This window comes from Paenibacillus vandeheii, assembly GCF_030433635.1.
In the GTDB taxonomy this organism is placed as follows: domain Bacteria; phylum Bacillota; class Bacilli; order Paenibacillales; family Paenibacillaceae; genus Paenibacillus; species Paenibacillus vandeheii.
The window spans coordinates 172,191-287,533 of record NZ_JAROCD010000005.1; the positions used below are offsets into that span (position 1 = coordinate 172,191).

The 115,343-nt window shown below is 47.0% G+C and carries 111 protein-coding genes (2 of these 111 cut by a window edge); 100 read left to right on the forward strand and 11 right to left on the reverse strand.

The features are described 5' to 3' along the window. The 11 genes from P5G61_RS11165 to P5G61_RS11220 all read left to right on the forward strand — a co-directional run. Positions 1–556, forward strand: partial view of an NAD(P)H-dependent glycerol-3-phosphate dehydrogenase gene (locus tag P5G61_RS11165; protein ID WP_301246464.1) — the 3' portion only. It extends 485 nt beyond the left edge of the window; 556 of the gene's 1,041 nt are visible here — the last part of the coding sequence; its start codon lies off the left edge, out of view; it ends in the stop codon at positions 554–556. A 100-nt stretch (positions 557–656) separates the two neighbouring features. Next, positions 657–932: a stage VI sporulation protein F gene (locus tag P5G61_RS11170; protein ID WP_301246466.1), complete on the forward strand. Its 276-nt coding sequence runs from the start codon at positions 657–659 to the stop codon at positions 930–932. A gap of 171 nt (positions 933–1,103) precedes the next feature. Further along, positions 1,104–1,283 (forward strand): DUF2768 family protein, encoded by a 180-nt coding sequence (locus P5G61_RS11175; RefSeq protein ID WP_024630679.1) that lies wholly within the window; start codon positions 1,104–1,106, stop codon positions 1,281–1,283. 83 nt (positions 1,284–1,366) lie between these two features. Further along, complete coding sequence (locus tag P5G61_RS11180; protein ID WP_301246468.1) at positions 1,367–1,984, forward strand: hypothetical protein; 618 nt, start codon at positions 1,367–1,369, stop codon at positions 1,982–1,984. Positions 1,985–2,002: 18 nt separating this feature from the next. Then, complete coding sequence (locus tag P5G61_RS11185; RefSeq protein ID WP_301246469.1) at positions 2,003–2,356, forward strand: 2Fe-2S iron-sulfur cluster-binding protein; 354 nt, start codon at positions 2,003–2,005, stop codon at positions 2,354–2,356. A 34-nt stretch (positions 2,357–2,390) separates the two neighbouring features. Further along, positions 2,391–3,164 (forward strand): hypothetical protein, encoded by a 774-nt coding sequence (locus tag P5G61_RS11190; RefSeq protein ID WP_301246470.1) that lies wholly within the window; start codon positions 2,391–2,393, stop codon positions 3,162–3,164. Between the two features lie 755 nt (positions 3,165–3,919). After that, entirely contained in the window at positions 3,920–5,398 is a 1,479-nt protein-coding gene (gene spoIVA / locus P5G61_RS11200; protein WP_024630674.1) for a stage IV sporulation protein A, read from the forward strand. A gap of 217 nt (positions 5,399–5,615) precedes the next feature. Continuing rightward, positions 5,616–6,713, forward strand: a complete 1,098-nt coding sequence (locus P5G61_RS11205) for a sugar ABC transporter substrate-binding protein (protein WP_301246471.1) — start codon at positions 5,616–5,618, stop codon at positions 6,711–6,713. A gap of 109 nt (positions 6,714–6,822) precedes the next feature. Then, positions 6,823–8,340: a sugar ABC transporter ATP-binding protein gene (locus tag P5G61_RS11210; protein ID WP_301246473.1), complete on the forward strand. Its 1,518-nt coding sequence runs from the start codon at positions 6,823–6,825 to the stop codon at positions 8,338–8,340. After that, a complete protein-coding gene (locus P5G61_RS11215; protein WP_301246474.1) occupies positions 8,337–9,323 on the forward strand; it encodes an ABC transporter permease in 987 nt (328 codons plus the stop codon). The genes P5G61_RS11210 and P5G61_RS11215 overlap by 4 nt, the downstream gene beginning before the upstream one ends. A 220-nt stretch (positions 9,324–9,543) precedes the next feature. Further along, positions 9,544–9,816, forward strand: a complete 273-nt coding sequence (locus P5G61_RS11220) for an HU family DNA-binding protein (RefSeq protein WP_024630670.1) — start codon at positions 9,544–9,546, stop codon at positions 9,814–9,816. 66 nt (positions 9,817–9,882) lie between these two features. Here P5G61_RS11220 and P5G61_RS11225 read toward each other — a convergent pair whose 3' ends face one another. Then, a complete protein-coding gene (locus P5G61_RS11225) occupies positions 9,883–10,044 on the reverse strand; it encodes a hypothetical protein (RefSeq protein WP_161634208.1) in 162 nt (53 codons plus the stop codon). A gap of 147 nt (positions 10,045–10,191) precedes the next feature. Here P5G61_RS11225 and mtrB point away from each other — a divergent pair, with 147 nt between their 5' ends. From mtrB to P5G61_RS11390, 33 genes are all read left to right on the forward strand, one after another. Beyond that, complete coding sequence (gene mtrB, locus P5G61_RS11230) at positions 10,192–10,413, forward strand: trp RNA-binding attenuation protein MtrB (RefSeq protein ID WP_024630669.1); 222 nt, start codon at positions 10,192–10,194, stop codon at positions 10,411–10,413. 98 nt (positions 10,414–10,511) lie between these two features. Then, positions 10,512–11,063 (forward strand): hypothetical protein, encoded by a 552-nt coding sequence (locus tag P5G61_RS11235; protein ID WP_301246475.1) that lies wholly within the window; start codon positions 10,512–10,514, stop codon positions 11,061–11,063. 101 nt (positions 11,064–11,164) lie between these two features. After that, positions 11,165–12,028 carry a heptaprenyl diphosphate synthase component 1 gene (locus P5G61_RS11240; protein WP_301246477.1) on the forward strand — a complete coding sequence of 288 codons (864 nt, stop codon included), beginning with the start codon at positions 11,165–11,167 and terminating at the stop codon, positions 12,026–12,028. 15 nt (positions 12,029–12,043) lie between these two features. After that, positions 12,044–12,772 (forward strand): demethylmenaquinone methyltransferase, encoded by a 729-nt coding sequence (locus P5G61_RS11245; protein ID WP_024630666.1) that lies wholly within the window; start codon positions 12,044–12,046, stop codon positions 12,770–12,772. Next, positions 12,765–13,631 carry a UbiA-like polyprenyltransferase gene (locus P5G61_RS11250; protein ID WP_024630665.1) on the forward strand — a complete coding sequence of 289 codons (867 nt, stop codon included), beginning with the start codon at positions 12,765–12,767 and terminating at the stop codon, positions 13,629–13,631. The genes P5G61_RS11245 and P5G61_RS11250 overlap by 8 nt, the downstream gene beginning before the upstream one ends. 2 nt (positions 13,632–13,633) lie before the next feature. Further along, positions 13,634–14,251, forward strand: coding sequence for a UbiX family flavin prenyltransferase (locus P5G61_RS11255; RefSeq protein WP_301246478.1), 618 nt, complete (start codon positions 13,634–13,636; stop codon positions 14,249–14,251). 335 nt (positions 14,252–14,586) lie between these two features. After that, entirely contained in the window at positions 14,587–15,561 is a 975-nt protein-coding gene (locus P5G61_RS11260) for a polyprenyl synthetase family protein (RefSeq protein ID WP_301246479.1), read from the forward strand. A 189-nt stretch (positions 15,562–15,750) separates the two neighbouring features. Next, the gene (ndk, locus tag P5G61_RS11265; RefSeq protein WP_024630661.1) at positions 15,751–16,194 is read left to right on the forward strand and encodes a nucleoside-diphosphate kinase; all 444 of its coding nucleotides are present in this window, start codon (positions 15,751–15,753) and stop codon (positions 16,192–16,194) included. Between the two features lie 24 nt (positions 16,195–16,218). Further along, positions 16,219–17,013, forward strand: coding sequence for a CheR family methyltransferase (locus P5G61_RS11270; protein WP_301246480.1), 795 nt, complete (start codon positions 16,219–16,221; stop codon positions 17,011–17,013). A 247-nt stretch (positions 17,014–17,260) separates the two neighbouring features. Then, positions 17,261–18,430 (forward strand): chorismate synthase, encoded by a 1,170-nt coding sequence (gene aroC / locus P5G61_RS11275; RefSeq protein WP_094938624.1) that lies wholly within the window; start codon positions 17,261–17,263, stop codon positions 18,428–18,430. A 1-nt stretch (position 18,431) separates the two neighbouring features. After that, positions 18,432–19,526: a 3-dehydroquinate synthase gene (aroB, locus tag P5G61_RS11280; RefSeq protein WP_301246481.1), complete on the forward strand. Its 1,095-nt coding sequence runs from the start codon at positions 18,432–18,434 to the stop codon at positions 19,524–19,526. Between the two features lie 4 nt (positions 19,527–19,530). Next, positions 19,531–19,908, forward strand: a complete 378-nt coding sequence (gene aroH, locus P5G61_RS11285) for a chorismate mutase (RefSeq protein WP_024630657.1) — start codon at positions 19,531–19,533, stop codon at positions 19,906–19,908. Between the two features lie 28 nt (positions 19,909–19,936). Further along, a complete protein-coding gene (locus P5G61_RS11290; protein WP_301246483.1) occupies positions 19,937–20,089 on the forward strand; it encodes a hypothetical protein in 153 nt (50 codons plus the stop codon). A gap of 326 nt (positions 20,090–20,415) precedes the next feature. Further along, positions 20,416–21,987 (forward strand): anthranilate synthase component I, encoded by a 1,572-nt coding sequence (gene trpE, locus P5G61_RS11295; RefSeq protein ID WP_301246484.1) that lies wholly within the window; start codon positions 20,416–20,418, stop codon positions 21,985–21,987. A gap of 86 nt (positions 21,988–22,073) precedes the next feature. Further along, on the forward strand, positions 22,074–23,096 hold the full coding sequence (gene trpD, locus P5G61_RS11300) for an anthranilate phosphoribosyltransferase (RefSeq protein ID WP_435874141.1): 1,023 nt from the start codon (positions 22,074–22,076) through the stop codon (positions 23,094–23,096). Beyond that, the gene (gene trpC, locus P5G61_RS11305) at positions 23,086–23,877 is read left to right on the forward strand and encodes an indole-3-glycerol phosphate synthase TrpC (RefSeq protein WP_301246485.1); all 792 of its coding nucleotides are present in this window, start codon (positions 23,086–23,088) and stop codon (positions 23,875–23,877) included. Before trpD ends, trpC begins: the two co-directional genes overlap by 11 nt. Continuing rightward, positions 23,874–24,611: a phosphoribosylanthranilate isomerase gene (locus P5G61_RS11310; protein WP_301246486.1), complete on the forward strand. Its 738-nt coding sequence runs from the start codon at positions 23,874–23,876 to the stop codon at positions 24,609–24,611. The genes trpC and P5G61_RS11310 overlap by 4 nt, the downstream gene beginning before the upstream one ends. Then, positions 24,608–25,807 (forward strand): tryptophan synthase subunit beta, encoded by a 1,200-nt coding sequence (gene trpB, locus P5G61_RS11315; protein ID WP_301246488.1) that lies wholly within the window; start codon positions 24,608–24,610, stop codon positions 25,805–25,807. The genes P5G61_RS11310 and trpB overlap by 4 nt, the downstream gene beginning before the upstream one ends. Continuing rightward, positions 25,804–26,610, forward strand: coding sequence for a tryptophan synthase subunit alpha (gene trpA / locus P5G61_RS11320; protein ID WP_301246490.1), 807 nt, complete (start codon positions 25,804–25,806; stop codon positions 26,608–26,610). The genes trpB and trpA overlap by 4 nt, the downstream gene beginning before the upstream one ends. Positions 26,611–26,696: 86 nt before the next feature. Beyond that, positions 26,697–27,797, forward strand: coding sequence for a histidinol-phosphate transaminase (hisC, locus tag P5G61_RS11325; protein ID WP_301246492.1), 1,101 nt, complete (start codon positions 26,697–26,699; stop codon positions 27,795–27,797). 27 nt (positions 27,798–27,824) lie between these two features. Continuing rightward, on the forward strand, positions 27,825–28,919 hold the full coding sequence (locus P5G61_RS11330) for a prephenate dehydrogenase (protein WP_301246494.1): 1,095 nt from the start codon (positions 27,825–27,827) through the stop codon (positions 28,917–28,919). A 759-nt stretch (positions 28,920–29,678) separates the two neighbouring features. Continuing rightward, the gene (locus tag P5G61_RS11335) at positions 29,679–30,272 is read left to right on the forward strand and encodes an RNA polymerase sigma factor (protein WP_053780698.1); all 594 of its coding nucleotides are present in this window, start codon (positions 29,679–29,681) and stop codon (positions 30,270–30,272) included. Further along, positions 30,269–30,904: an anti-sigma factor family protein gene (locus P5G61_RS11340; RefSeq protein ID WP_301246495.1), complete on the forward strand. Its 636-nt coding sequence runs from the start codon at positions 30,269–30,271 to the stop codon at positions 30,902–30,904. Before P5G61_RS11335 ends, P5G61_RS11340 begins: the two co-directional genes overlap by 4 nt. Before the next feature lie 40 nt (positions 30,905–30,944). After that, complete coding sequence (locus P5G61_RS11345; protein WP_301246496.1) at positions 30,945–31,544, forward strand: histidine phosphatase family protein; 600 nt, start codon at positions 30,945–30,947, stop codon at positions 31,542–31,544. Between the two features lie 468 nt (positions 31,545–32,012). Then, positions 32,013–33,131, forward strand: coding sequence for a hypothetical protein (locus P5G61_RS11350; RefSeq protein WP_301246498.1), 1,119 nt, complete (start codon positions 32,013–32,015; stop codon positions 33,129–33,131). Between the two features lie 44 nt (positions 33,132–33,175). Further along, complete coding sequence (locus P5G61_RS11355; protein ID WP_079349403.1) at positions 33,176–33,682, forward strand: gamma carbonic anhydrase family protein; 507 nt, start codon at positions 33,176–33,178, stop codon at positions 33,680–33,682. Between the two features lie 23 nt (positions 33,683–33,705). Next, the gene (locus P5G61_RS11360; protein WP_024630643.1) at positions 33,706–33,885 is read left to right on the forward strand and encodes an IDEAL domain-containing protein; all 180 of its coding nucleotides are present in this window, start codon (positions 33,706–33,708) and stop codon (positions 33,883–33,885) included. Positions 33,886–34,048: 163 nt separating this feature from the next. Then, on the forward strand, positions 34,049–34,471 hold the full coding sequence (locus P5G61_RS11365) for a DUF2487 family protein (protein ID WP_301246499.1): 423 nt from the start codon (positions 34,049–34,051) through the stop codon (positions 34,469–34,471). 193 nt (positions 34,472–34,664) lie between these two features. Beyond that, positions 34,665–35,207, forward strand: coding sequence for a QcrA and Rieske domain-containing protein (locus tag P5G61_RS11370; protein WP_079349401.1), 543 nt, complete (start codon positions 34,665–34,667; stop codon positions 35,205–35,207). 15 nt (positions 35,208–35,222) lie between these two features. Next, positions 35,223–35,894 (forward strand): menaquinol-cytochrome c reductase cytochrome b subunit, encoded by a 672-nt coding sequence (gene qcrB / locus P5G61_RS11375; protein WP_017687726.1) that lies wholly within the window; start codon positions 35,223–35,225, stop codon positions 35,892–35,894. 21 nt (positions 35,895–35,915) lie between these two features. Further along, positions 35,916–36,797 carry a menaquinol-cytochrome c reductase cytochrome b/c subunit gene (locus P5G61_RS11380; protein ID WP_301246502.1) on the forward strand — a complete coding sequence of 294 codons (882 nt, stop codon included), beginning with the start codon at positions 35,916–35,918 and terminating at the stop codon, positions 36,795–36,797. A 113-nt stretch (positions 36,798–36,910) separates the two neighbouring features. Further along, positions 36,911–37,537 (forward strand): DUF1405 domain-containing protein, encoded by a 627-nt coding sequence (locus P5G61_RS11385; RefSeq protein WP_301246763.1) that lies wholly within the window; start codon positions 36,911–36,913, stop codon positions 37,535–37,537. A gap of 66 nt (positions 37,538–37,603) precedes the next feature. Further along, positions 37,604–38,473 carry a sporulation protein YpjB gene (locus P5G61_RS11390; protein ID WP_301246504.1) on the forward strand — a complete coding sequence of 290 codons (870 nt, stop codon included), beginning with the start codon at positions 37,604–37,606 and terminating at the stop codon, positions 38,471–38,473. A 107-nt stretch (positions 38,474–38,580) separates the two neighbouring features. Here the strand turns inward: P5G61_RS11390 and P5G61_RS11395 are convergent, their stop codons facing one another. Further along, complete coding sequence (locus tag P5G61_RS11395) at positions 38,581–39,450, reverse strand: YitT family protein (protein ID WP_301246506.1); 870 nt, start codon at positions 39,448–39,450, stop codon at positions 38,581–38,583. Positions 39,451–39,623: 173 nt separating this feature from the next. On the opposite strand from P5G61_RS11395, the gene P5G61_RS11400 reads away from it, so the two are divergent. The 25 genes from P5G61_RS11400 (at position 39,624) to P5G61_RS11520 (ending at position 64,363) form a co-directional block, all read left to right on the forward strand. Next, complete coding sequence (locus P5G61_RS11400; protein ID WP_301246507.1) at positions 39,624–39,959, forward strand: nucleotide pyrophosphohydrolase; 336 nt, start codon at positions 39,624–39,626, stop codon at positions 39,957–39,959. A gap of 44 nt (positions 39,960–40,003) precedes the next feature. Beyond that, the gene (locus tag P5G61_RS11405; RefSeq protein ID WP_301246509.1) at positions 40,004–40,528 is read left to right on the forward strand and encodes a tetratricopeptide repeat protein; all 525 of its coding nucleotides are present in this window, start codon (positions 40,004–40,006) and stop codon (positions 40,526–40,528) included. Positions 40,529–40,603: 75 nt separating this feature from the next. Further along, positions 40,604–41,407, forward strand: coding sequence for a 4-hydroxy-tetrahydrodipicolinate reductase (dapB, locus tag P5G61_RS11410; protein WP_024630634.1), 804 nt, complete (start codon positions 40,604–40,606; stop codon positions 41,405–41,407). An 11-nt stretch (positions 41,408–41,418) separates the two neighbouring features. Then, positions 41,419–41,859: a methylglyoxal synthase gene (gene mgsA / locus P5G61_RS11415; protein WP_024630633.1), complete on the forward strand. Its 441-nt coding sequence runs from the start codon at positions 41,419–41,421 to the stop codon at positions 41,857–41,859. Further along, on the forward strand, positions 41,856–42,557 hold the full coding sequence (bshB1, locus tag P5G61_RS11420; protein ID WP_301246510.1) for a bacillithiol biosynthesis deacetylase BshB1: 702 nt from the start codon (positions 41,856–41,858) through the stop codon (positions 42,555–42,557). Before mgsA ends, bshB1 begins: the two co-directional genes overlap by 4 nt. A gap of 96 nt (positions 42,558–42,653) precedes the next feature. Then, positions 42,654–43,814 carry an N-acetyl-alpha-D-glucosaminyl L-malate synthase BshA gene (gene bshA / locus P5G61_RS11425; RefSeq protein WP_301246512.1) on the forward strand — a complete coding sequence of 387 codons (1,161 nt, stop codon included), beginning with the start codon at positions 42,654–42,656 and terminating at the stop codon, positions 43,812–43,814. An 81-nt stretch (positions 43,815–43,895) separates the two neighbouring features. Further along, positions 43,896–45,194, forward strand: coding sequence for a CCA tRNA nucleotidyltransferase (locus P5G61_RS11430; protein ID WP_301246513.1), 1,299 nt, complete (start codon positions 43,896–43,898; stop codon positions 45,192–45,194). After that, on the forward strand, positions 45,181–46,158 hold the full coding sequence (locus P5G61_RS11435) for a biotin--[acetyl-CoA-carboxylase] ligase (protein WP_301246514.1): 978 nt from the start codon (positions 45,181–45,183) through the stop codon (positions 46,156–46,158). The genes P5G61_RS11430 and P5G61_RS11435 overlap by 14 nt, the downstream gene beginning before the upstream one ends. 340 nt (positions 46,159–46,498) lie before the next feature. After that, positions 46,499–47,374 (forward strand): 3-methyl-2-oxobutanoate hydroxymethyltransferase, encoded by an 876-nt coding sequence (gene panB, locus P5G61_RS11440; protein WP_079349393.1) that lies wholly within the window; start codon positions 46,499–46,501, stop codon positions 47,372–47,374. Beyond that, positions 47,371–48,267 carry a pantoate--beta-alanine ligase gene (panC, locus tag P5G61_RS11445; RefSeq protein ID WP_024630627.1) on the forward strand — a complete coding sequence of 299 codons (897 nt, stop codon included), beginning with the start codon at positions 47,371–47,373 and terminating at the stop codon, positions 48,265–48,267. Before panB ends, panC begins: the two co-directional genes overlap by 4 nt. Further along, positions 48,260–48,643: an aspartate 1-decarboxylase gene (gene panD, locus P5G61_RS11450; RefSeq protein WP_024630626.1), complete on the forward strand. Its 384-nt coding sequence runs from the start codon at positions 48,260–48,262 to the stop codon at positions 48,641–48,643. Before panC ends, panD begins: the two co-directional genes overlap by 8 nt. A gap of 117 nt (positions 48,644–48,760) precedes the next feature. Further along, positions 48,761–49,390 carry a tetratricopeptide repeat protein gene (locus P5G61_RS11455; RefSeq protein WP_301246516.1) on the forward strand — a complete coding sequence of 210 codons (630 nt, stop codon included), beginning with the start codon at positions 48,761–48,763 and terminating at the stop codon, positions 49,388–49,390. A 142-nt stretch (positions 49,391–49,532) separates the two neighbouring features. Continuing rightward, the gene (gene dinG / locus P5G61_RS11460) at positions 49,533–52,394 is read left to right on the forward strand and encodes an ATP-dependent DNA helicase DinG (protein WP_024630624.1); all 2,862 of its coding nucleotides are present in this window, start codon (positions 49,533–49,535) and stop codon (positions 52,392–52,394) included. A gap of 237 nt (positions 52,395–52,631) precedes the next feature. Next, the gene (locus tag P5G61_RS11465) at positions 52,632–53,285 is read left to right on the forward strand and encodes a redox-sensing transcriptional repressor Rex (protein ID WP_053780717.1); all 654 of its coding nucleotides are present in this window, start codon (positions 52,632–52,634) and stop codon (positions 53,283–53,285) included. Further along, positions 53,272–54,576 (forward strand): amidohydrolase, encoded by a 1,305-nt coding sequence (locus P5G61_RS11470; protein WP_094936986.1) that lies wholly within the window; start codon positions 53,272–53,274, stop codon positions 54,574–54,576. Before P5G61_RS11465 ends, P5G61_RS11470 begins: the two co-directional genes overlap by 14 nt. 41 nt (positions 54,577–54,617) lie before the next feature. Beyond that, positions 54,618–55,148, forward strand: a complete 531-nt coding sequence (locus P5G61_RS11475; protein WP_301246519.1) for a cell wall elongation regulator TseB-like domain-containing protein — start codon at positions 54,618–54,620, stop codon at positions 55,146–55,148. Between the two features lie 303 nt (positions 55,149–55,451). Continuing rightward, the gene (locus P5G61_RS11480) at positions 55,452–55,979 is read left to right on the forward strand and encodes a hypothetical protein (RefSeq protein WP_301246520.1); all 528 of its coding nucleotides are present in this window, start codon (positions 55,452–55,454) and stop codon (positions 55,977–55,979) included. After that, positions 55,972–57,474 carry an AAA family ATPase gene (locus tag P5G61_RS11485; protein WP_024630619.1) on the forward strand — a complete coding sequence of 501 codons (1,503 nt, stop codon included), beginning with the start codon at positions 55,972–55,974 and terminating at the stop codon, positions 57,472–57,474. The genes P5G61_RS11480 and P5G61_RS11485 overlap by 8 nt, the downstream gene beginning before the upstream one ends. 133 nt (positions 57,475–57,607) lie before the next feature. Continuing rightward, on the forward strand, positions 57,608–58,480 hold the full coding sequence (locus P5G61_RS11490) for a 3-hydroxyacyl-CoA dehydrogenase family protein (protein WP_024630618.1): 873 nt from the start codon (positions 57,608–57,610) through the stop codon (positions 58,478–58,480). Then, the gene (locus P5G61_RS11495) at positions 58,477–59,682 is read left to right on the forward strand and encodes an acetate/propionate family kinase (RefSeq protein ID WP_079349388.1); all 1,206 of its coding nucleotides are present in this window, start codon (positions 58,477–58,479) and stop codon (positions 59,680–59,682) included. The genes P5G61_RS11490 and P5G61_RS11495 overlap by 4 nt, the downstream gene beginning before the upstream one ends. A gap of 102 nt (positions 59,683–59,784) precedes the next feature. After that, positions 59,785–61,080, forward strand: coding sequence for an asparagine--tRNA ligase (gene asnS, locus P5G61_RS11500; protein ID WP_053780723.1), 1,296 nt, complete (start codon positions 59,785–59,787; stop codon positions 61,078–61,080). Further along, entirely contained in the window at positions 61,080–61,802 is a 723-nt protein-coding gene (locus P5G61_RS11505) for a DnaD domain-containing protein (RefSeq protein WP_301246522.1), read from the forward strand. The genes asnS and P5G61_RS11505 overlap by 1 nt, the downstream gene beginning before the upstream one ends. Positions 61,803–61,967: 165 nt before the next feature. Continuing rightward, on the forward strand, positions 61,968–62,588 hold the full coding sequence (locus tag P5G61_RS11510; RefSeq protein ID WP_081717976.1) for an RNA polymerase sigma factor: 621 nt from the start codon (positions 61,968–61,970) through the stop codon (positions 62,586–62,588). After that, positions 62,578–63,030, forward strand: a complete 453-nt coding sequence (locus P5G61_RS11515) for a hypothetical protein (RefSeq protein ID WP_301246523.1) — start codon at positions 62,578–62,580, stop codon at positions 63,028–63,030. The genes P5G61_RS11510 and P5G61_RS11515 overlap by 11 nt, the downstream gene beginning before the upstream one ends. Positions 63,031–63,067: 37 nt before the next feature. Next, positions 63,068–64,363: a multi-tm2 domain protein gene (locus tag P5G61_RS11520; protein WP_435874129.1), complete on the forward strand. Its 1,296-nt coding sequence runs from the start codon at positions 63,068–63,070 to the stop codon at positions 64,361–64,363. 131 nt (positions 64,364–64,494) lie between these two features. On the opposite strand, the gene P5G61_RS11525 is transcribed toward P5G61_RS11520, so the two are convergent. The 7 genes from P5G61_RS11525 to P5G61_RS11555 all read right to left on the reverse strand — a co-directional run bounded on the left by P5G61_RS11525 (position 64,495) and on the right by P5G61_RS11555 (position 71,891). Beyond that, positions 64,495–65,148 (reverse strand): methylthioribulose 1-phosphate dehydratase, encoded by a 654-nt coding sequence (locus P5G61_RS11525; RefSeq protein WP_301246526.1) that lies wholly within the window; start codon positions 65,146–65,148, stop codon positions 64,495–64,497. A 2-nt stretch (positions 65,149–65,150) separates the two neighbouring features. Further along, a complete protein-coding gene (locus tag P5G61_RS11530) occupies positions 65,151–65,828 on the reverse strand; it encodes a 2-hydroxy-3-keto-5-methylthiopentenyl-1-phosphate phosphatase (RefSeq protein WP_094936992.1) in 678 nt (225 codons plus the stop codon). Then, on the reverse strand, positions 65,825–67,048 hold the full coding sequence (locus tag P5G61_RS11535; protein ID WP_024630609.1) for a 2,3-diketo-5-methylthiopentyl-1-phosphate enolase: 1,224 nt from the start codon (positions 67,046–67,048) through the stop codon (positions 65,825–65,827). The genes P5G61_RS11530 and P5G61_RS11535 overlap by 4 nt, the downstream gene beginning before the upstream one ends. After that, positions 67,045–67,905, reverse strand: a complete 861-nt coding sequence (gene proC / locus P5G61_RS11540) for a pyrroline-5-carboxylate reductase (protein WP_024630608.1) — start codon at positions 67,903–67,905, stop codon at positions 67,045–67,047. Before proC ends, P5G61_RS11535 begins: the two co-directional genes overlap by 4 nt. Positions 67,906–67,941: 36 nt before the next feature. Beyond that, entirely contained in the window at positions 67,942–69,189 is a 1,248-nt protein-coding gene (locus P5G61_RS11545) for a glutamate-5-semialdehyde dehydrogenase (protein ID WP_301246528.1), read from the reverse strand. A 28-nt stretch (positions 69,190–69,217) separates the two neighbouring features. Continuing rightward, positions 69,218–70,321, reverse strand: a complete 1,104-nt coding sequence (proB, locus tag P5G61_RS11550) for a glutamate 5-kinase (RefSeq protein WP_301246529.1) — start codon at positions 70,319–70,321, stop codon at positions 69,218–69,220. A 361-nt stretch (positions 70,322–70,682) separates the two neighbouring features. Next, positions 70,683–71,891 (reverse strand): pyridoxal phosphate-dependent aminotransferase, encoded by a 1,209-nt coding sequence (locus P5G61_RS11555; RefSeq protein WP_301246531.1) that lies wholly within the window; start codon positions 71,889–71,891, stop codon positions 70,683–70,685. Positions 71,892–72,042: 151 nt separating this feature from the next. On the opposite strand from P5G61_RS11555, the gene P5G61_RS11560 reads away from it, so the two are divergent. The 3 genes from P5G61_RS11560 (at position 72,043) to P5G61_RS11570 (ending at position 73,549) form a co-directional block, all read left to right on the forward strand. Continuing rightward, positions 72,043–72,387, forward strand: coding sequence for an ABC transporter substrate-binding protein (locus tag P5G61_RS11560; RefSeq protein WP_301246532.1), 345 nt, complete (start codon positions 72,043–72,045; stop codon positions 72,385–72,387). 69 nt (positions 72,388–72,456) lie between these two features. Next, entirely contained in the window at positions 72,457–73,278 is an 822-nt protein-coding gene (locus P5G61_RS11565) for a carbon-nitrogen family hydrolase (protein ID WP_301246534.1), read from the forward strand. 85 nt (positions 73,279–73,363) lie between these two features. Continuing rightward, the gene (locus P5G61_RS11570; RefSeq protein ID WP_301246535.1) at positions 73,364–73,549 is read left to right on the forward strand and encodes a hypothetical protein; all 186 of its coding nucleotides are present in this window, start codon (positions 73,364–73,366) and stop codon (positions 73,547–73,549) included. 219 nt (positions 73,550–73,768) lie between these two features. Here the strand turns inward: P5G61_RS11570 and P5G61_RS11575 are convergent, their stop codons facing one another. Beyond that, the gene (locus tag P5G61_RS11575) at positions 73,769–74,689 is read right to left on the reverse strand and encodes a LysR family transcriptional regulator (RefSeq protein ID WP_301246537.1); all 921 of its coding nucleotides are present in this window, start codon (positions 74,687–74,689) and stop codon (positions 73,769–73,771) included. Between the two features lie 356 nt (positions 74,690–75,045). Here P5G61_RS11575 and P5G61_RS11580 point away from each other — a divergent pair, with 356 nt between their 5' ends. From P5G61_RS11580 to nagA, 7 genes are all read left to right on the forward strand, one after another. Continuing rightward, positions 75,046–76,944, forward strand: a complete 1,899-nt coding sequence (locus P5G61_RS11580) for a beta-glucoside-specific PTS transporter subunit IIABC (RefSeq protein ID WP_301246539.1) — start codon at positions 75,046–75,048, stop codon at positions 76,942–76,944. Between the two features lie 35 nt (positions 76,945–76,979). After that, positions 76,980–77,819 carry a BglG family transcription antiterminator LicT gene (gene licT / locus P5G61_RS11585; protein ID WP_079349370.1) on the forward strand — a complete coding sequence of 280 codons (840 nt, stop codon included), beginning with the start codon at positions 76,980–76,982 and terminating at the stop codon, positions 77,817–77,819. Between the two features lie 28 nt (positions 77,820–77,847). Beyond that, positions 77,848–79,305 carry a glycoside hydrolase family 1 protein gene (locus tag P5G61_RS11590; protein WP_301246540.1) on the forward strand — a complete coding sequence of 486 codons (1,458 nt, stop codon included), beginning with the start codon at positions 77,848–77,850 and terminating at the stop codon, positions 79,303–79,305. Between the two features lie 240 nt (positions 79,306–79,545). Continuing rightward, a complete protein-coding gene (locus tag P5G61_RS11595) occupies positions 79,546–79,878 on the forward strand; it encodes a hypothetical protein (RefSeq protein ID WP_301246542.1) in 333 nt (110 codons plus the stop codon). Then, positions 79,838–80,026, forward strand: a complete 189-nt coding sequence (locus P5G61_RS31920; RefSeq protein ID WP_363325743.1) for a GNAT family N-acetyltransferase — start codon at positions 79,838–79,840, stop codon at positions 80,024–80,026. The genes P5G61_RS11595 and P5G61_RS31920 overlap by 41 nt, the downstream gene beginning before the upstream one ends. 156 nt (positions 80,027–80,182) lie before the next feature. Continuing rightward, positions 80,183–80,968, forward strand: coding sequence for a DeoR/GlpR family DNA-binding transcription regulator (locus P5G61_RS11600; RefSeq protein ID WP_179282962.1), 786 nt, complete (start codon positions 80,183–80,185; stop codon positions 80,966–80,968). A gap of 26 nt (positions 80,969–80,994) precedes the next feature. Beyond that, the gene (gene nagA, locus P5G61_RS11605; RefSeq protein ID WP_079349365.1) at positions 80,995–82,137 is read left to right on the forward strand and encodes an N-acetylglucosamine-6-phosphate deacetylase; all 1,143 of its coding nucleotides are present in this window, start codon (positions 80,995–80,997) and stop codon (positions 82,135–82,137) included. A gap of 345 nt (positions 82,138–82,482) precedes the next feature. On the opposite strand, the gene P5G61_RS11610 is transcribed toward nagA, so the two are convergent. Further along, positions 82,483–83,322 carry an AraC family transcriptional regulator gene (locus tag P5G61_RS11610; RefSeq protein WP_301246543.1) on the reverse strand — a complete coding sequence of 280 codons (840 nt, stop codon included), beginning with the start codon at positions 83,320–83,322 and terminating at the stop codon, positions 82,483–82,485. 281 nt (positions 83,323–83,603) lie between these two features. On the opposite strand from P5G61_RS11610, the gene P5G61_RS11615 reads away from it, so the two are divergent. The 21 genes from P5G61_RS11615 to gyrA all read left to right on the forward strand — a co-directional run. Then, the gene (locus tag P5G61_RS11615) at positions 83,604–84,476 is read left to right on the forward strand and encodes a chitosanase (RefSeq protein WP_301246545.1); all 873 of its coding nucleotides are present in this window, start codon (positions 83,604–83,606) and stop codon (positions 84,474–84,476) included. Positions 84,477–84,563: 87 nt separating this feature from the next. Beyond that, the gene (locus tag P5G61_RS11620; protein ID WP_301246546.1) at positions 84,564–87,158 is read left to right on the forward strand and encodes a metallophosphoesterase; all 2,595 of its coding nucleotides are present in this window, start codon (positions 84,564–84,566) and stop codon (positions 87,156–87,158) included. A gap of 349 nt (positions 87,159–87,507) precedes the next feature. After that, entirely contained in the window at positions 87,508–88,929 is a 1,422-nt protein-coding gene (leuC, locus tag P5G61_RS11625) for a 3-isopropylmalate dehydratase large subunit (RefSeq protein WP_301246548.1), read from the forward strand. 32 nt (positions 88,930–88,961) lie between these two features. After that, complete coding sequence (gene leuD / locus P5G61_RS11630; protein ID WP_076288982.1) at positions 88,962–89,579, forward strand: 3-isopropylmalate dehydratase small subunit; 618 nt, start codon at positions 88,962–88,964, stop codon at positions 89,577–89,579. Between the two features lie 275 nt (positions 89,580–89,854). Then, the gene (locus P5G61_RS11635) at positions 89,855–91,261 is read left to right on the forward strand and encodes an N-acetylmuramoyl-L-alanine amidase family protein (RefSeq protein ID WP_301246550.1); all 1,407 of its coding nucleotides are present in this window, start codon (positions 89,855–89,857) and stop codon (positions 91,259–91,261) included. 258 nt (positions 91,262–91,519) lie between these two features. After that, positions 91,520–92,932, forward strand: a complete 1,413-nt coding sequence (locus P5G61_RS11640; protein ID WP_301246552.1) for an N-acetylmuramoyl-L-alanine amidase family protein — start codon at positions 91,520–91,522, stop codon at positions 92,930–92,932. A gap of 35 nt (positions 92,933–92,967) precedes the next feature. After that, the gene (locus tag P5G61_RS11645) at positions 92,968–93,651 is read left to right on the forward strand and encodes a GerMN domain-containing protein (RefSeq protein ID WP_301246553.1); all 684 of its coding nucleotides are present in this window, start codon (positions 92,968–92,970) and stop codon (positions 93,649–93,651) included. Positions 93,652–93,723: 72 nt separating this feature from the next. Beyond that, complete coding sequence (locus P5G61_RS11650; protein ID WP_301246554.1) at positions 93,724–96,462, forward strand: S-layer homology domain-containing protein; 2,739 nt, start codon at positions 93,724–93,726, stop codon at positions 96,460–96,462. A 163-nt stretch (positions 96,463–96,625) separates the two neighbouring features. Next, complete coding sequence (gene nth / locus P5G61_RS11655; protein WP_024630586.1) at positions 96,626–97,321, forward strand: endonuclease III; 696 nt, start codon at positions 96,626–96,628, stop codon at positions 97,319–97,321. A gap of 23 nt (positions 97,322–97,344) precedes the next feature. Beyond that, complete coding sequence (locus P5G61_RS11660) at positions 97,345–97,617, forward strand: hypothetical protein (protein ID WP_024630585.1); 273 nt, start codon at positions 97,345–97,347, stop codon at positions 97,615–97,617. Between the two features lie 294 nt (positions 97,618–97,911). Further along, on the forward strand, positions 97,912–101,583 hold the full coding sequence (locus P5G61_RS11665) for a dynamin family protein (RefSeq protein WP_301246556.1): 3,672 nt from the start codon (positions 97,912–97,914) through the stop codon (positions 101,581–101,583). A 321-nt stretch (positions 101,584–101,904) separates the two neighbouring features. Further along, positions 101,905–103,677, forward strand: a complete 1,773-nt coding sequence (locus P5G61_RS11670) for an ABC transporter ATP-binding protein (protein ID WP_301246558.1) — start codon at positions 101,905–101,907, stop codon at positions 103,675–103,677. After that, the gene (locus P5G61_RS11675) at positions 103,674–105,524 is read left to right on the forward strand and encodes an ABC transporter ATP-binding protein (protein WP_024630581.1); all 1,851 of its coding nucleotides are present in this window, start codon (positions 103,674–103,676) and stop codon (positions 105,522–105,524) included. Before P5G61_RS11670 ends, P5G61_RS11675 begins: the two co-directional genes overlap by 4 nt. A gap of 136 nt (positions 105,525–105,660) precedes the next feature. Continuing rightward, entirely contained in the window at positions 105,661–106,848 is a 1,188-nt protein-coding gene (purT, locus tag P5G61_RS11680; protein WP_301246565.1) for a formate-dependent phosphoribosylglycinamide formyltransferase, read from the forward strand. Then, a complete protein-coding gene (locus P5G61_RS11685) occupies positions 106,838–107,296 on the forward strand; it encodes a GNAT family N-acetyltransferase (protein ID WP_024630579.1) in 459 nt (152 codons plus the stop codon). The genes purT and P5G61_RS11685 overlap by 11 nt, the downstream gene beginning before the upstream one ends. A 365-nt stretch (positions 107,297–107,661) precedes the next feature. After that, complete coding sequence (locus tag P5G61_RS11690) at positions 107,662–108,453, forward strand: CAP domain-containing protein (RefSeq protein WP_301246566.1); 792 nt, start codon at positions 107,662–107,664, stop codon at positions 108,451–108,453. Between the two features lie 243 nt (positions 108,454–108,696). Then, positions 108,697–109,563 (forward strand): GDSL-type esterase/lipase family protein, encoded by an 867-nt coding sequence (locus P5G61_RS11695; RefSeq protein WP_301246567.1) that lies wholly within the window; start codon positions 108,697–108,699, stop codon positions 109,561–109,563. Then, the gene (locus P5G61_RS11700; RefSeq protein WP_301246568.1) at positions 109,564–110,529 is read left to right on the forward strand and encodes an ABC transporter ATP-binding protein; all 966 of its coding nucleotides are present in this window, start codon (positions 109,564–109,566) and stop codon (positions 110,527–110,529) included. Next, a complete protein-coding gene (locus tag P5G61_RS11705; RefSeq protein ID WP_024630575.1) occupies positions 110,522–111,511 on the forward strand; it encodes an ABC transporter permease in 990 nt (329 codons plus the stop codon). Before P5G61_RS11700 ends, P5G61_RS11705 begins: the two co-directional genes overlap by 8 nt. 76 nt (positions 111,512–111,587) lie before the next feature. After that, positions 111,588–113,567: a DNA topoisomerase IV subunit B gene (gene parE, locus P5G61_RS11710; RefSeq protein ID WP_024630574.1), complete on the forward strand. Its 1,980-nt coding sequence runs from the start codon at positions 111,588–111,590 to the stop codon at positions 113,565–113,567. Between the two features lie 12 nt (positions 113,568–113,579). After that, positions 113,580–115,343, forward strand: partial view of a DNA gyrase subunit A gene (gene gyrA / locus P5G61_RS11715; protein ID WP_024630573.1) — the 5' portion only. It continues 699 nt past the right edge of the window; the window shows 1,764 of its 2,463 coding nt (coding positions 1–1,764); its start codon is at positions 113,580–113,582; the stop codon falls past the right edge of the window.

Consider the following 115,343-nt stretch of genomic DNA (forward strand, 5'->3'; position numbering starts at 1 on the left):
CGAGGCAGCCCAAGGTTTATTTATGAATGCTTATTTCCGTGTGTACACTAATCGAGATATGATTGGTGTAGAGCTGGCGGGAGCGTTCAAAAATATTATCGCGCTGGGAGCAGGTATGTCAGATGGCCTTAACTTTGGTGACAATGCCAAAGCAGCGTTGCTAACACGCGGGCTGGCCGAGATCACACGCATCGGTGTGGAGATGGGAGCGAATCCGCTCACGTTCTCCGGACTTGCAGGGATCGGCGATTTGGTCGTGACCGCGACTAGTCAGCACAGCCGTAACTGGAGAGCAGGTTCCTTGCTGGGCAAAGGACAGAAGCTGGACGATGTTTTGAGTTCCATGGGCATGGTTGTGGAAGGCATTCGGACCACGCAGGCCGCCCACTTTATTTCTCAGAAATACGGTGTGCAAATGCCGATTGCAGATCAGCTTTATCACGTTCTTTTTCAAGAGAGACAGCCGCGGGATGCGGTTGAAGCATTGATGGGACGTGATCCGAAGACCGAAATGGAAGTCATGACGCTTGAAACCTGGGAGCAGTGGCATTCCTGATGGTAGCGTAGGCGGCTTTCCCGAAATGAGAAAGCTTATTCACCTTTTTTACGGTGCACTCATACTATACACATGAGTATTGCCGGAGGAGGGGAGACGAATGGCTAACAACATTTCCAAGGAAGCGCTGAAAGCGATCAACAAAAAAGCAGGGAAATCGATTACGGAAGGTGCCGTCAAAAAATTGGCGAGTACAGTAAAACCGTCCACCATGCAGAATGAAGCTCAGTTGCGCCAACTGATCAAGCAAGTATCCGCCATGGCAAAAGTGCCGGTATCTGAGGATACAGTTCAGGATATCGTGAGTGCCGTCAAAAAAAGCGGATTAAACCCAAACAGTATGGAATCATTAATGAAAATGATGATGAAAAAATAATAGATCGCGCCTGCTCTGCAGGCGATCGAGCAAGACAAAGAGACGAGTCGGCATCTGCCGGCTTGCTTTTTGTCTTTTTTTTGGAAAGTGGAGCTATGTTTCGTGTTATAATAGTTGCAATTGTCACAGTGTCAGTGATGAATAACGGACTGAAGGGGAGAACTCTGGAATATGAACGCAATGGACAAGATGTGGCTTTCATTGGTCGCAATCCTCATTATGGGACTATCTGTATTCCTGATTACGTTTGCTCGTGCCAAAACGAAAGGAATTGTACGGGGAATTCTTTCGTTAATTGCTTTTCTCATTATGCTGATTGGCTTTTTCGGCGGAATAGCTTCTCTAACCTGATCTTTCTCGCCTGAGAGATAACATCCGCATAAACACATCATAAGAGCTGACACAACGAAAACGGATGAAGGGAAGGTGAGCCGATGAGGCCGCATGAAACGGAGGATCGGACAGAGCGCTATCCGGAATTACACGCGGCTTTGCTGGAGACGGCGAAAGCCTGGGATACAGAGCCTCATACGTGGTTGCTTGGGGGCAGCTGTGGATTATTGCTCCAACAGGTGGAGTTACAGCAGGCTCCCAGAGATATTGACATTTACGCTGATATCACTGCGGCTAAGGTGCTGCATAAATCTGCGCCTGGATTGGTGCTGGACGAGCCTGTGGTAGATAAGACTGGACCTTATGCCTCGCTGCTTAGTCATTATCAGGTAGGGACTTGTGCGATGGAGCTGGTTGGTGGTTTTGAAGTGTGGGCACGTAAAAGTTGGTACCGTATTGAAATTGAACATGTATTAGCCGCGTATGCACCTGAGGCGAAAGTGGGTTCGTACACATTGCGACTAATGCCGCTTGCGCATGAGCTGTTGTTCAATCTGATGAGAGGCCGAGCCGATCGGTATGAACCCATTGCAAGAGAGATTCGGAAGATGCCCGAATTACATCAACCTCTAATGACTTTATTGGGGCAGCAAAATATATGGACAAGTCGATTCAGAGCAGAAGTTGAAGAGCTTGTTGGCTTTCAATGGCCTCAGTAGGTTGAGGGAGGAAGAGTTATGGATTACAATATTACTTTTTTACCACAAAATAAAACGATTCGGCTAAAGCCAGGGGTAACGCTGCTAAATGCTGCACGCCGTGCAGGAGTGAAGATAGCAACTCGTTGTGATGGAAAGGCAGCCTGCCTGATGTGTAAGGTGAAAGTAGATACGGAATATCTTGCTGCGCTGCATCCACCAACAGATGCGGAGAAGCATAAGCTGGGTTCGCTGCTGGATGCAGGCACCCGGCTATCTTGTCAGGCGAAAGTGCGGGGATCCGTAACGGTTCATGTTCCGGAGGATCCCTTGAAGGCGGCGATTCGTAAACAACTGGAGCGTCAGCAGCAGGAAGAGGACGATTGGTTCTAAGAATACGTAGTGGAACGATTCAAGGAGGATACGGATGAGCGTGAATATGACGAAGAACGTGAAGCCACGTGGGCCGAGGCGTCAGATGCAGAAGACGTCCTGTCTAATCGTATTCCTGTTGTTTGCTATGACAGCAACGGGGTGTATGTATCAATCTCAGAGTAATCCCGATCCCAAAGTAGCTTATAAGGAAAGTGTAAGCCGTATTCAAACTGCGGTAGAAGCGTTCCAACAGGATCAGGGGATTTTGCCCATAATCAATGCAGATATGGAAACACCTAAATATGAAAAATTCAGAGTCGATCTGTCCAAGCTGAAACAGCAGGGATATCTGGATGAAATACCCGGAACGGCGTTTGAAAGTGGTGGTAGCGCTTACTTTCTCATACAGGATGAAGAAGTGAAGCCAACGATTAAAGTCATGGATCTTCAAACCGTGCAGAAAGTAAACGACGTTCAACGAATGGTCAATCAGTATAAGTCCGTACATAACAATCAACTGCCACGCGGGGAAGAACTGTATCCGGATATATACGCTGTAGATATGGAACAAGCTGCACAGGCTGGTGCCCCAGCGGTTACGTTGAATAGTGTCTATTCAGGTCAGGAGCTGCCATTCATGATGGATGACGAAGGCAATGTCTATGTAGATTATGCTTTTGACATTATGCAGGCTGTAGAGAAGTCGGATAGTCCTCCAACGAAAGTGGAAGATATGCGTGATTTCTTGCTGGAGCACTCTTACTTTGTCCCGGTAAAATCGGTCGCCTACACCTGGCAGAATAACACTCCGGTTGCAAAAAAGTAATCATGAGGTATTCATTCGATTCGAATGCATGCGATCCGATGATTGGCCCTAAAAAAGAGATATTCCGCATCACGGGATATCTCTTTTTTGTATGTCGGTTTAAAGTCACATCATATGGTCCGTAAGTTTTACTTAGATGATTGGTTCAGACCTCAACTTTATAACTCAAGTTAAGTTCATCGCCAGGCAATCCTCGAATACCCCAATGACTGCGTGGTGTTTCAAATATGGTATTTCAAATCCGCTGTGTCCATGGGAAAGTAACGATGAAACTTCTTGTTCTCAGGCAATCCTACAACCTCCACCATAACAGAGTGTATGACTTGTGAAAGCTGCTCTTTCAGAGGGTTTAGGTACGCACCTATTCCATAAATTTTGATCTGTGCCATGCTCATCTCACCTTTCTCAGCAACGAACCGGCATAAATGCTTTGGTACGCTCATAAAGTAGATTGAAATAAAGACGCGCAGTCCGAGAGCGGGGCGATTCTCTTAAGGTCACTACCTTAAGAAAAAAACAAAAATACGCGTCATAATGCTGCATACGGATACATAAGATGATACTAGTCCAATTGCATGTACGAGTTAACGCCGCTTTCGCCGGTTTCATCAGAATGCAACGTTCGGCGGCGGACGACTTCCGGGCACTCACAAAGGCGGCTCTACCGTTGCAGGGATTTCAGTCTTCTGATTGAAAAAACGAAGCGGATGCTCTTTAGCATTTTTCCTTCGGAGTAATTTAGGGAGGGGATTTCATTGGAGAAAGTGGACATTTTTAAGGACATTGCCGAGCGGACCGGAGGGGATATTTATCTCGGGGTTGTCGGCGCAGTCCGGACAGGTAAATCAACATTTATCAAACGTTTCATGGAAACGATTGTGCTGCCAAACATCACAAACGAGGCAGACCGTGCCAGGGCAGTAGATGAACTGCCTCAGAGCGCAGCTGGCAAAACCATCATGACGACGGAGCCAAAATTCGTACCGAATAACGCGGTTCAAATCAAGGTCGCAGAGGGACTTGATGTCAATGTGCGCCTTGTGGATTGTGTAGGTTACGCAGTGGAAGGAGCCAAGGGATACGAGGACGAGAATGGGCCACGCATGATCTCCACGCCTTGGTTTGAAGAACCGATTCCGTTCCAGGAAGCTGCCGAAATTGGCACGCGCAAGGTCATTCAGGAGCATTCGACACTGGGTGTTGTGGTCACAACAGATGGCACGATTGCGGAGATTGCCCGGAGCTCCTATGTGGAATCTGAGGAACGTGTCATTGCTGAACTGAAGGAAGTGGGTAAACCATTCGTGTTGGTGATCAACTCGACTCGCCCTCGCAGTGAAGAAGCGCTGCAATTGCGAAGTGAGCTTGCTGCTAAGTATGACATTCCGGTCATGACCCTCAGTGCAGCTACAATGACAGAAGACGATGTGACTGGTGTGCTTCGCGAAGTGCTGTATGAGTTCCCTGTACATGAAGTGAATGTGAATCTGCCGAGCTGGGTAATGGTTCTGAACGAAAATCACTGGCTGCGCAGCAACTACGAAAATTCCGTGCGCGACACGGTTAAGGATATTCGCAGGCTGCGTGATGTGGATCGGGTTGTTGCTCAGTTCATGGAATATGAATTCATCGACCGTGCCGGTCTGAGCGGCATGAACATGGGGCAGGGTGTGGCAGAAATTGATCTGTATGCACCGGATGAATTATACGATCAGATCCTCGTGGAAGTCGTTGGTATTGAAATTCGAGGCAAGGACCATCTGCTGCAGTTGATGCAGGAATTCTCCCATGCGAAGAGGGAGTACGATCGCTTCGCTGAAGCGCTGGAGATGGTCAAAACGACCGGCTACGGCATCGCAGCTCCATCCCTCGCCGAGATGGCACTGGATGAACCAGAGCTCATCCGGCAGGGTACGAAGTTCGGCGTCCGCCTGAAAGCAACCGCACCATCCATTCACATGATCCGGGTTGATGTGGAATCGGAGTTTGCACCGATTATCGGAACGGAGAAACAGAGTGAGGAACTGGTGAGGTACTTGATGCAGGACTTCGAGAACGATCCAATCAAGGTATGGGATTCAGATATGTTCGGTCGTTCGCTGCATTCCATCGTGAGAGAAGGCATTCAGGGTAAAATTGCAATGATGCCAGATAACGCACGATACAAGCTGCAAGAGACGCTGGGACGCATCATTAACGAAGGTTCAGGTGGATTAATCGCCATTATCCTGTAAGGCCAAAAGACCGTAAAGGCCCCCCTTTACGGTCTTTTTCTTGTTTTATTTTCATGATTTTGGATGAACTGGATAAGATGATTTAGTTCCTAAAAAAACTTAGCGAGTTTTAGCTTTAAATTACTAAAACCCATTTACATACTAGGGATTAGCCGTTATATTAATATTCAACGATTGTGATCGAGATCACAGAGAGTGTGAACAGGGGGAGAAAGAGATGAGAAGGAAAGATTCAAAATGGGTATGGTTGAGTGTGCTGCTTGTATTTACATTGGCGCTGTCCGCTTGCGGAATTAAAAAAGAGCCTGCTTCAACTACAGCTTCTGGCACGACAGAGGACAAGCCTCAAACCGAAGCAGTAACAGGTCCACTCAGTGGAAAACGCATTGCATTGATTATGGAATTTAACACAGGTACGTTCTCGCAGCAATATGTGCAAGGGGTTAAAGAAGAAATTGAAAAATTCGGTGGAGAACTGACTACGTTTGTCGCCGATAATGATAAAGCCAAAATGGTATCGTTGCTCGATAGTGCAATTAACCAGAAGTTCGATGCAATTCTGACGGATCACGGGGATTCCTTGCTGGAGCCTGGGGTGAAAAAAGCAGTAGAACAAAACATTCCGGTTGTTGTGTTCGATGCAGACATTAGTGTTCCGGGAGCAACAGTGTTGTCCCAGGATGATCAGAAGATGGCTGAGCTTACGCTGGAGCAAATGAAAAAAGATATTAATGGACAAGGCAACATTGTAAAAGTATGGGTGGCTGGCTTTGCGCCAATGGAACGTCGTCAGGTTGCTTATGGCAAGTTCTTGAAAGAGAACCCAGACATCAAGGAGATTGCAACATTTGGTTCAGCACAGAATCCGGCGCTGGATACACAAGCCAAAATGGAAGCGATTCTGAAACAATATCCAAAAGGTGAAATTACAGCGGTATGGACTGCATGGGATGAGTTCGCCAAAGGTGCAGCGCGTGCTATTCAGCAAGCAGGACGTGAGGAGATTAAGGTATACGGTATTGACATGAGTGATGAAGATTTGCAGATGATCCAGGATCCGAAAAACCCTTGGGTGGCTTCTGCTGCCGTTGATCCTACAGACATTGGGCGTGTTCAGGTTCGTTATGCGTACCAGAAGCTGAATGGGGATGAGACAGAGGATCAAGTGGTTCTTAATCCGGTGTATGTACAGCGTGATGCGCTGCCTGACAAACAAATCTCCACTTCAGAGCTTTCCGAGTACGTTGAGGGCTGGGGAGGAAGTACACAGGGAATCAAGGATTGGATGTCAGAATACGGAGTTACTGCTAAATAAAGCAGCGTAACGAGGCGCGCCGCAAGGCGCGTTTTTTCTAACCATGATGAAAATAAAACGACTTGAGAAAAGTGATACTCCCAGAGGGGAGCGATTGGAGGTTTGTCTCATGAGTACTGCACCGATTCTGCTTCAAATGGAACATGTCCACAAGCAGTTCGCAGGCATTCCGGCACTGAAAGATGTTAAGTTCTCTGTAAAAGGTGGGGAAATTCATGCGCTGCTTGGTGCGAATGGTGCCGGTAAGAGCACTTTGATGAAAATTCTGTCTGGTGCCTATCAATTGGATCAGGGTACCATCCGGTTAAGTGGGCAAACTCTTCATCTGAATTCACCAGGAGATGCCAAAGCAAGTGGTATTCACTGTGTCTACCAGGAGGTGGATGCTGCACTGGTACCCCAATTGACAGCTGCCGAGAACATTATGCTGGATCAATTGGCATCGCCTGCCGGAGGTTGGTGGAAAAGTCCGCGGAAACTGCAACAGCGTGCAGCTGAAGCTCTGCAGCAGTTGGGAGCGAGCATATCCGTGCACAAAAAAGTAGCTGACCTGACCCTCGCGGAGAAGCAGATGATACTACTTGCGCGTATCCTGATTCAGGATGCCAAGGTCATTATTTTTGACGAACCGACTGCGCCGCTGAGCCAGGAAGAAACGGATGCTTTTTTCCGAATTGTACATTTGTTGAAAGAACGCGGAGTGGCATGTATTTTCATTACTCACCGTCTTCCGGAAGTTACAAGTCACTGTGACCGCGTTACCGTTATGAGAGATGGACAACATGTGTTTACGGGTGAGGCACAGGAGCTTACGATCAATGATCTGGTGACGCAGATGCTCGGAAAACCGTTTGAGGAAGAGTTCCCCAAGACAGAAGCACCGGTAGGTGAAGTGCTGCTGGAAGCACGGGGACTTCGGCGTGGAGTCCGGGTCAAGGGTGTGGATCTGTCTGTTCGTCGTGGGGAAGTGCTTGCTGTGGTGGGACTTGTAGGTGCGGGGAAAACGGAATGCTCCCGCTTGTTGATAGGTGCAGATCGGCTAGAGAGTGGAGAGATTCGACTTAATAATCGTGAACTTCACCTTTCCCAACCTGCTGACGCCGCGGCTCTGGGCATTGTCTCAGTGCCTGAGGAACGGCGGAAACAGGGGATTCTGATTGAGGAAAATGTGGAGCGGAATTTGAGCCTTCCCTTGCTTGGACGTCTCAGCAAATTAGGCTTTGTAAGCCGAAAGCGCGAGCGGGAGAATGCGGAATCTTTGGTGCAGCAGCTGGGTATTAAGACATCGTCAGTGCGTCAGGAAGTGAAGTATTTAAGCGGCGGCAACCAGCAAAAGGTAGCCATCGGTAAATGGCTGAATGCGGACGCAGACGTCTTTATCTTTGATGAGCCGACAAAAGGAGTCGATATCGGCGCCAAAAGTGACATTTTTCGCATCATTAACGAACTGGCTTTGGCTGGCAAAGCCGTGATCTATTTTACATGTGAATTGGATGAAGGATTGGGTATCGGTGACCGGATCGCAATTATGTGTGAAGGGACTATCGTAAAAGAATTTAAACGAGGCGAGACTAACCAAGAACAGCTGCTATACTACGCAAGCGGTGGACAAGAGGTGGAAGCATGAAGGATAAATCATTAGATTTTGCGTTCCGTTATGGTGCGATTATCGTTATTATTGGTGTTATTGCATTTTTCGGTATTAAATTGCCTTATTTCTTTACGTACAGTAACTTGACTGATATTTTGGGTTCTATCTCCATCGTGACATTTGTGGCTATCGGTGTTACCTTATCTCTCATTGTAGATGGATTTGACCTCTCGGTGGGGGCAACTGTCTCGTTAACCACTGTCGTTACTGCTTCGTTAATGATTTGGTACCAGCAGCCGCTGGCCGTTGTCATTATTGTCCCTCTAATCATTGGGGCTTTAATTGGTTGGCTCAATGCCTTGCTGATCGTGAAACTCCGTATCCCGGATCTGCTGGCTACACTTGCCACGATGTACATCATTGGTGGAATTCACAAAACGTATGCTCAAGGCTACACGATCTATAACCATATGCAATTCCCTGACGGAAGCAAGGCAGCCGGAGAGATGGACCCCACATTCCTGCAGCTTGGGCAGGGAAAATGGCTGGGAATGCCGATTTCGGTTATTCTGCTGCTCATTGCGGTGATCGGTGTGCATATCTTTTTGACCTATACGAAGTATGGGCGCCAGATGTACGTTACTGGAGGTAATGAGGAAGCTGCACGTCTATCCGGCATCAAGGTAAAAAAGGTGCGTACACTCGCCTATGTAGCTGCTGGAGTGTTTGCTGCAATCGGTGGTATTATCTACGCCTCCAAAGTAGGATCAGGACAAATTGATGCGGGTTCTCCGTTGTTAATGGAATCCGTAGCTGCTGTGTTTGTCGGTTTCTCCGTATTTGGTGCAGGCAAGCCGAACGTCATTGGAACATTCATTGGCTCCGTTCTAATTGGTGTACTGGTGAACGGTTTAACGATGATGAATGTTCAATATTTCACGCATGATATTGTAAAAGGTGGGGTGCTCGTGCTTGCCCTGGCGGTTACATTTTACGTGTTAAACCGCAACCGCACTTGAAATTGTGTGCTGTCTGTATTAGTATAAAATTTGTTCGGCGTCTGGAACACCCTTGGTTTCAGGCGGCATTATGCCAGAAATGACTGTTGACCGCAGGCGGAGATTTGTGTTCATCACGCTCAAGATGTACGTAGATTTTTTGTGTATGAACGTATATTTCCCTATAAAACGGAAACACAGTATAACATTCAGGACATTGATTCAGGAGGTGAAAAAACAAATGAACAAATCAGACTTGATTACACACGTGTCCGAAGCGACTGAATTGTCCAAAAAGGATGTAACGAAAGCGGTTGATGCCGTATTCGAAGCAATCTCTGAGGCTCTTCAAAGCGGAGACAAAGTACAATTGGTTGGTTTTGGGAACTTCGAAGTTCGCGAGCGCTCTGCACGTAAAGGACGCAACCCGCAAACAGGTGAAGAAATCGAAATTCCTGCGAGCAAAATCCCTGCATTCAAACCAGGTAAAGCGCTCAAAGACGGAATTAAATAAGATTTCTACATATTCCATATGTCGACAAAAAGACCGTGACTCGTTCACGGCCTTTTCTTTTGTCCTTTAATCATCTTTCTTCCTGCTGTCCAAAGGCTCTGGCTCATCCGGCTGCTGTGCATAGGCAATCAGAATGAGTTCTTCTCCGGCAGCTGAAGACAGATGCTGTTCAATTTCTTTTAACTGGTGAATGTGCTCGTCTGTCAGGTCTGCGGGGGTGTACTTCAATGTGACTCTCCTTTCTGGGGCTCGATAACTTGTAGTATGACCAGGCGGTAACAGATTATTGCGCACTATTCATATAAGGGCTGGTTGACAAATGAAACAATCTTTATCATCATTAACGCTATTGAACAAGGAGAGGGGATGTGCGTGATGGATCATCCAACCGGCAGTGATTATATCGTCATTAAGGCGGAAGAAAATGGTGTCCAAGTCATTGGCTTAACCCGAGGTCAGGATACCCGTTTCCACCATACGGAGAAGCTGGATAAGGGAGAAGTCATGTTTGCCCAATTTACCAATCATACTTCCGCCATTAAAATCCGTGGAAAAGCCACGCTGATCACCAAGCATGGACAGATTCAATCGGAATAATGAAAATTGCAGGCATAGCCTGCTTTTTTTCATTGTACAATGAGGTATGAGCCTTTACCGGACAGACTACACTAACAGGTAAGGGCAGGGAGGCATTTATGAAACCGCGGATGATCGTGACTGCTTCACTGCTGGCAACGGTTGCGGCGGTCCTTCTGCTTGTTGCCATACAAACCTTACATATGCGTACCTTGGGCGCTGAAAACGTACAACCCGTTTCTGCCGCGAGGCATCCAGTCCAGCTAACGGAAGACAATCTGGTGGACGTGCTGAGCACCTTGAAACTTTCCACACCGATTGCCAGAGTGGAATGGAAACGATCCATTTTGACGCTTGACCTAAAGGTTACCGGAACCGACACAAGTTACACCGAAATCTATGGTAATATGGCTGCTGTGGCTGATCTTGGCTTTCGAAGCCTGGATAACGTGGATCAGGTGATGCTGCGTGTAATGGCTGAGGACGAATGGCTTCATAAAAGGCATTTGCTGCTCGCTGCCGATATTCGGCGTGGGGAGTGGCCGATGTATGCGATCGAAACGCTTCGAGACTGGAATAGCCCGATCCTCTCCGATGAATTGAAGGACTGGTTTCACATGATGGAGACCGAACTTTGGAAGAAGCAATTCGAAATGTCAAGTCAGGGGTAATAGAATAGCAGGATTCAGTGCGTGCCCGATAAACATATGCTATAATATATAAGATTGTAGTGCAGAAAAGGTTTAACAATGCAAATGCTCGGAGGCTGAGAATGAATTCATATCGCGTACCCCAACTAGCAAAGAAATATACGGATTACGACATGATTCGACAACATACGGAAATCCCATCATTTCCGGATAGCCGGGCTCGTCTGCTGCAGGTATTTGTGGGCCGCACAGATGAAAAGGTGCATGATGAGCTATACGCTCTCGCAACCTCGCTCGTTCAGTTGGCCATGGATACGCATGATCGAATCGATACGATCTCTGGAGAGCGTAGAGAACTGGAGATGCGTTCACGCCAGCTGAACGTGCTTGCCGGAGATTATTTCAGTAGCCGTTTCTATCAGTTGCTTGCCCATGCAGGCAAAATTGAAATGATCGGCAAACTTAGTGGTGCTGTATCCGAAGTGAATGCACGCAAAATGACGCTGTATGAACGGATGAAAAAGCTTCTCGTTTCGGCTGAAGAATACTTGCGTGAAACAATACAGCTGAAGATGCAGCTGTTTCTTTCTTTTACAGGCATGATCAACGATAACGAAGCGTCGTTATGGAACAACCTGCTGGCCGAATTCAGCTGCTGCGAAGCGATTATGGAAGAGCTGCGGCGGATGAATGACGAACAGAACTTTTATCACAGTTATGCCTTCTGGCATATATACGAGTATGGCAATGACGACGAGCGAAATTTGCTGCGTCAGCCTGAGCCGGATACAAGAGCATGGAGCGGCATGGTGCTGAAGTATCGGATTGGCGATTTGTTGCTGGACAAGCTTCGTGAGTGTACACGCCGTATACAACTGTTGCTGCAAGACGAGGAAGATCAACTGGGCCTGAATGAGTTCGATGCAATCCTGGAGCCTTACCTGACGTATTTGCAGCCTTCACATGCGGCAGTTAGGGAAGATTGAGGGGGAGACAGACGAATGGGGAGCGGAGAGACCAAACCGAAAGAAGAATTTGTCCATTCGGTTTTTCAGAGTATAGCCGGGAAATATGATGTTATGAATGACATTCTGAGTTTCCGCAGGCACAAAGCTTGGCGTAAATTCACCATGAAGAAGATGAATATGTCCAAAGGCGATACCGGGCTCGATTTGTGCTGCGGCACTTGTGACTGGACGCTCGCGATGGCAGAAGCAAGTGAAACGGGTCACATGCACGGACTCGATTTCAGCAGCAATATGCTGGAGGTTGGACAAACCAAGGTTAACGCTGTAAATCGACAAAAACAAATCACGCTGGTACAGGGCAATGCGATGTCACTTCCATTTGAAGACAATTCATTTGATTATGTCACCATTGGATTTGGACTGCGTAATGTACCGGATCTAAGACAGGTTCTGTCGGAGATGAAGCGTGTAGTGAAACCGGGCGGCATGGTGGTGTGTCTGGAATTATCCAAACCAACATGGCAACCGTTTAAAGGCATTTATTATTTTTATTTTGAACAAGTGTTACCGAACCTTGCCAAATTGTTTGCCAAACGTTACGAGCAGTATAAATGGCTGCCTGACTCACTGGCACTTTTTCCAGGAAGGAAGGAACTGGCCGACATTTTCGCAGAAACCGGATTGCAGCAAGTGCAGGCCTATCCTCTAACCGGAGGCATCGCGGCACTGCATATTGGAACCAAGGAGAATCAGCATGTTTAGGAAAATTCGCATCTTTTTAGAAATGATCAAGATTGAACATACGCTTTTTGCTTTACCTTTTGCATTTATGGGAGCCATCCTCGGTTCCATGGTAGTAAATGATACATTCCCGACCTGGATGCAGATTGTATGGGTACTACTGGCCATGATTGGTGCACGGAGCGCAGCTTTTGGCTTGAACCGTATGATTGACCAGGCGATAGACAAGAAAAATCCACGTACCGCGATGAGAGCAATTCCCGCTGGTTTGTTGAAAAACGGTGAGGTTGTTATCTTTATCGTATTGTCATTTGTACTCTTGTTCTGGGCCTCATCCAACCTTAATGTGTTATCCATGCAGCTGTTGCCAATAGCTGTATTTATGCTGGTATTATATTCATATACCAAACGTTTCACTTGGCTATGCCACATCGTTCTTGGGATGACTATCGGTCTGGCTCCGCTGGGAGGTTGGGTAGCTGTAACGGGTACGATGGATTGGACAGCAGTTGTGCTGTACGTTACGATTGTGTTCTGGACTGCAGGCTTTGATATCATCTATGCATGTCAGGATCTGGAGTTCGATCAGGGAGAGGGCCTTCATTCTATACCTTCCCGTTTCGGTCTTAACAAATCATTGCAGATTGCCAAGGTTTTTCACGTGATTACAGCGGTTGGTTTTCTAGCATTGTTATTGATGACAGATCTGAGCTGGTGGTATGGTGCAGGGATGCTGATTACTTATGGTATTCTTTTCTATGAGCACTATATCGTATCACCAAATGACATGAGCCGAGTACAAACTGCGTTCTTCACGATGAACAGTGTGCTGAGCCTAGTTGTATTTACGTTTACTTTAATTGATCTGGCGGTGAAATAAACATGCAGCAACCGGACAATAAACGACTTGTTGTCGGAATTACCGGGGCCAGTGGAAGTATATATGGCATCAGATTAATAGAAACGCTGCTTGACCTAGAATACACCGTGCATTTGGTCATATCCAATGCTGGCTGGCGTGTATTGAAAGAAGAAATGGACTGGGATGTTACGAACCGGGACCGTGTACTGGAAGAAAAATTCAGCGGTCGGGCGGGTTCCTTGATCTATCATCCCGTTAGTGATATTGGTGCCTCCATCGCAAGTGGTTCTTTCCTGGCCGAAGGTATGATTATCATGCCATGCTCCATGGGTACTCTTTCATCCATCGCACAAGGGACGTCGGACAATCTGATGTCCCGGGCTGCCGATGTCATGATGAAAGAGGCAAGAACACTGATTCTGGTGCCGCGCGAGACGCCGCTGCATGCGATTCATCTGGAGAATATGCTGAAGCTCTCCAGGCTCGGTGTCCGAATGATACCGGCCATGCCCGCTTTTTATTACAAACCCCAGACGATGGACGAGTTGATTCTATTCCTGGTGGGTAAAGTGCTCGATAGCCTGCGCATCCCACATCAACTGTTTAGAAGGTGGGGAGAACCGGATGAACGGGGATAGGTGGAGTTCCTTACACATTGATCTGCTGATGAAGTGTAGGGATTTCTTGACCATCCCTGAATCCCGGGGTATTGGTGAGCGCTGATGGTGATGTTTGGATGTGACCACAGCCTTGACCCATGCTCCGGCAGCTTCTGTAATTATGTTTCAGAACAAGTCGCAGAGTTTAATTCCCGGATGTCGGCCTTGACATTCGAAGAAGAGCAGCACGTCTTAGAAGAATACAAGCAGGAAAGGCAAGCCCTGGTTTTTCGTTATGCCTGCAGGCCCGACTTGCTGGAGGGGAAGGTAAGCATGGATTTATGGACTGACAATACGCTGACACGGGTGAACGAATGAAACTATTGGATATTTTCGGGTTGTTAAAAAAAGACATGGACTACATTGAAAAAGAGCTCTATCGCAGTGTTCAGGGAGAACAGAAGCTGCTGAGCGAAACGTCACTTCACCTGCTCAAGGCAGGAGGTAAGCGGTTGCGGCCGGTATTTGTGTTACTCGGTGGGAAATTCGGTACATACGACATTGAACGTCTGAAGCTTGTAGCGGTTCCGTTGGAACTGATTCATTCGGCTTCTCTGGTTCACGATGATGTTATTGACAATGCCGCGACACGGCGAGGTAAACCAACCGTGAAGTCCAAATGGGATAATCGGATTGCCATGTACACCGGAGATTATATTTACGGCAAGGCACTTGAAATGACTGCGGGTCTGTCCGATCCGGCGATACACCGTATTTTGGCCAAAGCGATGGTGCAGATGTCCATCGGTGAGATGGAACAAATTCGTGACTTTTTCAATACAGGACAAAGTGTACGTAACTATCTCTTGCGAATTCGTCGCAAAACGGCTCTTCTAATTGCAGTGAGTTGCCAGTTGGGGGCTTTGGCTACGCGTGCACCGGAACATGAATCTTCGTTGCTGTACACCTACGGTTACAATGTGGGTATGGCGTTCCAGATTCAGGACGATGTACTTGATCTGGTTGGTACCGAGAAACAACTGGGCAAACCTCCAGGCAGTGATATGAAGCAGGGAAATATTACGCTGCCTGTACTGTATGCATTGCAGGAGCCCGATTTGCGTGAACCTTTGTTGGAGGAGATAACCCGCATCCAACACGAGGAGGGACGGGCGAGTGCATCGGATGCCATAGGAATGATTCGCCAAAGTCAAGGAATTGCTAAAGCAGAAGCCCTGGCTGACCGATATATGAAGAAAGCGCTCGATGCTCTGGATCAACTGCCTAACATCAAGACCACCAAAAACCTGCGGGATATCGCTCATTTTGTGGTCAAACGTACGCATTAATATGTTTGATTACACTATAATATGGACGGGGCATCTTTTATGAATGAAGGTCCTTGTGTATATGTTCTCACAAAAAATTAACGTTCGTGTGATATTCCTCATTGGGAGGATTTGGACATGTATGTTACAATCAAAGAGATTACGTTTACATAATGAAATAACTTTGAACCGTGAGTGAGGAGTGAGCCGATGGATCGTACATTTTTGATGGTGAAGCCGGATGGTGTGCAGCGTGGTTTGATAGGGCGTATCGTTAGCCGTCTGGAAGACAAAGGATTTAAGTTGGTGGCAGGCAAGCTGGTGCAGATGTCTGAAGATCAGGCCAAACGCCATTATGCTGAACATGAGGGGAAACCGTTCTTCGATGATTTGGTTCGTTTTATCACATCTGGACCTGTATTTGCTATGGTGTGGGAAGGCGACGATATCGTGGCGCTTGCGCGCATCGTCATCGGGAAAACCAATGTGAAGGAAGCGGCTCCGGGTACGATTCGCGGAGATTTCGCCAGCCACACACCGCATAATCTGATTCATGGGGCAGATTCACCGGAAAGTGCCTCTCGTGAAGCAGCAAACTTCTTTGCTCCGGATGAGCTGGTAACGTACGACAAGAGCATCGCAGCCTGGTTGTAATTTTTTAGCCAGAAGGGTGATACGATGCTGGAGCAGGAACAATTACTAGACCCGGATTATTCCGGATTTATTCGGAAAATTAAAGAGAGCACAGGCATTGATCTTGCTCAATACAAGGAAGGCCAGATGAAAAGAAGGCTGACCACACTTCGTAACAAAAACGGATTTCATACGTTTTCTAACTTTTTTGATGCCATGCAGAAGGACAAGTCCCTGTTCTTTGAGTTTCTGGATCGCATGACCATTAACGTCTCGGAATTTTGGCGTAACCCGAATCGCTGGGAGGTGCTGCGTGATGAAATCCTGCCCGAATTGCTGGGTTCGAAACGGGGCGTTAAAGTGTGGAGTGCCGCTTGTTCCACAGGCGAAGAACCATACACTTTGGCGATGATCCTGGATACGATGGGCATTCTCAAGGGAAGCTCCATTACGGCAAGTGACCTGGATGAAGGTGCTCTCGCCAAAGCTAAGGAAGGGCGTTATATGGAACGCTCGCTCAAAGATGTACCGAAGGAAACGGCTAACCGTTACTTCAAGCAGGATGGCTTGGTGTATCGTATTGATGAACAATTGAAAAGCTCGGTCAAATTCATGAAGCAAAATCTGTTGTTGGATCGTTTTGACGAGGGGTATGATCTGATTGTGTGCCGAAATGTCATGATCTATTTTACCGAGGAAGCCAAAAACCTGTTGTATCAAAAGTTTGCAACCAGTTTGCGTCCAGGTGGTATTTTGTTTGTAGGCAGTACGGAACAGATTTTTTCCCCTGGACAATATGGCCTCGAGACAGCGGAAACATTCTTTTATCGCAAAAAATAAGTTCAATTGATTTCATAACCGTCTGGTGCGCACATGTATATGTGTCCAGACGGTTATTTTCATAATGGATGAATGGATATTTCTCTGACACGTCGGAATCTCAATCAATCCCCAATCGAGTTCAATCCATTTTAGGACAACAAACGACTGGCTTTCTTGTCAAAGCCGGTCAGCTATACTATAATAAGCAAAGAAATTATGGGATTTTAGCAATGTGAAGTTTAACAGTTTAAAGGGGGAACGTATTATGAGTTTACGCTATTTAACCGCAGGGGAGACGCACGGACCCCAATTAACCGCAATTATTGAAGGCCTGCCAAGCAATCTGAATATTGACTTTGAAGAGCTGAATTTTCAGCTTCACCGCCGCCAGAAGGGCTATGGTCGTGGACGTCGCATGCAAATTGAGAAGGATCAAGCCAATTTCGTTGGTGGTATCCGTCACGGATATACAACGGGTGCTCCCGTAGCACTGGTTGTACAAAATAATGACTGGAAACACTGGCAGAATATTATGAATATTGAGCCGATTGAAGGCAGTGACGAAGAGAAACGCCGCGTTCATCGTCCGCGTCCAGGCCATGCCGATCTGAATGGCGGACTCAAATATAACCTGAAAGATTTGCGTAATGTACTGGAACGTTCCAGTGCCCGTGAAACTACGGTGCGTGTAGCTTGTGGTGCTATTGCACGTCAATTCCTGGCTGAATTCGGAATCAAAGTCGCTGGACGTGTATTGCGTATCGGAGAAATTGAAGCTCCTTATCAAGATCTGCCGATCGATGAACTGATCGCAGTGACAGAAGCCTCCTCCGTACGTGTGACCGATGCAGAAACCGAGAAGAAGATGGAAGCCTACATCGACCAGATCAAGCAGGAAGGCGACTCCATCGGTGGAATCGTGGAATGTATCGTTGAAGGTGTGCCTGTAGGTCTCGGGAGCCACGTACAATATGACCGCAAACTGGATGCACGAATTGCACAGGGTGTCATGTCCATTAACGCATTCAAGGGTGTGGAAATTGGAATCGGGTTCGAAGCCGGAACGATTCGTGGTTCTCAGGTGCATGATGAGATCGTTCATAGTGAAGAGCGTGGTTACCACCGAGCTACCAACCGTCTGGGCGGATTCGAGGGTGGAATGACGAACGGCATGCCCGTCGTAGTGCGTGGGGTTATGAAACCTATTCCTACGTTGTACAAACCGCTCCAAAGTGTGGATATCGATACCAAAGAAGCATTTACAGCTCAGGTTGAGCGTTCTGATGCATGTGCTGTTCCGGCAGCTAGTGTCGTTATGGAGCATGTAGTAGCCTGGGAAATTGCAAAAGCTTTCCTTGAGAAATTTGGCGGAGACTCCATGGAGGAAATCCGCGCGAACTTTGCCAACTACAATAATCAACTGGAGAATTACTAAGATGCGCCAGCTGACAGTGCAGTTGGAGGAGCGCTCTTATCCAATTCTGATTGGCAGCGGCCTGTTGGCTCAAGCGCCTCAATATTTTGAGCAATATGGCTTAACCAAAAAAAGCCCGCTACTCATTATTACTGATGAGCATGTAGCCCCCAAATACTTGTCCGATCTGGAGCAAACGCTGCGTACGGCTGGTTTTACAGTCGTCTCCGCAGTTGTTCCATCTGGTGAAACATCGAAATCCCTTTCGGTATATCAGGATATGATGACTATCGCCATTGAAGGCAAACTGGATCGCAGCTCGGCTATTGTTGCTCTAGGCGGCGGTGTAGTGGGGGATCTGGCTGGCTTTGTCGCTGCTACATATATGCGTGGAATCAAGTTTGTACAAGTGCCTACGACGATCCTCGCGCATGACAGCAGTGTTGGCGGCAAGGTGGCTGTCAATCATCCACTGGCTAAAAATATGATCGGTGCATTCCATCAGCCAGAGCTGGTGCTCTATGATGTGGATACGCTCCAATCTTTGCCGCCCCGCGATGTCTCGGCTGGTTTGTCAGAGATGCTGAAGCATGGACTGATTCGGGACGGAGCTTTTGCATATTGGTGTGAGGAGCATGCGGAGGATCTGCTTGCTCTTGATCCTGAAGCTCTGGAATATGGTTTGGAACGAGGATGTAGCATCAAGGCAGAGATTGTATCTCGAGACGAACGTGAGAATGGTGAACGTGCATTGTTAAACCTGGGTCATACCATTGGTCATGCTATTGAAGCGATTGCCGGTTACGGCGAATTTCTGCATGGTGAAGCCATCTCGATTGGTATGGCGGGCTCCGCATTACTTGGCGAGAAATTGGGAGCCCCAGCAGGGCTATATGACGATACGGTTCGCATGCTGCGTTCACTGCGACTACCGGTGACGATGCCCGAACATCTGGATACGGATGCATTAATGGATGCGATGATGCACGACAAAAAGTTTCGTGAGGGTCATATGGTCTTCATTATTCCTGACCGGATCGGTGCTGCCAGAATTGTGAAGGATGTACCGGTAACGGCAGTGCGTGACGTCATTGAATTACTTAAGAAGGGAGATTAAAAGCATGGTTACTCGGGGAATTCGCGGGGCCACAACGGTCACGCATAACAACGAAGAGCATATTTTGAAAGAAACGGCTGTACTATTGCAGGAAATCGTGGATCGTAACGAGATCACACCCGAAGATATTTGCAGTGTGTGGATTACGATGACTGGAGATCTGGATGCAGCTTTCCCGGCAAAGGCCATCCGCCAGTTGGATGGCTGGGAGCTTGTTCCCTTGATGTGTGCGCTGGAAGTTCCAGTTGAAGGTGCCTTGCCACAGTGCATTCGTTTTATGGTACACGTTAATACAGCAAAAGGTCAGAATGAAATCAACCATGTGTATCTTAACGGTGCACAGTCTCTACGGCCCGATTTGGCGGCACCTTCCAATTCGTAAGATTAGAGTGGTTGTCAAACCATTCGGAATGTTGTATAGTGAGAACCAGTTGAGTAGAGAAGAGATTGAGCTGAGAGCAGCTGAGCTGAGTGGAGTATATAGCAGAGTCCAGCGGGTGGTAACCGGAGCAACAGAAGCCGGTCAACTGATTCGCGGTACGTCGTGCTACGGGATTATTTGATACAGGATGAAGGAAAGCAAGCGTGTTTAGCGACATCGTTTTGTTTTGGTATAACACGACCGATATCCTCATGGTTTTATGAAAGTATGAATGCCATGGATGAGATTCGTGTATGCCGATACATTTCCTTTGTATTTGATGGATGTATGATGCATCTATACAACAACCTGTGTGATAATTCGGTAAGGATGAATGTATAGGGACTTGTTATTTATGAAGCAACAACTTGTTGAAACAGCTTATAACCAAACCTCTACCTGATGGTAGAGGTTTTTTTGTTGTATATATTACTTTTTCTTCTACCTAATCTGAAAGGACGTGATCTAATGATAACGCCAAACGTTAATCAAGTACTGAAAATGTCGAATGAATATAATCTGATTCCGGTAGTCAAACGGATTCTAGCTGATATGGAGACCCCGATTCGGATTTTTCGCCGTTATGCTGACAACGACCGGGCATTTCTGCTGGAAAGTGTGGAGGGTGGTATTCAATGGGCGAGATATTCCTTCATCGGTACAGATCCGTTCCTGATGATCTCGGCCAAAAAAGGCCGGATTGTGGTAGAAGAAGCGGGACAGATTCGAGAGCTTCCAGGCAAACCGATTGAAGAACTCAAAGCGCTGTTGCGTAAGTATCGTAGTCCGAAGGATGATGAACTGCCGCCATTTACAGGTGGGGCGATTGGTTTCTTTGGATACGATCTGCTGCAATATTATGAAAAGCTCCCGGCCCACGCGCTGGATGATCTGAAAATGGATGATATTCGCTTCATGTTCTGTGACCAGATTATCGTGTTTGACCATGTGAAGCAGCAGATGCTGCTCGTGGGCAATGTGCACGTGAAAGATGGTGCAACGGATGACGATATCCGCCAAGCATATGCTTTAACTTCTGAGAAGCTGGAACAAGCCGCTGAACGCTTGCAGCAGCAAGGACCTGGGGAGAATCTGAACCCGCGTTCCATTCCAGGAGACGTGGAACTGGGGGATATTCGATCCAATCTGACGAAGGAACAGTTTATCGGGAATGTAGAGCAGGCCAAAGAGTACATTCGGGCAGGAGATATTTTTCAAGTGGTATTATCCCAGCGTTTCCATATTGATACCGAAGTTTCTCCGCTGCACGTATATCGCGTGCTTCGGACGTTGAATCCATCACCCTACATGTATTATCTGAAAATGGACGATGAGATTATTGTTGGGACATCACCGGAAGCGTTGGTAAAAGTGGATGGAAACCGCGTAGAGACACGACCAATTGCGGGAACTCGCCCAAGAGGAGCTACGGAAGCAGAAGATCGTGCCTTGGCCGCAGATCTATTGCAGGATGAGAAGGAACGTGCAGAACATCTGATGCTTGTCGATCTGGGACGTAATGATCTGGGACGTGTATCTACCTTCGGAAGTGTGAAATGTGACATGTTCATGGAAATTGAACGATATTCTCACGTCATGCACATGGTGTCTAACGTTACAGGTGAGCTTAGAGATGACAAGGATTTCTTTGATGCATTTCTTTCATGCTTGCCAGCGGGCACGGTATCCGGTGCGCCGAAGCTGCGTGCGATGGAGATCATCGCAGAACTGGAAAAAGAAGCACGGGGTGCTTACGCAGGTGCTATCGGTTATCTTGGATTCTCGGGAAACATGGACTCTTGTATTACGATCCGAACGATTATTTTCAAAAAAGGAAAAGCGTATGTGCAGGCCGGAGCCGGAATCGTATGGGATTCGGTGCCTGAGAATGAATATGAAGAAACCGTAAATAAAGCCAAAGCGTTGCTGAAGGCGATTCGTACAGCAGAAGCGATGTTTCCAGCCAAAGAGAAGGATCACACGTTGAAACTTGCCAACGCCGATTATTTTGTTACCCCAGCCACGGCTGCACAAAACTGAGAGAGGAGAGACCGGAAATGAATATGAACCCAGTCATGAATGAAGAATTCGAGCGATTTGCAACTGAAGTTAGTCATGCGGAAGGCATGAAGAATGGCCTTGCCAAAATTTTGGAGGGCAGCCATCTGGATCAAGCGGAAGCACGCGATTTGATGTACTCCATCATGAGAGGTGAAGCCACTCCGGCTCAAATCGGAGGTTTGCTTATGGGCTTGCGGATGAAGGGGGAAACGGTGGATGAAATCACTGGGTTTGCCGAAGCCATGCGTGGGCAGGGCGGAAGGATTCTGACTGACGGCAATGGACTGCTGGACACCTGTGGAACAGGGGGTTCAGGTATTCATAAGTTCAACATCTCAACGGCATCGGCTATCATTGCTTCTGCAGTGTCTGTCCGGGTCGCGAAACATGGCAATCGCTCTGCCTCAGGTAAGGCGGGCAGTGCGGATGTACTTGAAGCTTTGGGCGTGAATATTCATCTGGACGGAGAGCAGGCGAGACAATGTCTCGATGAGATCGGAATCTGTTTCTGTTTTGCTCAGGTGTATCATCCTTCCATGAAACATGCAGCTGCACCAAGAAAAGAGCTGGGTGTACGTACAATCTTTAATATGCTTGGACCGTTAACTAACCCTGCCGGTGCGGATCGCCAATTGCTTGGCCTGTATGACCGCAGCCGGACACCGATGATTGCAGAAGTGCTGAATCGTCTGGGACTGAAAAGAGCTTTGGTCGTAGCCAGCCATGATGGTTTGGATGAAATCAGCATCTCCGCACCGACCCAGGTATCCGAGCTGCGCAATGGTGAAGTGCATACGTATGACATTGATCCACGTGATATGGGATTATCGTTACATCCACTGGAATCGGTTCTTGGAGGAGATGCGGCTCAGAATGCCGAAATTATTAAAAGGATCTTCCAGGGAGAACGAAGCGCATACCGCGATGTCGTGCTGTTAAATGCCGGGGCATGCATCTATGTATCCGGTCTAGCAAATACCATTGCAGAAGGTGTGTTGATGGCGACAGAAGCTGTAGACTCTGGCAAGGCTGCCAAGAAGTTGGAACAGTTAATTCATACAACGGAGGCGTACAGTCATGTATCTTGATCGAATCGTAGCAACCAAACATAAAGAAGTTGAAGTTCTCGCACAAACATTTCAGATGGACGATGCGCTGAAAAAGATAGAGGCATTACCTCATACGCGTGGATTCGAGCGTGCCTTATCCGAGAGACGTAACCGTAAGCTGGGGCTAATTGCTGAAGTGAAGAAGGCATCTCCATCCAAAGGACTGATTCGTTCTGATTTTCATCCGGTAGAAATTGCTTCCGCATACGAACGGGCTGGAGCGGATTGTATATCGGTATTGACTGATGTTTCTTATTTCCAGGGAAATAGCGAATACTTGCAGGCCATTCATCAGGCTGTGAACATCCCGCTGCTGCGTAAGGATTTTATTATAGATGAACGACAGATTGCCGAGGCAAGGCTGCTTGGAGCGGACGCGGTTTTGCTAATTGCAAGCATTCTGACACCTGAACAGATGCGTCAATATCTGACGTTTGCCAAAAGTTTGGGGCTTGATGCCTTAATTGAAGTTCATGACCGTGCCGAACTGGAGCAAGTACTCGATATTCCGCAGGCAACACTTGTAGGCATCAACAACCGCAATCTGAAAACGTTCGAAACCAGTCTGAACACTACGCTGGATTTGATGGACCTGATACCGGATGGTGTGACATTAATCAGCGAAAGTGGAATTGACGGCCCTCAGCCATTGGAATCTCTTATTGAGGCAGGTGTACACGGTATTCTTGTTGGGGAGCATCTGATGCGTAAGGACGATGTTGAGGCTGCGGTATACGAACTGATGGGACCAAAAGCATGAATGCATTCAATCATGACGGCGCAAGCAGCAGAGAGGTAGATCTGCGAAACCGGCCGGCAGCGGCTGTAAAAATATGTGGACTTCAGGACGTTGAAGTGCTAAAATCGATGATAAACTTGCCTGTGGATTACATTGGTGTTGTCTTTGCCCCATCCCGTCGTCGTATTACGCCTGAACAGGGTGCCGAGCTGAGAACGGTTCTCTTGGACTGGACGAAGTTCGATCGGCCGAAGCTGGCAGGTGTTTTTGTGAATCCCACGCTCGAAGAGCTGGAGAGCATCATGAAGATTTCACTCCTGGATGTCATTCAACTGCATGGACAGGAATCGCCGGAATTTTGTGAACAGGTGAAGAAACGCTTCGGGACCGAAGTGTTCAAGGCCTTCTCTTTTCCCAAGGATGAAACAGGTTCATTAGCTGACGATACTGCCTTGATGGCACTTGATCCATATAAAAATCTGGTGGACGCCATATTGCTCGATACGTTTGATCCTCTCTACGGTGGGGGCTCCGGTAAAACCTTTGCATGGGAACGAATTCCTTTCTATGCCGAATGGGCAAGAAAACATGGAATCGCGTTGTTCGTGGCAGGGGGGTTACAACCGGATAATGTGCAACAACTGATACAGACATATGCACCGGACGGCGTCGATGTATCCAGCGGCGTAGAGTCCGAAGGTGTGAAAGACATTGCGAAAATAACAGCATTTGTAGAAAGGGTGAAGCAGGCATGACACATCAATTGCCGGATCAACACGGGCGTTTCGGTCCCTTCGGAGGCCGCTTTGTACCTGAGACACTAATGAACGCTCTGATCGAACTGGAGGAAGCGTACAGCCACTTCTCCGAAGACGAGGAATTCAATAAGGAACTGAATTATCTGCTAAGCGAGTATTCTGGACGGGAAACGCCTCTATACCATGCAGAGCAACTGTCCCGCCGCTTGGGAGGACCCAAAATTTATCTAAAACGTGAAGACCTGAACCATACAGGAGCGCACAAGATCAATAACGCTATTGGACAGGGATTGCTGGCTAAACGGATGGGGAAAAAGAAAGTCATTGCCGAAACCGGTGCAGGTCAGCATGGCGTTGCCACGGCAACAGTTGCTGCTTTGCTGGGTCTTGATTGCAAAGTGTTTATGGGCGAAGAAGATACACAGCGACAACAATTGAACGTATTTCGCATGAAGCTGCTAGGAGCAGAAGTCATTCCGGTGACATCTGGAACACGGACATTGAAAGATGCAGGTAACGAGGCGCTTCGCTACTGGGTTAGTCATGTGGAGGATACCTTTTACGTGCTTGGATCGGTAGTAGGCCCTCATCCGTATCCAATGATGGTGCGTAACTTCCAGCGAGTGATTGGTGATGAGACGCGTCGTCAGATTCAGGAGATTGAAGGACGTCTGCCAGATGTGATTGTTGCAGCTGTAGGCGGCGGAAGTAATGCCATCGGCATGTTCTATCCTTTTATTGGCGATCAGGATGTGAAGCTTGTAGGCGTTGAAGCAGCAGGTAAAGGGGTGGACACCGAGTTCCATGCGGCTACGATGAGTAAAGGGACACATGGTGTATTCCAGGGCTCAATGAGTTATCTGCTGCAAGATGAATATGGACAGGTTCAGCCAGCCCATTCCATTTCGGCGGGACTTGATTATCCGGGTGTTGGTCCTGAGCATTCTTATCTTAAAGATATTGAACGGGCAAAATACGTCCCGATTACGGATCAGGAGGCATTGGATGCTCTGCAGTTGCTAAGCCGAACAGAAGGCATTATCCCCGCCTTGGAGTCAGCCCATGCTGTTGCGCAGGTCGTCAAGCTTGCGCCTGAACTCAGCGCTGATGATATCGTTGTGATCTGTCTTTCCGGTCGTGGTGACAAAGACGTTGAATCGATTATGAAATATACAGGAGGGGACTTGGCATGAACCTGATGGACCAAACCTTCCGGCAACTGAAAGAACAGAACCGTACAGCACTTATTCCATTCCTTACGGTTGGAGATCCGGATGTGGATACGACGGTGGAAATCATTAAGGAATTGGAACAGGCCGGGGCGGACATTTTGGAACTCGGAGTCCCCTATTCTGATCCTCTAGCGGATGGACCGGTAATCCAGCGTGCTTCTGAGCGTGCATTGAAAAGTCAGATCACGATTCGGACTTGTATGGAAACCGCAGCAAGAGCTCGTGCCGCGGGTGTGAAACTTCCTTTTGTGCTGTTTACCTACTATAATCCGGTGTTACAGACGGGACTGGATGTGTTTTTTGACGAGTTGGTCAAACATGAGATCAGCGGCATGATCATCCCGGATCTTCCGATTGAGGAAGCAGAGGATATGCGACGCCGTGCGGATGCTGCAGGTGTGCATCTGGTTCCGCTCGTAGCCCCTACGTCCAACGCAAGAATCGAGCGTATTGTCACGGGAGCGCGTGGTTTTATCTATTGTGTCTCTTCTCTGGGTGTTACGGGAGAGAGAGCTTCCTTTTTCGATGGGGTAGAGAGCTTCATTGAAACTGTAAAGAGTCTGACAGATCTTCCGGTCGCTGTTGGCTTCGGCATTTCCAGTCACGAGCAGGTAGCTCGTTTTTCCCGGATTTGTGACGGCGTTGTCGTAGGCAGTGCTATCGTTCGCCAGGTGGAGGAAGCCATCCCTCTTCTTGGAAACCCGGCTACTCGTCAGGCAGGACTGTTGCAAATTCGCAACTTTGTGGCACAATTAAAAGGATAGGGATTAAATGATGTTACATCCCCGGGGCATGCTCAGTTCATACTGATGCATGTCCATAACTATTTTAAAAACAGGAGGCGGTCGGGTTGAAACCGAAGTCCCAGATTGTCAATCTGCCTGTATATAAACCGGGCAAACCGATTGAAGAAGTAAAACGTGAACTGGGTTTGGAGCAAGTGATCAAGCTGGCCTCCAACGAAAATCCATATGGAAGCTCTCCTGCTGCACTTGAAGCGATCACCAGAGAATTGGTCAATGTCAGCATATATCCGGATGGCAGTTCAACCGAACTGACTGAAGTGCTGGCAAATCATCTCGGTGTGGAGCCGAGTAATCTGATTTTTGGTTGTGGATCGGATGAGATCATTGCGCTGATCACTCGTGCATTTTTCCTCCCGGGAGATGAGAACATCATGGCTGACCAGACGTTCTCTGTATACAAAAGCAATGCTGATATCGAGGGTGCTGTGAGCATTGAAGTACCCCTTAAAGATGGAACTCATGACCTGACTTCCATGCTGGCACAAATCAATGACAAGACCAAAGCGGTCTGGGTTTGTAACCCCAATAATCCAACGGGTACAATCATCTCTGAGCAGGAATTGACTGCATTTATGGACCGTGTACCATCCCATGTTATGGTTGTGCTGGATGAAGCTTATTATGAATTTGTAACGGATGAGGCGTACCCACAAAGTGTCCCTATGATTGAGCGTTATCCTAACCTAGTCATTTTGCGGACATTCTCCAAAATCTATGGCCTGGCTTCACTGCGTATTGGATACGGTATTGCACGCCCGGAAGTGATCGATCTGATCAACCGTGTGCGTGAACCGTTCAACACATCACGTTTCGGTCAGGCTGCGGCGAAGGCTGCGCTTGAGGATCAGGCTTTTGTCCAAGTGTGCGCGGAAAAAAATGCGATAGAGCGTGATTACCTGCAGAATGAATTCACGCGGCTAAAGCTGCCGTTTTTCCCATCGCAGGGGAACTTCATCATGGTTGATCTGGACATGCCTTCCGCAACGGCGTTCCAGTCCCTGTTGAAACAAGGCATCATTGTTCGTCCTGGATTCCATGTATATCCAACATATATTCGTGTGTCCGTTGGAACAACAGAACAGAACCGTGCTTTTGTCACGGCACTGGAGAACACGCTGGCTGAGAAGGCGGTAGCACGCCCTTAAATCTGGCGATGAAAAGAGTGAGGACCCATGAAATTAAAAATTGCAATGATCGGTGTAGGGCTCATCGGCGGATCACTGGCGCTTTGCTTCAAAGACAAGCCTGGTGTTACGGTAATGGGCTACGCTCACCTACCTGAACTGAAGGACAAGTACATAGCGAGTGGTGTAGTGGATGATGCTACGCTCTCTCTGGAGGAAGCGGTGCAGGATGCCGACTTTATTTTTTTGTGCGTACCTGTTGGGATGCTTGAATCCTATCTTGAACAATTGGTTAAGCTTCCTCTGAAACCAGGATGTATTATTACGGATGTGGGAAGCACCAAAGCGTCCATCGCAGCCTGTGCTGAGCAGGTCCGCATGCGTGATGCATACTTTATCGGCGGTCATCCAATGGCCGGATCTGAGCGTGCAGGGGTGGATGCAGCCTCGGCTGTGTTATTCGAGAATGCATACTATGTCTTGACCCCTTCAGAACAAGTACCTGAGGAAGCATACGACAGGTTATCTGACCTACTTGCGTATACCCGTGCCCAAATTGTCCGTGTAGAGCCGCTGCTTCATGATGACATTGTGGGAGCGATTAGTCATTTGCCACATGTTATTGCAGTTGCGCTGGTGAACCAGGTGCGTGAATATAATGAATCGAACCCTTTGTACAAAATGCTGGCTGCAGGCGGGTTCCGGGATATCACTCGGATTGCCTCCAGTGACGCCATTGTCTGGAGAGATATCCTGCTGAGCAACCGTGAGGTGCTGCTGGGCTTGCTGAAGGACTGGAATAGCCAGATGACGGCTTTCACCGAAATGCTGGAGCAACAGAATGGTGAGGGCATTGAGGATGCATTCCGTCAGGCACGCGAGTTCCGTAGTGTGCTGCCAGAACGACGGAAAGGCATGATCTCGTCGTTGTTTGATCTTTATACGGATGTGCAGGATGCGCCGGGGATGATCGGCAAGATTGCCACCGAGCTTGGGGCGAATGATATTAACTTAAGCAACATGGAGATTATTGAGAACCGAGTCGATGTGCCGGGTATTATGCGTTTGTCGTTCAGGCAGGAAGAAGAAATGGAACGTGCCAAAACGTTGCTGGATTCCCTGGGGTATCAAGTGTGGGTTTAGGCTTTTGGAAGGGGGCGAAAGCCCTCTTTTTTTATGTTGAAAACTAACTGTTACAGGACATGCTCTAAAAAAGGGCAAAAAAAAGACCGCTTACATAAGCGGCCATTGCTCACGTGGAGCAATACAGTTATTGGATAGGAGTGGAGAGAAACCATACTGTACTTTTATTATATGTATACGTTTTCATTTTGTCAACACTTTGAGTAAAATTGTTTAAATTAATTATAACATTCGTAAATTAAGGAAATATAATCCTTGCATAAAGGGGTATAAAACTTAGAGAATGCTTCGTGAAGTGAAGTGAAGTGAAGTGAAGTGAAGTGAAGTGAAGTGAAGTGAAGTTGATTGGTGCATTTTTAAAAAATATGTTATAACGAAATCCTTCTGAAATTTTAAATTTATTTCTTTTTCACCTAAACTTTTTTGGGTCTTCGTTCGTCCAATATAAGAGTGGCTTCACAAAAGGGATCAAATTGAAGTCATGGACGAGAAAATGGCTGCATAATAATGACTGGTCGGGCTTCAATGGAAGCCATGGATTTGCCAGGATGATGCAGACCGTTGTACAATAAATACTGTTAATGTAGAAACGTTGGGGAAATTGCCATTACATAGGGGAATTTGGCGGGAAGGCCTGTTATGGCGCTGAACGCTGTTTTATGCGGTGAAAACCGCAACTTTTTTGTGCCTGTTCGGTAATACATGGATAGAGTCGAACGGGGAGAAGCACATGGATGGGCGAGGAGGGGTCGCACTCAAATGACGGATTCCCAGTTGATTCGAGAGATCAAGGAAGGTAACCTGGAGTTATATTCCGAGCTGATGAGTCGTTATCAGCGTAAAATACTGGCTTTCGTATATCATATGTTGAAAAGTTCTAATATGGAGCTGCTTGCGGAAGATCTCTGTTCTGAGACTTTCTATAAGGCGTTCCGCAGTCTGCACTCATTCCGAGAGGTGGATGCCTCGTTCTCAACCTGGTTATATACCATTGCGAGAAATACGGTACTGAGTGAGCTTCGTAAACAGCGTAGTGGGAGTGTTCCACTTGAAGAGAGCGGTATTGTACCTGTTGCTCCTTCTGAGAATGCGCCAGAGCATGCTGTATTGCGTAGTGAGCGGGTGATGCTGGTTAGGGATGCCATTAACAATTTACCGGAGAAGCAGCGTTCTGCCATTATACTCCGTGAGTATGATCAACTAGACTACCAGGAGATTGCAAATATTCTTGGGCAGAGCGTCAGTTCTGTGAAATCGTTATTGTTCAGAGCAAGGTCAAGCGTAAAAACTCAATTGGAACCTTATTTCTTCGAACCGGTCTACGAGCCATATGAAGGGATGAAGAACCGATGAATTGCAATGAAGCCCAGGAACTGTTTGCACTGGTCTGGGACTTGCCGGAAGATCATCCTCAGCGGATTGCATTTCATGCTCATCTCGCTGGTTGTGAAGATTGCTCGCAGCAATTTGAGGTTTGGGAAGAAGCTCAAATTTTGCTGCACAGCATACCGGTCCCAGTGACAGAACAACAGGCAGAGAAAGTGAACCGTAATGTTATGGAACGGATCTATGCGGAGTCTCCATGGCTATTGCCGGAAGAGGCAAAGGTTAATCGTTTCTCTGCTGTGATCCGCAAGCATATGTCTTTGTGGATTGCTGCGTTCCTGGCAATTTTCTTATGCAGCTTTTTGTACATGGCGATGTTTAAGCCAGACGTAACAGAAGCTGAGCAGACCAGCGTGGTCTCTACGGGTATATTGGAGACAGGGGTAGCGGGCAGTGAGCCCTCTTCCTCCGGATTGTACAAGTACAACATGACGGGAGCAGACAGAGGGAGTATTATTGAGCCCTTCGTTGTGAGCATGGGCCCAGCGTATCCTCAATACTGGATGGGGTTGTCTTTGCTTGCAATAGGTATGGCTCTATTTTCTCTTGGACGTATGCATCGTACAACGAACAAACGCAAACAAGGTGCACGTGCTTAGGTAAAGCTTTCGTTCACCGTATAGAGAAATGAGGGATGAGATGCGAATTGGGCTTATTCGTCACGGTCTAACAGACTGGAATGCGGCAGGACGTATTCAGGGACAAACAGACATACCTCTGAATACGGAAGGTCGTGAGCAAGCTGAGCGTCTGGGTAGACGTTTGCTTTCCGAAGAGTACCGCTGGGACCACATCATTACAAGCGGGCTTTCCAGGGCTCAGGAGACGGGAGAGATTATCTCCGGGCTATTGAATGTTCCTCTGCTAGAGCCGGATGCACGCTTGAAGGAGCGGGCGTTTGGTCAAATTGAAGGTCTGACATCCGAGGAGCGTGTTGCTCGCTGGGGCGCTTCCTGGGAGTCGCTGGATTTAGGCCAGGAACAGATTGCTGCTATTCAGACACGTGCTTTGGGCTTTCTGGAGGATTTGTGGGAGATGTATCAGGACAAAAATGTGCTGATTGTCTCTCATGGCGCCTTCCTTGCGAATCTGCTGTCAGCTTTGTTTAAAGACCGCTATACGGAACGAATTGGAAACCTGTCGCTTACGATTCTGGAAAAGGAACGTGAAGATTGGAGTCCGTTGCTTTATAACTGTACACGACACCTTTCATTGGATCTGGCAAAACAACCTGAGTAATTAACTCAGGTTGTTTTTTTTGCGGGTATAGCAATGTGTAACTGTCATTCTATAGAGATTGAAATAAACATTTACACGAGAACGGAGAGGACAGAAATAACCTGAGGAAGCGGAGCTAAAAGCTTTCTGAAAGAAAACTGCATCGTAAGCATACGCTTCGCCTTTATCCTCGGATTTTCCCCTTTGAAAAAAGGGAATCCAAAAAATCTGGGAACAACAGTGATCAGAAGGTTGTTCTGTCATTGGAGTGGCAAGTGTACATATTCTTTAGTTCAATTTCTATATGATTTTGAACATCTCATTCTTCTTCTGAGCAGGCAACTTCGGGCATAGTATGGTTAAAACATAAAAGATTTGCAAAAAAGAGGTTTAGATCATAGGAATTCCGTCAACGATGTTTACAAAACCAAACTACTCCAGGCCCCGAAGCATCAGCCGAAAAGTAGTCAAGGGCGAGGCGATGGACCCATGAATCTAGCGGATATGCTTACTTTTGCCGATATCGGCCAGCTTAATCGAATAGCAGATTATTACCAGTGCGAGTGTAAGCCCAATTCCAAACATGAACTCATCCAGAGTATTCTCACTACATTGGGCAGCAGACCTTTTTTTGAGCAGCAGGTTCGCGAACTAAATCAGGTAGATCTGCGATTTTTGAACAACTTGCTGTTTGACGCCCGCCAATACTTCGGTATGGAGGAACTTGTCGCCATTGCTCGTCAGTCGATGGATAAAAAAGATAGCGAGGCTGGAGCCAGCCCACGTGATCTTATCGTACGCTTCACGAAGAGTGGATGGTTGTTCAATGGTACAACCCAACAGACCAGATACCTGTATCAGGTGCCCAAGGATCTGCAAATGAGATTTAGGGATGTGTTAGCCACGCACCTGAAGGCAGGCATTGCACAAACGAGCGAGCCTCCCGTTTACAGGGATGAATACCATCTGCTTGCTGATGATCTCAAACTGTTCCTGCAATTCGTCCAGCAGCATGAAATAGCATTAAACGCAGAAGGTTTGATGTACCGTCGTTCTCAGCAGCAGATTATGGAGCATTTGCATGTGAGTGAGGCGCTGGTGGGTAAAGCTGGATGGAGATTCGGTTACGGGCGTTCGTTCAAAGACTACCCCGACCGATTTGCGTTCATCTATGACTACGCCTTTCATCATCGTCTGGTCCGCGAGGAACAGGGAATGCTGAAATTGTCAGCTTCCGGTGAAGACAAGCTGGGGGCGGAGAAAACAGCCGAGATGATACAGCTATTTCGGTTTTGGTTAAGACTTTATAAAGGTGCTATTCCAAATCTGTCCTCCATTGTGTACTGGACAGGGGAATGTGCAGCCGGCTGGTCCACAGCAGAGTCTTTGTTCCGCCAGATTGGTCCCTACATTCAGCCGTTCTATTACGACACCGCAGAGACGATTTATGACAACAGGATCCTCAAAATGATGCTGCATCTAGGCATGCTTCGCATTGGGGAACATGCAGAGGGGCGAACAGTACAAATGACAGCTTGGGGTTCACGCCTCGCGTCATCCTGTCGTTCGCTGTCCGGGGATATTACACCCGTTATGTTTGACAAGTGAAGGACAAGTTGCTAAAATCACTCCCAAATTAAGGAGTGATACTTATGATAATTCCATACAAAGGTATGCAACCACGGTTACACCCTTCGGTATATATGGCTGAAGGAGCGAAACTTATTGGTGATCTGACACTGGGTGAAGAATCTACGATCTGGTTCAATGCTGTACTGCGCGCTGATCTGGCACCCATCGTGATTGGACGGCGATGTAATATACAGGATAATGCTGTTGGACATGTCAACATGAATCAGCCTTTGATTTTGGACGACGATGTGTCTGTAGGTCATTCTGCGATTATCCATGGATGTCGTATTGGAACAGGTTCGCTGATTGGTATGGGCGCTATCCTTCTCAATGGAGCCGAAATTGGTGAATATACGCTGATCGGGGCCGGTTCTGTTGTTACTGAAAATACCAAAATTCCGCCCTATACCCTTGCTTTGGGCACACCTGCCAAAGTGATACGTGAGTTGACTGATGCAGATCTTGAGCGGATGTCGAGGACTACACTAGGTTATGTTGCCAAAGGAAAGGAGTATAGGAGCTCTTAAATCCGTTTTGGAGGTGCATCCTATTGGATAAAATGAAAGTTACGTATGAAGTCATGTTGGGGCTGGCTGCTGAGATGGTGTGGGACGACGCGCTTCGTAAACAGCGCAGCGAGAAGCTGTATATGGAAATCGATAAGGCATTAGCTACCGGAGACGAAGTAGCTTTCCGGAATCTGACGGATGAACTGAAGGCCATAAACTGATGAGCAAATCCAAATAAAATTAAACACAGGAAATGCGTGAAAAACGCATTTCTTTTTTGTGTTCACTATAATTTATAAACGGGTAAAGGATGAATCTCTGGATTTATAATATAAGCTCATATATAATATGGGAATAAAATGGATAGAGAGGGGAATTAGGGAATTGAAATTCAGTGAGATGACTCAAGACAGCTGGGCGGAACTGCAACTCTATCTGGATACATGCCTTATTCCATACACAGCCCTGACGGGAAAGCAGTCTCCGGTTGAAGCAACCGAGGCGTTGGAGCGGCTTAGAGATTTTTTGGATCTGGTGGAGATTCCTTTTAAAGGACGTATTATGACTTACCCTGCATTCCATTATGCTGGTCCGGATATGTCAATGGCATTAAATACCTTATCCGAACAACTCAAATCTTCAGGTTTCAAATATGTGGTTATAATGTCATCTGATGGTGTGTTGGAACAGAGCCAAATAACTTCAGCAGATCTGGTATTAAGCCGTTCCATTTTATCTCAAGAGGTAGGAGAAGAGGGAGTTGCGCGTTTTGTCGGGGAGAAAATCCGTGAGTTATGGAAAAGATGACCTTCATGTGACAAATGTGACAATTTACCAACATTTTTTTAATAACGCTTACAAATGAACCTTAAAAATGTGTGACAAATTCTTGACGGTGTTCTAGGGCTACTATATGATTATGTATGTTCTAGTAAGTCGTGGAATTTCTGATAATGAAAACGATTGAGAGAGTTGGCTGAAAAAGGGGGTTGGAGACAGTATGAGCAGTGAGCATGACCAGCACGAAGCTTCGATGAAATTGCCAAGCCGCATGGAAATGTCACGCAGGCAGTTTTTGACGTACACGCTTGGTGGAGCTACAGCCTACATGGCCGCCGGTGCAATACTCCCCATGGTCCGTTTTGCGGTGGACCCGATTTTGCAGCACAAGGGAGAAGGCACCTCTGTCAAAGTAGCGGAAATCAGCAAAATTACGAATGAACCTCAAGAATTTACGTTTGAACTGAAACAGCAAGATGGTTGGTATTTGAGCAATGCTTCGTTAATCGCCTGGATCAGGAAAGATGAACAGGGCAAAATCTATGCGCTTTCACCCATTTGTAAACATTTGGGCTGCACCGTAGGTTGGAATAGTGATAAGCAATTTCCCGACGAATATCATTGTCCATGTCATGGTGCGCATTATACCAAAGAAGGCAAGAATCTTGCCGTAGCCCCGAAGCCGCTGGATGAGTATGTGGTTAAGGAAGATCAGGGTTGGGTTTATCTGGGCGACATTATTCCGAACACCCGAGTCAAATAGGAGGCGTGAACGCAGATGTTTAAAAATGTCTATGACTGGATTGACGAGCGTCTCGATATCACGCCAATCTGGAGGGACGTTGCGGATCATGAAGTACCAGAGCACGTAAACCCGGCTCATCACTTTTCCGCATTCGTGTACTGCTTTGGTGGATTGACGTTCTTTATCACTGTTATTCAGATTCTGTCAGGGATGTTCCTGACCATGTATTATGTGCCTGATATTATTAATGCTTACGCCAGTGTCGAGTATTTGCAGACCAAAGTAGCCTTTGGCCAAATTGTACGCGGAATGCACCATTGGGGAGCCAGTCTGGTTATCGTTATGATGTTCTTACATACGATGCGTGTGTTCTTTACCGGCTCTTACAAAGCACCGCGCGAGATGAACTGGGTTGTCGGCATGCTGATCTTTTTTGTCATGCTGGGTCTCGGGCTTACAGGGTACCTGTTGCCATGGGATAACAAAGCCTACTTTGCAACCAAAGTTACCCTGGAGATTGCGAATACGGTTCCTTGGCTGGGGCCGATCATTAAGGAATTCCTGCAAGGCGGAACCATTGTAGGTGCACAGACGTTAACACGGTTCTTTGCCCTGCACGTCTTCTTCCTTCCGGCTGTGCTTCTGGTGCTTCTGGTCGGTCACTTTATTATGATCCGCAGACAGGGCATTTCGGGACCACTATAATCTGAGAAGGGAGGAATCGACATGGCTCACGGACACAAGTCAGATGACCAGGAAAAGATTATCTTCGTCGGGGACTCCCGCGTCCGTAAAGGAGCGGGGTTTATAACTCCACCGGATTACACGGCGTATCCCGGCAAATCAGAGGCTTTTATTCCTAACTTCTTGCTGAAAGAATGGATGGTTGGTGTCGTTGTACTGGTTGGTATTTTGGTACTAACGATTTCGGAGCCTGCACCACTGGGCTATCCGGCCAATCCAAGTGCATCGGTTATCCCGATGCCGGACTGGTATTTCCTGTTTCTGTATCAGTATTTGAAATACCCATATGCCTCAGGGGATTATGTCCTGTTGGGGGTACTTGGAGTCAGTGGAGTCGCTTTCGGCGCTCTGCTGCTCGCCCCGTTTCTGGATACAGGCAAGGAGAGACGGTTCTACAAACGTCCGATTGCATCATCGCTGATGATTTTGTCGGTGATGGCTGTATTCTACCTGACCAATGTTGCGTGGACACACTACGAGCATGAGTTGGAAGCAAGCGGTAAGAAGCCGGAACATATTCAGCGTGAGGAAGAAGCGCTGGAGAAACATCTGCAGGGTCTGCCTACCTCCAATGCGCCAGGTCAAAAAGAAGAAGTGGCGATCGTCGAGAAGGATGACCCTGCAATGGAAACCTTCAAAAAGGCCGGATGTATCGGATGTCATGCGTCAGATATGAAGGGAGCCAATGGACCTTCTCTACGTGGTGTGGGTGACAAACACAGCCAGGAAGAAATCCTGACGATTATCAAAGAAGGATATAACACAATGCCCGCGATGTATGATCAAGCCATAGCTCAAGGTTTGACAGATGATGACATCAATCACCTGGCGGAATGGCTTGCGAAACAGAAGGCAGAACAGTAAAATCGAAATAAGCAGTGAAACCTGATCGTTTATGCGGTCAGGTTTTTTTGAGGAGTTTTTCGCAACACCTTTCTTTGGAACGCAGAACACATAGGATGGAAGGGGCAGAGAATGTGGCTTTATCGTACTTTTGGAGTCGGGAATTTCTAACAAATCGTTATTTCCTGTGGCTCTTGTTTTGGTGTAACGCATTAGGAACTGTATACGGATACATATGGTACGGGGATCAAATGGAGTATACGCTGGCACAGCAACCACTGTGGCAGATTGTGTTTGTGCCGGACAGTCCCACAGCGAGTTTGTTCTTCACGTTATCTTTATTGTGGGTATTGTACAAGCCAAAATCGATGGTCCTGAATCGAATTGGACATGTCATCCAGGCACTTGCTGTGGTCACTTCGGTAAAGTACGGTGTATGGGCGGTATCTATCATTTTTGCAGGCTGGATGCAGGGGGGGGCACAACATTGGCAGGATTGGATGTTGATTGCATCTCATAGTGCTATGGCTATTGAAGCGCTCTTGTATGTTAGATTCTTTGGGTTCCGTTGGGGGGCTTTGGTGATTGCTGCCTTGTGGACGCTGCTAAACGATACGATGGATTATACCTATGACATTTTCCCTTGGCTGCCTGCATCGCTCATGGACCATCTGGATGGTGTACGCAATTTCACCGTCGGATTGACACTAGTGAGCATTCTATGTGCGTGGCTTGCACTGAGACAGGCCAAACGGGCCTGAATTCATAACGCGAGCTTGTTCTAAGGAACTCTCCCCTGCCATACATTGATGGTGGGAGGGATGTCCATGAAGAGAACGTTCAGGATCAAAACTGGATTTATGGTGGTGTCGTTCATGACTCTACTGTTCTGGACGAACTTGTCATACAGCGTATCGGCGGAGAGTACAAGTGCGAACGGAAATACAGATCAGCAAGTATCAGCCAAAAATTCAATAAAACAATTAAATGAAGAAGCGGCCCTGCTGTATCGACATGCCTTGGATAATGATATTGAAGAGGTTAGAGGTAGTATTTTGCGAATCAGTAAAGGTCTGGAGCATATATCCTTTGAGGGTCAGACGACAGTAGAAGGCATTCATGCCCTATCCGAGACCATTGTTGAAGTGAAAGAAGCTGCCGTTAGGGTGAAAAGTGATGATAATTCTCTCCAGCAGGCCTCTGCCAAACTTCGACTTGCGGCGGACAGTCTTGCCAACCCAGCCAAACCCTTATGGCTCCAGTATTATAAAATCGTAAAAAATGATATTGATGCGCTATCAACTGCAGCAGATCAGCAGTTAAGCACCGCGATCATAGCAAGACGCTACGCCTTGCTGGAGGAGCACTACGAGACGATCCGGCCTGCGGCAATGATCCGCCGTGAACCTTACGAGATCGCCCAGATGGACGCCTGGTTGTCTCATACAAAGGGGCTGACTGCGGCCAAGCAGACTGATATCGCACAATTGAAGAGTATGGTAGCCCATGGTGAAGAGTTGGTAAACCAGCTGTTTGGTCGTGAAAAGGATGAGAGCGCCTTTGTGCCGTTTGTTCAGGGGCCAGACCGGAGGGTAGCCGGATTGCTCATTAGTTCCGTAATTATTGCCGTGCTAAGTTATGCGGGGTATCGTAAGTATCGAGCGCAGCAGCAAGGGATTTTTCCTTTCCGGCGGTAGCTCCTTTTCTACCATCACGATATGAAAAAAGACCTCTATCTACAAGAAGGGCCATCTCATGGCTTTTGTCTTGGGGAGAGAGGTTTTCTTATTGTAGAGATACAAGGTCAGCTTTCCTTAAACCCTTCTCCATGCACATCATGGACATCGCTAATAATAACAAAAGCTCTGGGGTCGACGGAACGCACAATCGTTTGCAAACGTCTGAATTCCTGCCTGGAAATGACACAGTATGCAACATGCTTGGCCTGTTTTGAATATGCGCCAATGGCGGGAATTAGCGTGACGCCGCGATCCATATCACGGGTAATCAAATCCGCAATCTCGGGTGCGTGGTCACTGATGATCATAAATGCGCGGGCCGAATACGCTCCTTCCTGAATAAAGTCGATTACTTTAGAGGCAATAAATACAGCTACAAGGGTATACAGTATTTTTTCTTTGGGAATGTAGACGAGGGAGATGCCAATAATGATGAAATCGATACCTAGCAGTACACGTCCCATACTCCAGCCATACTTTCGATTAAGAATGCGGGCAATGATGTCAGAGCCACCTGTCGTTCCGCCCCAGCGGAATACGATTCCAAGGCCTGCACCGAGTGTAACTCCGGCGTAAAGCGCCGCAAGTAAAAGGTCATTCTCTGTATGTAGCGGTTCGATCCAGCCGAGATGAATCATTTTTTCAAATAACCAGAGGAACAACGTAAGCGCTCCAATACCCACGCCTGTATAAATCATCTGTCTGCGGCCCAAAATCTTAAGTCCCACCAGAAAGAGCGGAATGTTAACAACCAAGGTTGTAAGTGAAGGAGAGATGTTGAACGCGTACTTCAGCAGGACCGTAATCCCGGTTACGCCGCCTTCCATGAGCTGGTTGGGGATGATGAAGTACAGAAGTCCAAAGGCATATAATGCCGTACCCAATAGGATGGGGAGAATCAATTTGAATTGAACCCAGGTTTTGGAAGTGCTCATAAGTTCCCTCTCCATTTTACAAATTAGAATGAGAAAGCAATCATTCCCATCTTAGTATACCTGTTTATCGATTCTTTAAAAATGATTTGTCGTTTCTGATGGTGGAAGTGAATCTAAATAACTGATATATTAGGAACAAATACGACACAATTTCAAAAGGAGAATCCGTTCTCATGGAGAAAAGCATTGCAGAAATGCAGCGTGAGGTTGATCTGTATATTTCCCAGTTCAAAGAAGGATACTTCAGCCCGCTGGCCATGCTCGCCCGTATGTCTGAAGAGGTGGGAGAGCTTGCAAGGGAAGTGAATCACGAGTTCGGTGAGAAACCGAAAAAATCTTCCGAAGCAGACAATTCCATTGAGCTTGAGCTCGGGGACATTTTATTTATCACGATTTGTTTTGCGAATTCTCTCGGGATCGACCTGGCAGAGGCGCACGACAAAGTCATGCATAAATTTAACACACGCGATGCAAATCGGTGGACGCCAAAAAACACCGATAAGGCGTAGATTACATATGCTGTACCATCACCTCAATGGGAGGGACAGCTTGGATGATGAAACCGGAAGAGTACATGCAGCATGCATACCGCTGTATTTTGCAAAATGATTTTGAGCAGGCGATTCGTTGGTTTGAATCTGCCATTGATGCTCACCCTGAACATGCAGAGCTCTATTATCGTTGTTCCATTACACATGCCCGCAGTCAGCACCTGGGTCCAGCGCTCGAATATGCGCGCAAGGCTGTTGAACTGTCTCAGGGGCTTGAGGAATACGTTTTACATCTGCAGACCCTGGAAGCCAAACAGTTAAGTACTCAGGCCAAGGCATTGCTTGAACAAGCCGGGAACGAAACGTATGAACGATATGTGAAGGCGGCGGATCTGCTGAAAGAGGCAGTTAAACTTGACCCGTTATACGTGGAAGCGCATATTATGCTTGCTCTTGCTTACAGTGATCTAAATGAGTTCGACCTTGCAACCCGGTCCGTTCATAACGCATTGTTGCTAGACCCGCAGAATGAGCAACTGCATCTATTATTACAGGAAATTAAGCAGCGTATGAAATCCATTCAATAAGAATCCATTTCAGATGGAGATCGTTTGAAATGGATTCAACCAAACGAACTAACATAGTGAGGAGATGCAGCCAAGATGAGTGAAGTAATAAGAGTGGCCGTAATCGGAGCGGCTGGCCGGATGGGCCGTGAAGTAGTGAAACTGGTGCTTCAAGATCCTGATCTGGAGCTCGCAGCAGCGGTCAACCGCTCCGGAGCAGGCACGGATGCCGGAACGCTTGTTGGTCTGCCTGAATGTGGGGTACTTTTGACCGATGATATCGAGATGGCTTTTGCAGAGACTAAACCACAGGTTATGGTAGATTTCACAGTCCCTCAATACGCCTTCGCCCATACAGAGATTGCCATTCGTCATGGAGTCAGACCTGTTATGGGGGTTACCGGCTTTACGCCGGAGCAGATTGAACAGCTGGACAAGCAGTGTCAGGACAAAGGCATCGGAGGGTTAATTGCCCCGAACTTCTCGATCGGTGCTATCCTGATGATGAGGTTTGCTGCGCAGGCTGCCAAACATATGCCGAATGTGGAGATTATCGAATATCACGGCGATCAGAAGCTGGATGCTCCTTCAGGTACAGCAATTAAAACAGCCGAGTTAATTGCAGCAAACCGCGAGGAACTTCGTCAGGGCAATCCGAACGAAGAAGAGACGATCGAAGGAGCACGAGGCGGATATTATAATGGATTCCGAATTCATAGTGTACGGTTGCCGGGGGTATTTGCACAGCAGGAAGTCGTATTTGGAGACTTTGGCCAATCCCTCAAAATTCGCCATGATTCCTATGAACGTGCAGGTTATATGCCTGGTGTTAAAATTGGTGTACAGAAGGTTATGGAATATACAGGACTCATCTACGGATTTGATCACTTTATCGACTAAAGGAGATTGTCATGTTGAAAATTGCATTTATTGCCCATGATCGCAAAAAAGAAGAAATGGTTAACTTCGTGACAGCCTACGAAAATGTTTTTACAGACCATCAACTATATTCGACTGGTACAACAGGTCTTCGTATTATGGAAGGAACCTCATTACAGATCCATCGGTTTGAATCCGGTCCACTGGGCGGGGATCAACAGATCGGAGCCTTGGTTGCGCAAAATGAGATGGATTTGATTATTTTTCTGCGCGATCCATTGATGGCACAGCCGCATGAACCAGATATTAACGCTTTGCTGCGTCTGTGCGATGTACAGGGGATTCCGCTTGCCACGAATATTGCAACTGCAGAGATTCTTGTTAAAGCACTGGATCGCGGTGATTTTGGCTGGAGAGAGCTTGTACATAAATACAAGCCTGAGGGTGGATTGAATTCGGGTGATGCTCAATGAGTTTGGACATTCTCATATTCGGTGCACACGCGGATGATGCAGAAATTGGGATGGCAGGAACGATTGCCAAACATACTGCAGCAGGACTGAAAGTAGGCGTGTGTGATCTGACCCGGGCAGAGATGTCTTCCAACGGGACAGTAGAGCGCAGAGCCGAGGAAGCGGAGCAAGCCTCCCGCGTCCTCGGTCTTTCGTGTCGAAGCAATCTCGGTTTGCCTGATCGCGGGCTGTATATTACTCCTGAACACATAGAGGCTGTGACGGCGGAGATACGTCGTCATGCGCCTCGAATCGTGTTTGCGCCATATTGGGAGGATCGCCATCCGGATCATGTAATGTGCAGCAAGTTGGTGCAGGAGGCTGTATTCAATGCCAAGCTTAGAAACTATAAGCCAGACATGCCCGCAGTTCAGGTGAAAGAATTGTATTTTTACTTCATCAACGATATCGGACCAACGGATTTGATTGTGGATATTACGGAACACTATGAGCAAAAGGAAAATTCATTGCTTAGTTATCGTTCCCAGTTCGAATTGGGAGAAGGCGCAGTTTCCACTCCATTGACTCAAGGGTATATTGAACGTGTGAGAGCTAGGGATTCTTTACTGGGACAGCGGAGCCTTATTCCTTATGCAGAAGGATTCGCTAGCATTACACCTTATGTAGTTCATCAATTTGGCCAAGCAGCCAAGTCATAAAATGATCGAACTTGCTCGTATAAATTAGTTATCAATTGCATTTCCGTTGCATTACATCAACCTGCACAAGCGGGAGATTAAAGGAGCGTCCACCGGATGGATCAAAAGCTAAAAATCGGTATTACCTGTTATCCGTCCCTCGGAGGGTCTGGCGTTGTCGCAACGGAGCTGGGCAAATTGCTTGCCGAACAGGGTCATCAGGTTCATTTTATTGCTAATAGTATCCCGTTCAGACTGGGTACATTCCAGAAAAATATTTTTTATCATGAAGTTGAGGTCAATGATTATTACGTCTTCCGTTATCCGCCATATGATCTCTCATTGGCCACGAAGATGGCGCAAGTAGCCAAAGCACAGAAGTTGGATCTGCTACATGTCCATTATGCGGTGCCACATGCGGTATGTGCCTTTTTGGCAAAGCAAATGGTTGGTGAGGATTTAAAGGTGGTAACAACGTTACACGGAACAGACATTACCGTACTGGCACAGGATGAGTCGTTGAAGGATTTGATTCGACTTGCCATTAACGAGAGTGATGCTGTTACGGCAGTATCCCAGGATTTGATTCGTGAAACAATCGATTTGCTGGATATTAGACGTCCCATCGACCTGACCTATAACTTTATTGATAAAAGAATCTATTATCCACGTGATGCAGCAAGTCTGCGTAGAGACTTCGCAGCTCCCCACGAAAAAATACTGATGCATATCTCTAACTTCCGCCCTGTGAAGAGAACACAGGATGTGGTGGAGGTGTTCCGTCAGGTACAGGAACAGGTACCTTCCAAACTGTTATTTGTTGGAGAAGGACCAGATTTACCGAAGATTCAATGGAAGATTAATGAGCTTGGACTGAATGACAAGGTTCATTTTCTGGGTAAGCAGGATGATATTGCGCAAGTCATTTCAATGGCTGATGTGTTGATGCTGCCGTCGGAGAAGGAGAGCTTCGGACTTGTGGCGCTCGAAGCCATGGCTTGTGGCGTACCTACCATTGGATCACTGGCAGGGGGGATCCCTGAACTGGTATTGCACGGCAAGACCGGATTTTTGTCTCCAATCGGCGACACACAATCAATGGCGGAGAACACAATTCGTTTGTTGACAGACGACCGTTTGACAGCGGATTTCAGAGAAGCATGCTTGAAACGGGCACACCATGATTTCTGCAATGATGCCATTCGGCATGAATATGAACAAATATACTACCGCGTGCTGGGACGTGAAGTTCCGAATCTGAAGCCGATTTGTGGCTGATTATTAGATCGGATGGTTCCATCGCGGAAATATATCTGTGTAAGCCACACCAAGCAACACGTATTTATGAGGTGATAATAAGTGGTTCAATGGACACAGGTAGATCCTGAAATGGCAAGACAAAGTGAACAGGTGCTGCGGACATTAAATGATAAAGGGTACGACGCCTACTGGGTAGGTGGTTGTGTGCGTGATGAATTGCTGGGACGTCGCGTGGATGATATGGATATCACCACGTCAGCTTCCCCTGAGCAAGTCATGGAATTGTTCGCAAATTGTATTCCTACGGGCCTCCAGCATGGAACGGTTACTGTACGTTCAGGAGGCTTTTACTTTGAGGTTACGACATTCCGCACCGAATCCGAATATAAGGATAATCGAAGACCTGCTGCCGTTCATTTTGTGCAGGATGTCAAAGAGGATTTGCAGCGGCGTGACTTCACGATGAATGCTCTCGCTGTGGATTGGGATGGAAATATCGTTGATCCTTTTGGTGGACAGTTGGATATTCAGGATGGACGGGTCAGATGTGTGGGATTGGCGACTGAGCGCTTCGGTGAAGATGCGTTGCGGATGCTTCGATGTGTTCGTTTTGCTTCGGTATTTGATTTTAAAATTGCCCACAACACCTGGAAGGGGCTAATTCGACAAAAGGATCTGCTACAACATATCGCGATGGAAAGAGTACGTACCGAAATGGTGAAAATGATGGCAGGCCCACATCCGCTGCACGGTCTGGAATTGCTGTTTCGCAGCCAGGCGCTGGCGCATGTGAAGGCACCAATCCACATGGAACGATTCAATAAAAGCCTCCTGTCCAATATGGAGCAATTGATAGAAGAGAACGTATTATTACGCTGGTCTATGCTGCTGATTGCCGGCCATTATACCAGGGATGAAGCAGATGCATTACTTCGAAAATGGACATTTTCTAATGATGATCGTTCCCGCATCAGTGGAGTTCTCCAGGTCGAACAGATGGTCAAGGCTGTCGTACAAGAGCAGAAGGACGAAGAGGCACTGCGTTCAGAATGGATTGTAACTGTGCTGACAAGCGGACGTCAGGCGACAGAGGACTGGCTCATGATTCAACGACTGCTTCCAACAGGCTGGCGAGAACATGAGGTTCTGCACGAAGAACAGATTGTTGTAATACAGTCCCGAGGTGCTGCATGGAGTCAATCCATGAAGGTGTATGAACTGAAAGATCTGCATATTACGGGTGAGAACGTTTTGCAGCAACTTGGACGCAAGGGCGGACCATGGCTGGGACAATTGATGAAACATCTCCTAAGAGAGACTGCGATCGGAAATATAGCGAATCAGCATGATATGCTGACCAACGAAGTAAAGCGGGTGGCTGCAGATGACAAAGCATGAGGATCTGTTACATATGTTGCTGAATGCAGAGGGAGAGTTTGTGTCTGGTGAAGAGATCAGTCGCAACCTGTCCATTAGCCGAACGGCCGTGTGGAAGCACGTAAACAAACTGCGTGACATGGGTTATGAGTTTGAAGCCGTATCACGCAAAGGGTACCGCTTGGTCACTCAACCGGACAGCATTGATGCCACTGCGCTACAGCTGGCACTGGAAACAACAGTGTTTGGCCGGAAAGCCATAATCCTGAATTCCACGTTGTCCACCCAAGGTGATGTTCAGCAGATGGCTGAGCAAGGGCAGAGCGAAGGAGTAGTTGTTCTGGCGGAAGAACAGACGGGAGGGCGAGGCCGCTTTGGGCGTAAATGGTTCTCCCCACCCGGGAGAGGTATCTGGATGAGCGTTCTTATGCGCCCGGAACTTGCTCTGCAAAATACACCACAGCTGACCTTATTAACGGGTGTGGCCGTGTGTCGTGCTATTCGGTCATATACAGGTGCAGATGCCGGGATCAAATGGCCTAATGATCTTTTGATAGCTGGTCGGAAGGTATGTGGGATACTGCTTGAATCAACTGTTGAAGATCACGAAGTGCGTTATTGTGTAGCGGGCATAGGCGTTGATGTTAACTTCGATTCGAAGGATTACCCTGAAGATTTGATATCCATTGCAACTTCACTCAAAATGGAGACGGGACAAACCATAGACCGGACTAGACTTGCAGCGGCCATTCTCTCGGAATTGGAGCGTTTGTATTTTTTATATCAAAAGGAAGGCTTCGGTGTGATCTCTTCACTCTGGGAAGCTTTGTCCGTATCCATGAATCGTGAAATTAAGGTGGCTAATCCACAGGGCATCATCGAAGGTACAGCAATGGGCCTTGATCCTTCTGGAGCATTGATTGTGGAGAAGCCAAACGGTGAGCGTGTCTCGGTTTACTCTGGTGAAGTTTCATTGGTAAATTAAACAATTTGTCGAATTTACACCGTCAAAATGAACATAAGACGTGAACTTTGGGCAGAACTTTGGTATACTGTGTTCGTGAGGCGATATCGGCTATTACAGACCGAATTGCACTCCGGCAATAGTATGCTTTGTTCTGCTTCACATTTGTTGCAGTGACAAGGCAGGAATGGTAATAAATGAATAAAGTGAGTTGTTGGATTCTGCTCTGAGCCGAAGAGGACCGAGACAGAAGGGACGATCGCAAGTGACTCTTTTTTGACTTTTCGGGACTTTTTAGTGGAAACTAAAAGGTTTTTTTGTTGCGTTTAAATTGAAAAGATGAGAGGAGCCATGGCGAAAGATGGCAAACAAACAAGCATTGAATATTGTGAAAATGAAAAAATATAAGCAGGACGGCGTGCCGCTCAGTATGATTACAGCTTACGATTATCCGACAGCTCAATTGGCTGAGGAAGCAGGTATCGATCTGATTCTGGTGGGTGATTCACTGGGGAACGTGGTGCTGGGTTATAACTCTACCTTACCTGTTACGATTGACGATATGGTGTACCATACACGCTCTGTAGTGCGTGGTGCGGGAAATACGTTTATCGTTGCTGATATGCCCTTTATGACGTACCATGGCAGCGTGGACGAGACACTCAAAGGTGTCCGTCGCCTGATGCAGGAAGGACATGCACATGCGGTCAAGATGGAGGGCGGTCTCGAAATCGCAGATACGGTAAAAGCGGTTGTTCAAGCTGGTGTGCCTGTTCTTGGACATATTGGACTGACTCCTCAATCCGTGAATCAAATTGGTGGTTATCGCATTCAGGGCAAGGATGCTGCAGATGCCAGACGTCTCTTGGACGAGGCCAAGGCGCTTGAAGCGGCCGGAGCTTTCGGCATTGTACTGGAATTGGTCACTGAAGAAGTGGCAAGAGCGATCTCGGAAGAACTGACTATTCCTACGATTGGTATAGGCGCAGGCAGAGGATGTGATGGTCAGGTACTGGTATTCCATGATGTGGTTCAGTATGCTTCCCCATACACGCCAAAACGCTTTGTCAAAACGTATGGAGACGTAGGTACATTGATTCGCAATAGCATTGAATCCTATGTGAAAGAAGTTAAGGACCGTTCGTTCCCGGCCGAAGAGCATGTATTTACCGCTGCTGACGGCGTTCTAGATCAACTGTACGGACAACGTAAAGAAAAGGTGGAGACCAGCGTATGAAAGTGATACGGACAATCGCAGAATTAAGACAAGAACTTAGCTTGCAGCGTCAGTCGATTCAGTCCAGAGAGTCGGTTGTAGGACTTGTGCCTACGATGGGATTTCTTCATGAAGGCCATGCAAGTTTGATGCATGCGGCCAAACAACAAAGTGATATCGTGGTTTTGAGCATATTTGTAAATCCGATTCAATTCGGTCCCAATGAAGACTTTGACAGTTACCCCAGGGATGAAGCCAGAGATGTGGAAACAGCACGTGCAAAAGGAGTGGATATCGTATTTATTCCCTCTGTTGAAGAGATGTATCCACAGCCTACACAAACGACCGTATCGGTTTCCCGTTTAACGGATCGCTTATGCGGTGCTTCCCGTCCGGGTCATTTTGACGGAGTGACTACAGTCGTTTCGAAGCTGTTTAATATTGTACAACCGCAGCGTGCATTTTTTGGTATGAAGGACGCACAGCAGGTTGCTGTGATCCAACAGATGGTTAACGATTTGAACATGGCAGTAGAGATTGTACCTTGTCCTATTGTCCGTGAAAGTGATGGTTTGGCGCTTAGTTCTCGCAACGTGTACCTCAGCACCGAACAACGTCAGGAAGCTCTTGTTCTGTCCAAGGCACTGCGTGTGGCACAGGAAGCTGTAGATGCAGGGACGGCGATGACAGCAGCGGATATCCGCGGCATATTGCGCCAGAACATTGAACGTTCACCAATGGCCGTGATTGATTATGCTGAAATTCAGGCTTTTCCAAGTTTGGAGCCACTTGCGGATCAGGAAAAAGTTCATGGCCGGGACGATCTGCTGATCGCACTTGCAGTAAAATTCGGCAAAACCAGATTGATTGACAATATTAGACTGCAAAAATCGGAGGTGCTGTCCCATGTTTAGAACACTAATGAAATCCAAAATTCACCGGGCAACCGTTACAGAAGCAAACCTGAACTATGTGGGTAGCATTACCATTGATGAAGATCTGATGGAAACTTCTGATCTAATGGAAAATGAGAAAGTACAAATTGTGAATAACAACAATGGTGCCCGTCTGGAAACCTATGTCATTCCAGGACCACGTGGAAGTGGAGTCATCTGTTTGAATGGAGCAGCAGCCCGTCTGGTTCAACCTGGCGATACCGTCATTATCATTTCATATGCAATGATGTCTCAAGAAGAGGCAAATAATCACAAACCTACAGTTGTATTTGTGGATGGACAGAATAAACCTGTGCAAACGATGAAGCACGAAGTTCATGCGACGATTATGTAATCGACTGGTAAGGGGAATGAAATCGACCCATTCTACAAAAAATGAGTACAGGTCACTGCACTAATCCATTTTTTCAAGGGTGGGGATGCATCGATGTTCCAGCATGTTTTCGCAGAAATGAACGACATGTTAGATGAAATTATCAAGCGCTACCCTTCTGCTGAAGGCCTAAACAAACAGGAATTGCTGCAAAAGTGGAATTTGCTTAAGCGGATGAGTGACGGGATGATTGATGAGTGGCTGATGTTTGAAGAAAAAATGAGCCAGGTAAGGGAACGGGAATTGGATAAAGATAAGCCCGCCTCCCTTGAGCCTGAACAGGAAGCTGTTACCGCACTGCCAGAACTGCATCTAGAGTGTTTCAGTCGCGGTCAGGGTTATTTCAAACTGCAAATGTACCCGCAGGCTATTATGCAATTTTCCAGGGTTGTGACCGACTATCCGGAAAGTGCATTGACTCGATTTTACCTGGCTCTTGCTCAACTTAACCTGGAACAAACCGAGGAAGCTGGAATACACTTGCAGCGGATTATGCATCTGAACGGTTCGCCGAGATTGAAGGGACTGGTATGTAACGTCCTGGGCTGTATTGAGGCTAAACTCGCGAATCCTGAAGGTGCATGTTCACTATTTGCGCAGGCGCTTCAGTATGACCCGACGTTGACCGAACCGCTGTATAACATGGAAGCCTGTCGATTAAACAGCGGAAAATTGCAATATGCAAATCAGCTGACAGCCTTAAATTAAGGGCCATTCGGCGGCATAAAGACGGTGTTCCCTCCTCTGGCATAGCGGAGGGGACACCGCCTTTTTTGTCAGTTAATTTTCAAATGCCCTTTTTTTTGCTATGCTGTAACATAGACTGGAATGGAAGGGACCGTACATTGCAATGAAATTTGCCGTATTGGATTTCGAAACAACCGGCACGCAGTCCGACGGTGAGATTATACAAGCCGGACTTGCCATCATAGATCATGACTACAGCATAACTCAAATATATAGTTCTTATGTGAACCCAGGTGTACCGATTCCTCCGTTTATTACGGGGTTAACCGGTATTACTGATGAAGATGTAGCGGATGCTCCATCATTGGAAGAGATGATGATGGAGATGGTTCCGCTGCTCGACGATGTGGTTCTTGTTGGGCACAACGTTGCTTTTGATTTTCACTTTCTTCAAAATGCACTCGATCGCTGCGGTTACCTGCCGTTCACCGGACGTATTCTGGATACGATTGATTTCCTGAAGATCACGTTCCCATCACTGGGCTCTTATCAACTCGGATATGTGTCTTCAGAATTCGGATTTCAGCATGACCGCCCTCATCAGGCAGACAGTGATGCTCTTGCGACAGCTTTTGTATTACTGAAGTGTCTCGATGAGCTGCGTGCATTGCCTCTGATCACGATTCAGCGCCTCAGTGATCTGTTTGCGCCAGAAGATAGCGACTTGGGTTGGTTCTTCGACGGAATGCGTACTGAGAAGGAATCAGAGCCGATTCAGGACCTGGATGGTCATACGTATTATCGCCAGCTCGCCCTGAACGTGAGTGACTGGACTGATATAGGTTCACCACGTGATGAGCGGGAGGGTAACCCGCTGGAAAACGTAAGTTTTGAGCAGTTTATGGATCAGGTTAGAGATAACCTGAAGGAGACGCTGGACCATTATGAGGAGCGCGAGGCGCAGACTCAGATGTTCAGCAGTGTACGACAAGCGTTGGATGAAGAGAAGCATCTATTGATTGAAGCTGGAACGGGTACAGGCAAATCGCTTGGTTATTTGTTGCCTGCTATCTATGAAAGTGTGAAACAGGAACAGAAAGTCATGGTCAGCACACATACCATCAACCTGCAGGAGCAATTGAGAGAGCGGGATATTCCTATGCTGACCCAAGTGGTTCCGTTCCCGTTCAAGGCAGCGGTGTTCAAAGGACGTGGGCACTATCTGTGTCTGCGTAAGTTTGAGCATAAAATCAATAAACGTGAATTCGCTACACCGAAAGAGGATTATTTTACAGCAGCTCAGATGATTGTCTGGCTTACCCAGACGGAGACTGGAGACGACGAGGAGCTTAATCTAAGCGGGCGCGGTGGAGACTTCTGGGAGACGGTACAGAGTGAGTCTGAATCCTGTCTTGGACGCTCCTGTCCTTGGTTCCGTAAATGTTTCTATCATCGGGCCAAACATGAAGCCGGGCTGTCCGATATCGTCATAACGAATCATTCGAAATTGTTTACGGATGTCAAAGCAGCACATCAGCTGCTGCCAGCCTACGAAAGTCTTGTCATTGATGAGGCACATCATCTGGAGGATGTAGCAGGTAAGCATCTTGGTCTTCACATGAAATATTTTACGTTGGTTCATACATTGACCCGACTGTTTAAAGATAGCCGTAATGGCCAACTTCCGATGCTTCGTTCTCAACTGTCGGGTCATGAAAATTCGGTACAGTGGGGCTCCATGATTGATCAGATGTTCCCGCTTGCCGTTGAAGTTAAGGAGATATGGGATCGACTAAGCGATACACTGTTTGGCCTGCTGCCTGAACGTAGCGATGCTTCTCCAGGCGAGACTGGACAATTTTCACTTAGACTGAAGCCTTCGCAAAAACCGGCCAAATGGCAGGAATTGCAGGACGTAGAAAACCAAATCTATGTAACCCTAGGTGATTTGATTCGTAAAGGCGACAAGCTGCTGCTTGAAGTGAAAGAAGATCAGGATGATTATCAGTCCGATAGTCTGATTACGGATATCTCAGGACTGCTCAAGGACTTGGCAACGATCAAGGATAATCTGCGTTTCTTCATGCGAATGGATGATGCCAATACCGTGTACTGGATGGAGGCTAGCGGCCAGTTCCGCAGTAAATCACTGCAGCTCTATGCCGTTCCTGTCGATGTCAGTGCGCAATTGAAGGATATGTTCTTTGATAAAAAGAAAAGCGTTGTGCTTACATCGGCTACGCTCTCCGTTGACAAGTCATTTCAATTCATGATCGAACAGCTTGGCTTGCAGGAAGCTGCCGAGAATAACCGCTTGTTGACATCCATGCTGCCGTCACCATTCAACTATCGCGAACAGGCCCTGCTCGTCATTCCGCGTGATTTCCCAAGTGTGAAGGGCAGTGTAGGTGATGCCCACTTTGTGGATATGCTCGTGCATTCGCTCGCGGAAACGGCTATCGCGACTCGTGGACGCATGATGGTGTTGTTCACCTCCTACCGCATGCTGCGCCAGGTCTATGACCCGCTTAAGGAGGCCTTGTCAGGTAATGATATCTCTTTGCTCGGGCAAGGGGTGGACAGCGGCAGCCGTTCCAAGCTTACACGCCGCTTCCAAGATGCGAAAGCAACTGTACTTCTTGGCACAAGCAGCTTCTGGGAAGGAGTGGACATTCCTGGAGAGGCTCTGACCTGTCTTGCGATTGTCAGACTGCCGTTCCAGCCACCAAATCACCCATTAGTTGAAGCGAAGAGTGAGCTTTTGCAGCAACAGAAGAAAAATCCGTTTATGAAGCTGTCCGTGCCGCAAGCCGTTATCCGCTTCAAACAGGGATTCGGCAGACTGGTTCGTACGGGCAAAGACAGAGGTATTGTGATTGTATACGATACACGTGTCATTGAAGCATATTATGGCAAGTACTTTTTATATTCATTACCAGGTCCCAAAATGGAACACATGCTCACAGAGCAGATGGTTCCTCGCATTTCGGAATGGCTTGAGAGACCAACCGATGAACAGCAATAACAGCTATGCTCTGTAGCTTATATGATTGCATGAAGCCACTAATTGGCGGTAAAATTGAGCAATATCATTCATTCGTTTCATGAATAGTGAGTAAAGCGATTAAAGAAGTAATTTAAGCAATTATCCATTATATAACAAAGAGCATCCTGTTTAATTCAGTCATCTTTTTGCATCGTTTTAGACAGGGTGCTCATCTTTTCATCTATCTATCGTGGCCTTGGTAAGGGGGAGCAATGAATGAAATCAGATAAAATTTCGGAAGCCGTGGTGCGAAGATTGCCTGTTTACTTGCGTTATTTGAATGAACTGCATCAGCGCGAAGTCAATACGGTTTCTTCACAAGAACTTGGATTGAGACTGGATTTGAATCCGGCTCAGATTCGTAAAGACCTGGCTTACTTCGGTGACTTTGGTCGTAAAGGGATCGGATATGACGTTTCATATCTCATCGAGAAGATCCGCCATATTCTGAAAATAGACCAGCAGATCAATGTAGCTCTTGTCGGAGCAGGTAATTTAGGACACGCCTTATCCAATTACAATGCCTACCTCAAAGACAACATGAAAATTGTCGCTGTATTTGATGCCTACGGTCCGAAGATTGGAAGTCAAATCAACAGTCTGACGGTGCAACCGATGAATGAATTAACGGATTCGGTCAAAAAAGATAACATTCGTATAGGGATTATCACGGTTCCGGATACGGAAGCCCAAAATGTTGCCGATCAGTTGATTGAGTCAGGAATTGAAGCGATTCTGAATTTTGCGCCAACGATCCTGAAGACCCCGCCGCATATTCGCATTCATCATGCCGATTTTACGACGGATCTGCTTAGCCTTGCTTATTATTTGGAGAACGGAAAGGACGACGAGGAAGATGACGACAAATAGATGGGTAATTCACAACGGCAAATTTGCCGTCAGTGAGGGCACGAATTGGAAAGTGGTTCAAGGTTATATGGTTGTCGAGAATGACAAGATTGTGCATATTGGTGAGACTTTGCCGGAAGGAGACGAAAGTCTGACAAAGGTGGACGGAAAAGGACTGCTCTTCTTGCCGGGTCTGATCAATACGCATGGTCACGCAGCCATGTCGCTTCTGAGAGGTCATGGAGATGATTTGGCATTACAAGTATGGTTGCAGGAGAAAATGTGGCCAATGGAAGCCAAAATGACGTCTGAAGACGTATATTGGGGCACATCACTTTCCGTACTTGAAATGTTGAAAGGTGGAACAACAGCATTCCTGGATATGTATGATCATATGGATCAGGTTGCAAAAGTGGTGGAACAATCCGGCGTTCGTGCTGCTCTGGCACGTGGGGTAATCGGACTTTGCTCAGCGGAAGAACAACAGCGCAAGCTGGAAGAATCCGCAGCATTTGCCCGTCAATGGAATGGACAAGCAGACGGAAGAATTACAACCGTAATTTCTCCACATGCTCCCTACACTTGCCCTCCGGATTACATAGAGAAGCTGGTACAGGTTGCTCATGACCTGAATCTGCCTTTGCATACGCATATGTCTGAAACGCTTCGTGAAGTGGAACAGAACGTGGCTGACTACGGTCTGCGTCCGGTTGCACATCTGGAGAAGCTAGGATTTTTCTCCCGTCCATCTCTGGTTGCACATGCGGTACATCTGAATGATGAGGAGATCGAAATTCTTGCACGACATGATGTAGCAGTTTCCCACAATCCAGGCAGTAACCTGAAATTGGCTTCGGGTGTTGCACGAGTACCTGATCTGCTGAAAGCAGGGGTGACCGTGTCCCTCGGAACAGATGGACCAGCAAGTAACAATAACCTCGATATGTTTGAAGAGATGAGACTTGCTGCTTTGATTCACAAAGGTGTGTCCGGTGACCCTACCGCAGTGCCAGCAGGGGAAGCACTTCTGCTTGGAACTTCGTATGGTGCCAAATCCATATTCCTGAACAATACAGGAGCACTGCAAACAGGCATGAAGGCTGACTTCATCGCCTTGAATATTGAACAAGCCCATTTCTATCCGCATACGGATCTGATTTCCCATACCATATACTCTGCATCAGCCAAAGATGTAGAGCATGTGTGGGTGGATGGTAAACAAGTGGTTAAACATGGCGAATGTCTTACGATGGATGAAGAGCGTATTTTGCGTGAGTCTCAACTGGCATTTGACGGTCTGCTTGCCCGTTAATTCCAAGGACAGCATCGTCATAGGGAAAGGAAGTTCGGCTTTTGAAGAAAAAAAAGAAGTGGATATGGATTTCGCTGCTGCTCCTGGTTCTGATTCTGTTTGGACTTCAGCGTTATTATGTCTATGTTACCCAGGATCAGCGCAAGGAAGAGGCGTTGGCCATACAGGTGGCCCAGGAACAGGTCGGGATTACGTCACACGAAGACCTGCGTAAGTATGTCTGGGGGCAAAAAGACGGCGGAGACAACATATACTGGACCCTGATCGGTAAAAATAAGGATAACCAGGATGTATTGGTGTGGATCAAGTTTGATGAAAATAACAAGCCTGTGACAGGGACCAATGCGGTGCACAGTGAACTGCTGAAGAACGGCATGTCTGAAGCACAGATTCGAAATCGGTTCAGCTCTGAAGTTCCAGGCGGGGAGATCAAACGAATCATGCCAGGTGTTGTGAATGGAATCTATGTATGGCAAGTATATTATAACGATGCTACTCACAATTATTATCGCTTTTACCGCTTTAGTAACGGGGAACAGGTTGACCTAGTCTATACGATTCCGAATAGCTAGAATCAGCAGACGTACTATTTTCTAAAAAGAATACAGTAAAGAACCGGCAGACGGAAACCCGACTGGACCGGTTCTTTGACGTGTTTTCTTGATCATTTTGGATTTGAATAGTTAAAATTAATAATTTATTCATATTTTCGCCTTAGATATTGTATATACGATGTGATATACTCAAATATGTATTCAAGGATACATCAAACACAAATAAATCCTGTTAAACGCATCACAGGACTTTACGTACACATATTCATATTCTTGCCTACATGCTATAGAATGGGCCAAATTTTAGGAGGGGTAACTCACTTGAAGATAAAAGTATTGCCTATTGCTCTGACTGCCGTCATTTCAGCCGTTGTGTTGTTTGGAGGTTGGTTTGTGTATCGTCATGTGGCTGTGCAAAGCCCAATTGAAAAGATGGTTACCCAGTACGATGGAGTCAATGATGTACAATTAACTATTAACCGCAATGATGTACAGTTGAAACTCGATCTGCAGCCGGATGTTGATTTGGGCAGGTTGGTACAATATATTCACAAAGAAGGACAAACCCTGATTGGCACTCGTTCGTTGAAGCTGGATGTCGTGGATCATTCCAACGAAGCGCTGGAAAGCTGGTGGGGTAGCGCCATGTTTACCGTAGCTCAGGCTATGGAGAGCAAACAATACACCGAGATTACACCAACCTTGTCTAAAATGGCTACGAATGGGATCAAGGTAAACACAGCCATGGATGACAATAATGTATATGTCAGCCTCAGAGATGGAGATGCCAGCAAGTTTATTATTCTGCCGCGTGTGCCCGGTCAGATAGGAGTGTGGCCAAATGCCTAAATGGACGAAAGAAATTGCCATTGGATTTGTACCCGTATTAATTATCTTTCTCGCTTTTATCGGTGTAAACATGATTCCCATTCTGATCGCTGCAATGATTGTGGGAGCTTTGCTGCTCATGATGCAAATGCGTGGTGGAATTACGGTGGGTGCGGGTCAGGAACGCAAACGCAAGAAAAAAGGACCGTCCAAGCTGACTTTTGAAGAAATTGGCGGTCAGGAAAGTGCGAAGCAGGAGCTGCGGGAAGCGCTTGATTTTCTCATTCGACATGAGGAAATTCAGAAGTTTGGTATTCGTCCTTTGAAAGGGATCCTGCTCACAGGTCCTCCAGGAACAGGTAAAACCTTGATGGCCAAAGCTGCTGCTCATTATACCGACTCTGTTTTTGTAGCTGCTTCAGGCAGTGAGTTTGTTGAAATGTATGTCGGTGTGGGTGCCGGCAGAATACGGGATTTGTTTCGGGATGCGAGAACTCGTGCTGCAAAAGAAAATAAAGAAAATGCTATTATATTTATCGATGAAATTGATGTGATCGGTGGAAAACGGGAAGGTGGACAACAGCGTGAATATGATCAGACGCTGAATCAGCTGTTGACGGAAATGGATGGCATCTACTCTTCCGAAACACCGCGAATACTCGTGATCGCTGCTACAAACCGAAAAGAAATGCTGGATAGCGCGCTGACGCGTCCAGGACGTTTTGACCGTCATATTCAGGTGGACTTGCCGGATAAAAAAGGCAGAAAACACATATTGGAGCTGCATGCAGTCAATAAGCCTCTTCTGGAAGGGGTAAATCTTGAGAAGACAGCCGAAGAATCCTATGGCTTCTCTGGAGCACAGCTGGAAAGTGTGATGAACGAAGCTGCAATTTATGCGATGAGAGACGGGCTGCTCAACATTGAACAGCGTCATCTGTCCCTTGCAATTGATAAAGTAATGATGGGTGAGAAGACGGACCGCGAATCCAGCGTGGAAGAGAAAAAAAGAGTGGCTATTCATGAATTGGGACATGCCATTATGGCTGAACTGGTTCGTCCTGGCAGTGTGAGTCAGGTGGCACTCAGTCCGCGTGGACAGGCACTGGGATATGTACGTCATAACCCGCAGCAAGAACAATTTCTGTACACAAAGCGTTTCCTGGAAGAGCAGATCATGATTGCCCTCGGTGGTGCGGCAGCAGAGGAAATGTATTACGGTGGACGCAGTACAGGATCACGTAATGACTTTGAACAAGCAACGAATGTGGTACAGACGATGATGGCTTCCGGACTTACTTCGTTGGGTATTGTTAATATGGATATGGTAACGACGGAAGAATTGATGCGGGAGAACAAATTGATCCTGCAAGACCTGATGGAACAGACCAAACAATTGCTTGAAGAACAGCGGACAATATTCGACAATTCCCTTGACACGCTGCTCAGGGAAGAAGTGTTGTCTGGCGATCAATTTCGTTGTCAATTTCGTGACAGCGCCCTTCTACCGGCATAATTTATTTATGTCGGTTATTTTTTTTTACATTTCACTCGTGCTAAGATATTATTATATGTTGGGTCGAAATTTGTAATTTTCGGCGAACAGGGTACAATAGAGAAATAGAGAACCGAAAGGATGGAGCAGAACCATGTTTTTCAAAAAGATAGGAGTTGTCGGCGGCGGCACGATGGGACAAGGTATTTCCCAGATGCTTGCAGCCAAAGGACTTGATGTGCTTCTGGTGGAGCATACGACGGAGAAGCTGGATCATGCATATAACATGATTGAGACCAATCTTGACAAACAACTGGAGAAATGGGCTATTACGAAAGCGGAGAAGAAGTTGATTCTCTCCCGTATTACCAAAGTTGCTCATTTGGCTGAACTCGGATCTTGCGATATGGTTATTGAGACCATTTCCGAAGATCTGGACGCGAAAAAAGCGGTATTTAGTCAACTCGACCAAGTTTGCCCAAGCAACGTTATTCTTGCAAGTAATACATCCACGCTGAGTTTGACTGAGCTTGCAAGCTCGACCAAATTCCCAGAGCGTGTTATTGGTATGCACTTTATTCACCCGGTTTCCCGGGTTGATCTTGTAGAGATTATTCGTGGTCTGAAAACCTCAGATTCCACATTTGAAGAAACTAGACGTTTTGTGGAAGAAGTAGCAGACAAAAAAGGCGTTATGATCTATGAATCGCCTGGATTTGTTACGTCCAGACTGATCTGTCTTTTGATAAACGAAGCACTGCATGTATTGCAGGAAGGTGTCGCTTCCGCTGAAGATATTGATGACGCTATGCGTATCGGATATAACTTCCAGCACGGACCACTTGAGATGGCAGACCGTTTCGGACTGGATTCGGTAGAAGCTGCACTCGAAAGAATGTTCCGTGAATTCGGTGAGTTGAAATATCGTCCTTCCACGGTCCTGAAAAAAATGGTGCGTGCAGGACACCTGGGTGTCAAAACAGGCGAAGGATTCTTCAAGTACGACAAGGATGGTGACCGGCTGTGAAAGTACTCGTAATTAATGCGGGGAGTTCCTCGCTCAAATATCAATTGTATAACATGACGGATGAATCCGTATTGGCAAAAGGTCTGGTAGAACGGATCGGGATGGATTCTTCCATTCTGACACATAAACCAACGGGCCGTGAGGATGTTACCGAAGTTAGCGAAATTTTGGAACATACAACAGCGATTCGTAAAGTTATTGACATCCTGACAGACAAAGAAAACGGTGTGCTCGGTTCTGTGGATGAAATCCAGGCTGTTGGACATCGTGTGGTTCATGGTGGTGAAGCATTTAAGGAATCGGCCTTGGTCGATACTGCTTCCAAAGCAGAAATCCGCCGCCTTTTCGATCTGGCTCCACTGCATAACCCTGCAGCAATGATGGGTATTCGTGCGGCTGAAGCGAATATGCCGGGCGTACCACAGGTCATGGTCTTTGATACGGCTTTCCATCAAACGATGCCGGAAAAAGCATATCTGTATGCCATTCCACGTGTGCTTTACAAAAAGTATAAGGTTCGTCGCTATGGCGCACATGGTACTTCCCATGATTACGTAAGCAAGGCAGCAGCTGAATACCTGGATCGTCCATTGGAAGATCTGAAGATCATCACATGCCACGTCGGTAATGGTGGTAGCGTAACTGCTGTGCAGGGCGGCGTATCCGTAGATACTTCCATGGGGATGACTCCACTCGAAGGATTGATGATGGGAACACGTAGTGGTGACCTTGATCCGGCAATTGTACCTTATGTTATGAACAAGGAAGAACTAAGCGTGAGCGAAGTAAACTCCATGTTGAACAAACATAGCGGACTTCTTGCAATCTCCGGCATCAGCAGCGACATGCGTGAAATCACGGAGGGTATGGAGGCTGGCGATGCCAACTCCACGCTTGCATTCGAGATGTATGAATACCGTCTGCGTAAATACATCGGTTCTTATGCAGCAGCAATGAACGGTGTAGACGTGATTGTATTTACGGCTGGTGTAGGTGAAAATTCCGTTGTTCTTCGCCAAAAAGTATGTGAGCAGCTCACGTACCTGGGCGTTGAACTGGATGAAGCGCTGAATGCGATTCGCTCGGGAGAACCACGTCGTATCACAACCGCGAATTCCAAAGTGGACGTTCTCGTCGTTCCTACGAACGAAGAATTGGTAATTGCAAGAGATACACATCGAATCGTATTGAATTCTCTGTAATCTAATTGTAAAGTGAATATAGCATGACAAGGAAGTGCAGGGGACAGGCATATGCCTGCCCGCTGCATTTTCAAATTCAGGATTCCAAGGAGAGATATGTGCATGAGTACGGATTGTGTAATTCGTAATGTGAGTGAGCATGTGGGCGAGACGGTTAAGATCGGCGCCTGGATTAACAACAAACGTTCCAGCGGCAAAATTCAATTTTTGCAACTGCGTGATGGAACCGGATATATTCAAGGGGTAGTGGTTAAGAGTGAAGTCAGCGAAGATATCTGGAATGCAGCCAAGAGCCTGACTCAAGAAAGTTCATTGTATGTAACAGGTATTATCCGCGAAGAGCCACGCAGTGCATCTGGTTATGAGATGACGGTTACTGGCGTGGAAATTATCCATCTGACTGAAAATTATCCAATTACTCCGAAAGAGCATGGGGTAGACTTCCTGATGGATCATCGCCATCTGTGGCTGCGTTCGACGAAACAACGTGCGATTATGGTTATTCGTGCGGAGATTATCCGCGCTGTTCAGCAGTTCTTTGATGGTAACGGATTCACACAGGTTGATCCTCCGATTCTTACCCCTTCATCTGCTGAAGGAACAACGAACCTGTTCCACATCAAATACTTTGATGAAGATGCTTACCTGACACAAAGTGGACAGCTCTATATGGAAGCTGCGGCGATGGCACTGGGTAAAGTGTATTCCTTCGGCCCTACATTCCGTGCTGAGAAATCCAAAACACGTCGTCACCTGATCGAGTTCTGGATGATTGAGCCGGAGATGGCTTTTGTGGATCACGAGGAGAGCCTGCGGGTGCAAGAGAAGTTTATTGCTCACGTGGTTCAAACGGTTCTGAAAAACTGCCGTGCTGAACTGGAGTCCATCGGACGTGATGTATCCAAGCTTGAGAACATTGTTGCTCCGTTCCCGCGCATTACGTATGATGAAGCGATTGAGTTCCTGAATGGACAAGGCTTCGATATTCCTTGGGGAGAAGACTTCGGTGCTCCGCATGAAACGGCAATTGCCGAGAAATATGATACACCGGTCTTTATCACACATTATCCGGCTGGAATCAAGGCGTTTTACATGAAACCTGATCCAAATCGTCCTGAAGTGGTCCTCTGTGCAGACATGATCGCACCAGAAGGATACGGAGAGATTATTGGGGGTTCCCAGCGGATTGATGATCCGGAACTGATGCAGCAGCGCTTTGATGAGCATCAATTGTCGGAAGAGGCTTATCAGTGGTATCTGGACCTTCGTAAATACGGATCGGTTCCTCACTCCGGCTTCGGTCTGGGATTGGAGCGGACGGTAGCATGGATCTGTGGATTGGATCATGTACGTGAAACGATTGCATTCCCACGTATGCTCTACCGTCTGTATCCTTAATGCTTAACCGCGAGTCCATGGAAGAAATCGGCTCCAAAGCCTGGTTGAATGGGGCGGCTTACGGTATGGCATCAGGGACAGCGCAGCTCCCGTATGCTATATTGCGCTACTATCATCAGCTCGGGTTAAGTGACGCAGAGGTTCTTCTGCTGATTCAATTGTTTGGATTCAGGCAAGTCGAATTTAATGAGTTCCCTACGCTTGAAGAGCTTGCTACCCGTATGGGGCTTGCCCCGGAAGGCATAGCAAGAATGCTGCAACGTCTCATGCGAGACGGGTACATTCACATTGATGAGCATCGGGATGAAGAGCGCGACATTCAGTATGAACGTTATGATCTGCACGGATTATATGCCAAGCTGGCTGGATGCACAGCAGAGGATATGGCCGTTGCCCGTAAGCAGCAGCTGGACAGTAATGCATTGCGACCGGATTCGAACAGTGTTCAAAAAGAAGAGGAAGAACGAAACATGTTCTCTATTTTTGAAAAAGAGTTTGGTCGCCCGCTGTCCCCGATGGAATGCGAGACCATATCCAGCTGGCTGGATCAGGATCGCTATCAGGAGGAACTTATTCTCATGGCATTGAAGGAAGCGGTGTTTGCTGGTAAAGTCCATTTCCGCTATATAGACCGAATTCTGCTTGAATGGAGTCGTAACCGCGTGAAAAATGTGCAGGATGCCAAGGCATATACGCAGCGGTTCCGTAACGGAGGACGTTAATATCCATGTTAGTAAATTAATCAATAATTTCATTCAGCATAACCAAAAACAGGCCAGAAGATATTCTGAGCCTGTTTTTTTAGATTATAGAGATGTTAATTTAGACATGTTAAATTCCCGAAGAAACTGACCTTTTCAGGCAATGCACAACCTTTTTATAAAAAATTGAATGAATACGCAGGGGTCAACAAACAAGTTGTCGTCTATTGTAGTGGAGAGGAGGGGAGAGTCATTGATGAAGCGCGCTTAATCGAACAAATCCGTCAAGGCGATACATCCCAGATGCGCTTGTTGATCGAAAAGTACAGCCAGCATGTGTACCATGTGGCCTATTCCGTATTGCGAAACGATCAGGAAGCACAGGATGCAGCGCAGGAGGCGTTCATTCAAATGGTTAAATCTCTCCCCGATTACCGATCCGAAGGTTTCAAAACGTGGTTAACCCGAATTGCTTTTCACAAAGCAATTGATGCCAAACGCAAGCTGGGCAGACGAAGCGCTGAGGATCTGGGCGGAGAAGAAAAAATAATGAACATGCCCGGTCGCGAAGAAGATGTTCTTGCCCGCCTCGTGCGTGAAGAGCGTCAGGAGAAGTTGCGCGAGCGAATCAACCAGCTGCCTGCCCAGCACAGGGATATTATTACTGCGTATTACTTAAGCGAAAAAAATTATGAGCAGATTGCCCGTGATGCACAGGTGGCAGTGAAAACCGTGGAGTCCCGTCTGTATCGTGCCCGGCAGTGGATTCGAAATCATTGGAAGGAGGATGAGTGGCGTGAGGAATAAAAGGATGTATACCGTCCAGGAATGGACTGATTATATTGAAGGCCGAATGACAGCAAACGAGGCAACTATGATGGAACAAGTGCTTATGGACGTTCCAGAAGCGATGGACAACTATCTGGAAGCACTCGGCATTCATCGGGAGTTGCCACAACTGAAGGACCCGGCAGGCTTCGCCGATTCGGTCATGAATCAAATTAAGGATATGCAACCCTCCAAGCCAAAGCGCAAATCGCGTTCAGGACGAAGCCGGCTCTGGCTGGATCACAAGGTATTTCATTATGCGGTAGCGGCTTGTCTGACGTTAATCTTCCTCTCCTCGGGACTGTTTGACAAGGTAGCGCCTTATCATAAGTTCCAGGACGGTGATCACAGGGGGTCATTTACGGAAAAATGGACGGAAGCAGCCACTTCCTGGCTGGATCACTTCAAGCCTAGACCATAAATTGTTTCGCATTGCCTGAAAAGAAAGGATGACGACTGTGCAATCAGATCGTAACAAATTACTTGCATTCCTATTAAACCTGATACCGGGTCTGGGCTTTCTCTATTGGGGTCGGCCTGCCAGAGCTGTAATCTATCCATTACTCTTTTTTGGGACAGCTGTTGGTTCGTTTATGCTGGCCATGCTGGTGAGAGAAAGGGAATTAATGATTCTTGGGGCCGTGGGTGCCATATTCTTCTGGTGTGTCAGCATGCTGGATATGATTATCGTTCTGCTCCGTGCGCCATCTCCAAGTAATGCCCGCTACCATGGATATGGCGCACAATACAGTGGACCACATCAAGGGGCAGCATATCAGGGAGAATACGCTGATCAGGAAGGCCACCTTGGACAGATGGAGATGGACCAAGAAGGAATACATCAGCATCAAGGCGGTGAGTATGGCAGCCCCCAAGGGCAGTATGGTCAACCGCTCTATAGAAAAGGTAGTGATAGTGAACGATTCTTCACGATTTTGCTTTCGTTTGTTCCAGGTTTGGGACATCTCCATCTCGGATTGTTACATCGCGGTTTATCGTTCCTGATCGCGTTCTTCGGTTCATTTGCCATGATGGTTTTTGTAGCTTCCATTACGAATGAATCCGTATTTCTGATGTTCTTGCTCATTCTGCCTGTCATTTGGGTGTACTGCATGTTTGATGCAGTACAGCACGTCCATCGCAAGCAGGCAGGTGAGGTGTTGCAGGATCGGACCTTGTTCGAGGAACTGGAGATGGGCAGGGCATCGGGACGACGCAGTAAAGTGCTTGCAACGCTGTTATCGGCTTTTCCGGGTGCGGGTCATCTGTATCTGGGACTGCAAAAAAGAGGCATGCAATTGATGTTCCTGTTTCTCGGCAGCATTTATATTCTGGACCTGCTTCGCTTATCGGTATTTTTGTTTATGATCCCGTTGATCTGGTTCTATAGTTTCTTTGACGGACTCCAGTGCTCGAGTCGTTACGGCCGTGAACCGCTGACCGATCAACCCATTTTTAAGGATTGGGCTCGTCACCAGCGACTGATTGGATTCGGTATTGCAGCGTTGGGTCTGTATTATCTGGTCATCCGGTTGGTCATTCCACAGCTAAATGAGATGTTCCCCAATGTATTTATGACGTACGAGATTCGTTCGTATGTGAATACGGTCATTGTTTCCTTACTGCTTATTTTTGGCGGTCTGAAGCTGTTGTTCGGCAAGCAGCGTGGGGCGAGTGCGAATAGTGCGATTCATCGGAATGATGAGGAAGCAGACAGCCTCTTTTTATTCAAGGATCAGGATGATCGACTGTAGGATTCATTCACAGCTGTACACAAACGGTATTGGAAAACGGGAATTTTCTATAAACCAAAAACACGCCAGGGGCTATGTAAACCAGCCTTGGCGTGTTTTTTATGCAGTCTTAATTTTGAATGGAATGATTGCTATTTCGTAGCACCCTTGAGTAGAAGTTGACGGTACATCACTTCGAACAGGAACTCGAACGCTTCCAGATGACGTTTCGCTTCAAAAGCATCTTTACCCCACGCATAAATACCGTGATTACGCAGTAAAATTCCCGGTACGTTAGCGTCAAGTACATCTGGTACCAATTCAGCGATGGATGGAATGTCCGCGAAGTTAGGTAGAATCGGTACACGAATCTCCGCATTTTCTTCCCAGATGTTAAAAGCTTTGATCAATTCGATTCCTTGAATCGGTACGTGTCCATCTGCTCCAAAGAACTCACTGATCAGGTTGTTAAATACGGTATGCACATGGAACACGGCGCCACAGCCGGTTAAACGATAGATTTCGCAGTGAATCAACGTTTCAGCGCTCGGCTTCAGGGTTGTATTCTCAATGGCTTTGCCATGCTTGTCCACAAACAGAAAATCTTCCGGTGTGCGGAGAGATTTGTCTTTGCCCGAAGCTGTAACCGCAAAGTAAAATTGCTCCGGATCGAAGTCGCCCACACGCATCGACAGGTTGCCACTTGTTCCAGGGAACCAGTTACGGTTGGCAAACAGCGCTTTGATATCAGCCAGCTCGTCAAGCACCTGACGTTTGTGTTCCAATGTAATCTTTTCAAAACCCATCTTTACAGCACTCCTTGTGTTTGCTTCTGTTTCATATCTTCCATAATATCGTAAAAGGTCGTGAATGGGACATGATCTACACCGAGTTCGATACACTTATCCGTCAGGATGGAACGGGAATAGACGAGATCGGCGATTTTGGCACCTTCAAAATCAGTCAAACTGTCGCCAATAAGGATACGATTATATTGTTCTTCAGGGAATGTACGAATTACCGTCGTTTTACACATGCCGCAGCCGTTCTCGCAAGGAGGCTGACATGGGTTAGGCCATTCAATACGGATGAATTCATCTGTGAAATCCGCCCCGTTGCAATAAATGTGATCCTTTGGAATATCGAATGGAGCAAGCAAAGGCGCGATAAAAAAGTCCATTCCGCCGCTGGTGACATTGAATTCAATGCCCTCGTCTCGAACGTATGCAAGAAATTCGCTGAACCCTTCTCGGATCCCAGCCTGTCCAAGTACAAATTCCACAATCTCGTCTTTCTGTGAAGAAGGCAACAGTGCGAACATCGCTCCAACACCTTCACGGAGGGAAATTCGCTGTTCAATCGTATCTTTCATAATCGCTTCAATACCTTCAGGCTTAAAATGCTTCATAATCGCTACAATATTGTCCGAAAGGGTGATGGTGCCATCAAAATCACAGAAAATAACCGTTTTTTTATCACTTCTCATCGTTCGCCACCCCACAAATCCAGTGCACTTTTCAGTTCTGGATGTTCGGCAGCATACTGTGCCAGTGGAATGGAGCGCTGGGCTGCTTCAATAGCCTGTAAGAATGCCCGTCCGCCTGCCTCCGTACCCATAGGATGCCCATGAATGCCTCCGCCTGCATTAACGATGACATCGGTGCCGAAGTCTCGCAGAATAAGCGGTACAAGGCCAGGGTGTATACCTGCTGAAGGAACAGGCATGCTGGTTCTGACCGGAAGTTCAGGTGACAGCAATTGTTCTGTAATGGCCATATTCTCTTCTTTCGGCATCGTTACCGATCCGTAAGGGGAAGGGAAGAGCACCAGATCCGCTCCGGCAAGTCGCATCAGTTGTCCCAACAGGACGGATGCCGAGATACCGTAATGTGGTGAAGGATACAGTGCACCTGCAAGAGCAGGATGAGCCATAATTGGTACGTTGATGTCCGGATCACTGCTAAGTTCGTGCAGCACGTCATATCCGTAAGACAATACATTGAACAACAGTGCATTGGCTCCTGCACCTATCGCGCGTTCAGCCTGTTGTTTCAGGCGTGATGTAGGTCCGGTCAAATTCGCCGCATAGAGCAGTTTTTTGCCCGTCTCCTTGCGTGCCTGTTCGGCAGCTTTCATGCAAACCTCGACTCTTTTTTCGATGGGAGTCAGCTTGTTCTCAAACAGAATTTCATCGTCCTTAATCAAATCTACTCCACCAAGAGCTTGGCGTATAAACTGTTCCCGCAGCTCCTCTGCATCCAACCCAATGACTGATTTAAAAATGCTCATCAACAGTGGACGATCGTGTACGCCCAACAGATCACGAACACCATTCAGTCCAAACTTGGGACCGGGGAATGCGCTGAGGAAGCCGTCCGAGAATCCAAGTCGTGTCAATTTGATGCGTCCATCCATTGAAATTTTGCCAAAGACCGTCACGAGCAGGGCAGGAATATCACGGCTGAAATTCACATCAGGATAACCAATGGTAATATCGGCGTAACGTTCGCCGGGGGCAATGCCCTCAGCCTCATGTATCTCTACACTGATGACTTCGCCCAAATGTTTCTGCATCGCCTCACGCTTGGCCTGAGGCAATTCGGTCCAACTGCCAACGGTCATGCCGACAGCAATCGACTCAGCCTTCTTGCGGAAGTCTGCACGATCATCATGCAGACGATATGTGGCTGTGCACATGTTATTCATTTTAAATCCCCTTCCAAAGCAGCTCCCATCTCCCGTGAGCGCTCGGCACAGCGGTTGACGGCTGCGATTACATTTTCAAAGAAATCTCCCTCGTCCAGCGTTTTTAGTGCTGCCTGGGTTGCGCCTCCCGGGGAGGTTACATCACTACGAAGTTTCATCGGCTCCATGCCGGTTTGCTGCACCATACGTGATGCACCCAGCACAGTCTGAACTGTCAGGTCACGGGATTGCTGGCTGGACAAGCCGCCACGAATACCTGCGGCAATCATGGCCTCCATCAAATAGTATACATAAGCCGGACCACTTCCGGAAATACCTGTGAGCACTTCGAGTTTATCTTCAGGCACGATAGTCACAATTCCAACAGCTTCAAACATCGTCATGACTGTACTGCGTTGTTCATCCGTAATCTCTTCAGAGAAGGCAAGTCCGGTAGCGCCAAGCCCAATTGTACTGGATGTATTCGGCATGGTGCGTGCGATCGGTTGCTTGCGCCCCAGGAGCGTCTGCATCGTACGGATCGATAATCCTGCAATAACGGAGACGATTAATTGATCCGGTGACAGGAGCGGCCCAAGTTCACGCAGCGCTGCGGCAGCATCCTTTGGTTTCATACAGAGTACAATAACTGGAGAAGCGGCGAGATGATCCAGCGATTGTGCAGCTGTTCCGGTATGTACGGCATAACGGGTACTGAGCTCCTCCTGACGTTTCTGGTTGCTGCGGTTCAGCATCGTAATATCCTGAGGACGTACGACAAAGCGGGAGATCAATCCCCGCACGATAGCTTCAGCCATCGCACCTGCTCCGTGAAAAGTAATCTTCTGTTGTAATAACGTCTGTTGTTCTTGACTCATATTTATCGTTCCTCCTATATAACTGTAGCTGCGAAATTATTGCCGGATTTGTCCATTGCCAGTAATACGATATTTGGTTGACGTCAGTGCAGGCAGACCCATAGGTCCACGAGCATGCAGCTTCTGGGTACTGATCCCAATTTCAGCTCCATAGCCGAATTCAAATCCGTCTGTGAAACGTGTGGAAGCATTATGGTATACAGCGGCTGCATCTACATCATGTAAGAAACGTTCTGCATGGGTGGTATCCCGGGTGACAATACACTCTGAATGCTTCGTGCCATAACGTGCGATATGCTGCATCGCTTCATCCAGATTCTGAACCACACGGATATTTAAAATATAATCATTATATTCTGTCGCATAATCTTCTTCCGTCACAGGAAGGGCAGAGGGAACCAGACGGCGCACCGTGTCACAACCCTTCAACAAGACATTCGCTTCCCGGAGTTGTTCGGCCAGAGCCGGCAGATGCTCCTCCGCGTAAACAGCGTGCAGCAACAAGGTTTCCATGGAGTTGCACACGGATGGACGCTGTGCTTTGGCATTAATAGCAATCTCTGCTGCCATAACCGGATCAGCAGATTCATCCACATAGGTATGACAGATACCTGCGCCGGTTTCGATCACAGGCACTGTTGCATTGGCGACCACATTGCGGATCAGTGAAGCCCCGCCGCGCGGGATGATGACGTCCAGCAGTCCGTTCAACTTGAGCATTTCGTCCACGGAGGAGCGGTCTGCATCCTCAACAAGCTGCAAGGCGTCAGCGGGCATGTCTGTTGTTGCCAGTGCCTGATGCAATACCTCCACAATTTTGCGATTAGAGGAGAGGGCAGAGGAGCCGCCTCGTAGAAGTACAGCATTGCCTGTTTTGAGGCAGAGTCCGGCTGCATCTACTGTAACATTTGGACGGGCCTCATAGATGATGCCAATCAGACCGATAGGTACTCTTAATTTTTCAACATGCAATCCGTTTGGACGAGTGAAGGTCTCAAGCACTTCACCAACAGGGTCCTGCAGGTCTACAATCTGACGCAGCCCTTCAGCGATGCCGGCGATACGATCTTTATTCATAGCGAGGCGATCAAGCATCGATTCTGGGGTGCCTTGCTGTCTTCCACGTTCCAGATCATCCGCGTTTGCTGCAATAATGGAATCTGCTTGGGCAATCAATGCGTCTGCCATGACCAGCAGCGCGCTATTTTTTTGTTCTGTGCTTAGTCGATTCAACTGCGGAACCACGGCTTGGGCCTTGCTCGCTTTTTCTCTGACTTCACTCATCATAAATTCCTCCCATATATAAAAGTGTCTATTTTAACGTAATCCACTCGTCCCGGTGAATAACCTCAAGTCGATGGATGCTGTTCAACTGCTTCATTACTTCGCCACTTGGCAGTCCTGCAATGAGCCGCAACTGGTCATCATCATAATTGACAATGCCACGACCGAGCAGGGTATCGTCCATACCTAGTACCTCTACAACGTCTCCGGCGTGGAAGGTGCCCAGTACGCGCTTGACACCTACAGGCAGGAGACTATGACCACCATGGATCAGTGCTTCTTCGGCACCATTATCCACAACCACGGTACCGAGCGGTGTAGACATGAAACCAAGCCATTGCTTTTTACGAGAGAGAGCGGCAAGACGAGTCTCGAAATACGTTCCTTTTCCGGTCCCATCAACTGCTTTTTGCATATCTCCAGGTTCCTTCACACTGCCCACAAAGACAGGCACACCTCCACGCGTTGCCACCTTGGCTGCATCGACCTTGGATCGCATCCCACCCGTGCCTACAGATGATCCTGAACCGCCGGCATAGGCATAGATCTCTGCTGTAATTTCCGGGATACGGTCATAACGTACAGCAGCTGGATCTTTGCGTGGATCAGCCGTATAGAGGCCGTTGGTATCTGTTAGAATGACCAAATGTTGTGCCTTGACCAGATTTGCCACCAAAGCAGACAGGAGATCGTTATCTCCAAACTTCAATTCATCAACAGATACAGTATCATTCTCGTTGAAGATCGGAATGACGCGCTGCTTGAGCAGCTCTTCCACGGTCATCCCCGCGTTACCCATACGTTTTCGGCTGTGAAAGTCAGTACGGGTGAGCAGAATTTGTGCTGTAGTAACGCGGTGCGCTGCAAAAGCCTGTTGATATGCCTGCATCAGCAAAGCTTGCCCAACAGCCGCTGCGGCTTGTTTTTCATGCAGCTGCTTGGGACGCTGGGGGTAACCGATCTCCCGGAATCCGGCAGCTACCGCTCCCGAAGTGACCAGAAGAACCTCATGGCCTTGATCAGCCAAGGCAGCAATTTCTCCAGCAAAAAATGTAATGGCACTGCGATCGAGCCCGCCTTCTTCCGTAGTAAGCGAACTGCTTCCGATCTTAACTACAATACGTGAGGTCATGTTTTCACTTCCTTAAACAATATTAATGATTGACCCTGGAGCAGACCGTTGGGTACAAAAAAAACTCCCGCCCTTTTAGTTAAAAAGGACGAAAGTTCGTTACTTCCGCGGTACCACCTTTATTGATGATTGGATCATCCGGCTTCATGCCCTGTAACAGAAGGCACTGTCCTGTGCATCACAGGCCGCTCAGGGGTAGGGTTCGGAGAGAAGCCGCGGTAAATTCTTGCAGCCCGATGGAATTTACTCTCTGGGCGCGGCTGATCCTCTCGTACTGGTCCCGTCATCACGTTTCGTTCAATATTTCCTTATAACATACCATGGAAACTTGGCAGATGCAAAGGGGTTATACACCTGTAAATTACTTGAATAAATTCAGCTTGCCAATCCGCTGCGCAGCTTCCCTTAATCGATCTTCATCACTTAGCAGTCCTGCACGCACATAGCCCTCACCATGTGAACCGAAACCAATACCCGGTGCGACCGCGACCTTTGCTTCACGCAGTAACACATCTGCAAAGGACGCCGAAGTAAAGCCAGCGGGTACAGGCAGCCAACTGAAGAAGGAACCACCTGATTTGGTGGCCTGCCAGCCGATTGATGAGAGTGCGTCATAGAAAGCGTCTCGACGTGATTCATAGCGTGCAACCAGCGAAGTGACACATTCCTGGGAAGAGGTCAGTGCTACCGCAGCAGCGGCCTGGATGCCTCCGAAGAGACTCACGTAGATATGATCCTGCAGCAGATTAATTTTGGAGATAATATCCGCGTTGCCCAGGGCGAAACCGACACGCCAACCCGCCATGTTGTACGTTTTGGATAACGTATAGAACTCAATGCCCACTTCTTTGGCACCTGGTGCCTGCAAAAAGCTCACTGGCCGATGTCCATCAAATCCGATCGCACCATAAGCGAAGTCACTGGCTACGACGATTTTATTTTGAATGGCGAACTCTACCGTATCTTCATAGAAGGAAAGCGGGGCGGTGGCCGATGTTGGATTGTTGGGATAGTTCAGGAACATCAGCTTGGCCTTTTCCCGATCTTCCATAGAGATTGCTTCATAATCAGGCAGGAATGCATTGGACTCAAGCAGTGGCATGAAAGACATGCGTGCTTTCGCGAGTGCCACACCGGACCAATAATCCGGGTAACCTGGATCAGGCACGAGACATACGTCGCCCGGATTAAGCAATACTTGAGGCAATTGAACCAAGCCTGTTTTTCCACCAAACAAAATCGCAACTTCCGTTTCGGGGTCCAGGTCAACGTTGTAGTCTTCCTTGTAACGCTTTGCAACGGCTTCCTTCAGGAAAGCATACCCGCTAAAAGGCGAATATTTGTGATAGAGCGGGTTCTCTGCCGACTCTTGCAGTGTTTTAACAATGTGGGGCGGTGTAGGTGTATCCGGGTTTCCCTGACCCAAATTGATTACGTCGTGACCACTTGCAATTTCGCGATTTACATTTTGAACAAGGGTAGCAAAAAATTGCGTTGGAAGCTGTGTCATTACATCGGATGTAGGTATGGTAAAGGCTGAACGACCCGATAGGTTAGGCTGATTAGTCATGCTATACATCACTCCGGTTATTAAAGATGGCAATATAGTACTCATTAATTTATCACGTCAATCCCGAGCTGTATAGGGGGAAAACACTTCATGAATACTTGAATGGAGCCAATAGTTGAGTTTTTGTACAAAACTGAAATGAGGTATTTCAGTGGGCAATATCGGACTGGCTTCGCTGTTATACCATCCGATGGGGTTCAGACCGGTTACGAAAGTGAAGGAAGCGCTCGCCGCGGGCAGAGCCTATAAGGAGATATCATCTGAAGCGGTTCGCCAGTATGCGGGCGACCATATATTTGTATTGCTTCCTGAAGAGAGCGTTGCAAGGCAGGCCACAGAGAAGTTGATGCAAAGTTCAAGCTGGAGAGCTCTTTCGGCTGTAAAGAAGGGGCAGGTGTACGGAGTGGAAGAACTCACATGGAACTTGGGCGATGCTATGACCAACAACCGATTGTTGACTTTGTTGCCCGAGTTGTTACGTAGGAGTTCATCTTGAAAACAGGTTGCAGACGTTTGGATGATCAAGCTATGATTACAGGTATTACGGTTCAGAGGAGTGCTTATCATGACAGAGCAACAACATGGGGAAATGCGTGTGGCCCTGATTCAGGGCGATATTCAGCTCGGAGATCCTGAGGCCAACCATAAGCATATGCAGTTTTTACTTGAACGTGCGGTAGAACAGTATCCCGATCTGGGTCTGGCTGTACTGCCCGAAATGTGGAATACGGGCTATGCATTAGAACAAATTCATGAGCTTGCTGACCCGGAAGGACAGAAATCAAGGGAATGGCTTGCGGCTTTTGCCCAAAAACATCGAATTTCTATCGTCGGAGGTTCTATTGCGGAGAAACGTGACGGCCAAATTTACAATACAATGTATGCCTATAATAGCGAAGGAAATCAGGTAACACGTTATGATAAATTACATTTGTTCCGCCTGATGGATGAAGAGAAGTATTTGCAGCCTGGTGCAGAACCGGAAATATTCGAGCTGGAGAATGGTCTTACCGCAGGAGCTTCAATCTGTTACGATATTCGTTTTCCCGAGCTGGCTCGCACGCTTGCCTTAAACGGGGCCAAAGCATTAATCGTGCCCGCTGAATGGCCTAATCCTCGTTTGAACCACTGGCGTACGTTATTAACAGCGAGGGCGATTGAGAATCAGATGTACGTCATTGCGTGCAACCGTGTAGGAAAAGGCGGAGAAACCGAATTTTTCGGACATTCCCTCATTATTGATCCGTGGGGTGAAATTGTGGCTGAAGGTGGAGAAGGAGAAGAGATCGTGACTGGATTTATCCGCCCTTCGCTGGTGGATGAGGTTCGCGGCCGCATTCCGGTGTTTGAAGACCGCAGACCTGGCATTTATTTTGGCAGCAAATAAAATCTGTAATTTTCCAGTGAAATGTTTAATTTTCCGGGAGGCGGGTAATGATAACTATCCCGTCACCAAGGAGGATGATCAATCAATGGACAACCATGTGAAAGATACGCTCAGGAGACTGGAACAGGAAAACACTAGGGTAGATCACTTGAGGCCATTCTTAGAGAATGGGGCAGGAGGGCTATCACCCCCTGAACAATCTGTTCAGGATGAAGGCCGCCTTGTGAATCAACAGAACAGGCTGACAAGTGAACGTAATTTGCTAAAATAAACCGCCAAACTTGAAATTTTCATATGTACGTTTTTACGTTAACATTTCAATGATGATTTAGCAACATTGTACTGTAACGATGATGTACTGCTAAACCATGTAAGAACTTTATCCTGCAGATGCGGGAGACGAGTATAGAACAAAAGGCTTGGCCCTTATGGGTCAAGCCTTTGTTTATTTTGTTGCAATGTATGGCAGGCCAATTCGCTGACCGTCCAATTATTCTCCTTGAGAGAGCTCGGCAACGGTTTGTTGAAACGTATGAATGAATGCCTCCGCGGCTTTGGAGAGAACCCGTCCTTGGCGGTATGCAACTACAAGGGTACGACTGGGCGTTGGCTCAGCTAGCGGTACATAAACAGGAACGAATTCACTGCGGGGCGCGCGGGCAATAAAGCGCGGAACCAGCGTAATCCCCATACCTGTAGCGACTAGTGACTGTAGCGTCTCGATGTTCGTGCTCTCAAACACCACATTGGGATCAAACCCGGCTTCCTCACACAGGTCAAATGTAAGTTTGCGGAAGCCCTGCCCTTTCTTAAGCACAACAAATGGCTCATCGCGAAGCTCTTCCATCCGTACGGGAACCGGATGTTCGGGATTGCCTCTGCGTGCCAGAGGGTGATTTGGGGGTACAGCCAAGTCAATTCGTTCTTCACCGATCGTTACATAAGATAGGCTTGGCTCCTGCAATGGGAGCGAGAGCAGGCTTAAGTCAGCCTTGCCACTGGCCGTCAACTTTTCAAGTGTAAGCCCGGAGTCCTCAAGCAAGGTTACTTCAATCTCGGGATAGGCTTGCTGGAATGCCGGAAGCACATGTGGAAGCAGGTGGGAGCCAGTGATCGGCATGCTGCCTACAACGACTTTACCTTTACGCAGCTGGGAAATGTCCGACATTTCCTGTCTGAGCAGCTCGACGGCATCAATAATTTTCTGGGCCTGCTCTACAAAAGTCACCCCTGCATGAGTGAGCTCCACGGTGCTGGTATTACGCTGGAATAGCAGTACACCCAGTTCCCTTTCAAGTTTGGATAGCTGCTGACTTAAAGAAGGCTGGGCGATGTGCAGCTTCTCGGCTGCCCGGGAGAAATTTCGCTCTGACGCGATTTGCAGCGTATATTGAAGTTGTCTGAATTCCATATCCACACGTCATTCCTTTCGTTATGCCATCATTATATCACTAGAGATGAAGAAATCATTATTTTTGCTGAAACGCTTGCACTGCTTAAAAAGAGCTGATATACTGTGTGTGAAAACGCTTAATGATTTAAACTTACCCGGGTATAATAAGAAAATCGTTTTCAGATGTATTCTTTTTCAGTACGATGAAGTTCAACTATTCATATTCTTTTCGTTTATATAATTGAATAACAGTTCATCCAACGATGGCGTGTTACTGTTCGGCAGGCAAGACCTAGATTGGGTGGGAAGAGTTCTTTTTCCTACCCTATTTAGGTCTTTTTTTGTTCCAAGCAGAAAAAAGGCGGAGGTGCACCATGAATCACAAACAATTAGCCCAATCGATTATGGAGCTGGTTGGTGGCAATGATAATATCAACACGGCAATTCATTGCTCCACCAGGCTCAGACTTACTTTGAAGAATCCCGATGTAGCGAAAACGGCCGAAATCAAAAACCTGGATGGTGTCATCGGCGCAGTGAACAGTGGCGGGCAATACCAGGTAATCATCGGCAATGATGTCGGATACGTATACAACGAACTTGCCAAGATGGTGGATACTCAGCAATCCGGTGAGGTTCAGGAAAAGAAAAAAGCAGATTACAGTCCGAAAGGTCTGTTTAATACCTTTGCCAGTGTGATTGCAGGCATTTTCCAGCCGATTATCCCGGCCATTGCAGCTTCAGGAATGCTGAAAGCCTTGTTATTGTTGGCAACGGTGACCGGGCTGATGTCCAAAGAAAGCCAGACGTACAGCGTCTTGAGTGTCATGTCGGATGCAGCCTTTTATTTTCTTCCGGTCCTGCTGGCTTATTCCAGTGCCAATAAATTTAAGACCAACCCTTTTGTAGCTGTCCTTTTCGCAGGCATAATGTTACACCCTAACATGATCGGATTGCTTGGCGGTGAAGACCCGGTGTCCTTTATCGGATTACCTGTAGCTTCGGTTCAATATGCAACGTCAGTTGTGCCAATTATTTTAACCGTCTGGTTTATGTCCTATATTGAGCGTTTCGCGGACAAGATCTCCCCGGGACCCGTTAAGATTTTCCTTAAACCATTGATCGTCATTCTTATCGTGGCTCCAGTCGCCTTAATTGCACTTGGTCCACTTGGCATGTACCTTGGTACAGGCATGTCCAACCTCATTTACTGGATTCAGGACAAGATTGGCTGGTTAACTGTCGTGATTATGGCTATATTGATGCCGCTGATTGTGATGTTCGGTATGCATAAAGTCTTTTATCCGATTATTTTCGCGGCACTCGCTTCACCCGGATACGAGACACTGGTGCTAGTCGCCATGCTGGCATCTAATATGGCCCAGGGAGCAGGCGCACTGGCTGTATCGTTCAAAACCAAGGATACCAAGCTCAAACAAGTTGCTTTGTCTGCTGGAATCTCCGGCGTATTCGGCATCACGGAACCTGCCCTGTACGGTGTACATTTAAGACTCAAGAAAACACTTTTTGCGTGTATGATCGGTGCAGGTATCGGGGGCTTGTTCGCAGGTATCGTGAGTCTCAAGGCGTATGCCGCTGTGGGGCCGGGGATTGCATCCATGCCCATGTTTATCAGTGAAGACAACATGAACATTATCTATGCGATTATTACCATGCTGATTTCCGCTAGTATTGCGTTTATTGCAGTGTATGTCATTGGATTTCAGGATGTTGTTCCCGCAGCAGTTCCAGCAACTGACTCTTCGGTAGCAAAAGTGGAAGAAAAACCTGAGATCAAGCCTTCGGCTGGAATCAAATCCAAAAAAATGGTTTTTGCGCCACTGGAGGGTACAGTACTTCCCTTAAGAGAAGTAAAGGATGAGGCTTTCTCCCAAGAAGCGATGGGACAAGGAATGGCCATCCAGCCGAGTGTTGGCAAAGTGTTTGCTCCGTTTGATGGAACCGTTGAGACGGTATTTCGTACCAAACATTCCATTGGGTTGAGATCGGTGGATGGAGTGGAACTACTGATTCATGTAGGACTGGATACTGTGAAATTGAAAGGGCAGCATTTTGACGTAAAGGTAAGCGAAGGAGAACAGATCTCCCATGGCCAACTTCTGATGGAGTTTGATCTTACGGCAATACAAGCCGCAGGTTATGACACCACGACCCCTGTAATCGTGACCAATTCCTCCGATTATCTGGAGGTATTGGGTAATGAATCATCACCAATGACGGGACCGGAGAAACCATTAATTACAGTGTTATAACCGTCGAAATATGAATGAGAGGCAGGCAGCCGGATATGGAAGTCGTGAAAATACTGAATTCGAGCGTTGTTCTCGCCAGACGTGGTGAGGATGATAAGGAAATTATTGTGATGGGCAAGGGCATCGGCTTCAAGAGCAAACCTGGAGATATCGTGAGTGACGACGAGATTGAAAAGGTATATGTGCTTGAAAATGAAACAATCTCTTCGGATCTCACCGCTCTAATGAAGGAAACGCCAAAAGAATATCTGATTCTGGCTGACGAGATCATTTCTTATGCCAAGCACACCTTGTCCCGACATCTGAGTGATCATCTCTACGTCTCATTGACGGATCACCTGTATATGGCGACTAAACGGTTCAGGGACAATATGACCATCCAGAATCGCATGCTGTGGGAAGTGAAGAAGTTCTATCCACAGGAATTCAGCATTGGCATGCATGGTCTGTCTCTCATTCACAATCAGATTGGTCTATCTCTGCCTGAAGAGGAAGCGGCCAATATCGCTTTTCATCTCGTCAATGCTCAGCAGAATGATGACAATATGAATCAGGTCATGCTGATGACCAACACGGTCAAGGATGTTCTCAATATTATTAAAATTCATTATCAGGTGGAGCTGGATACACACAGCATTAACTATTCCCGCTTTTTAACCCATTTGCAGTTCTTCATTCAGCGACTGTTTGAGCATAAAACGTTAAATACGCAGGATCATGAGCTGTTTGACCAGATCGCGAGCAAATATCCGCAGGAAGAAGAATGCGTGCTGCTGATCAAAGAGTATATTGAAGCCCGCTTCGAACATACGATTTCTAGCGAAGAAATGATGTACCTGATTATTCATATCAATCGTGTAATGAGTCGCAATTAAGATTGGACCAATCAAGGAGGAATACACAATGACAAATACAACGAGAACGTTCCCGGAAGGTTTTTTATGGGGAGGAGCCATTGCAGCCAATCAGGCGGAAGGCGCCTGGAATGTCGATTGCAAGGGTCTGTCTACAGCGGATATCGCCATGTATCGAAAAGGTGTGGCCAAGAGTGAGTACAAAAAGCATAATGCGATTACAGAAAAGCAGATTCAGGAAGCGATGGAATCGACGTCGGACAGCGAATATCCGAAACGCAGAGGCATTGATTTCTACCATCGTTATGAGGAAGATTTGGCGCTGTTTGGGGAAATGGGACTGAAAACATTGCGTTTGTCCATTGCATGGACACGAATCTTCCCGAATGGGAATGAAACGCAGCCCAACGAAGCGGGTTTACAGTTTTATGATCGTGTCATTGATGGCATGTTAAAGCAGGGCATTGAACCGCTGATTACGTTGTCTCATTATGAGATGCCGATGTATCTGGTCAATCATCATGGGGGATGGACGGATCGCAAAGTGGTCGATTATTTTGTTCACTTTTGCCAAACGGTGTTCAAACGATATAAAGATAAAGTGAAATATTGGATTACCTTTAATGAGATTGACAGCATCGTTCGTCATCCGTTTACGAGTGGTGGTATTGTTCCAAATCGTATTGACAACGTGGAACAAGCTGTATATCAGGCGCTGCATCATCAATTTGTGGCCAGTAGCCTGGCGGTGAAATATTGTCATGAGATCATTCCCGGTTCTCAGATCGGATGCATGCTTACCAAGTTGACGACATATGCCCATACGTGTAATCCCGAAGATGTATTGGTGGCTTCCAGGGACAATCAGTTCAATCTCATGTTTACGGATGTTCAAGTCCGTGGGGCGTATCCATACTTTACGAAGAGATTGTTTGCCGAAAAAGGGATCGTACTGGATATGCTGGAAGGTGACGAGGAGATTCTGAAAGTGCACACGGTGGACTTTATTTCATTCAGTTACTATATGTCGCTTGTATCGAGTGTCGACGGGGACAGACTGGAGCAGGTGAGCGGTAACACCACGGGGGGGGTAAAGAACCCTTATCTGAACACCAATGACTGGGGCTGGCAGATTGATCCGGTAGGCCTGCGTATTTCCCTGAACGAGCTGTATAGTCGCTATGGAGTGCCATTATTTATTGTTGAAAATGGGATAGGAGCCGTCGATACGATTGAAGAAGACGGCAGCATTCAGGATGATTACCGGATCGATTATTTCCGTTCCCATATGGAGCAGATGCATGAAGCTATTCTCGACGGGGTCGAATTGATGGGTTACACCAGTTGGGGCATTATTGATCTGATTAGTTATTCCTCCTCCGAGATGGAAAAAAGATATGGCTTTATCTACGTCGATCAGGACAATGACGGTAACGGAACGTTGGAGAGAAAACGCAAGAAGAGCTTCTACTGGTACAAAGAGGTAATTACAAATAACGGTCTGTAGAATATGTGTAGTCAAAAATGATTGTAAGACTGAGCAGGATAGAAGACGTGATTGTTTAACCCTTAATGAAGATATGGCAGCTCTGGTTTCAGGGCTGCTTTTTTCTATTTTGCGCGCCTAGCCAAGCTAGACAACTAACCGGTGAAAGTCCGGTCGAGGTAAGAGCTAAGTCGCCTCGTAGCTGACGGGCAACTGGTGGAGAAATTCTAAGGTTGAAGCCCCCAGCAAATCAAAGAGTCTATGATGTCTTACTCTCCCGTTGATTATCATCAACTTTTAGAAAAATCCTTACAAGATATTGAATCTGAAATCGAGCAATTTATTGTTCTTAAACACTTTATTCAGAAAACGCTTAAGGAACACAATGAAATGCAAAGTAATGCAGGCTCAAATTATCAAATTAAAACCTTGGATACTCGACATATGAAGAAATGGACTGAATTCAAAGAAGAAGAACAAATAAATGCAAGAAATCTTTATGAAAAAAGGGTTCAACTACCCAACTCATTTGAATCGGATCTACATTATTTATATGACATGCCGAAACCAAGGCACTGGCCAGCTTGTTCTTAGTTGGGCTCAAGATTTCATTTATAATCATCCGGAGTTTGAGCAATTGACTTTACATGTGTCAGACAAGAATAAAGGTGCAATTCATTTGTATCAAAAGGCTGGTTTTTGTATTGAAAAATCAAAAAAAATTTTTAGCAGTCAATCTTAACTTATGAAGACGTTAACAGATGTAAATTCATCTGGCTAACGTCTTTTTTATTGAACGGTTAGGAATAAATACTTGAACTAACTTAAGATTTACTTATAATCACTTGCAAACACTTGAAATTACACTTATAATTACTTAAAAGGAGGTGCAAGTATTGTGTATCAAGAGGAAAGATTGTTAAAAATACTCGAATACTTGAAACAACACCAATCGATGAGTGTTACAGATATATGTACGCTGTTTGAAGTATCAAGGGATACTGCACGAAGGGATATTGTTAGATTAGTACAAGAAGGTGTTGTGATTCGAACTCATGGGGGGCTATCGTTACCTGAGTTACAGAAAGAAATGCTGTCTTATCAGGATCGTTTGATTGATGAATCCGAGAGTAAGAAAAAAATAGGGAAGTTTGGGGCAAAACTTATCCAAGACCATGAGACTGTGATTTTAGACGTATCAACCACGGTGCAATTTGTAGCGGAACAAATTAGCGCAAAAAATTGCACGGTGGTCACGCACTCGATTGATAACGTAGGGATCTTGTCCAATCGAGAGGATCTTCAAATCTATATTCTCGGTGGTTACTTGAATGTAAAGCACCGCTTCTTATATGGCTCTTCCATTATCGATAAACTAAGTGAAATTCGTGCTGATAAAGCCTTCATTGGAGCATCGGCGATCCGGTCTGATGGACTCTATTATCCATATGAAGAAGATGCCCGGGTAAAGAAAGAAATGGCCAGAAGATCTGATCAGGTTATCGTAGTAGCCGATCACACAAAATTTATTGGCAAATCTATTCATCGGTTGGACTTTGATTTCGTTGACATTTTAGTCACAAATCTGGAACTCCCGAGTGAGATCAGAGAAGTTCTGGATCAGAAGAACATCACTGTTATTGAGTGTCAGGAAGAAAATGAAGAGGTTCGAAAGCAAGACTGATAACCATAGGGAAGAGGAGGGTTTTTATGTATTATATTTTGCATAATGTACAAATGGCACTTCGCAACCGTATCGTTCCATCAGCCAATGTGTGGATTTCTGAAGGGAAAATCATGAGGATAGACACAGGTGATCTTCCTACGCTAGAAGGAGAGTATGAACGGATTGATGGGAGAGGACATTTGCTAGTACCTGGGATGATAGATGTTCATATCCACGGTGCCAATGGCTTTGATATGATGGACGGTACTGAAGAGAGTATTCAAGAAGTTTCACGCCAATGTGCTTCAACTGGGTGTACCTCATTTCTGGCTACATCTGTTAGTTCTACGATGGAGGATCTTCTGGAAATGATTCGTAGTGTCAAGCGTGTAATAGGACAAGAAGTGGGAGCAAAGATCGCAGGGATTCACTTAGAGGGACCGTATCTGAACCCGAAGCGAAAAGGAATGCAGAATGAAAAGTATTTGCGGCATCCCAACATAGAAGAAATGAAGATCATTTTCCAGGAAGCAGGGTCACTCATTAAGATGGTTACTATTGCTCCCGAGCTGCCGGGAGGAATGGACTTGATTTCCTTTTTGAAAGAACAGGGAGTAGTTATAGCGATCGCTCATTCGGATGCCACATATGAGGAAGCCAAACAAGCCTTTACATCAGGTGCGAGTCATGTTACGCATTGTTTTAATGGCATGCGGCCGATCCATCATCGAGATCCGGGTCTGATCGTGGCTGCTTTTGAAGAGAAACATGTAAGTCTTCAAGCTATTGTGGATAATGTCCATCTGCATCCTGCTATTATTCGACTGATGCATAACCTGAAAGGACCGGAAGGAATGGTCTTGATCACAGATGCTTTACAAGCAATGGGTATGGGCGATGGGAATTATCTATTTGGAGGCCATCATGTCACGGTATCGGGTGGCATTGCAAGACTGGAGGATGGAACACTGGCCTCCAGTACAGTTACCATGAATGAAGCCTTACGTTATACTGTCGAAACCGGAATTCCCTTGATAGATGCCGTACAGATGGCTTCAACTACGCCGGCCAATATTCTTGGATTTCAACAAAAGGGGGAAATTTCCTCTGGTTTCGATGCCGACCTGGTCCTATTGGATGATGAATTTCAGGTTCTCTGGACGATGGTGGGTGGTCAAATTCTATAAATCACTATTATTTGCGATTCCACAGCGAAAGCCGTGTATAACTACCTTGAATCAAAAGAATGAAGCACGTAATAAGGAGAAGAATGGCTACCAATAATGCACCGTCATATACCGAACGGTACGTACGGTGGTGTGAGAGGTAGGGGGCTTGACGCCCCCTCCTACTCGATTATGGGTATTTTTCAAAAGGTATCCATAATGGCGAATGAGTATATGAGGTAATCTCACTAACCGGAATGTTAATATCCTATCGTTATACTATGTCGGCAGGGTACGATACTATAGACGGGGGAGAGATTGGGAATTTTATTTTCTCTAATGATTGCTATTCCAGTGATTTTGCTATTAAGACTTAAATTGTTTGCGGAAGCAAAGCGGCGAGATGCCCATCATTAACTTGAAGGTTCGTCCAAAATGGGAGGTGTTATCAAACCCAACCATTCCCGCAATTTCAGTAACATTAAAAGAAGAGCCAACCAGCAAATCACGCGCTTCTTTAATACGGATGTTATTAATATATTCAATGAAGCTGAACCCGGTGGATTCTTTAAAGGTTCGAGAAAGGTAGGAAGAGCTTATATCGAATTGCCGTGAAATCTCACAGAGCTTAAGTGGTTCCATATAATGTTGATTTACAAAATTAACGATGTCCAGGACTTTCTTGTGTGCACGATTGGATTCCACCAATGGAGCTGCAAGGCTGTCAAACAGTTTACGATTAAGATTGATGAGCAACTCCACCAATAAAATTTGTTGGTACTGTTCATAGCCGCGGGCTTGCTTCTGCTCCTCCTGGATCATCTTCTGAAAAAGCTGTTCAATGAAATACTGATCCTTCCCGGTCATGTTCAAAGCGCGGTAATCACTTTTGAACAATTCGAGCAGTTCCTCACATTGACCGCCGGTGCACAAATGCTGCAGGAATTCTTTCTTGAACAGCAGTGTAACACGTTCATACATATTGCAGCCGGAATTAACCAGCTTGTGCCTTTCGTGAATATCCATAAATAGCAGTGTCCCACCCGCAACCTGGAATGTTCTGTCCCCTATAAAGTAATAAAAATCTCCTGATATTAAATACAGAATCTCATAAGCATCATGATAGTGGCTTGAAGGCATGCTGGTATATATCTGTTTCTTGCGGCTGATGTCAAAAAGAGTAGATTCATAAAATATCGGCTTCATTTAACACCTCCTAAGAGGATTGTAGACTTGAATTACAGCATGTAGCAATATATGTATAAAAATTTAATGATTACAAGAGAATACGTGCTGTTCAGACAAACTTTTTGAGATAAGCTTGAAATGAATTTACCAAGTGTTGGAAAAAGGAGGGGTGTCATACTCAGATGTTTGAGGATAAGGTTCATAAGGTTCCCTACTGCCAAAAGTTAAAGCGCTTATACTATTAAAATAAGGGAGAGATTGCGGTGCTTAATTCAACGAATAATAAGGTTTATAAGAAGATGAAATTTTCATTGTTGATCCTGCTCAGCTTTTCAATTATTTTTTCTTATAGCTCTCTGTCCAATGCCTCTCAACAGAAAAGTTATGCGGCAGGGAACCCGGATTCTAATTTCTCACCGGCAACACTTCAATTCTTGCGTGTCAACACAGGACTGGATGGTGAGCAGTGGAACAATATTATGATGCTTGTCAACAAACCAGAGCAAGACGATTTGAACTGGACCAAGTTTTACGGATATTGTGAAGATATTGATGATGACCGCGGTTATACGATTGGAATATTTGGTGCGACTACAGGCGGCTCAAATGACACCGATCCTGACGGTCCAGAACTGTTCAAGGCATATGATGCTGCCAAAGGCGCGAGTAATCCTTCGGTTAATGGCGCCCTGTCCCGGATCGGTGTCAAGGGTTCGATGAAAGGGAAGATCCTCGAAATCAATGAAAGCGAAAAGAGTTTCTGCAAAAAGATCGGCAATTTGCAAAATGATCCCGAGTGGAGAGAGGCTATGTGGAAAACGTTCTACAATGTCTATATTAAGTACAGTGTGGATCAGGCCCGCAAACGCGGCTTTAACTCGGCATTAACGATTGGTTCCTTTGTGGACGCAGCGCTGAACCATGGAGCGACCGGCGGCTCCGAGACCCTTCAAGGGCTTTTGGGTAAATCAGGAAGCAGCACAGATGAGAAGACTTTCATGACCAAATTCTATAAGGAACGGACCAAGATTGTGGATACGAATGACTACAACTCTCCGCCTAACGGGAAGAATCGTGTAAAGCAGTGGAGCAATTTGCTGAATATGGGTGAGACAGACCTGAAGAACGCAGATTCGGCAGTACGTCAAGTTACCGACTGGGAACTCAAGTAACAGGAATGCAAGGGTAGCAGAACCGCCGTTCTTCTCGGTAGCGGCGGTTCGATGATAGTGATTTTAATGAAGAGGGAGATGGGCCGAATGGATAAAAACCAATCTTATCCTTATCTCAAAAACAGATTTTCCAAGGTGATCAGTCTAATGGTTATAGGTATGCTGCTTGCGATGGAGTTGACCGGTTTTGTCTCAGCAGGAAGGGAAGGAAATGAGGAAGATCTTGCAAGCAAAGCAGCTGCAGTTCAGGAAACGATTGCCCAGTGGATTTTTAAAGACAAAGGCGAGAACGGAATATTTCCGGCTACCGGAGGGGTATATCAAACGGCTTCATCCATTCGTGATGTAGGAACAAATACAGATGCGTACACCTATGAGTCAGGTGAGAACAGTGTACGCAACCAGGGCTGGCATGAAGGAACGGGCATTAAATACTGGGTGGCCACGCTTTCAACCAAAGGCTTCGAAGCTATCTCCCTTTCTTCACAGCAAACTTCTTCAAGTACGGGACCCAGGGATTTTAAGGTACAATACAGTACGAATCAGCAGGAATGGACAGATGTCTTGGGCGGTAAACTGGTTCTTGCCCAGAACAATTTTAATTGTGCCAATAATTCCTGCAAATTAACGAACCTCGCTTTGCCTGCGGGAACAAAAAATCAAGATGTACTCTATATCCGCTGGGTGGTAGACTCTGTGAAAAGCGTAAGCGGAGGAACGGTATCCAGCTCAGGCTCAAGCAGAATCAAGGATGTAGTCATTAAAGGAACACGCAGCAGTGGCGAACCTGGGGACACTCCCACACTTGAGGTAAGCAAAACTCCCGCTTCAGGAGCTGCAGATGTTTCTCTTAACGCAGAGGTTACAATAAAGTTTAATAAAGCGATCAGTCTCAACAGTGGTTATCAAGTTGTAATCACGGAAAACAGTGTGCCTCTTAACAACATCTCAGCCTTGCTGCTCGACCAAAATACGATTAAAGTCAGCCACCCTAATTTTACTTCCGGCAAAACTTACAAGGTGACCATGCCTAAAGAGCTTCTTAAGGGGACAATGGACGGCCGGACACCGGACAACGATATTACCTGGAGCTTTAAGACAAAGTCTCAGGACACCGGCAACAAAACACCAACGCTGCTGAACATGACTTTTAATGGGGATCCAAAGACAAGTATCGCCTTTGACTGGTATACAGCTGAAACCGTTAGAGGTACAGTAGTGCAAGTGGTAGAGGCTTCCAATGCGGGAGGAAGCGAGTTCCCGGAACAACTGGCGACTTCCTATGAGGGAAGCTCAACAGTTATTGAAACCTTAATGACGTCAGGAGACAGAAGTTCCAAGAAGTATAAAAAGTTCGCCAGTCATAAGGTTATCGCAAGCGGTCTCAAGCCTGGAACCAAGTATATGTACCGGGCTGGTAACGGTGATGCGGACGGCTGGAGCGAGACAGGTTCTTTTACCACGGACAAAGCGAATAATCAGGATTTTCATTTCCTCTATGTAACCGACACCCAAGGCTCCAGCAAGTCGAATTTCGATCTGTGGCAGGATACTTTTAAGAGAGCTATTGAGAAAACGGTAGATCCCAAGTTTGTTCTTCTTACAGGGGATCTAACGGATGACGGTGATCTGGAGCAGCTGTGGCAGTGGTTCTTGGGTGTGCCGAAAAAAGAATTTGCCAATGTGCCATTTGCGCCGATCATCGGCAATCATGAGATAGAGGATTATCCAAATAATAACTTCTATAACCATTTTAATCTTCCAAAAGACGTCGGAACGGGTGCTCATGACGGGTCGGTGTATGCTTTCGAATACGGCGATGCCTTGTTCATGCAAATCAATTCCCAGTACGAAGGGGAGGTCAAGCCTTACAAAGCGGATATTCAATTCACGAAGCAATTGGAATGGATGCGGAATCAGGTGGCAAAGACCGACAAGAAGTGGAAATTCGTCTCTATGCATAAGGGAGCTTATTCTTCAGGGGATAATGCTTCGGCAGAAAGTGAACGGGTAGAATTTTACCGAAAATATCTGATTCCTGTATTTGATGAGCTGGGTGTGGATATGGTGTTTGAGGGACATGACCATATGTATATGAGGTCTTTTCAAATGCTGAACAACGTTCCAATTAAGAATGTCATTACCGATGAGCAGGGAAATGTGCTGAATCCTAAAGGGACTGTATATCTAATGGGTAACTCGGCCGCTTCGAAATTCTATGCTCTTAATCCAGACGCAGACACGTTTTTTGCAGCAAAAAACGATCAGCCCAACAAGAAAATGTTTGTGGATGTTTCCATTACAAGCGACGTGCTGAAATTTACATCCTACACAGCAGTTAAAGATAAACCCCTTGCCGTCTATGATACTTATAGTATTAAACGGACTGACGTAAAACCCGGCACAGTTCAAAATCCAAGCGCAGTAAAACAGTCAGCGAACCGTGCAGTTCTTTCGTGGAAAGCGCCAGCAAATAGCCCCGAGCCGGTGCGAGGTTACCGGATTTACGAGAAGAATGATAAAGTCAGCACGAATTGGAGCGTGTATGTACCGGCTGTAAGCGGTCAGACGAGTTACAGCTATACATTAAACGGCATCGATTCTTCCAAAGCCTACAATTTCGTTATCAAAGCAGTGGGGACAAGAAGTAATTCGCTTCCAGCAGAGGCAGGAATGCAATGAATGGATAGATATGGGGAATACGGACGTATGGAACAGGCGAGATGTAGTTATAGTAGCCCTGGTAACAGGGCTGCTTTTTTCTATTTTGCATAAAAAGCATTGACAGGGAAGAAGATGGAACGTAGTATAAGCTTATATGATAATGATAATTGTTATCAATTGAAACCTCTGCGTATAGCTGTGGTTTATTTGCTTTTGCCTCATTATAGGTTAAACCTATTACATCTATAGATATTATATCTTGGAACAATGAAGGACAGGGTGATATATTTATGTCATTCAAGAGCTTCACTTTTAGAGGAACAACGGAGGCTCTTCCAAGGACCGAACTTATGATGAGGTGAAAATGATGAGTAAAAAAACGATGTTTGAGAAAATTTGGGAAAATCACGTGATTCATCAGGAAGAAGGCAAACCAAGCATTTTGTACATCGATCTGCATCTGGTGCATGAAGTAACATCGCCACAGGCGTTTGAAGGTCTGCGTCTGAGCGGCCGTAAAGTCCGTCGCCCTGAACTGACGTTTGCAACAATGGATCACAACGTTCCAACGAAGGATCGCTTCAACATTACGGATCCAATCTCCAAACAACAAATCGACACACTTTCACAAAACTGCCGTGACTTCGGCGTAAAATTGTACGATCTGGATACCATCGATCAAGGTGTTGTACACGTTATGGGACCAGAACTGGGCCTGACTCATCCAGGTAAAACGATTGTATGTGGCGACAGCCACACATCCACACATGGTGCATTTGGTGCACTCGCATTCGGGATCGGTACGAGTGAAGTAGAGCATGTTATGGCAACCCAATGTTTACAACAAGCCAAAGCCAAAACAATGGAAGTTCGTTTTGTCGGCAAACGTAACCCGGGTGTAACCGCGAAGGATATGATTCTCGCAGTCATCGCCAAATACGGTACAGACTTTGCAACAGGATATGTTATTGAATATACGGGTGAATCGATCCGTGAACTGAGCATGGAAGAGCGTATGACCGTCTGCAACATGTCCATTGAAGGTGGAGCAAGAGCGGGTATGATTGCTCCGGATGAAACCACATTTGAATATCTGCGTGGACGTGAATACGTACCTGCCGATGGCAAATTTGATGAAGCGGTTGCTGCCTGGAAAGAGCTTGTAACTGACGAAGGTGCTGAATTCGACCGTGTCGTTGAAATCGATGTGGAATCATTGATTCCGCAAGTAACTTGGGGTACTAGCCCAGGAATGGGAACAGACATTTCTTCGAAAGTTCCTGTCCCGGCTGAACTGCCAACAGAAAACGAACGTAAAGCAGCTGAAAAAGCGCTTGAATATATGGGCTTGGAACCTGGAACACCAATCTCCGAAATTCCGATTGATTATGTATTTATCGGTTCATGCACCAATGGACGGATTGAGGATCTGCGCGCTGCTGCACAGGTAGCCAAAGGTCACACCGTATCCAGTAATGTTACAGCGATCGTTGTTCCAGGCTCGGGACGTGTTAAAATTCAGGCCGAAAAAGAAGGTCTGGATAAAATTTTCACAGAGGCTGGATTTGAATGGCGTGATGCAGGATGCAGTATGTGTCTGGCAATGAACCCGGATGTACTGAAACCAGGACAACGTTGTGCTTCGACTTCCAACCGTAACTTCGAAGGACGTCAGGGACGCGGAGGACGGACTCACCTCGTATCTCCTGCAATGGCGGCAGCAGCAGCGGTTAAGGGACACTTCGTAGACGTACGTGACTGGAATTTCAAAACGGAAGCAGCTATCTAACATAGGAACGGATTGAAGGGAGAACGAACAAAATGGAAGAATTCAAAACACTGCAAGGCATCGTTGCACCGGTAGACCGGGTCAATGTAGATACAGATGCAATCATTCCGAAACAATTTTTGAAACGGATTGAACGGACCGGATTTGGACAATTTTTGTTCTACGAATGGCGTTTTGACGAAGAGGGCAACAACAACCCTTCCTTCGAAATGAATAAACCTCGCTACGAAGGTGCATCTATTCTGATCTCACGCGCCAACTTTGGCTGTGGATCTTCCCGTGAGCATGCTCCATGGGCGATTATGGATTACGGATTCCGTTGCGTAATTGCACCATCCTATGCCGATATCTTCTATAATAACTGCTTCAAGAACGGGATTTTGCCGATCAAGCTGTCCGAAGAGCAGGTTGAAGATCTGTTCCAGCGTACAGCGACACATGAAGGCTATGAGATGAATGTGAATCTGGAAAACAAAACGATTACAGATGCATACGGGCTGCATATTGATTTTGATCTGGATGAGCATCGTCGTCAATTCCTGTTGCAAGGACTGGACGATATTGGTCTCACACTTCAACATGATGACGAAATAGCAGCTTACGAACAACGCCATGCGGCTAAATTGTTTGGACAAACGGCCTCAGTCTAATCTTTCATCTGTATTTCGTATATCAAACCTCCAATCGTGCAGGGAACTTCACCGTTCCTTGGGTCGAATTGGAGGTTTTTTTGCATTTGGCAATAATGCAATTCTGTCTTCGAGTTGCAGGGTATTCCGACTAAATATGACAACGTTGTAACCGGATGGAGTGACAATATCTGATAAACTGATTAGTAGATTATGGAAGGGTAGATAGAGTCGAGTGCTGCATCACAGCGAATTAGATCGAAGGTTCAAAAGACAAACAGAATGGTGGTTGATGTATGAAGAAATGGTCGGCAGCAGTCTTTGTTTTTCTGTTCCTGTTTTTATTTCCTGTTATGGCAAATGCCGATTCGTCTCCCTCGATTGTGCTGGACGGTGTGACCATTAATCAACAGTCAGGAGCTCCGGCCGAGAATATTGGCAAAACCGTGATGGTGCCCATCCGAATCGTTTCTGAAAACCTCGGTTATCAGGTGAAATGGGAGAAAGCCACCCAGACCGTTCGTATTCTCAAAGGCAACAGCAGTATCCAGATGACTGCAGGTGAAGATGCTGCCACGGTAAATGGAAATCAGGTAACGCTCGATTCACCGCCTCTTATTAAACAGGGAACTACACTGGTTCCGTTACGATTTGTCGGTGAAGGCATGGGTCTGCGTGTGGGATGGGACAATGGAACCAAGACCGTAAGCCTAGCCAGCATCCCTCCTGTAGCAGATACGGAAAGTGAAATTGACCCCGTGGAAGCTCCTAAGCCGGATGGTCTGTCTGAGCTTCAAAGCATCACCTTCGGCGGAGATCGTTTGATCCTGGCGACGAACGGGAAAATCACACCGAAAATTTCCAGTCTAAGCGGACCCGATCGGATCATCGTAGATCTGCCTGACACCACATTTGCCAAGGAGTTCATCCAGGGACAGGCTACCATTCCGGATGGCAGCGGAACTCTTTTGGTTACGGATTCATCACTGGTTTCCAAGGTGCGATATGCAATGTTTAGTCAAACACCTTCAACGGTACGTGTGGTCCTCGATCTGAGTCAGGCGGCGACTGCGAAATGGTCACTGGGCGAGAACAATGTGTTGCTTGTTGATCTTGCGGTGAGTAATGGAGAACCAATTAGTCAGCCTGCTTTGCCAACCAATGATGGCAAAAAGGTCGTGATTATTGATCCGGGACATGGTGGACGACAGTCGGGGGCCGTCAGTGTGACAGGCGCCTATGAGAAGGATTTTAATTTGGCTGTGGGACTCAAAGTTCAGGCGCTTCTACAACAGCATACGGAGATTCAGACGGTGATTACAAGGCAGGATGATACGGAATTATCACTGCAGCAACGTGTGGATATCGCTCAACTGAATCAGGCGGATATTTTTGTGTCGATCCATGGAAACAAGTTTACAACCCCTGTCCCTAATGGAATTGAAACGTTGTACAGTCGTAAAGAAAGCAAGGATTTGGCCGAGATTTTGCACAAGCATGTGTTGCCAATTACGGGATTTAAAGATCGGGGAGTCAAAACGGCAAGTCTGCATGTAACCCGTGAAACAACGATGCCAGCAGTTCTGCTTGAACTCGGATTTCTGAGTAATCCTGCGGATGAAGCATTGATGCTGACTGAAGAGTATCAGAACAAATGTGCACAGGCCATCGTAGACGGAATTGTTGAATATTTGGGTTTGTAATGTGAGTTGTGCGTAAATGTGAAGGTCAGGGAAGTCCGTTGTTTCGAGATGCTTAATTGATAATTAAAAGAAAATACAGACAATAAAATGTAGAAAAAGCTTGATTTGACAACGTTTTTTTTCTGTTATGTTGGAATATATTCGCAACTTTTGAGAGTACAGGGCGTCTAATAGGTGTCTGGTAATGCCTCAGTGGTCAGTCGGAGCTGAAGGTGCACAACATGCGGCAAAAAAATATGAGAATGGTAGGGGTGAAGGATGAAGAAGTTCGGTTTTTTGGTACTGTTATTTGTCTTTGGGCTCGTTTTCCCGGGCTATAGTCATGCAGCAGCAGATACGCACATTATCCTAGATGGGAAAGAAATTGTGCAGCCTTCGGATGCCAAGGCGGAAATCATCAATAGCAAAGTGATGGTTCCGATTCGGGTTATTTCGGAAAGCCTGGGATATGGTGTGGACTGGAAACAGTCAACAAGCACCGTGACTATTAGCAAAGACAACACTGCCATGCAGATGATTGTTGGACAGAAGACGGCAACGGTGAACGGCAGTAACGTGAGCCTGGATGCCCCGCCACTCGTGAAAAATGGAACCACACTTGTGCCCTTAAGGTTCATTGGTGAGCAAATGGGTCTTAAGGTGGGTTGGAACAATACAACGAAGACGGTAACATTAGTTACCCAGAATTCTGGTTCCGGAAACGGGACAACCACTCCTCCGAGCTCAGGCAACGATGGTGGGGGATCGAATCAGGATGGTCTTGTACTGGTGAACGGCATCAGCTTCAGTGACAACCGCTTTTTGATTGCAACTAGCGGAAATACGAAGCCGAACGTCTTCACGATGACAGGACCGGATCGAATCGTTATAGACTTGCCAAATACCGCATTCGCTGATTCTTTCAGTGAAGGACAAGCTTTGGACAGCAACCAGAATGGACAACTTGTTGTCAGTGGATATCCGGATGTGTCGAAGATTCGTTATTCCTTGTACAGCAACAGTCCCTCGACCCTTCGTTTTGTCATTGATCTGAGTAATGCCAAAGGTTATGACGTGCAAAGTGACTCTGGTCTAGTTATGATTGATCTGAACAAAGAAGGCACTACAACGCCGCAACCTCCTGTTGGAAACAACGGCAAAAAAGTTGTTGTTATAGACGCTGGACATGGTGATCAGGACCCAGGAGCCATCGGTGTAACCGGCAAGAAGGAAAAAGACTTCAATCTGGCAATGGCTCTGAAAGTGGAAGCATTGCTGAAAAAAGAATCCAACATTGACGTTGTGCTGACGCGCAGCGATGATACATTTTTGGCTTTGAGTGAACGAGTAAAGATCGCAGAAAAATTGAAGGCAGATATCTTTATTTCTATTCATGCGAACAGCGGGTCTGCAGCGGCAAACGGAGTGGAGACTTACTACACCCGTTCGAATAGCAAGGCACTGGCTACGGTGATGCACAAGTATCTATTGCAATCATCTGGTTTGAAGGACCGCGGAGTAAAAGCGGCAAGTCTCCACGTAACCCGTGAAACAACGATGCCGGCTGTTTTGCTGGAAGCCGGTTTCCTGAGCAACAAAAGTGATGAAGCGGCATTGTTCACTGAAAGCTTCCAGAACAATGTAGCCAAAGGGATTGTTGCAGGGATCAAGGAGTATCTGGGAATTAAATAAGGGTTCAGCCCTTATGATCAGGAGGCGGAGTTAGAATGAACAAAAAATTATGGATTGCAGCGCTGCTCGTAACGGTGATGACAGTTGCTGCTGGATGTGGAAGCAAGCCAACAGCTGCTCCAGCTCCAAATCAGACTCAAGGTGCGGGAGCAGAGAATAACGCGTCTGACGATCAGAATGAGACGGATGTTACTGATCCCGTGACTGTGGCACCGGAGGACACAACAACAACGACACCGGGTACCACAGAAGGCAGTACGGAGGGCACAACGACTTCGTCGGATGGAACTACTTCGGAGAAGCCTGGGACTTCCGAAAGTAATGAGAAGAAGACCATTGATGTGTACTACACAGATCTGGAAGAGTTGGAATTGCACAAGGCATCGGCAGAACTTTCTTACGCTTCGGATGATGCCAAATACAAAGCAGCGTTTGCAGCGCTTCAACAAAGCAAGGACGACAAACTCGTTCCGCTTTGGGCTAAAGAAATTGAATTGAAATCGGTTCAGTTCAAAGACGGTGCACTTACCCTCGATATCCATATGCCGGACACAGCACGTCTTGGCGCAGGTGGCGAAGTGTTTGCCATCGATGCTTTGAAGCAAACGTTCTTCCAGTTTGACGAAGTCAAATCGCTGGATTTGCTGGTAGACGGCAAACAATCGGAGAGTTTGATGGGCCATGTGGATCTTGAGCATCCAATGACACGATCCGAATAGGTTGTACAGCATGTTGTTTTACCGTGGATCTGCGGAATATCGGCCGTTTTACATGAGAGAGGGGAATCATAGGTGACTTTTAAATATAACAATCCATCACACTCTAAAAAAGTAGTTTCAGCCGTGCTTGCAGGCATGATGGCCCTTAGCGCCGGCGGAGCTGCCTTGGCAGCAGAATCAACAGATACGGGGCAAGACCAGACTGCAACTGTAAGCAACACAGCTGCACCAACCGGTTTGTTCAGTGATATCAAGGTCGGATACTGGGCAGAGAAACATGTGTACAAGCTGGCCTATCAAGGCATTCTTCTCGGTAACAACGGCCTGTTCCGTCCGGGAGACGCGGTAACGCAGCAGGAAGCTGTGACGATGGCGATCCGTTTTACGAATAAGGAGAACCAGTTGAACGACAGCACGGCTACGGCATTACCGACAAATATGGAAGTGGGAAACTATTTCAAGCCATATGTCGCTTTGGCGCTTCAACTGGGACTTATTGATAAAACCGAAGAATCCACAGTGGATGTGTCCAAAACATCCTGGGGACAAAAACCGGCATCACGTGAATGGATTACGAAATTGCTGATCCGTTCTTTGAACAAAGATGCTGAAGCGAAGGCGCAAAACAATCAATCTACCGGATTTGCAGATAATGATAGCATTTCCGAAAGTGGCAAAGGTTACATCAATCTGGCTGTAAGTCTGGATCTGGCCAAAGGTGTAGATGGTAACAAATTTAATCCAACCGGTTCTGTAACCCGTGCTCAACTCGCAACATTTTTCAGCCGTGGCGAAACGTTAACGGATACGAAGTATCCGAACACAGCCACAGGTTATGTTACAGGGTTAAAAGATGGGCAGATCACGTTGGTGGTAGACGGAAAAGCCGTCAACTTTGCAGTGAACAGCAGTACGCCTTACTTTACAAAAGACAGTGAATCCCGTGCGTCGTCTGCGGATGTGAAGCTGTATACAAAAGTTCAGGTTGTAGGCACTACCGGTACGGCTTCTTATGTGGAAGTGGTTGATGCTACACCGCAGGTGGAAAGCGTTGAAGGTACGTTTGCTCGTTCATTGTCAGGTAATAAAATTGGCTTGTTTGTAGGCGAGAATTACGAAACATACGGCTACGATGAGGCAACGGCATTTATCGATCAAAACGGAAATACAATCAAACTGTCTGATATTACAACAGACAGCACCATTGAAGTACAGCGTGAGACGTTCTCGGCTGACAAAAAGACAGTCGTTATTCGTGTGAAGTCCGGTATTGTCAACAAAAGTGATAGTGGTGTTGTTGCTGAAATAACAACTTCTGCCAAAACCATTAAGCTTACCAATGCAGCCGGAACCACTGAGCAATATACCTATAACGATAATCTGATCATTCGTTACCAGGACCGAATCCTTTCCCTGGCTGAGCTCAAAGCGGGAAGTGCTGTGAAATATACGGTGAAAGACAGCATCCTGCAAACGATCGAATTGTCGCAAGGTGTAGAGCAGTCTTTACGCGGTACACTGGTGGAGATTGGTGGTAACCAATCCACACTGACGTTTAAACGTGAAGGTGGATCGCTGGAAGCGAAGCTGCTGGCAGAAAAGCCGGAAGTGGTCATTAACGGAATTCAGGATGCAACGCTGAATGATCTGATTACAGACGCAACCAATGGAGATCAGGTTGAGCTTACGTTAAATTCTGAAGATCGTGTGACACGCATTCAAGTGATCGGACGTCAGATGGAGCCTATGAACGGGGTTTCCGTTGTATCCTACAACAGCAAAACAAAAGTATTGACGGTTCTCGACAGCAATAAAAAACCGTTTGTGTTCACGCTGGATGACAAAACGAAGCTGGACTACAACACATCGAAGCCGACACTTGCTGGATTGGAGTCTTTGTTGAATGATGGTCGCAAATTGGATCTGACGTATGTGGGAACTCGTGCGCTATCTGTTAAAGTAATCTACAAATACGAAGGCACAATCAGCAGTATTGATACTTCGGGCAAAAAAATCAGTTTGTTGTCTGGAAACCAAACGATTACTGTGCCGTACTCTACGGTTCCAACGATTGAGATCTACAACAAATCTGGAGCAAGTCTGAGTGACTTGAAGATCGGTGATAGTGTCACAGTTACGCTGGGTTCGAATCAGGACTATGTGCAAAAAGTGGCTTTGAACACCGTTGCTCAATTTGAAGTAGTCTCTGTAGAGACGAATGGTCGCGTTCGTGTAAAATCGGATTCGCTGACAAGTCAGTTTTATGTCGATCAAGCGGTGCTGACAGGAGAGAGCGGTCAGACCATTACGGCATCACAGTTGACAGTGGGCAATTTGATTAACGTAACATTTGAGGGAACTACACCTAAAGCAGTTCAGGTAGTTAAACGCACGCTTGCAGAGGTGACATCTGTCGATGCTTCGTCAGTCACACTGAAGCTGTTTAACGGTCAGAGTGAGACGGTTCCTGTTAGCGGGGCTGTAAAAGTGGTCAAATCGGGATCTACGTTAACCACGCTGGGCAGCCTTACCGTAGGTGACCGTGTTGAAATGACGAAAGATACGGATAATTCGACTCGTTTCAGAGTGTTAACGGTTATGAGCAAGCAGTTCTGGTCTTATGATGGAGTCGGTAATCAGATTTTGGTTAAACGCGAGTCTACTTCGGACACGAATTATCGTTTTGCACTGGGTACAGGCGCATTTGTTCACCAGGGTGACAACACTTTAAGCGTGCAATCTCTCAAAGATAATGATAATATTGTATTGTATCTCCTGAACAACGTTGTTTTGGAGATCCAAAAACAGTAATCGTTTCTTTTCGAGGATCAAAAGAATGACCGTCTTGATGCGGGATCTTTCCCGTATCAGGACGTTTTTTTTGCAAGATTTTTGGGGTCCCCGCAAAGTACTCGAAAGAAGCTTCGAAGTAAGGCTCCACCGCGTGGGGTCATTTTGTGGGAGGTAGCTCTTCATGAATGCAGCCACTGTTAGGCATATACTCGATACAATGGAAGCGATGTTTCCTGATGCACATTGCGAATTAAATCACAGCAATGCGTTTGAATTGACTGTAGCCGTCCTGTTGTCTGCCCAGTGCACCGACGAAACGGTAAACAAGGTAACCGCAGACTTGTTCCAAAAGTACACCAGCCCTGCCGATTATCTGGCTGTCCCTCTCGAAGAGTTGGAACAGGATATCCGGCGTATCGGCTTGTACCGAAACAAGGCCAAGCATATTCAGAACATGTGCCGAATTTTAATAGAGCAGTATGGCGGTGATGTACCGCAGGAACATGATCAGCTTGTGACGCTCCCTGGTGTTGGGCGGAAAACTGCAAATGTTGTGGTATCCAATGCATTTGGAGTTCCGGCAATTGCGGTGGATACGCATGTTGAACGTGTATCCAAAAGGCTGGCACTGGCAGGTTGGGATGACTCCGTACTTGAAGTCGAGAAAAAACTGATGAAGCGCGTACCCCGGGATGAGTGGACTTTAACTCATCATCGGATCATATTTTTTGGACGCTACCATTGCAAGGCACAAAACCCTCAATGTCATATCTGTCCATTGCTGGACATATGCAGGGAAGGGAAAAAGCGTATGAAAACGTCCCAAATCAGGAAAGATAAGGAACGTGCCACAACCCCAAAACGAAAAATAAATTAATGAGCAGAAGAGGATGAGTAATCATGAAATGCATTTCCGTGTACACTGACAATTTTGAGGCCTTCTCCGATATTTTCGAACAAATCGTTGAACAGGAAATGGCTGAAAACGAAGAAAAAGAAGTAGAAGGTATCACTGTAAGTCATTCTGGCGATGTGCCTGAACATTATCTGGAGCGTATGTCCACGAAACCAGAAGTAGTTGTCATGAGAGACAAAGGTCGTGACATTACGATTTTGCAGCATGGACAAGTATTTGAAATTTTGCTGCCTTCGATGGAGAATGCTGTTTCTTAAGAGATTTGAAATAAGGAGCTGTGCTGCTTCGATGTCCATAGGGTAATCCTTTTGAATGTGATCCCCATGGGCATGGACGCAGCAGGCTTATGGAATACAATCGATTTGCAGATAAAACCGACAGGATCGGTTTTATTTTTTTATGTGGAGAATGGCTAAGAAACTGTTCTTTTGTCAGCGATCTTGCGATTGACACCGTTCAATTTCAAACTTGATAATGGTAAAATAAATGGATTATAAGATAAAGACATCGGACGAGATGTCAAATTAGAGGAGCCAGGGGGAAGGCCAGTCATGTCCAGAACAGATTACCCAGTAGAGATGGCCAAACCTCTGCTTCCACTGCGAGAAGCAATGGAGCAGACAGGGGACCATACAGCTGTACAGGCTTTAACGGATTTGATCAGTAAGGCGGAAATGAAACAGTTAACGATTGCGTTTTGTGGACACTTCTCGGCAGGCAAATCGAGTCTAATTAATAGTTTATGCGGCAAGCGGGTTTTGCCTTCGAGTCCTGTACCTACAAGTGCGAATGTTGTATCCATCCGTAACGGTGAGCCGAGAGCACTTATTTATACGTCATCAAACGTAAGCGCTGACAATTCAGGGGGAGTTCTTGAGGTTTCTCCGGAACAATTGGAGGAGTATTGCAAGAATGGCGGGGCATACACCTCCATTGAAGTATGGGATGATATCCCCCTACTGAAAGATGATGCGGTATTACTTGATACACCAGGCGTGGATTCGACCGATCAGGGGCACAGCCTAGCAACACATTCAGCACTACATCTTGCCGATGTGGTGTTCTATGTGATGGATTATAACCATGTACAATCGGAAAGCAACCTTTCTTTTGCCAAAAGTCTATCGGATTGGGGCAAGCCGTTGTTTCTTATCGTAAATCAGATTGACAAACATCGGGAACGGGAGCTTTCGTTTGACCAATATGTTGAAGGTGTAGAAGCTATTTTTGCAGCTTGGGAAGTCCGGTATGATGGTCTGTTGTTTACTTCACTTCGGGACAGTGAGCATCGTTACAACCAGTGGGAGCAGCTTCCTCAACTGATTGAACATATGATGAAGGAGAAGGAAGGGTTAATCAGGCACAGCCTTGCAAGCTCGGCGATTCATGTGACGGAGCAGCATCTGACAAGACAGGCGGAAGAACGCGAAGAGGAAGAGACTGCGCTCCTGGAGGAAGTTGGGGGCAAGGAAGGCATTGAACGCTTAGAACGGGAGCTGGCTCTTCTGGATCAAAAGGAAGCAGAGCTTCGTTCCAAACCATCGCGTGAACGGGAGAAGTTTCGGGCGGAGTTGGAACCTCTTCTGGCGAATGCGAACCTGACCCCGGCCGATATTCGCACCTCTGCCGCGGCTTATTTGGAAAGCCGTAAACCCGGCTTCCGGGTAGGCTTATTGTTCTCTGGTGGCAAGACCGAGCAGGAGAAACAGCGTCGTGCTGCTGAGCTTGTGAGACTTTTGCAGGATCAGGCCTCGGGACAAGTGGAGGTGCATATTCGTACCATGCTCAGAAAGCTGGGTGAAGCCCATCAGCTGTGGGGCGCTGAGTGGGAGCAGGCGCTGAACGCGGAGCTGCCTGCAGTAGATGAAGCACTTCTGGAGATGAAACGAAGCGCCAGTGCAGAGGTGTCTCCCGAGTATGTGCTTCAATTCAGCAAAGATATACGGGGCGAGATTGAGACCCGTTACCGCAGGGCGGCCATGATGCTGGCCGACCGCTTGCTTGAAGCGCTGGGCGCGCAGGGCGAAGCCGCGCTCCAGGCGCTGGACGCCAGCCGCGCAGCGCTGCTGGCGCAATCCGCGTCGGCGGCGCGCTATACGGCGCTGCAGCGCGCCGCCGACGCCGAGGCAGCAGGGCTGCGCAGCCTGCTGCCTCCTGCGGGCCCCCTCACCTCCGGGCTGTTGCCGGAGGTGCAGGGCCCGCCCGTGCCCGCGCACGAGCCGGGCGAAGCTCCCGGCCCGCACACGGGCACGGCAGAGTCTGTGGCTGCGCAGCCACAGACTCCAGGGGCACCGCCGCCGCGCAAAGCGGCGGTGCCTGGGCAGCCGGCGGCTGGCGCGCAGCGCCGCCGGCGCCTGGACGCAGCGGCGGCACGGCTGGAAGCCGCCGCTGCGCTGGTAGAGCCGTACCCCGCCATGGGGTCGGCGGTACGGGATCTGCGTGCACGCGCAGCTTCGCTTGCGGGCGGCACGTTTACGCTGGCGCTGTTCGGAGCGTTCAGCGCCGGCAAGTCCTCCTTCGCCAACGCGTTGCTGGGCGAAGCCGTATTACCGGTCTCGCCGCATCCAACGACAGCGGCAATAAACCGGATCATGGCTCCGTCCGGTGGCGCCGAGCATGGAACAGCCCGGGTCCGGATGAAGACCCCGGACGCCTTCCAGGAAGATCTCGCGTATTCCTTCCGTTTGCTCGGACTGGGCGAGCCTGGGGGAGACTGGCAGAAGCGGGTCAAAGCCCTTTCACCACAGGATGTGCATCCGGCGGGGCGTCCGCATTACAGTTTTTTGCAGGCAGCCGCAGCAGGGTGGGAGGATACTGCAGATCAACTTGGCCAGGATGTGCTGGTAGATCTGAACGGATATCGAAACTTTGTTGCCAATGAGAAGAAGTCTTGCTTTGTAGACAGCATTGACCTGTACTACAGTTGTGATGTGACAGAACAAGGTATTGTACTTGTGGATACGCCGGGGGCTGACTCCGTGAATGCCCGTCATACGGGCGTGACATTCAATTATATGAAGAATGCGGATGCACTCATTTTCGTAACGTACTACAACCATGCCTTCTCTCAGGGAGACCGCCAGTTCCTGAATCAATTGGGACGAGTGAAAGACAGCTCGGCAATGGATCAGATGTTCTTTGTAGTTAATGCGAGTGATTTGTCTTCCTCTGAAGAGGAGTTGGAGCAGGTACTTGACCATGTGAGCACACAGCTGCGCAGTAATGGCATTCGGGCACCACGTCTCTTTCCGGTATCCAGCATGCTGGCGATGGAAGGCAAGACGACCAACGATGCGACATTACTGGAGCAATCCGGCTTTATTCAGTTCGAGGAAGAATTTAACCGGTTTGCAGGAAGAGAGCTTGCGGATCTTGCGGTCGGTGGAGCTTCTGAAGAGATCGCACGGGTGATCAAACGTCTGAAGACACGTGCCGAGGATGCAGCTCAGGGGGAAGAGGTTCTACAGAGACGTCGTGATGAACTGGGCTCAATCCAGGAACAGTCACTTCAGAGGGTACATTTGCTCGAGGAACGGTCCATGAAGGCGGAATTGGCTCAGGAAACGGCAGAACTGCTCTTCCATGTGCGGCAGCGTCTGGGCTATCGTTTTGGTCTGTTCATGGCAGAGGCATTCCATCCGTCCGTTCTTCGAGAGGATCGCGGGAATCTAAAAGCAGCCTTCGCTGCCTGCGGACGCGAACTGCTGCGCATGATTGCCATCGAACTGGAACAGGAACTGCTCGCGACCACGCTTAGACTCGAACAGGCTGGTCAGACTTGGCTGCACAAGCAAGTGAACGAATGCATAGATGATTTGAAACGATTTTCCGGGGGAATGGATCTGTCATTGCCTCTGAACGAACGCTGGAGCACACCTGTGCTGGAAGAGGTGCGTTTGGAAGAACCTTCGGGTTGGAAAGCATATCTGAGTTATTTCCGTAATCCGAAACAGTTCTTCGAAGGGGAGGGACGCCAGCGGCTGCAAGAGGCGCTTGATCCTGTTATTAAACAGATGGTGATCGATGTTCTGCCTGCTGCAGAGAATAAGCTGGTTCAATTCTATGACACCCAGCTTGAGCAGTCTTTGCAGCATCAATCCCGTCAATTAGAAGAGAGACTTGAGGAAGCCGTAGGTGCCCTTCATGAGACACTGACCAGTGGAATTCCTGCCGAAGAATGGGAGAGTCTATCTAACCAACTGGGGCAGATCGAACGTGAATAAAAGGGAGTCAGATCCATGTCTGTATGGAAACGGTTGTAAAACAAAATGAGTTATACAGCGATATTTTGAAATGTTGTCGCTGTACCAAAAAAGGCCCCTGTCTCTAAAGGCATACAGGGAGCCTTTTTTGGTACGAACAACCTGAAAGGAAGAGAATATTCAAACATTTGATTGATAGGAGGGTATCTACCTCCCTTAATGACGCATTAAGGTGAAAGTAGCCTGAATATGGTCGCTTATTCGCTTTGCCGCGAATGGGGGACGGTGATAAACTTCATAAATGTTCATACTGTTTTTGAACGACATAAGAGGAGGAGAGACATGGATGTTCTCAGGCAATTGCAGATCTTTTTCTGGGAGAAGCGCACGTATTTATTTTTATCGATCTTATGCCTCGCCATAGCGACCGCGCTTGGTCTGGTGTATCCGAACCTGCTAAGGATACTGATTGATGACGTCATCACTCCGCGCAATTTTGAAGACGTTCCCAAACTTGCTTTAACGGTATTAGGTGTCGTTATTCTGAAAGCGGGAATGCAATTTTTACACGGTCTTTTTGGAGGTCGCCTCGGGAATTTCCTGGCGTACCGACTTCGTAACGCGTGTTACGAAAAGCTTCAATTTTTATCCTTCCGGTATTATGATACGGCCAAAACGGGAGACTTGATGTCCCGCCTCACGGGAGATCTCGAAGCGATCAGGAACTTTATCGGATTTGGCTTCGCTCAAATTCTCAACATGGTTCTGATGGTCGTATTCGGCGCAATCATGATGATGACCATGAGTTGGAAGCTTACCTTGCTTACGCTCATATGTATTCCTCTGCTTGCCTTCGTTGCGCTGAGATTCGAATCCCGAATTCACCCTGCGTTCCAAGAAATGCGGCTGGCACTCAGTTCACTGACGACAGCGGTACAGGAGAATATTACAGGTGTGCGTACTGTAAAGTCATTTGCACGTGAGCCTCACGAAGTGGAGAAGTTTTCCGTCCGCAACGAGCGTTACAAAACGAACCAGATTCATGCAGCAACATTATGGAGTCAATATTTTCCGATCATGGAGATTCTCGCTTCTGTCAGTGTAGTTCTTCTGCTCCTCATTGGTGGGAACATGGTTATTCAGAAAACGTTAACACTCGGTGAACTCGTTGCCTTTTTCAGTTTGATCTGGTACATAATCGGTCCAATGTGGAACCTTGGTTTCCACATCAACAACTATACGCAATCCAAAGCATCGGGTGAACGGGTGTTGGAACTGTTGAATACGCCGGTAGATGTACAAGAGACAGAAGATCCAGTCATTGTGGAGGCTGATCAAGTCAATGGGCATGTAACCTTTGAATCCGTTACCTTTGCTTACGGCAATAAAATGCCGGCAGTAACCGATATTAACTTTGATGCGCCACCAGGCTCGGTCATCGGCTTCCTCGGAGGAACAGGCTCGGGTAAATCAACTATTATTCAACTCCTGATGCGTGCATACAACGTGAACTCGGGCACCATCAAGCTGGACGGCAAAAATATTAAGGACATTGGAATTCGAAGCCTGCGGAGTCAGATTGCTTCTGTGTTCCAGGAAACGTTCCTGTTCTCTTCCAGCATTCGCAACAACATTTCCTATGGTCTCAAAAATGTATCCATGGACGAAATTATCCGTGCAGCCAAACTGGCCAAAGCCCATGAGTTCATCATGGAATTCCCTGAAGGATACGATACGGTTGTAGGGGAGCGTGGAATGGGCTTGTCGGGAGGACAGAAACAGCGGATTGCTATCGCAAGGGCTTTGCTGAAAAACCCGAAAATTCTCGTTCTGGATGATGCAACCAGTGCGGTTGACATGGAGACCGAGCATGAAATTCAATCCGGATTCCAGGAAGTCATGCGTGGAAGAACGACGTTTATCATTGCGCATCGGATCTCTTCCCTGCGTCACGCAGATGAGATTTTGGTGCTGGATGAAGGACGGGTTGTACAACGTGGAACACACAAACGTCTCATCGAAGAACCTGGGCCTTACCGGGACGTATATCAGATTCAATACGCAGATTATATTGCCCGCGGTAAGCGGGAGGCTGGGGAGCAGGTGAATTCATGAGTGCCGAAACGGTAGCCGATAGGCGTGAGGTCCAAGAGACCTCTGACAAGAAAATGAATGAACGTTTTGTATATCAGGACGACGAAATAATTGAAAAACCGTTTAACTGGCGTGAGTTCGGACGTTTGTTCTCGTACATGAAACCTTATGCAAGACAACTCTTGCCACTTATTATTCTAATGATGATATTGGGTACCCTCACGAAATTATCCGTTCCATTTTTGATCAGTTTGGCGATAGACAGAGCAATTGCACCTGCCACGGGGCTGCCAAGTTTGACGATGCTCTATATTATTGCTGGTTCAGTGCTTGTATTATACCTGATCCAGTGGGCAGCCAATACGTACCGAATCAAATTTACGAACATTATCGGGCAACGGGTCATTTATGATCTTCGTTCGGATTTGTTCAAACATATCCAGAAGCTGTCCTTTAACTTCTTTGACAAAAGACCTGCGGGTTCGGTGCTGGTGCGTGTCACCAATGATATCAATTCCCTGCAGGATTTGTTCACCAACGGTGCGGTCAACGTCATGATTGACTGTGTGCAGCTGTTGGGGATTATCGTTATTTTGCTGCTGATCAACTGGAAACTGGGTCTGGCGGTCATCATTACCGTTCCGCTCATGTTTATCATTTCGACCAAACTGCGCGTGCTGATCCGCCGTGCCTGGCAGGATGTACGTATGAAGAACTCACGCATCAACTCCCATTTGAATGAATCTATTCAGGGGATTCGCGTGACTCAAGCCTATACGCAGGAAAAAGAAAACATGAAGTATTTTGACAACATGAATCTGTCGAGCAAAAAATCATGGGATAGAGCATCGGCCATGAACCAGGGCTTTGGTCCTCTGATTGAAATTACAGGCGGCTTCGGAACGTTAATCCTGTTCTGGTTTGGTGCTTATCTGATTCAAGAGGGGCAGCTGACGATCGGATTGCTCGTAGCTTTTGCCAACTATGTCGGCAACTTCTGGGACCCGATTAACCGTCTGGGACAGATGTACAATCAGTTGCTCGTTGCTATGGCTTCCTCCGAACGGATCTTCGAATTTATGGATGAGGAGCCGAGTATTGCAGATAAACCTGGAGCCAAACCGCTTGCTTCTATTAAAGGGGATATTGTATTCGACAATGTCGTGTTTGAATATGAGAAGGGCAGACAGGCGCTGAAGGGAATCAGTTTCGCTGCAGGTGCCGGACAATCGATTGCACTTGTAGGTCATACGGGTTCCGGTAAAAGTACCATTATCAATCTCATCAGCCGATTCTATGACATCTCTGGCGGACGTCTTACCATTGATGGTCAGGATGTAAGGGATGTAACGGTTGAAAGTCTGCGCAGTCAGATCAGTATTGTGTTGCAGGATACGTTTATCTTCTCTGGCACCATTCGCGATAATATTCGTTTTGGACGGCTGGATGCGACCAATGAAGAAGTGGAAGAAGCTGCGAAGGCTGTTAATGCCCATGAATTTATTATGAAGCTGCCGGCTGGATACGATACGGAAGTCGAAGAGCGGGGGAATGTATTATCCATGGGACAACGGCAATTGTTATCCTTTGCCCGTGCCTTACTGGCTGACCCTCGAATCTTGATTTTGGATGAAGCGACTGCCAGTATCGATACCGAGACGGAGCTCAAAATTCAGGAGGCTTTGAAGGTGCTGTTAAAAGGAAGGACCTCCTTTATGGTGGCGCACCGTCTCTCGACAATCCGGAATGCGGATAACATTATCGTGCTGGATCATGGTGAAATCAAGGAAGAAGGAAACCATGAGCAACTTATCCAGAAACAAGGAGTTTATAATGGGTTAATAGAAGCTCAATACAGATTTTTGTAAAAATTGATCGAAAAAACACAAAAAATCTTGTAAAATTCACAAGAAAAATAGGGAGCACTCTTGCATTCTTTAACCAAAACCCCGAAAATAGAGAGATAGATATAGAAGATTTCTCTTTGGGAGGATTGGAAAGAACATGTGGGGTGCTCCATTTTCGGCTCAAGCCAAAAAAATGCTGCTACTGGGCAGCGGAGAATTGGGAAAAGAGGTCGTTATTGAGGCCCAACGACTGGGAGTAGAGACGATCGCTGTTGATCGTTACGAAAACGCACCTGCCATGCAGGTTGCACATCGGTCTTACTGCATCGACATGTTAAATGCCGAAGCTCTGAAACAATTGATCCGAAAGGAACAACCTCATTACATCGTACCTGAGATTGAAGCAATCGCAACAGAAGCTTTACTCGAGCTTGAGGAAGAAGGATTTTGTGTCGTTCCTACGGCACGTGCTGCCCGTTTAACGATGGATCGCGAAGGCATCCGCCGTCTGGCAGCCGAACAATTGAACCTTCCGACAGCGGCCTATCTTTTTGCGGACAACCTGGAACAACTTCAGGAAGCTGTTCGTGAATTGGGTACACCATGCGTCATCAAACCACTAATGAGTTCTTCCGGTAAAGGGCAGAGTGTATGCCGCACATCGGATGACGTAGAGGAATGCTGGAACATTGCTCTTTCGGGAGCACGCGGCAAATCCGTACGTGTCATTGTGGAAAGCTTTGTGAAGTTTGACAGCGAAATTACGCTGCTCACGGTTAGATCTGTCTCAGGGACTGTATTTTGTCCTCCAATTGGTCACATTCAGAAAGATGGGGATTATGTCGAATCATGGCAACCTCATGCGATGACACCAGAGCAATGGGAACAAGCTTGTCATATTGCCAAGTCTGTTACCGATGAACTCGGTGGTTATGGACTGTTTGGGGTTGAATTATTCCTGACAGCAGATGGAGTCGTGTTCAGCGAGGTATCGCCTCGTCCGCATGATACAGGCATGGTTACCATGGTAACGCAAGATAGCTCCGAGTTTGCGCTGCATGTGCGTGCAATTCTTGGTTTTCCGGTCACAGGAGTACATTTACTGACACCGGGAGCTTCAGCAACGCTGAAGGCTAATGATGAAACATCTGACTTTACTGTAGGCGGGATTGAAGAAGCACTGGCGCTTCCTCGTACTCAGGTTCGTGTTTTTGGCAAACCTGAAACCAAAGTGGGACGCCGAATGGCCGTAGCGTTAAGTGCCGGCCAAAATGTGGAAGAAGCTCGTAAAACAGCGGTACAAGCCGCTAATATGCTGAAAGTGGAGGTAAATCATGTCCAATAATGTTGAGGCCCCTGTACTGATGATCCGAGAGTGTGAGCTGCGAGATGCTGAAGCGGTAACGGGACTGATGCGAGAGGTCAGCTATCCCACAACAGCCAATGTCATGAAAGAGCGCATTGAATGTTTGGAAAGCAATCCAAACGCGTGCATGCTTGTTGCCGAAGTGGATGAACAAATTATTGGTGTGATTGGCTTGCAATGTGTGCAAAGTCATGCCTATCCGGAACCTGCCGCACAAATAACGTCCTTGATTGTAGGGCAGGAATATCGTGGGGGCGGAATTGGCCGTCGTCTGATGGCTCGTGCCGAGGATTGGGGCAGACAGCAAGGTGGGAAACAATTGTTTGTCACCGGAGCGAACCGTGAAGTGACTTCAACAACCTATTCTTTCTACGAGCATATTGGTTTCCAGAAGAGAGGCTATCGTTTCAGTAAAGTCCTTCTATAGAAAAAGAGTTTTATTATATCCCGATCTTCACGTTTTTGGTGTGGTGAATGATAAATTGTGATGAATGATAAATAGAAGATAAGTGGCATTCGGCGAGCTTTTTTTGTCCGGATGCCATTTTTTTATGCCGTATTTCAAGGTTGATGGTTGGAATTTTTGCTGATATGCCAGCGTTTTAAGAGCAGATTGCAGAATATGGCGCAATGTACTGTAAACCGTCCACCCTCATTTGAAACAGATTGAAAAAATGACAAAAAAGTTACTTTTCCATAATTTATGGGTTCACAATCTACTTGTGAATTGATATACTCCAAGAGTATTAATTACAAAGTTGTCATAACTAATTCCTAAGGAGATGAATGAATTTGAAGAAGAAATGGATGAAAACCGTCGTAACTAGCAGTCTGACAGCCGTACTTGCCGTAGGGGTTATGCTCCCTGCTTCCGCTTCTGCTGCAGATGCATCATATAAAACTACTACTAAAACGACAACGTATAAAATTACGAGTGCGGAAAGCTTAAAAGCGTACATTGAACAATGGCTCAAAGATAATGGTTACACTGTATCCAATGGCGAAGGGCAAACAACAGTAGAGAAGCCTGCAACACAGCCTGATCAAACAACCAAACCTGCTCAACCGACAACACCTGCTAAACCGGTAACACCAGCAAAACCAACGCAAGAAGAGAAACCGGCAACTACACCAGCCAAAGATCCTTCAAATAGTGGGACTGGAACTGGGACAACTACAGGTAATACAGGCAACAGTGGCAGTGAGAGCACACAATCGGATTTTGCAGCTCAGGTCGTAAAACTTGTGAACGCTGAACGTTCCAAAGCAGGCTTAAGCGCATTGGCTTCTGATGCTCTCTTGGACAAAGTGGCTGTAGCCAAAGCTAAAGATATGAGTAACAACAATTATTTTGATCACCAATCACCGACCTATGGTTCTCCGTTTGACATGATGAAACAATTCGGAGTAACGTACAGCTATGCTGGTGAGAATATTGCAAAAGGGCAAAAAACACCTCAAGAGGTTGTAACAGCCTGGATGAATAGTGAAGGTCACCGTGCGAATATCCTGAGCAAAAACTTTACGAAAATCGGTGTTGGATACTATAACGGGTATTGGGCTCAAGAATTTACCGGCAACTAATGGATTATATTGAAGAATAATCTGCTTTAATTCAAAAAGGTTATGTCACCGCAGCTTGAAGCTGTGCGTGACATAGCTTTTTTTTGTGAAAGCTTATTTGATAACGAAATCTGCTTATATAGCGGCAAAATTTGCAAATTAGCGACAGAACATTTATGTTATTTAGAAAACGCGTCATCATAATGTAAAATCATTATAAATTTTAAGTACCCGGCCAGGTGTACATGAGCGGAGATGTGATGAATGAAAAAAAGAAATCTTGATTCGGCGCCATGGATCTGGAGAACAATCAGTACAGTGTCCATACTGACTACATTGCTGCTGTTATTCGGATTTGGCTACGCCATAAAAGATGTCATTTTTCCTAAGGGAGATGCGCAGCTAGGTACAGGACAGCAGACGACAACTCCTGCCAAAGAAAACGGGGAATCAACGCCTGCGGTGAATGATGGTAAAATTCGAATGGCTGTGATCGGCGATTCCCTGGCACGAGGTACGGGAGATGATGAGGGGCTTGGTTTTGTAAGAAGGGCAGGAAATTTGCTCAAGGATCAGGGATACGATGTACAGGTGTTGAACAATTTGGGTGTGAATGGTTTGAGGACTGACGCATTGTTGAACAAGCTGGATGAACAGGGTGTACGTTATGTCTTACAACAATCCAACTTTATTCTGTTGTCGATTGGAGCCAATGATCTATTCCAGGGAGGACAAGTTCTACAGGGAGAAGACGTGCCAACGGCAGAAACACTTGTAGCGGCATTACCGGAGACGTCAAAGCGTTTGCAGGAGATTCTGAAGAAAGTGAAAGAAATTAACCCTGATGCACAGATTGCCTACATAGGGCTATACAATCCGTTTAGTGATGTGAAAGAACTCAAAGAGCCGGGAAATGCAGTTGTAGCTGCATGGAACGATGCTGCAATGCAGGTTCTGAACAATGAGGACAAGATGACACTCGTACCTACATTTGATCTGTTTGAAAATCATCTGGGACAGTATCTGTCATCAGATCATTTTCATCCCAATGGAGAAGGCTACGAGCAAATTGCGGTTCGGATTGCACAGGAATATCAGGCAGAGACTCCAGCAGAAGGGAGCAGGAAATAAATGGCACAAGAACAGACTGATCCCGTATTGTCCGTGCAGCATCTGAAGAAAAAAATTGGACGCAAGTGGATCATTAAGGATGTTACGTTTGACGTTAAACCAGGCGAAATTTTCGGTTTTCTGGGTCCCAATGGGGCCGGGAAAACAACAACCATTCGAATGTTAGTCGATCTGATTAAACCAACGGAAGGCAAAATTCAAGTCTGTGGTTATGATGTCAATCGTGATCCTGAACGAGCCTTGAAATACGTCGGTTCCATTGTTGAAAACCCGGAAGTGTACACCTATTTGACTGGATGGGAGAATCTGGAGCATTTTGCCCGTATGCAGCCCGGGGTGGATAATGACCGTATTCAGGAAGTAGTAGATATTGTACGTCTCGATCAGCGGATTCATGATAAAGTAAGGACCTACTCTCTGGGGATGCGTCAACGGCTTGGCATTGCACAGGCATTGCTTGGGCGCCCGCGGCTGCTGATTCTGGATGAACCGACGAACGGACTTGATCCGAAAGGAATTAAGGAACTTCGTATCTTTATCAAACAGCTTGCAAGTGAAGGCATGGCTGTATTCGTCAGCAGTCATTTGCTCAGCGAAATTCAGCTTCTCTGTGACAGAGTGGCGATTATTAGTGCAGGGCGGGTACTCACAGTTGGTGGCGTTAATGAACTGATTGAAGATCACTCCAAATTGGCAATATGGCATATTACTCCGTTGGAGGCAGGCAAAAAAATGCTGCTGGAGGCAGGCATTTCGCTGGTGGATCGTCCTGCAGACGTCATGGATGATACCATTATTGCAGGACTTGGTTCGAACGCTGTCGTTGCGGAAATGCATGAGGAGCGAATTCCGGCTTTGGTGCAGCAGATGGTACAAGCCGGAATTCAGGTTGAAGGCGTACAGCGGATTCAGCCAACACTGGAGCAGCTATTTTTAAAAATGACAGAAGGTGAATCCATTGAGTAATATCATGCCGCTGATCCGAAACGAAACGATCAAGATGGTGAAGAAAAAACGTCTTTATATTATTTTTATCGTTCTCGCGGTGTTGGTCCCGATGTTTACGTATGCCCAGATGAAATCTGCGGAAAATAATCGTGACAAGTTTGGCGGCGACTGGCGGCTTGAGCTGCAGCAGGCCATTACGGATAATCAGAACTCGCTTGGAAGTGACCGGGTACCTGAAGAATACAAAAAGTACAGGACGGTGTACATCCAGCAAATGCAATACTATCTGGAGAATGACATCAATCCGAAGGAGCCTGGTGGTGTAACGTTTACACGGGAATTCATGAATAACGCTGTCGGACTGTTTATACCGCTGCTCATAATGGCGATTGCTTCGGATCTGGTTTCCGGTGAGCGAACCACAGGTACAATCAAAATGCTACTGACCCGTCCGGTCAAACGTTGGAAAGTGTTGCTGAGCAAACTCATAACGCTGATCATGTTCGTGTCGATTATTGTGGTGTCGGCATATATTATCTGTTATGTCATCTCGGGAGCAGTGTTCGGATACAAAGGCTTCGGCATGCCGATCTTTACAGGATTCAAGGTTGTCGGTACAGATGTTGATATGTCAGCAGTCCATGCTGTGGACCAGTGGCTGTATATGCTGATGCAGGCCGGGCTGATCTGGTTCGTCAGTATAATTGTGGCGATGCTTGCATTCATGGTCTCTGTATTAGTGCGAAGTACAGCTGCAAGTATTGTCATTATGATGGCAGCACTCATCGCAGGAACGATTCTCACCAGTATGGCCGCTTCCTGGCAGTCAGCCAAATATTTATTCATGGTTAACCTCGAACTTCCGAATTATTTGTCGGGCGGTTTGCCACCAATTGAAGGGATGAATTTGGGTTTTTCCCTTATTGTGCTTAGTGTTTGGGGCATTGCTTCACTCTTTGTGTCATTCATTGTCTTTACGAAACGGGATATCTTGAATTAAAATGGACAAGGATAAGAAAACATCTGTTTGCATTTTAGGCATTTTTTTAGTTGCAAGTTAAGAAGGGGGAGCATGAATGGTCGAGCAAATCGATATGTCGGCAGGTTCGACAGGCGGAGGACAAGGGTCTTCAGGCTACGACGCGGACGACATTCAAGTACTTGAAGGACTGGTAGCGGTACGGAAACGACCGGGAATGTACATCGGCAGCACCAGTGCTTCGGGTCTACATCATTTGGTATGGGAAATCGTGGACAACGCTGTCGACGAACATCTCGCCAAATTCTGCTCCAAAATCGATATCACGCTGCATAAGGACGGTTCTATTACGGTTCAGGATAACGGAAGGGGAATTCCGACAGGTATACATAAAACAGGGATTCCTACTCCCCAGGTCGTGTTTACGATTTTGCACGCAGGCGGAAAGTTCGGTGGATCAGGATACAAAAAATCAGGCGGTTTGCACGGTGTAGGTGCGTCAGTTACGAACGCATTATCCGAATGGCTTGAAGTCGAGATTTTCCGTGATGGCAAGATTCATCGTCAACGATTCGAGTATTGGCAGGACAAAAAAGGCGTTGAGCATGTCGGAGAACCGGTGTCTGGTCTCGAAGTATTGGGCAATACCAATCGGACGGGAACTAAAGTTACGTTTAAACCGGATATTCGGGTGTTTCAGAACGGCATTCAATTGAATTATGATACACTGGCAGAACGTCTTCAGGAGATTGCTTTTCTGAATTCAGGTCTGAGAATTGTGCTCAAGGACGAACGTTCAGGCAATCAGGATGAGTACATGTACGAAGGCGGAGCAAGCCAGTTTGTTGCTTTTCTTAACGAAAATAAAGATGTGCTGCATGATGTCATTCACTTCTATGCGGAGAAGGATGACATTGAGGTCGAAGTGGCGATCCAGTATAACGCGGGTTATACGGAAACGCTGGCGTCATTCGTGAACTCGATTCCGACCAGGGGCGGCGGTACACATGAGACCGGATTCAGAGCAGCTTATACACGTGTGATGAATGACTACGCACGGCGTACCAGCATGATTAAGGAAAAAGATAAAAACCTCGAAGGTAATGATTTGCGTGAAGGCATGATGGCGGTCATTAGTGTCAAAATGTCGGAGGTTGAATTCGTAGGACAAACGAAGGATCAACTCGGTAGCGCTTCCGCGCGAAGCGCAGTGGATTCCGTCGTGTCTGAAAATATCCAGCGGTTTTTGGAAGAAAATCCGCAGGTTGCGCAAACGTTGATTCGCAAAGCAGTTCAGGCCTCCAGAGCCAGAGAAGCTGCACGAAAAGCCCGGGATGAGATGCGAACCGGCAAAAAACGCAGCGAAAGTTCCAACCTGAACGGTAAACTGACTCCGGCACAATCCAAGGATTTTACCCGGAATGAACTGTTTATCGTCGAAGGGGATTCCGCAGGTGGTTCAGCGAAACAAGGACGTGACTCCAAGATTCAGGCGATACTCCCGCTTAAGGGTAAACCGCTCAATCCGGAAAAAGCGAAATTGGCCGATATCCTCAAAAATGAAGAATACCGTGCCATTACATCAGCGATCGGTGCAGGTATTGGAACGGAATTCGCAGTTGAAGACAGCAATTATTCCAAAATCATAATTATGACGGATGCCGACACGGATGGCGCACATATTCAGGTACTGTTGCTGACTTTCTTCTATCGTTATATGAAACCGCTAATTGATGCAGGGAAAATATATATCGCTCAGCCGCCACTGTACAAGCTGACACGCAAATCCGGCAAAATGGCCAGTGTGCGTTACGCCTGGACCGATGAAGAGCTGGCGAATTACATGAAAGAATTCGGAAACAATGTGGAGCTTCAACGTTACAAAGGACTTGGTGAGATGAACCCGGATCAACTGTGGGAGACTACGATGAACCCGGAAACACGTGCATTGCTCAAGGTAGAGATTGTCGATGCAGCCAAAGCAGAACGTCGTGTATCTACACTCATGGGTGATAAGGTTGATCCACGCAAACGCTGGATTGTAGAGAACGTCGACTTTACAGAGTACGAAGAATAGAAGGTGCTTGGAATGAGTCTATCAGAACAATTTATGCCGGCCTTTCTCGAAGAGGTCGTGGGTGACCGTTTCGGTCGCTACTCCAAATACATTATTCAGGACCGGGCCATTCCCGATGTAAGGGATGGATTAAAGCCGGTGCAGCGGCGTATTCTTTACGCTATGTACGATTCAGGTAATACACCGGAGAAACCATATCGGAAATCCGCAAAAACGGTTGGGGATGTTATGGGTAACTACCATCCTCACGGGGATTCCTCCATCTATGATGGTATGGTGCGGATGGCACAGCCGTGGAAAATGGGGCATATGCTCGTAGACGGTCATGGAAACTGGGGGTCACAGGACGATGATCCGGCAGCTGCCATGCGATATACGGAGGCCCGTTTGTCGCCCATCGCGATGGAGATGCTTCGCGATATCGAGAAACGGACTGTTCTGTTTAAGGATAATTTTGATAATACGGCCAAAGAACCGGTTGTATTACCGTCCCGTTATCCGAACCTGCTGGTCAATGGTGTAAGTGGGATATCGTCTGGTTTTGCAACGGAGATCCCTCCACATAATTTACGTGAAACTATTGATGCTTGTATTGCCGTGATGGAGAAGCCATCGATTGAGCTGGACGAGATCATGATGTTCATGAAAGGTCCAGATTTTCCGACTGGCGGATTAATCATGGGCGGCGATGGAATTCTGGATGCTTATCGCACAGGTAAAGGACGGATCTATCTCCGGTCCAAAACCGATATCGAGAATATGCGTGGCGGCAAACAGCAAATCGTGATTACCGAGATCCCTTATCAGGTCGTAAAATCCCGTCTGGTTACAGCGATGGAAAACATCCGACTGGAGAAAAAGGTTGAAGGGATTGCCGAAGTGCGGGATGAGAGTGGGCGTGAAGGCCTGCGAATCGTAGTTGAGCTGAAAAAAGAAGCAGATGCACAAGGTATTTTGGCTTATTTGCTGAAGAAAACCGATCTGCAGGTCACGTACAACTTCAATATGGTTGCGATTGTGAACAAAGCTCCTCAGCAATTGGGATTGAAATCCATTCTCGAGGCTTATATTGCCCACCAGCGTGAAGTTGTGACTTTCCGTACCCGCTTTGAGCTGGAGAAGGCGGAAGACCGTGCACATGTGCTGGAAGGTCTGGTAAAAGCTCTTAACATCCTCGACGAGGTCATTGCGGCTATCAAAGCGTCGAAGAACCGTCAGGATGCTCAAAATAACCTGATGTGGATGTTTGGTTTCTCGGAACGTCAGGCGGATTCCATTCTGACTTTGCAATTATACCGATTGACCAATCTCGAGATAACTTCTCTGGAAAAGGAACTCGGCGAACTGATGAAAAAGATCGCGCAGTTACGCTCCATTCTGGATAGTGACCGCAAGCTGATCGGAGTCATCCGCAAAGAGCTGATGGAGATTCGTGAGAAGTACGGAATTGACCGTCGCTCAGCCATTCAGGGCGAAGTGGAAGAACTCAAGGTTAATCTGGAAGTGCTGGTGAACGCGGAAGATGTATTTGTCACATTGTCCAAAGAAGGATACATCAAGCGTACAGGCATGCAGTCATTCACACGATCCGGTGGGGAGCGTAACGCAAGTGGTGTGAAAGAAGGCGATTATATCGCCCAGGTCCTTGAAGTCAACACCCTTGAGAATCTGCTGGTATTTACGAAGAAAGGCCAGTATTTCCTGTTACCTGTGCATCAGGTGCCGGAATTCAAGTGGAAAGATCCGGGGACGGCGATCGTCAACGTCATTCCTCTG

Bases quoted from the DNA above. Each gene is read 5' to 3' on its own strand.
- P5G61_RS11455 (WP_301246516.1), top strand. From the start codon at position 48,761: ATGAACGACATGTTAGATGAAATTATCAAGCGCTACCCTTCTGCTGAA.
- aroB (WP_301246481.1), top strand. From the start codon at position 18,432: ATGCGCCAGCTGACAGTGCAGTTGGAGGAGCGCTCTTATCCAATTCTG.
- P5G61_RS11645 (WP_301246553.1), top strand. From the start codon at position 92,968: ATGAACAAAAAATTATGGATTGCAGCGCTGCTCGTAACGGTGATGACA.
- bshA (WP_301246512.1), top strand. From the start codon at position 42,654: ATGGATCAAAAGCTAAAAATCGGTATTACCTGTTATCCGTCCCTCGGA.
- P5G61_RS11240 (WP_301246477.1), top strand. From the start codon at position 11,165: ATGAATTCATATCGCGTACCCCAACTAGCAAAGAAATATACGGATTAC.
- trpA (WP_301246490.1), top strand. From the start codon at position 25,804: ATGAACCTGATGGACCAAACCTTCCGGCAACTGAAAGAACAGAACCGT.
- P5G61_RS31920 (WP_363325743.1), top strand. From the start codon at position 79,838: ATGACATGCCGAAACCAAGGCACTGGCCAGCTTGTTCTTAGTTGGGCT.
- P5G61_RS11435 (WP_301246514.1), top strand. From the start codon at position 45,181: ATGACAAAGCATGAGGATCTGTTACATATGTTGCTGAATGCAGAGGGA.
- P5G61_RS11390 (WP_301246504.1), top strand. From the start codon at position 37,604: ATGAAGAGAACGTTCAGGATCAAAACTGGATTTATGGTGGTGTCGTTC.
- P5G61_RS11485 (WP_024630619.1), top strand. From the start codon at position 55,972: ATGCCTAAATGGACGAAAGAAATTGCCATTGGATTTGTACCCGTATTA.
- P5G61_RS11530 (WP_094936992.1), bottom strand. From the start codon at position 65,828: ATGAGAAGTGATAAAAAAACGGTTATTTTCTGTGATTTTGATGGCACC.
- trpB (WP_301246488.1), top strand. From the start codon at position 24,608: ATGACACATCAATTGCCGGATCAACACGGGCGTTTCGGTCCCTTCGGA.
- P5G61_RS11700 (WP_301246568.1), top strand. From the start codon at position 109,564: ATGGCACAAGAACAGACTGATCCCGTATTGTCCGTGCAGCATCTGAAG.
- mtrB (WP_024630669.1), top strand. From the start codon at position 10,192: ATGGATCATCCAACCGGCAGTGATTATATCGTCATTAAGGCGGAAGAA.
- P5G61_RS11545 (WP_301246528.1), bottom strand. From the start codon at position 69,189: ATGAGTGAAGTCAGAGAAAAAGCGAGCAAGGCCCAAGCCGTGGTTCCG.
- P5G61_RS11615 (WP_301246545.1), top strand. From the start codon at position 83,604: ATGAAATTTTCATTGTTGATCCTGCTCAGCTTTTCAATTATTTTTTCT.
- nagA (WP_079349365.1), top strand. From the start codon at position 80,995: ATGTATTATATTTTGCATAATGTACAAATGGCACTTCGCAACCGTATC.
- P5G61_RS11400 (WP_301246507.1), top strand. From the start codon at position 39,624: ATGGAGAAAAGCATTGCAGAAATGCAGCGTGAGGTTGATCTGTATATT.
- P5G61_RS11215 (WP_301246474.1), top strand. From the start codon at position 8,337: ATGAAGGATAAATCATTAGATTTTGCGTTCCGTTATGGTGCGATTATC.
- parE (WP_024630574.1), top strand. From the start codon at position 111,588: ATGGTCGAGCAAATCGATATGTCGGCAGGTTCGACAGGCGGAGGACAA.
- P5G61_RS11535 (WP_024630609.1), bottom strand. From the start codon at position 67,048: ATGAATAACATGTGCACAGCCACATATCGTCTGCATGATGATCGTGCA.
- P5G61_RS11640 (WP_301246552.1), top strand. From the start codon at position 91,520: ATGAAGAAGTTCGGTTTTTTGGTACTGTTATTTGTCTTTGGGCTCGTT.
- P5G61_RS11350 (WP_301246498.1), top strand. From the start codon at position 32,013: ATGAATCTAGCGGATATGCTTACTTTTGCCGATATCGGCCAGCTTAAT.
- P5G61_RS11675 (WP_024630581.1), top strand. From the start codon at position 103,674: ATGAGTGCCGAAACGGTAGCCGATAGGCGTGAGGTCCAAGAGACCTCT.
- P5G61_RS11670 (WP_301246558.1), top strand. From the start codon at position 101,905: ATGGATGTTCTCAGGCAATTGCAGATCTTTTTCTGGGAGAAGCGCACG.
- P5G61_RS11255 (WP_301246478.1), top strand. From the start codon at position 13,634: ATGCAGCAACCGGACAATAAACGACTTGTTGTCGGAATTACCGGGGCC.
- nth (WP_024630586.1), top strand. From the start codon at position 96,626: ATGAATGCAGCCACTGTTAGGCATATACTCGATACAATGGAAGCGATG.
- panD (WP_024630626.1), top strand. From the start codon at position 48,260: ATGTTTAGAACACTAATGAAATCCAAAATTCACCGGGCAACCGTTACA.
- P5G61_RS11620 (WP_301246546.1), top strand. From the start codon at position 84,564: ATGGATAAAAACCAATCTTATCCTTATCTCAAAAACAGATTTTCCAAG.
- P5G61_RS11505 (WP_301246522.1), top strand. From the start codon at position 61,080: ATGCTTAACCGCGAGTCCATGGAAGAAATCGGCTCCAAAGCCTGGTTG.
- P5G61_RS11290 (WP_301246483.1), top strand. From the start codon at position 19,937: ATGTTGTATAGTGAGAACCAGTTGAGTAGAGAAGAGATTGAGCTGAGA.
- trpD (WP_435874141.1), top strand. From the start codon at position 22,074: ATGAAGAATGGCCTTGCCAAAATTTTGGAGGGCAGCCATCTGGATCAA.
- P5G61_RS11260 (WP_301246479.1), top strand. From the start codon at position 14,587: ATGAAACTATTGGATATTTTCGGGTTGTTAAAAAAAGACATGGACTAC.
- leuD (WP_076288982.1), top strand. From the start codon at position 88,962: ATGGAAGAATTCAAAACACTGCAAGGCATCGTTGCACCGGTAGACCGG.
- P5G61_RS11185 (WP_301246469.1), top strand. From the start codon at position 2,003: ATGGATTACAATATTACTTTTTTACCACAAAATAAAACGATTCGGCTA.
- P5G61_RS11555 (WP_301246531.1), bottom strand. From the start codon at position 71,891: ATGACTAATCAGCCTAACCTATCGGGTCGTTCAGCCTTTACCATACCT.
- proC (WP_024630608.1), bottom strand. From the start codon at position 67,905: ATGAGTCAAGAACAACAGACGTTATTACAACAGAAGATTACTTTTCAC.
- P5G61_RS11595 (WP_301246542.1), top strand. From the start codon at position 79,546: ATGATGTCTTACTCTCCCGTTGATTATCATCAACTTTTAGAAAAATCC.
- P5G61_RS11575 (WP_301246537.1), bottom strand. From the start codon at position 74,689: ATGGAATTCAGACAACTTCAATATACGCTGCAAATCGCGTCAGAGCGA.
- ndk (WP_024630661.1), top strand. From the start codon at position 15,751: ATGGATCGTACATTTTTGATGGTGAAGCCGGATGGTGTGCAGCGTGGT.
- P5G61_RS11590 (WP_301246540.1), top strand. From the start codon at position 77,848: ATGACAAATACAACGAGAACGTTCCCGGAAGGTTTTTTATGGGGAGGA.
- P5G61_RS11395 (WP_301246506.1), bottom strand. From the start codon at position 39,450: ATGAGCACTTCCAAAACCTGGGTTCAATTCAAATTGATTCTCCCCATC.
- P5G61_RS11250 (WP_024630665.1), top strand. From the start codon at position 12,765: ATGTTTAGGAAAATTCGCATCTTTTTAGAAATGATCAAGATTGAACAT.
- P5G61_RS11610 (WP_301246543.1), bottom strand. From the start codon at position 83,322: ATGAAGCCGATATTTTATGAATCTACTCTTTTTGACATCAGCCGCAAG.
- P5G61_RS11270 (WP_301246480.1), top strand. From the start codon at position 16,219: ATGCTGGAGCAGGAACAATTACTAGACCCGGATTATTCCGGATTTATT.
- P5G61_RS11370 (WP_079349401.1), top strand. From the start codon at position 34,665: ATGAGCAGTGAGCATGACCAGCACGAAGCTTCGATGAAATTGCCAAGC.
- P5G61_RS11570 (WP_301246535.1), top strand. From the start codon at position 73,364: ATGGACAACCATGTGAAAGATACGCTCAGGAGACTGGAACAGGAAAAC.
- aroH (WP_024630657.1), top strand. From the start codon at position 19,531: ATGGTTACTCGGGGAATTCGCGGGGCCACAACGGTCACGCATAACAAC.
- P5G61_RS11470 (WP_094936986.1), top strand. From the start codon at position 53,272: ATGACGACAAATAGATGGGTAATTCACAACGGCAAATTTGCCGTCAGT.
- P5G61_RS11175 (WP_024630679.1), top strand. From the start codon at position 1,104: ATGAACGCAATGGACAAGATGTGGCTTTCATTGGTCGCAATCCTCATT.
- purT (WP_301246565.1), top strand. From the start codon at position 105,661: ATGTGGGGTGCTCCATTTTCGGCTCAAGCCAAAAAAATGCTGCTACTG.
- P5G61_RS11635 (WP_301246550.1), top strand. From the start codon at position 89,855: ATGAAGAAATGGTCGGCAGCAGTCTTTGTTTTTCTGTTCCTGTTTTTA.
- P5G61_RS11210 (WP_301246473.1), top strand. From the start codon at position 6,823: ATGAGTACTGCACCGATTCTGCTTCAAATGGAACATGTCCACAAGCAG.
- P5G61_RS11235 (WP_301246475.1), top strand. From the start codon at position 10,512: ATGAAACCGCGGATGATCGTGACTGCTTCACTGCTGGCAACGGTTGCG.
- bshB1 (WP_301246510.1), top strand. From the start codon at position 41,856: ATGAGTTTGGACATTCTCATATTCGGTGCACACGCGGATGATGCAGAA.
- P5G61_RS11665 (WP_301246556.1), top strand. From the start codon at position 97,912: ATGTCCAGAACAGATTACCCAGTAGAGATGGCCAAACCTCTGCTTCCA.
- panC (WP_024630627.1), top strand. From the start codon at position 47,371: ATGAAAGTGATACGGACAATCGCAGAATTAAGACAAGAACTTAGCTTG.
- P5G61_RS11330 (WP_301246494.1), top strand. From the start codon at position 27,825: ATGAAATTAAAAATTGCAATGATCGGTGTAGGGCTCATCGGCGGATCA.
- P5G61_RS11345 (WP_301246496.1), top strand. From the start codon at position 30,945: ATGCGAATTGGGCTTATTCGTCACGGTCTAACAGACTGGAATGCGGCA.
- licT (WP_079349370.1), top strand. From the start codon at position 76,980: ATGGAAGTCGTGAAAATACTGAATTCGAGCGTTGTTCTCGCCAGACGT.
- P5G61_RS11245 (WP_024630666.1), top strand. From the start codon at position 12,044: ATGGGGAGCGGAGAGACCAAACCGAAAGAAGAATTTGTCCATTCGGTT.
- trpE (WP_301246484.1), top strand. From the start codon at position 20,416: ATGATAACGCCAAACGTTAATCAAGTACTGAAAATGTCGAATGAATAT.
- asnS (WP_053780723.1), top strand. From the start codon at position 59,785: ATGAGTACGGATTGTGTAATTCGTAATGTGAGTGAGCATGTGGGCGAG.
- leuC (WP_301246548.1), top strand. From the start codon at position 87,508: ATGAGTAAAAAAACGATGTTTGAGAAAATTTGGGAAAATCACGTGATT.
- P5G61_RS11180 (WP_301246468.1), top strand. From the start codon at position 1,367: ATGAGGCCGCATGAAACGGAGGATCGGACAGAGCGCTATCCGGAATTA.
- P5G61_RS11340 (WP_301246495.1), top strand. From the start codon at position 30,269: ATGAATTGCAATGAAGCCCAGGAACTGTTTGCACTGGTCTGGGACTTG.
- P5G61_RS11580 (WP_301246539.1), top strand. From the start codon at position 75,046: ATGAATCACAAACAATTAGCCCAATCGATTATGGAGCTGGTTGGTGGC.
- P5G61_RS11405 (WP_301246509.1), top strand. From the start codon at position 40,004: ATGATGAAACCGGAAGAGTACATGCAGCATGCATACCGCTGTATTTTG.
- P5G61_RS11685 (WP_024630579.1), top strand. From the start codon at position 106,838: ATGTCCAATAATGTTGAGGCCCCTGTACTGATGATCCGAGAGTGTGAG.
- P5G61_RS11355 (WP_079349403.1), top strand. From the start codon at position 33,176: ATGATAATTCCATACAAAGGTATGCAACCACGGTTACACCCTTCGGTA.
- dinG (WP_024630624.1), top strand. From the start codon at position 49,533: ATGAAATTTGCCGTATTGGATTTCGAAACAACCGGCACGCAGTCCGAC.
- P5G61_RS11310 (WP_301246486.1), top strand. From the start codon at position 23,874: ATGAATGCATTCAATCATGACGGCGCAAGCAGCAGAGAGGTAGATCTG.
- dapB (WP_024630634.1), top strand. From the start codon at position 40,604: ATGAGTGAAGTAATAAGAGTGGCCGTAATCGGAGCGGCTGGCCGGATG.
- P5G61_RS11190 (WP_301246470.1), top strand. From the start codon at position 2,391: ATGAGCGTGAATATGACGAAGAACGTGAAGCCACGTGGGCCGAGGCGT.
- P5G61_RS11335 (WP_053780698.1), top strand. From the start codon at position 29,679: ATGACGGATTCCCAGTTGATTCGAGAGATCAAGGAAGGTAACCTGGAG.
- P5G61_RS11695 (WP_301246567.1), top strand. From the start codon at position 108,697: ATGAAAAAAAGAAATCTTGATTCGGCGCCATGGATCTGGAGAACAATC.
- P5G61_RS11565 (WP_301246534.1), top strand. From the start codon at position 72,457: ATGACAGAGCAACAACATGGGGAAATGCGTGTGGCCCTGATTCAGGGC.
- panB (WP_079349393.1), top strand. From the start codon at position 46,499: ATGGCAAACAAACAAGCATTGAATATTGTGAAAATGAAAAAATATAAG.
- proB (WP_301246529.1), bottom strand. From the start codon at position 70,321: ATGACCTCACGTATTGTAGTTAAGATCGGAAGCAGTTCGCTTACTACG.
- trpC (WP_301246485.1), top strand. From the start codon at position 23,086: ATGTATCTTGATCGAATCGTAGCAACCAAACATAAAGAAGTTGAAGTT.
- P5G61_RS11220 (WP_024630670.1), top strand. From the start codon at position 9,544: ATGAACAAATCAGACTTGATTACACACGTGTCCGAAGCGACTGAATTG.
- P5G61_RS11660 (WP_024630585.1), top strand. From the start codon at position 97,345: ATGAAATGCATTTCCGTGTACACTGACAATTTTGAGGCCTTCTCCGAT.
- qcrB (WP_017687726.1), top strand. From the start codon at position 35,223: ATGTTTAAAAATGTCTATGACTGGATTGACGAGCGTCTCGATATCACG.
- P5G61_RS11205 (WP_301246471.1), top strand. From the start codon at position 5,616: ATGAGAAGGAAAGATTCAAAATGGGTATGGTTGAGTGTGCTGCTTGTA.
- mgsA (WP_024630633.1), top strand. From the start codon at position 41,419: ATGTTGAAAATTGCATTTATTGCCCATGATCGCAAAAAAGAAGAAATG.
- P5G61_RS11465 (WP_053780717.1), top strand. From the start codon at position 52,632: ATGAAATCAGATAAAATTTCGGAAGCCGTGGTGCGAAGATTGCCTGTT.
- P5G61_RS11490 (WP_024630618.1), top strand. From the start codon at position 57,608: ATGTTTTTCAAAAAGATAGGAGTTGTCGGCGGCGGCACGATGGGACAA.
- P5G61_RS11170 (WP_301246466.1), top strand. From the start codon at position 657: ATGGCTAACAACATTTCCAAGGAAGCGCTGAAAGCGATCAACAAAAAA.
- P5G61_RS11525 (WP_301246526.1), bottom strand. From the start codon at position 65,148: ATGGGTTTTGAAAAGATTACATTGGAACACAAACGTCAGGTGCTTGAC.
- aroC (WP_094938624.1), top strand. From the start codon at position 17,261: ATGAGTTTACGCTATTTAACCGCAGGGGAGACGCACGGACCCCAATTA.
- P5G61_RS11380 (WP_301246502.1), top strand. From the start codon at position 35,916: ATGGCTCACGGACACAAGTCAGATGACCAGGAAAAGATTATCTTCGTC.